This is a genomic window from Streptomyces sp. NPDC049954, from assembly GCF_040656295.1.
In the GTDB taxonomy this organism is placed as follows: Bacteria; Actinomycetota; Actinomycetes; order Streptomycetales; family Streptomycetaceae; genus Streptomyces.
Window position 1 is genome coordinate 113,169 of record NZ_JBFALS010000004.1, and the last position, 110,390, is coordinate 223,558.

Annotated in this window: 102 protein-coding genes, 1 tRNA gene and 2 pseudogenes; 54 read left to right on the forward strand and 51 right to left on the reverse strand. The window is 73.1% G+C overall.

The window, feature by feature from the left end:
- Positions 1-168: 168 nt before the first annotated feature.
- On the reverse strand, positions 169-1,995 hold the full coding sequence (locus AB0J21_RS09765; RefSeq protein WP_363145328.1) for an acyl-CoA dehydrogenase: 1,827 nt from the start codon (positions 1,993-1,995) through the stop codon (positions 169-171).
- Between the two features lie 218 nt (positions 1,996-2,213).
- On the opposite strand from AB0J21_RS09765, the gene AB0J21_RS09770 reads away from it, so the two are divergent.
- Positions 2,214-2,678, forward strand: coding sequence for an SseB family protein (locus tag AB0J21_RS09770; protein ID WP_363145329.1), 465 nt, complete (start codon positions 2,214-2,216; stop codon positions 2,676-2,678).
- Between the two features lie 122 nt (positions 2,679-2,800).
- On the opposite strand, the gene AB0J21_RS09775 is transcribed toward AB0J21_RS09770, so the two are convergent.
- Positions 2,801-3,199 (reverse strand): VOC family protein, encoded by a 399-nt coding sequence (locus tag AB0J21_RS09775; protein WP_363145330.1) that lies wholly within the window; start codon positions 3,197-3,199, stop codon positions 2,801-2,803.
- A 127-nt stretch (positions 3,200-3,326) separates the two neighbouring features.
- On the opposite strand from AB0J21_RS09775, the gene AB0J21_RS09780 reads away from it, so the two are divergent.
- The 3 genes from AB0J21_RS09780 to AB0J21_RS09790 all read left to right on the forward strand — a co-directional run bounded on the left by AB0J21_RS09780 (position 3,327) and on the right by AB0J21_RS09790 (position 6,886).
- Complete coding sequence (locus AB0J21_RS09780; protein ID WP_363145331.1) at positions 3,327-4,283, forward strand: pirin family protein; 957 nt, start codon at positions 3,327-3,329, stop codon at positions 4,281-4,283.
- 342 nt (positions 4,284-4,625) lie between these two features.
- Positions 4,626-5,492: a TIGR03620 family F420-dependent LLM class oxidoreductase gene (locus AB0J21_RS09785; protein ID WP_363145332.1), complete on the forward strand. Its 867-nt coding sequence runs from the start codon at positions 4,626-4,628 to the stop codon at positions 5,490-5,492.
- Positions 5,493-5,746: 254 nt separating this feature from the next.
- Positions 5,747-6,886: an AI-2E family transporter gene (locus AB0J21_RS09790; RefSeq protein WP_363145333.1), complete on the forward strand. Its 1,140-nt coding sequence runs from the start codon at positions 5,747-5,749 to the stop codon at positions 6,884-6,886.
- A 256-nt stretch (positions 6,887-7,142) separates the two neighbouring features.
- On the opposite strand, the pseudogene AB0J21_RS09795 reads toward AB0J21_RS09790, so the two are convergent.
- Positions 7,143-9,635 (reverse strand): annotated as a pseudogene (locus AB0J21_RS09795) (SpoIIE family protein phosphatase); the annotation flags it as partial.
- A gap of 245 nt (positions 9,636-9,880) precedes the next feature.
- Between AB0J21_RS09795 and aspS the strand changes: the two are divergent.
- The 3 genes from aspS (at position 9,881) to AB0J21_RS09810 (ending at position 12,543) form a co-directional block, all read left to right on the forward strand.
- On the forward strand, positions 9,881-11,644 hold the full coding sequence (gene aspS / locus AB0J21_RS09800) for an aspartate--tRNA ligase (protein ID WP_363145334.1): 1,764 nt from the start codon (positions 9,881-9,883) through the stop codon (positions 11,642-11,644).
- Positions 11,645-11,863: 219 nt separating this feature from the next.
- Positions 11,864-12,142, forward strand: coding sequence for a hypothetical protein (locus AB0J21_RS09805; RefSeq protein WP_363145335.1), 279 nt, complete (start codon positions 11,864-11,866; stop codon positions 12,140-12,142).
- Positions 12,139-12,543 carry a PIN domain-containing protein gene (locus tag AB0J21_RS09810; protein WP_363145336.1) on the forward strand — a complete coding sequence of 135 codons (405 nt, stop codon included), beginning with the start codon at positions 12,139-12,141 and terminating at the stop codon, positions 12,541-12,543. Before AB0J21_RS09805 ends, AB0J21_RS09810 begins: the two co-directional genes overlap by 4 nt.
- Positions 12,544-12,609: 66 nt before the next feature.
- On the opposite strand, the gene metG is transcribed toward AB0J21_RS09810, so the two are convergent.
- Positions 12,610-14,325 (reverse strand): methionine--tRNA ligase, encoded by a 1,716-nt coding sequence (gene metG / locus AB0J21_RS09815; protein WP_363145337.1) that lies wholly within the window; start codon positions 14,323-14,325, stop codon positions 12,610-12,612.
- 158 nt (positions 14,326-14,483) lie between these two features.
- Positions 14,484-16,118: a VWA domain-containing protein gene (locus AB0J21_RS09820; RefSeq protein ID WP_363145338.1), complete on the reverse strand. Its 1,635-nt coding sequence runs from the start codon at positions 16,116-16,118 to the stop codon at positions 14,484-14,486.
- A 347-nt stretch (positions 16,119-16,465) separates the two neighbouring features.
- On the opposite strand from AB0J21_RS09820, the gene AB0J21_RS09825 reads away from it, so the two are divergent.
- Entirely contained in the window at positions 16,466-18,520 is a 2,055-nt protein-coding gene (locus AB0J21_RS09825; protein ID WP_363145339.1) for a PhoX family phosphatase, read from the forward strand.
- A gap of 127 nt (positions 18,521-18,647) precedes the next feature.
- Here the strand turns inward: AB0J21_RS09825 and AB0J21_RS09830 are convergent, their stop codons facing one another.
- Positions 18,648-19,289, reverse strand: a complete 642-nt coding sequence (locus tag AB0J21_RS09830) for a TetR/AcrR family transcriptional regulator (protein ID WP_363145340.1) — start codon at positions 19,287-19,289, stop codon at positions 18,648-18,650.
- A 67-nt stretch (positions 19,290-19,356) separates the two neighbouring features.
- On the opposite strand from AB0J21_RS09830, the gene AB0J21_RS09835 reads away from it, so the two are divergent.
- Positions 19,357-20,691: an alpha/beta fold hydrolase gene (locus tag AB0J21_RS09835; protein WP_363145342.1), complete on the forward strand. Its 1,335-nt coding sequence runs from the start codon at positions 19,357-19,359 to the stop codon at positions 20,689-20,691.
- 30 nt (positions 20,692-20,721) lie between these two features.
- On the opposite strand, the gene AB0J21_RS09840 is transcribed toward AB0J21_RS09835, so the two are convergent.
- Entirely contained in the window at positions 20,722-22,020 is a 1,299-nt protein-coding gene (locus AB0J21_RS09840) for an MFS transporter (protein ID WP_363145343.1), read from the reverse strand.
- An 89-nt stretch (positions 22,021-22,109) separates the two neighbouring features.
- Between AB0J21_RS09840 and AB0J21_RS09845 the strand changes: the two genes are divergently transcribed.
- Entirely contained in the window at positions 22,110-23,108 is a 999-nt protein-coding gene (locus AB0J21_RS09845; RefSeq protein ID WP_363145344.1) for a DUF5937 family protein, read from the forward strand.
- A 72-nt stretch (positions 23,109-23,180) separates the two neighbouring features.
- Here AB0J21_RS09845 and AB0J21_RS09850 read toward each other — a convergent pair whose 3' ends face one another.
- On the reverse strand, positions 23,181-23,993 hold the full coding sequence (locus AB0J21_RS09850) for an alpha/beta fold hydrolase (RefSeq protein ID WP_363145345.1): 813 nt from the start codon (positions 23,991-23,993) through the stop codon (positions 23,181-23,183).
- Between the two features lie 86 nt (positions 23,994-24,079).
- Between AB0J21_RS09850 and AB0J21_RS09855 the strand changes: the two genes are divergently transcribed.
- Entirely contained in the window at positions 24,080-25,429 is a 1,350-nt protein-coding gene (locus AB0J21_RS09855) for a PLP-dependent aminotransferase family protein (RefSeq protein ID WP_363145346.1), read from the forward strand.
- Here AB0J21_RS09855 and AB0J21_RS09860 read toward each other — a convergent pair.
- Complete coding sequence (locus tag AB0J21_RS09860; RefSeq protein ID WP_363145347.1) at positions 25,419-25,607, reverse strand: hypothetical protein; 189 nt, start codon at positions 25,605-25,607, stop codon at positions 25,419-25,421. The two genes, AB0J21_RS09855 and AB0J21_RS09860, sit on opposite strands and share 11 nt — an antisense overlap.
- Complete coding sequence (locus AB0J21_RS09865; RefSeq protein WP_363145348.1) at positions 25,604-26,044, reverse strand: hypothetical protein; 441 nt, start codon at positions 26,042-26,044, stop codon at positions 25,604-25,606. The genes AB0J21_RS09860 and AB0J21_RS09865 overlap by 4 nt, the downstream gene beginning before the upstream one ends.
- 213 nt (positions 26,045-26,257) lie before the next feature.
- Between AB0J21_RS09865 and AB0J21_RS09870 the strand changes: the two genes are divergently transcribed.
- Genes AB0J21_RS09870 through AB0J21_RS09890 form a run of 5 tightly spaced genes read left to right on the forward strand, consistent with a single transcriptional unit; the run spans position 26,258 to position 27,976 of the window.
- The gene (locus tag AB0J21_RS09870) at positions 26,258-27,142 is read left to right on the forward strand and encodes a helix-turn-helix transcriptional regulator (RefSeq protein WP_363145349.1); all 885 of its coding nucleotides are present in this window, start codon (positions 26,258-26,260) and stop codon (positions 27,140-27,142) included.
- Positions 27,099-27,224, forward strand: a complete 126-nt coding sequence (locus tag AB0J21_RS09875) for a DUF397 domain-containing protein (RefSeq protein WP_363145350.1) — start codon at positions 27,099-27,101, stop codon at positions 27,222-27,224. The genes AB0J21_RS09870 and AB0J21_RS09875 overlap by 44 nt, the downstream gene beginning before the upstream one ends.
- 21 nt (positions 27,225-27,245) lie before the next feature.
- Positions 27,246-27,572 carry a DUF397 domain-containing protein gene (locus tag AB0J21_RS09880; RefSeq protein ID WP_363145351.1) on the forward strand — a complete coding sequence of 109 codons (327 nt, stop codon included), beginning with the start codon at positions 27,246-27,248 and terminating at the stop codon, positions 27,570-27,572.
- A 23-nt stretch (positions 27,573-27,595) separates the two neighbouring features.
- On the forward strand, positions 27,596-27,778 hold the full coding sequence (locus AB0J21_RS09885) for a DUF397 domain-containing protein (RefSeq protein WP_363145352.1): 183 nt from the start codon (positions 27,596-27,598) through the stop codon (positions 27,776-27,778).
- A 21-nt stretch (positions 27,779-27,799) separates the two neighbouring features.
- Positions 27,800-27,976 (forward strand): DUF397 domain-containing protein, encoded by a 177-nt coding sequence (locus AB0J21_RS09890; RefSeq protein WP_363145353.1) that lies wholly within the window; start codon positions 27,800-27,802, stop codon positions 27,974-27,976.
- 271 nt (positions 27,977-28,247) lie between these two features.
- Here the strand turns inward: AB0J21_RS09890 and AB0J21_RS09895 are convergent, their stop codons facing one another.
- Complete coding sequence (locus AB0J21_RS09895) at positions 28,248-30,503, reverse strand: helix-turn-helix domain-containing protein (RefSeq protein ID WP_363145354.1); 2,256 nt, start codon at positions 30,501-30,503, stop codon at positions 28,248-28,250.
- 219 nt (positions 30,504-30,722) lie between these two features.
- Entirely contained in the window at positions 30,723-31,124 is a 402-nt protein-coding gene (locus tag AB0J21_RS09900; RefSeq protein WP_363145355.1) for a VOC family protein, read from the reverse strand.
- A gap of 147 nt (positions 31,125-31,271) precedes the next feature.
- Between AB0J21_RS09900 and AB0J21_RS09905 the strand changes: the two genes are divergently transcribed.
- Together AB0J21_RS09905 and AB0J21_RS09910 are read left to right on the forward strand one after the other, a co-directional pair.
- Positions 31,272-32,330, forward strand: a complete 1,059-nt coding sequence (locus AB0J21_RS09905; RefSeq protein WP_363145356.1) for a YafY family protein — start codon at positions 31,272-31,274, stop codon at positions 32,328-32,330.
- Positions 32,331-32,396: 66 nt separating this feature from the next.
- On the forward strand, positions 32,397-32,894 hold the full coding sequence (locus AB0J21_RS09910; protein ID WP_363145357.1) for a GNAT family N-acetyltransferase: 498 nt from the start codon (positions 32,397-32,399) through the stop codon (positions 32,892-32,894).
- A gap of 148 nt (positions 32,895-33,042) precedes the next feature.
- Here AB0J21_RS09910 and AB0J21_RS09915 read toward each other — a convergent pair whose 3' ends face one another.
- A complete protein-coding gene (locus AB0J21_RS09915) occupies positions 33,043-34,374 on the reverse strand; it encodes an FAD-dependent oxidoreductase (RefSeq protein WP_363145358.1) in 1,332 nt (443 codons plus the stop codon).
- Positions 34,375-34,623: 249 nt separating this feature from the next.
- Between AB0J21_RS09915 and AB0J21_RS09920 the strand changes: the two genes are divergently transcribed.
- From AB0J21_RS09920 to AB0J21_RS09930, 3 genes and pseudogenes are all read left to right on the forward strand, one after another.
- The gene (locus tag AB0J21_RS09920) at positions 34,624-35,439 is read left to right on the forward strand and encodes an SAM-dependent methyltransferase (RefSeq protein WP_363145359.1); all 816 of its coding nucleotides are present in this window, start codon (positions 34,624-34,626) and stop codon (positions 35,437-35,439) included.
- Between the two features lie 41 nt (positions 35,440-35,480).
- Positions 35,481-35,972 carry a MarR family winged helix-turn-helix transcriptional regulator gene (locus tag AB0J21_RS09925; protein ID WP_363145360.1) on the forward strand — a complete coding sequence of 164 codons (492 nt, stop codon included), beginning with the start codon at positions 35,481-35,483 and terminating at the stop codon, positions 35,970-35,972.
- A 64-nt stretch (positions 35,973-36,036) separates the two neighbouring features.
- Positions 36,037-36,261, forward strand: a pseudogene (locus AB0J21_RS09930) (TetR/AcrR family transcriptional regulator); the annotation flags it as partial.
- 69 nt (positions 36,262-36,330) lie between these two features.
- On the opposite strand, the gene AB0J21_RS09935 reads toward AB0J21_RS09930, so the two are convergent.
- Both AB0J21_RS09935 and AB0J21_RS09940 read right to left on the reverse strand, forming a co-directional pair.
- Positions 36,331-36,942, reverse strand: coding sequence for a GNAT family N-acetyltransferase (locus tag AB0J21_RS09935; protein WP_363145361.1), 612 nt, complete (start codon positions 36,940-36,942; stop codon positions 36,331-36,333).
- Positions 36,943-37,075: 133 nt separating this feature from the next.
- Complete coding sequence (locus AB0J21_RS09940) at positions 37,076-37,717, reverse strand: NAD(P)-binding domain-containing protein (RefSeq protein ID WP_363145362.1); 642 nt, start codon at positions 37,715-37,717, stop codon at positions 37,076-37,078.
- Positions 37,718-37,847: 130 nt separating this feature from the next.
- Here AB0J21_RS09940 and AB0J21_RS09945 point away from each other — a divergent pair, with 130 nt between their 5' ends.
- Positions 37,848-38,207 (forward strand): helix-turn-helix domain-containing protein, encoded by a 360-nt coding sequence (locus tag AB0J21_RS09945; RefSeq protein WP_363145363.1) that lies wholly within the window; start codon positions 37,848-37,850, stop codon positions 38,205-38,207.
- A gap of 268 nt (positions 38,208-38,475) precedes the next feature.
- Complete coding sequence (locus tag AB0J21_RS09950; protein WP_363145364.1) at positions 38,476-39,267, forward strand: SDR family oxidoreductase; 792 nt, start codon at positions 38,476-38,478, stop codon at positions 39,265-39,267.
- 101 nt (positions 39,268-39,368) lie between these two features.
- Here AB0J21_RS09950 and AB0J21_RS09955 read toward each other — a convergent pair whose 3' ends face one another.
- The 4 genes from AB0J21_RS09955 to AB0J21_RS09970 all read right to left on the reverse strand — a co-directional run bounded on the left by AB0J21_RS09955 (position 39,369) and on the right by AB0J21_RS09970 (position 42,395).
- A complete protein-coding gene (locus tag AB0J21_RS09955; protein ID WP_363145365.1) occupies positions 39,369-39,953 on the reverse strand; it encodes a dihydrofolate reductase family protein in 585 nt (194 codons plus the stop codon).
- 315 nt (positions 39,954-40,268) lie between these two features.
- The gene (locus tag AB0J21_RS09960) at positions 40,269-40,616 is read right to left on the reverse strand and encodes a chaplin (RefSeq protein WP_363145366.1); all 348 of its coding nucleotides are present in this window, start codon (positions 40,614-40,616) and stop codon (positions 40,269-40,271) included.
- A gap of 212 nt (positions 40,617-40,828) precedes the next feature.
- Positions 40,829-41,836, reverse strand: a complete 1,008-nt coding sequence (locus tag AB0J21_RS09965; RefSeq protein ID WP_363145367.1) for a hypothetical protein — start codon at positions 41,834-41,836, stop codon at positions 40,829-40,831.
- A gap of 121 nt (positions 41,837-41,957) precedes the next feature.
- Positions 41,958-42,395: a hypothetical protein gene (locus AB0J21_RS09970; RefSeq protein WP_363145368.1), complete on the reverse strand. Its 438-nt coding sequence runs from the start codon at positions 42,393-42,395 to the stop codon at positions 41,958-41,960.
- A gap of 224 nt (positions 42,396-42,619) precedes the next feature.
- Here AB0J21_RS09970 and AB0J21_RS09975 point away from each other — a divergent pair, with 224 nt between their 5' ends.
- From AB0J21_RS09975 to AB0J21_RS10005, 7 genes are all read left to right on the forward strand, one after another.
- A complete protein-coding gene (locus tag AB0J21_RS09975; protein WP_363145369.1) occupies positions 42,620-44,032 on the forward strand; it encodes a PP2C family protein-serine/threonine phosphatase in 1,413 nt (470 codons plus the stop codon).
- A gap of 81 nt (positions 44,033-44,113) precedes the next feature.
- Positions 44,114-45,157 (forward strand): NAD(P)-dependent alcohol dehydrogenase, encoded by a 1,044-nt coding sequence (locus AB0J21_RS09980; RefSeq protein WP_363145731.1) that lies wholly within the window; start codon positions 44,114-44,116, stop codon positions 45,155-45,157.
- 250 nt (positions 45,158-45,407) lie between these two features.
- On the forward strand, positions 45,408-46,967 hold the full coding sequence (locus AB0J21_RS09985; RefSeq protein WP_363145370.1) for a hemolysin family protein: 1,560 nt from the start codon (positions 45,408-45,410) through the stop codon (positions 46,965-46,967).
- Positions 46,964-48,004 (forward strand): hemolysin family protein, encoded by a 1,041-nt coding sequence (locus tag AB0J21_RS09990; RefSeq protein ID WP_363145371.1) that lies wholly within the window; start codon positions 46,964-46,966, stop codon positions 48,002-48,004. The genes AB0J21_RS09985 and AB0J21_RS09990 overlap by 4 nt, the downstream gene beginning before the upstream one ends.
- Positions 48,005-48,556: 552 nt before the next feature.
- Positions 48,557-49,645: an acyltransferase family protein gene (locus tag AB0J21_RS09995; protein WP_363145732.1), complete on the forward strand. Its 1,089-nt coding sequence runs from the start codon at positions 48,557-48,559 to the stop codon at positions 49,643-49,645.
- A 298-nt stretch (positions 49,646-49,943) separates the two neighbouring features.
- Entirely contained in the window at positions 49,944-50,207 is a 264-nt protein-coding gene (locus AB0J21_RS10000) for a GlsB/YeaQ/YmgE family stress response membrane protein (RefSeq protein WP_363145372.1), read from the forward strand.
- Between the two features lie 136 nt (positions 50,208-50,343).
- Positions 50,344-50,781, forward strand: coding sequence for a nitroreductase family deazaflavin-dependent oxidoreductase (locus tag AB0J21_RS10005; protein ID WP_363145373.1), 438 nt, complete (start codon positions 50,344-50,346; stop codon positions 50,779-50,781).
- Between the two features lie 119 nt (positions 50,782-50,900).
- On the opposite strand, the gene AB0J21_RS10010 is transcribed toward AB0J21_RS10005, so the two are convergent.
- From AB0J21_RS10010 to AB0J21_RS10025, 4 genes are all read right to left on the reverse strand, one after another.
- The gene (locus AB0J21_RS10010; RefSeq protein ID WP_363145374.1) at positions 50,901-51,398 is read right to left on the reverse strand and encodes a peroxiredoxin family protein; all 498 of its coding nucleotides are present in this window, start codon (positions 51,396-51,398) and stop codon (positions 50,901-50,903) included.
- A 297-nt stretch (positions 51,399-51,695) separates the two neighbouring features.
- On the reverse strand, positions 51,696-53,774 hold the full coding sequence (locus tag AB0J21_RS10015; protein ID WP_363145375.1) for an ABC transporter ATP-binding protein: 2,079 nt from the start codon (positions 53,772-53,774) through the stop codon (positions 51,696-51,698).
- A complete protein-coding gene (locus AB0J21_RS10020) occupies positions 53,764-54,678 on the reverse strand; it encodes an ABC transporter permease (RefSeq protein ID WP_363145733.1) in 915 nt (304 codons plus the stop codon). Before AB0J21_RS10020 ends, AB0J21_RS10015 begins: the two co-directional genes overlap by 11 nt.
- Positions 54,679-54,871: 193 nt before the next feature.
- Entirely contained in the window at positions 54,872-55,852 is a 981-nt protein-coding gene (locus AB0J21_RS10025) for an ABC transporter permease (protein ID WP_363145376.1), read from the reverse strand.
- A 281-nt stretch (positions 55,853-56,133) separates the two neighbouring features.
- Between AB0J21_RS10025 and AB0J21_RS10030 the strand changes: the two genes are divergently transcribed.
- On the forward strand, positions 56,134-57,852 hold the full coding sequence (locus tag AB0J21_RS10030; RefSeq protein ID WP_363145377.1) for an ABC transporter family substrate-binding protein: 1,719 nt from the start codon (positions 56,134-56,136) through the stop codon (positions 57,850-57,852).
- A gap of 108 nt (positions 57,853-57,960) precedes the next feature.
- On the opposite strand, the gene AB0J21_RS10035 is transcribed toward AB0J21_RS10030, so the two are convergent.
- From AB0J21_RS10035 to AB0J21_RS10055, 5 genes are all read right to left on the reverse strand, one after another.
- Complete coding sequence (locus tag AB0J21_RS10035; RefSeq protein ID WP_363145734.1) at positions 57,961-58,809, reverse strand: ABC transporter ATP-binding protein; 849 nt, start codon at positions 58,807-58,809, stop codon at positions 57,961-57,963.
- A 59-nt stretch (positions 58,810-58,868) separates the two neighbouring features.
- Complete coding sequence (locus AB0J21_RS10040) at positions 58,869-60,065, reverse strand: iron chelate uptake ABC transporter family permease subunit (RefSeq protein WP_363145378.1); 1,197 nt, start codon at positions 60,063-60,065, stop codon at positions 58,869-58,871.
- A gap of 10 nt (positions 60,066-60,075) precedes the next feature.
- On the reverse strand, positions 60,076-61,107 hold the full coding sequence (locus tag AB0J21_RS10045) for an iron ABC transporter permease (protein WP_363145379.1): 1,032 nt from the start codon (positions 61,105-61,107) through the stop codon (positions 60,076-60,078).
- Between the two features lie 79 nt (positions 61,108-61,186).
- Entirely contained in the window at positions 61,187-62,251 is a 1,065-nt protein-coding gene (locus tag AB0J21_RS10050; RefSeq protein WP_363145380.1) for an iron-siderophore ABC transporter substrate-binding protein, read from the reverse strand.
- Between the two features lie 320 nt (positions 62,252-62,571).
- Positions 62,572-63,573: a LacI family DNA-binding transcriptional regulator gene (locus AB0J21_RS10055; RefSeq protein WP_363145381.1), complete on the reverse strand. Its 1,002-nt coding sequence runs from the start codon at positions 63,571-63,573 to the stop codon at positions 62,572-62,574.
- Between the two features lie 113 nt (positions 63,574-63,686).
- Between AB0J21_RS10055 and AB0J21_RS10060 the strand changes: the two genes are divergently transcribed.
- Both AB0J21_RS10060 and AB0J21_RS10065 read left to right on the forward strand, forming a co-directional pair.
- Entirely contained in the window at positions 63,687-64,556 is an 870-nt protein-coding gene (locus tag AB0J21_RS10060) for a phytanoyl-CoA dioxygenase family protein (protein ID WP_363145382.1), read from the forward strand.
- A 148-nt stretch (positions 64,557-64,704) separates the two neighbouring features.
- Entirely contained in the window at positions 64,705-66,126 is a 1,422-nt protein-coding gene (locus AB0J21_RS10065; protein ID WP_363145383.1) for a sugar porter family MFS transporter, read from the forward strand.
- Between the two features lie 6 nt (positions 66,127-66,132).
- Here the strand turns inward: AB0J21_RS10065 and AB0J21_RS10070 are convergent, their stop codons facing one another.
- The gene (locus tag AB0J21_RS10070; RefSeq protein WP_363145384.1) at positions 66,133-67,461 is read right to left on the reverse strand and encodes a tetratricopeptide repeat protein; all 1,329 of its coding nucleotides are present in this window, start codon (positions 67,459-67,461) and stop codon (positions 66,133-66,135) included.
- Positions 67,462-67,606: 145 nt separating this feature from the next.
- On the opposite strand from AB0J21_RS10070, the gene AB0J21_RS10075 reads away from it, so the two are divergent.
- From AB0J21_RS10075 to AB0J21_RS10110, 8 genes are all read left to right on the forward strand, one after another.
- The gene (locus tag AB0J21_RS10075) at positions 67,607-67,792 is read left to right on the forward strand and encodes a hypothetical protein (protein WP_363145385.1); all 186 of its coding nucleotides are present in this window, start codon (positions 67,607-67,609) and stop codon (positions 67,790-67,792) included.
- A gap of 94 nt (positions 67,793-67,886) precedes the next feature.
- The gene (locus AB0J21_RS10080) at positions 67,887-68,465 is read left to right on the forward strand and encodes a hypothetical protein (protein ID WP_363145386.1); all 579 of its coding nucleotides are present in this window, start codon (positions 67,887-67,889) and stop codon (positions 68,463-68,465) included.
- 77 nt (positions 68,466-68,542) lie between these two features.
- The gene (locus AB0J21_RS10085) at positions 68,543-69,541 is read left to right on the forward strand and encodes a DUF2797 domain-containing protein (protein WP_363145387.1); all 999 of its coding nucleotides are present in this window, start codon (positions 68,543-68,545) and stop codon (positions 69,539-69,541) included.
- 76 nt (positions 69,542-69,617) lie between these two features.
- Positions 69,618-70,598 (forward strand): amidohydrolase family protein, encoded by a 981-nt coding sequence (locus AB0J21_RS10090; RefSeq protein ID WP_363145388.1) that lies wholly within the window; start codon positions 69,618-69,620, stop codon positions 70,596-70,598.
- A 356-nt stretch (positions 70,599-70,954) separates the two neighbouring features.
- Positions 70,955-71,728, forward strand: a complete 774-nt coding sequence (locus AB0J21_RS10095) for a response regulator transcription factor (protein WP_363145389.1) — start codon at positions 70,955-70,957, stop codon at positions 71,726-71,728.
- 74 nt (positions 71,729-71,802) lie between these two features.
- Positions 71,803-73,386 carry a HAMP domain-containing sensor histidine kinase gene (locus AB0J21_RS10100; RefSeq protein ID WP_363145735.1) on the forward strand — a complete coding sequence of 528 codons (1,584 nt, stop codon included), beginning with the start codon at positions 71,803-71,805 and terminating at the stop codon, positions 73,384-73,386.
- 147 nt (positions 73,387-73,533) lie between these two features.
- The gene (locus AB0J21_RS10105; RefSeq protein WP_363145390.1) at positions 73,534-75,018 is read left to right on the forward strand and encodes a bifunctional glycosyltransferase family 2/GtrA family protein; all 1,485 of its coding nucleotides are present in this window, start codon (positions 73,534-73,536) and stop codon (positions 75,016-75,018) included.
- Entirely contained in the window at positions 75,015-77,252 is a 2,238-nt protein-coding gene (locus AB0J21_RS10110) for a glycosyltransferase family 39 protein (protein ID WP_363145391.1), read from the forward strand. Before AB0J21_RS10105 ends, AB0J21_RS10110 begins: the two co-directional genes overlap by 4 nt.
- A 76-nt stretch (positions 77,253-77,328) precedes the next feature.
- On the opposite strand, the gene AB0J21_RS10115 is transcribed toward AB0J21_RS10110, so the two are convergent.
- Positions 77,329-78,411: a S66 peptidase family protein gene (locus AB0J21_RS10115; protein ID WP_363145392.1), complete on the reverse strand. Its 1,083-nt coding sequence runs from the start codon at positions 78,409-78,411 to the stop codon at positions 77,329-77,331.
- A 408-nt stretch (positions 78,412-78,819) separates the two neighbouring features.
- Between AB0J21_RS10115 and AB0J21_RS10120 the strand changes: the two genes are divergently transcribed.
- Positions 78,820-79,641: a TetR/AcrR family transcriptional regulator gene (locus tag AB0J21_RS10120; protein WP_363145736.1), complete on the forward strand. Its 822-nt coding sequence runs from the start codon at positions 78,820-78,822 to the stop codon at positions 79,639-79,641.
- Between the two features lie 132 nt (positions 79,642-79,773).
- Here the strand turns inward: AB0J21_RS10120 and AB0J21_RS10125 are convergent, their stop codons facing one another.
- Together AB0J21_RS10125 and AB0J21_RS10130 are read right to left on the reverse strand one after the other, a co-directional pair.
- Positions 79,774-80,247: a PPOX class F420-dependent oxidoreductase gene (locus AB0J21_RS10125; protein WP_363145393.1), complete on the reverse strand. Its 474-nt coding sequence runs from the start codon at positions 80,245-80,247 to the stop codon at positions 79,774-79,776.
- Between the two features lie 33 nt (positions 80,248-80,280).
- Positions 80,281-80,799: a tetratricopeptide repeat protein gene (locus AB0J21_RS10130; protein WP_363145394.1), complete on the reverse strand. Its 519-nt coding sequence runs from the start codon at positions 80,797-80,799 to the stop codon at positions 80,281-80,283.
- Between AB0J21_RS10130 and AB0J21_RS10135 the strand changes: the two genes are divergently transcribed.
- Positions 80,798-81,922: a DUF5937 family protein gene (locus AB0J21_RS10135; protein WP_363145395.1), complete on the forward strand. Its 1,125-nt coding sequence runs from the start codon at positions 80,798-80,800 to the stop codon at positions 81,920-81,922. The two genes, AB0J21_RS10130 and AB0J21_RS10135, sit on opposite strands and share 2 nt — an antisense overlap.
- 119 nt (positions 81,923-82,041) lie before the next feature.
- Here the strand turns inward: AB0J21_RS10135 and AB0J21_RS10140 are convergent, their stop codons facing one another.
- The 3 genes from AB0J21_RS10140 to AB0J21_RS10150 form a co-directional block, all read right to left on the reverse strand.
- Complete coding sequence (locus AB0J21_RS10140) at positions 82,042-82,860, reverse strand: YceI family protein (RefSeq protein ID WP_363145396.1); 819 nt, start codon at positions 82,858-82,860, stop codon at positions 82,042-82,044.
- Positions 82,861-83,073: 213 nt separating this feature from the next.
- Positions 83,074-85,641 carry an MFS transporter gene (locus AB0J21_RS10145; RefSeq protein WP_363145397.1) on the reverse strand — a complete coding sequence of 856 codons (2,568 nt, stop codon included), beginning with the start codon at positions 85,639-85,641 and terminating at the stop codon, positions 83,074-83,076.
- 13 nt (positions 85,642-85,654) lie between these two features.
- Complete coding sequence (locus tag AB0J21_RS10150; protein WP_363145398.1) at positions 85,655-86,140, reverse strand: MarR family transcriptional regulator; 486 nt, start codon at positions 86,138-86,140, stop codon at positions 85,655-85,657.
- A 718-nt stretch (positions 86,141-86,858) separates the two neighbouring features.
- Between AB0J21_RS10150 and AB0J21_RS10155 the strand changes: the two genes are divergently transcribed.
- A complete protein-coding gene (locus AB0J21_RS10155; RefSeq protein WP_363145399.1) occupies positions 86,859-87,068 on the forward strand; it encodes a hypothetical protein in 210 nt (69 codons plus the stop codon).
- A 303-nt stretch (positions 87,069-87,371) separates the two neighbouring features.
- Here AB0J21_RS10155 and AB0J21_RS10160 read toward each other — a convergent pair whose 3' ends face one another.
- From AB0J21_RS10160 to AB0J21_RS10170, 3 genes are all read right to left on the reverse strand, one after another.
- Positions 87,372-88,391 carry an RNA polymerase sigma factor SigF gene (locus AB0J21_RS10160; RefSeq protein WP_363145400.1) on the reverse strand — a complete coding sequence of 340 codons (1,020 nt, stop codon included), beginning with the start codon at positions 88,389-88,391 and terminating at the stop codon, positions 87,372-87,374.
- 244 nt (positions 88,392-88,635) lie between these two features.
- On the reverse strand, positions 88,636-89,436 hold the full coding sequence (locus AB0J21_RS10165; protein ID WP_363145401.1) for an RNA polymerase sigma factor SigF: 801 nt from the start codon (positions 89,434-89,436) through the stop codon (positions 88,636-88,638).
- A gap of 363 nt (positions 89,437-89,799) precedes the next feature.
- Positions 89,800-89,973 (reverse strand): hypothetical protein, encoded by a 174-nt coding sequence (locus AB0J21_RS10170; RefSeq protein WP_363145402.1) that lies wholly within the window; start codon positions 89,971-89,973, stop codon positions 89,800-89,802.
- Between the two features lie 405 nt (positions 89,974-90,378).
- On the opposite strand from AB0J21_RS10170, the gene AB0J21_RS10175 reads away from it, so the two are divergent.
- The 3 genes from AB0J21_RS10175 to AB0J21_RS10185 all read left to right on the forward strand — a co-directional run bounded on the left by AB0J21_RS10175 (position 90,379) and on the right by AB0J21_RS10185 (position 94,792).
- On the forward strand, positions 90,379-90,957 hold the full coding sequence (locus AB0J21_RS10175) for a nuclear transport factor 2 family protein (protein ID WP_363145403.1): 579 nt from the start codon (positions 90,379-90,381) through the stop codon (positions 90,955-90,957).
- A 327-nt stretch (positions 90,958-91,284) separates the two neighbouring features.
- Positions 91,285-94,014, forward strand: coding sequence for a SpoIIE family protein phosphatase (locus AB0J21_RS10180; protein ID WP_363145404.1), 2,730 nt, complete (start codon positions 91,285-91,287; stop codon positions 94,012-94,014).
- Between the two features lie 235 nt (positions 94,015-94,249).
- Positions 94,250-94,792: a DUF4142 domain-containing protein gene (locus AB0J21_RS10185; protein WP_363145405.1), complete on the forward strand. Its 543-nt coding sequence runs from the start codon at positions 94,250-94,252 to the stop codon at positions 94,790-94,792.
- A gap of 102 nt (positions 94,793-94,894) precedes the next feature.
- On the opposite strand, the gene AB0J21_RS10190 is transcribed toward AB0J21_RS10185, so the two are convergent.
- From AB0J21_RS10190 to AB0J21_RS10215, 6 genes are all read right to left on the reverse strand, one after another.
- Complete coding sequence (locus AB0J21_RS10190) at positions 94,895-95,059, reverse strand: hypothetical protein (RefSeq protein WP_363145406.1); 165 nt, start codon at positions 95,057-95,059, stop codon at positions 94,895-94,897.
- A 307-nt stretch (positions 95,060-95,366) separates the two neighbouring features.
- Positions 95,367-96,311, reverse strand: coding sequence for a TerC family protein (locus AB0J21_RS10195; protein ID WP_363145407.1), 945 nt, complete (start codon positions 96,309-96,311; stop codon positions 95,367-95,369).
- A gap of 189 nt (positions 96,312-96,500) precedes the next feature.
- Positions 96,501-96,588: transfer RNA gene (locus tag AB0J21_RS10200), tRNA-Ser, on the reverse strand.
- 66 nt (positions 96,589-96,654) lie between these two features.
- Positions 96,655-97,083, reverse strand: coding sequence for a tRNA adenosine(34) deaminase TadA (tadA, locus tag AB0J21_RS10205; protein ID WP_363145737.1), 429 nt, complete (start codon positions 97,081-97,083; stop codon positions 96,655-96,657).
- Positions 97,084-97,237: 154 nt separating this feature from the next.
- Complete coding sequence (locus AB0J21_RS10210) at positions 97,238-97,810, reverse strand: hypothetical protein (RefSeq protein WP_363145738.1); 573 nt, start codon at positions 97,808-97,810, stop codon at positions 97,238-97,240.
- Between the two features lie 392 nt (positions 97,811-98,202).
- The gene (locus tag AB0J21_RS10215) at positions 98,203-98,508 is read right to left on the reverse strand and encodes a hypothetical protein (RefSeq protein WP_363145408.1); all 306 of its coding nucleotides are present in this window, start codon (positions 98,506-98,508) and stop codon (positions 98,203-98,205) included.
- An 89-nt stretch (positions 98,509-98,597) separates the two neighbouring features.
- On the opposite strand from AB0J21_RS10215, the gene upp reads away from it, so the two are divergent.
- Positions 98,598-99,233, forward strand: coding sequence for a uracil phosphoribosyltransferase (gene upp, locus AB0J21_RS10220; RefSeq protein ID WP_363145409.1), 636 nt, complete (start codon positions 98,598-98,600; stop codon positions 99,231-99,233).
- A gap of 83 nt (positions 99,234-99,316) precedes the next feature.
- Here upp and AB0J21_RS10225 read toward each other — a convergent pair whose 3' ends face one another.
- Positions 99,317-99,943, reverse strand: coding sequence for a LytR C-terminal domain-containing protein (locus AB0J21_RS10225; protein WP_363145410.1), 627 nt, complete (start codon positions 99,941-99,943; stop codon positions 99,317-99,319).
- A gap of 221 nt (positions 99,944-100,164) precedes the next feature.
- Positions 100,165-100,461 carry a type II toxin-antitoxin system VapB family antitoxin gene (locus AB0J21_RS10230; protein ID WP_003955420.1) on the reverse strand — a complete coding sequence of 99 codons (297 nt, stop codon included), beginning with the start codon at positions 100,459-100,461 and terminating at the stop codon, positions 100,165-100,167.
- Positions 100,462-100,670: 209 nt separating this feature from the next.
- Here AB0J21_RS10230 and AB0J21_RS10235 point away from each other — a divergent pair, with 209 nt between their 5' ends.
- Complete coding sequence (locus tag AB0J21_RS10235; protein ID WP_363145411.1) at positions 100,671-102,137, forward strand: helicase HerA-like domain-containing protein; 1,467 nt, start codon at positions 100,671-100,673, stop codon at positions 102,135-102,137.
- 30 nt (positions 102,138-102,167) lie between these two features.
- Here AB0J21_RS10235 and AB0J21_RS10240 read toward each other — a convergent pair whose 3' ends face one another.
- The 4 genes from AB0J21_RS10240 to AB0J21_RS10255 all read right to left on the reverse strand — a co-directional run bounded on the left by AB0J21_RS10240 (position 102,168) and on the right by AB0J21_RS10255 (position 106,456).
- Positions 102,168-103,754 (reverse strand): M28 family metallopeptidase, encoded by a 1,587-nt coding sequence (locus AB0J21_RS10240; RefSeq protein ID WP_363145412.1) that lies wholly within the window; start codon positions 103,752-103,754, stop codon positions 102,168-102,170.
- Between the two features lie 352 nt (positions 103,755-104,106).
- Positions 104,107-104,430 (reverse strand): hypothetical protein, encoded by a 324-nt coding sequence (locus AB0J21_RS10245; protein ID WP_363145413.1) that lies wholly within the window; start codon positions 104,428-104,430, stop codon positions 104,107-104,109.
- A 112-nt stretch (positions 104,431-104,542) separates the two neighbouring features.
- Complete coding sequence (locus AB0J21_RS10250; RefSeq protein ID WP_363145414.1) at positions 104,543-104,914, reverse strand: hypothetical protein; 372 nt, start codon at positions 104,912-104,914, stop codon at positions 104,543-104,545.
- A 219-nt stretch (positions 104,915-105,133) separates the two neighbouring features.
- A complete protein-coding gene (locus AB0J21_RS10255) occupies positions 105,134-106,456 on the reverse strand; it encodes an alkaline phosphatase (protein WP_363145415.1) in 1,323 nt (440 codons plus the stop codon).
- 125 nt (positions 106,457-106,581) lie between these two features.
- Between AB0J21_RS10255 and AB0J21_RS10260 the strand changes: the two genes are divergently transcribed.
- The gene (locus tag AB0J21_RS10260) at positions 106,582-107,064 is read left to right on the forward strand and encodes a DUF2809 domain-containing protein (protein WP_363145416.1); all 483 of its coding nucleotides are present in this window, start codon (positions 106,582-106,584) and stop codon (positions 107,062-107,064) included.
- An 84-nt stretch (positions 107,065-107,148) separates the two neighbouring features.
- On the opposite strand, the gene AB0J21_RS10265 is transcribed toward AB0J21_RS10260, so the two are convergent.
- Positions 107,149-107,577, reverse strand: a complete 429-nt coding sequence (locus tag AB0J21_RS10265) for an ATP-binding protein (RefSeq protein ID WP_363145417.1) — start codon at positions 107,575-107,577, stop codon at positions 107,149-107,151.
- Between the two features lie 193 nt (positions 107,578-107,770).
- Here AB0J21_RS10265 and AB0J21_RS10270 point away from each other — a divergent pair, with 193 nt between their 5' ends.
- From AB0J21_RS10270 to AB0J21_RS10285, 4 genes are all read left to right on the forward strand, one after another.
- Positions 107,771-108,646, forward strand: coding sequence for a DUF5753 domain-containing protein (locus AB0J21_RS10270; RefSeq protein ID WP_363145418.1), 876 nt, complete (start codon positions 107,771-107,773; stop codon positions 108,644-108,646).
- Positions 108,630-108,848, forward strand: coding sequence for a DUF397 domain-containing protein (locus AB0J21_RS10275; protein ID WP_363145419.1), 219 nt, complete (start codon positions 108,630-108,632; stop codon positions 108,846-108,848). Before AB0J21_RS10270 ends, AB0J21_RS10275 begins: the two co-directional genes overlap by 17 nt.
- A 49-nt stretch (positions 108,849-108,897) precedes the next feature.
- Positions 108,898-109,116, forward strand: a complete 219-nt coding sequence (locus tag AB0J21_RS10280) for a DUF397 domain-containing protein (protein ID WP_363145420.1) — start codon at positions 108,898-108,900, stop codon at positions 109,114-109,116.
- A gap of 90 nt (positions 109,117-109,206) precedes the next feature.
- Positions 109,207-110,382: a UDP-N-acetylglucosamine--N-acetylmuramyl-(pentapeptide) pyrophosphoryl-undecaprenol N-acetylglucosamine transferase gene (locus tag AB0J21_RS10285; RefSeq protein ID WP_363145421.1), complete on the forward strand. Its 1,176-nt coding sequence runs from the start codon at positions 109,207-109,209 to the stop codon at positions 110,380-110,382.
- The last annotated feature ends 8 nt before the right edge of the window (positions 110,383-110,390 follow it).

Here is a 110,390-nt window from a genome sequence, read left to right on the forward strand (position 1 = left end):
CCGGGGGCGGGGGGGCGGGGGGGGGGGCGGGCGCCCCCGGGGGGGGGGGGGGGGGGGGGGGGGGGGGGGGGGGGGGGGGGGGGGCCGCCCGCGCGCCCGCCGGCCCCCCCCCCCCCTCCTGTGTCCGCTCCGGTCAGGGAGCCGTGCGGCCCGGACCGGCCGGGTGGGTCAGAACGCCTCCTCCGGGAGGTCCATCACGGAGAGGTCGACGTTCTCGGCGGCGACGCGTTCGACGCCGACGCCCGGCAGGACGTTCGCCGCGAAGTACTTGGCGGCGGCGATCTTGCCCTCGTAGAAGGCCGTGTCCCTGGTGGAGGCGCTCGGCAGCTTCTCGGTGGCGACGGCGGCGCCGCGCAGCAGCAGGTAGCCGACGACGACGTCGCCGGAGGCCAGCAGCAGGCGCGTGGTGTTCAGGCCGACCTTGTAGATCGCGCGGGCGTCCTCCTGGGTCGCGGCCAGGTCGGTCAGCATGGTGCCGACGATGGCCTCCAGGTCCACGGCGGCCTTGGCGAGCTGCTCACGGGCGGCGGCCAGCTCCTCGCCGCCGCTGCCCACGGCGATGAACTTCTTGATCTGCTCGGCGACCGTGTTCAGGGCGGCGCCCTGGTTGCGGACGATCTTGCGGAAGAAGAAGTCCTGGCCCTGGATGGCCGTCGTGCCCTCGTAGAGGGTGTCGATCTTGGCGTCCCGGATGTACTGCTCGACCGGGTACTCCTGGAGGTACCCGGAGCCGCCGAAGGTCTGGAGCGACTGGGCGAGCTGCTCGTAGGACTTCTCCGAGCCGTAGCCCTTCACGATGGGCAGCAGGAGGTCGTTGAGCGCGTGCGCCTCGCTCGCGTCCTCGCCGGCCGCCTCCTTCGCGGCGATCTCGTCCTGCACGACGGCGGTGTGCAGCACGAGGGCGCGCATGCCCTCGGCGTACGCCTTCTGCGTCATGAGCGAGCGGCGCACGTCGGGGTGGTGGGTGATGGTGACCTTGGGCGCGGTCTTGTCCATGAAGTTCGCGAGGTCCGGGCCCTGCACGCGCTCCTTGGCGTACTCCAGCGCGTTGAGGTAGCCGGTGGACAGCGTCGCGATGGCCTTCGTGCCGACCATCATGCGGGCGAACTCGATGATGCGGAACATCTGGCGGATGCCGTCGTGCTTGTCGCCGATCAGCCAGCCCCTGGCGGGGTGCTGGTCGCCGAAGGTCATCTCGCAGGTGTTGGACGCCTTGAGGCCCATCTTGTGCTCGACGTTGGTCGCGTAGACGCCGTTGCGCTCGCCCAGCTCGCCGCTCTCGCGGTCGAACTCGTACTTCGGGACGAGGAACAGCGACAGGCCCTTGGTGCCGGGCTTGCCGCCCTCGGGGCGCGCCAGGACGTAGTGGAGGATGTTCTCCGACATGTCGTGCTCACCCGAGGTGATGAACCGCTTCACCCCGGTGATGTGCCAGGAGCCGTCCTCCTGCTCCACGGCCTTGGTGCGTCCGGCGCCCACGTCCGAGCCGGCGTCCGGCTCGGTGAGGACCATGGTGGAGCCCCACTGCCTCTCGACGGCGAGGGCGGCGGCCTTCTTCTGCCACTCGTTGCCCTCCTCGAAGAGGATGCCGGCGAAGGCGGGGCCGGAGGAGTACATCCAGACCGCCGGGTTGGCGCCGAGGATCAGCTCCGCGTACGCCCAGATCAGCGAGCGCGGGGCGGTCGTGCCGCCGATCTCCTCGGGCAGGCCGAGACGCCAGTACTCGGACTCCATGAAGGCCGCGTAGGACTTCTTGAAGGTGTCGGGCACCGGCGCGGTGTTGGTCGCCGGGTCGAAGACCGGCGGGTTGCGGTCCGCGTCGGCGAAGGACTCGGCCAGCTCGTTCTCCGAGAGCCGGTTCAGCTCGCTCAGGATCGACTTCGCGGTGTCGACGTCCAGCTCCGCGAAGGGGCCGCTGCCGTAGACCTTGTCCCGGCCCAGCACCTCGAAGAGGTTGAACTCGATGTCGCGGAGATTCGACTTGTAGTGCCCCATGGCGACGGCTCCCTTGCGCGGAATCGGGGAGGCTGCCCTCCACCCACACGTTGATGTACCAGCTAGTAGCTCCGATGATGCTACCCGTCAGTAATAAGGCGCAACCCCTGACGGTCCGAAGGTGGTGAGGAAGCCGTCACTCGGGGCCCGCGCGGCGCGGGTGCCGCAGGTGGCCGGACCCCGTACGCCCGGGCCCGCCGCTCGGTACTCTTGCCCCCATGTACGGCTACGACCAGAACGCGGGCGGCCAGCAGCAGTACGCCCCGCCGCCGCAGCACGGCCAGGGCGGGTACGCGCAGCAGCCTCCGCTGTACCCGGAGCCCTCGCCGCCCTCGCTGGCCGACGCCGTGCGCGCCTTCACCACCGGCCAGCAGACCGCCGAGGACTTCCAGCAGGTCTTCGCGGGCTCCAAGGTGTACTGCCCGCGCGGGGACAACCCGGGTTTCCTCGCGCTGCACAACACCCAGCAGCCGGTCATCCCGATGTTCACCTCGCTCAAGGAGCTGCGCCGGTACGCCGGCAAGGACTCCAAGTACTTCGTGATCACCGGGGCCGAGGTGCTCGACCTGCTGCCCACCGGGTACGGCTTCGTGATCGACATGGAGGGCGAGCACCGCATCGTCTTCGACGCGAAGGCCGTCGAGGAGATGGTCGACTTCGCGATGCGGCGGATGTACGGCTGAGCGGCTGAGCCGCCCGGAGGCCGTCCGGGGGCCGTCCCGAGCGCCCTGGGGCCCTCCTCCGCGCCCTGAAGACCGCGCGCGCCTGAAGGGGACGTCTCGCGTGCCGCGAGCTCGAAGGCGTCCTACGCCTCCGGTGCGAACACGCAGAACTCGTTCCCCTCCGGGTCCGCCAGGACGTGCCACCGCACGCCGTTCTCCGGGTCCGGCGCGCTCAGCCGCGTCGCGCCCAGGTCCACCAGGGCCGCCACGTCCCCGTACACGTCCAGGTGCAGGCGGTTCTTGAGCGTCTTCGGCTCGGGGACGGGATTCAGCCAGATCAGCGGCCCGTTCCCCGCCGGGTCCTCGATCGGTACGGGCCAGTGCCGGGGGCGCCGCGGCCTGTCCTCCTCCGGTTCCCACGGGCTGCGTACGTAGCCGAGCGCCACGCACCACCAGTCCGCGAGCCCCTGGTGGTCGAGCGCGTCCAGAGCCAGGTCCTTGAAGCGGGCGGGGGCGGTCTCCGTGCCGGGTTCCTTCGTCATGCCCGCAGTGAACCAGTGGGGTGGCGGGCGGTGGGCGGAATCCGGGAATGTCCGGCCGCCGCCCGGGGTTCCGTCTGGTGAGAAGTTCGAGATTCAACTAAACTCGGACTCACGAGGAGGTCCCGACATGCCCGCAGTGACCGTAGAGAACCCGCTGACCCTGCCCCGGGTGGTGGCGCCCGCCGAGGCGACCCCGCGACCGGTGCTCGCCGTGACGACCGCGCCGACCGGCTTCGAGGGCGAGGGCTTCCCGGTGCGCCGCGCCTTCGCCGGGATCAACTACCGCTATCTCGACCCGTTCATCATGATGGACCAGATGGGCGAGGTGGAGTACGGGGTCGGCGAGGCCAAGGGAACGCCCTGGCACCCCCACCGCGGCTTCGAGACCGTGACGTACATCATCGACGGCACCTTCGACCACTCCGACTCCAACGGCGGTGGAGGCACCATCACCAACGGCGACACGCAGTGGATGACGGCGGGCTCCGGCCTGCTGCACATCGAGGCGCCGCCGGAGTCCCTCGTCATGTCGGGCGGCGTCTTCCACGGCCTCCAGCTCTGGGTCAACCTCCCCGCCAGGGACAAGATGAAGGACCCCGCCTACCAGGACATCCGCGGCGGCCAGGTCCAGCTCCTCACGACGCACGACGGCGGCGCCCTGCTGCGCGTCATCGCCGGTGAACTCGACGGACACCAGGGGCCCGGCGCGACCCACACGCCGATCACGATGATCCACGCGACCGTCCGGCCGGGCGCCGAGGCGACCCTGCCGTGGCGCCAGGACTTCAACGGCCTCGTCTACGTCCTCGCCGGTCACGGCACCGTCGGCGCCGACCGCCGCCCCGTGCGCACCGGGCAGACCGCCGTCTTCGGCGACGGCTCCACACTCACCGTGCGGGCCGACGAACAGCAGGACAGCCATACCCCGGACCTGGAGGTCGTCCTCCTCGGCGGAGCGCCGATCCGGGAGCCGATGGCCCACTACGGCCCCTTCGTCATGAACACACAGGCTGAACTCCAGCAGGCGTTCGAGGACTTCAGGGCCGGACGGCTCGGCAGCGTCCCCGCCGTGCACGGCATGTGAGCCACGTCCACCGTGCCCGGCCGACGACCGGGTACGGTGGTTCACAGGCGGATACACGTACCCGCGCGGCCACCGAGCCGCGCCACGCGCGTCCCGCCCCGAGCCGGAAGGCCGGGTGTTCCTCTCCCCCGTGGACACCCGGCCTTCCTTCTTTTTTGGGGCCCGGTTCGCCTCCGGGCACGACACGCCCTTCGGCTCACTCGCCCTGGGGTGAGGGCGGGGCGGCGAGGCGGGGGATTCGGACACTGGCGGCCAGCTTTCGGACAGGTCGGAGTCTTCGGGAAGGCAGGTTTCGCCCGCGCCGATACAACGGAGGTCCCGCTCCCTGCAGGAGGCTCTGTCATGGATCTCGGGACGATAGGCGTCTGGAGCCTGGCGTTCACCCACGGGGACCGCGCCGAGGCACGGGACGCCGCCGCCGAGCTGGAGGAGCTCGGATACGGTTCCGTCTGGCTCGGCGGCAGCCCGGGCGGCAACCCCCGCGGGGACCTGGTCACGGCGGCGGAGGTCCTGGCCGCGACCGGCCGGGTCACCGTCGTACCGGGGTGCGTGTCCATCTGGGAGAGGCCCCCGGAGCGGCTCGCCGCCGCCTACCACGCGCTCCCGCAGCGGCAACGGAGCCGGCTGCTCGTGGGGCTCGGCGTGAGCCACGCGGACTTCGTCGGCCGGTACCGCGCGCCGTACCACGCTCTGCGCTCCTACCTGGACGCGCTGGACGCGGCCACCCCTCCCCTGCCGTCGCACGCGCGGATCATCGGCGCGCACGGGCCGCAGATGACCCGGCTGGCAGCCGCAGGAGCCGCAGGAGTACACCCCTATCTCGTCGACCCGGCCCATACCGCGTGGGCCAGGTCGGTGCTGGGGGACGGGCCCCTGCTGGCGGTCGAGCAGACCGTCATCCCGTACACCGGCGCCGAAGCGGCCCGCGCCGCGGCCAGGACGATGCTCGCCCCCTACCTCCGGCTGCGCAACTACCGGACCGCGTGGCTGCGCGGGGGCTTCACCGCCGAGGACCTGGACGGCGGCGGCAGCGACCGGCTGATCGACGCGCTGTTCGCCTGGGGGGACCCGGACCGGATCGCCGCGCGGCTCGCCGAGCACCGCCGGGCCGGTGCCGATCACGTCGCCGTCCAGGTGGTCACCGGCACCCCGGGCACCTTCGCCCGCCGGGCCTGGCGCGACCTCGCCCCCGAACTGGTCACGGCCTAGTCCGCGCGGGAACCCCGGGGCACCCCCGGTGCGGTCCCTCGACGGTCGGCAGCCGTACGAGCCATACGCAGCCGTACGCCTCCGGGGTCTCCCGCGCGTGCCCGTACCGGCGGTCGGCTCGTGCTCGCGGTACTCGCCGCCCCGGTCCGGGTGTGCGCCGCACGGCCCACCCGTCCGTCACCGTCCGGTGGGGGGCTCCTTCTCGTCCGGCCTGTCGGGGCGGGTGCGGCCGGGGGCCGTGGTCGGCTGGGGGGATGGCCAAGCCCTTCGTCGCCCTCCTGCCCGAGCCCGCGCGCCGGGTGGCCGCGTGGTGTGTGCTCGTGCTCCTGGTGACCGGGGTCGCCGCCGTCGGGATCTGGCTGTGCGTGGAGCTGAAGACGGCGCTCGTTCCGATCCTGCTCGCGACGCTCGGCACCGCCCTGCTGCGCCCGCTCTACCACCTGCTGGTCAGGGCGCGGGTGCAGCGCTCCCTGGCCGCCGGGCTGACCTGTGTCGCGGTGGTCGCGGCGGTCGGCGGGGCCGGGTGGATCGTCACGAAGGCCATGGTCGACAACGGGGACCAGATCCTGAGCTCGATCCGCAGCGCCGTCGACGACGTCACCTCCTGGGTGGGCGCCGAGGACACCTCGCTCGACGACCTCGCGTCCAACGCCCGTGAACTCCTCGGCAAGTTCGGCGGGTCGGCCGCCTCCGGCGTGCTCAACGGGCTGAGTCTCGTGGGGCAGTTCGTGGCGGCGGCGGTGCTCGCGCTGCTGCTCATGTTCTTCTTCCTGCGCGACGCGGACCGGGCCCTGCGCACCATCCGCTCACTCTCCCCGGGCGACACCTCCGACTTCATGGAGGCCATCACCCGGCGCGGATTCCACGCCGTCGAGGGCTTCATGCACGGCACGACGATCATCGCGCTCATCGACGCGACCTTCATCACGGTGGGCCTGCTGGTCCTCGGGGTGCCCGGCGCCGTGGGGCTGGGCGCGCTGGTGTTCCTCGGGGCGTACATCCCCTACCTCGGGGCCTTCCTCTCCGGGACGGTCGCGGTGCTCGTCGCGCTCGCCGACCGGGGCTTCGTCATCGCGCTGTGGGCCCTCGGCGTCGTCCTCGCCGTCCAGGTGCTCGAAGGCCACCTGCTCCAGCCGCTGATCCAGAGCCGTACGGTCCAGATGCACCCGGCCGTCGTCATGATCACCATCACGGCGGGGGCCTCGCTCGCGGGCATCCTCGGCATGCTGCTCGCCGTCCCGCTGACCGCCGCCACCTTCGGCGTCTTCCGCGAGATCCGCGAACGGTACGGGAACGGGAACGGGGACGGGAACGGGAACGGGGACGGGAACGGGAACGGGAACGGGGACGGAAGCGGGGACGGCCGGGAGGGGGCCGGCGCCGAGCGGCCGTGACGCGCGCGCCCCGCGACGTCCCCGAGGCGTAGTCCCCCTGGCTTCAGTCCTCTCCGGAACCGCCCGACGACGACTTCCTGCCACGCCCCTCCGGAGCCCCGCCCCGCGCGGGGGCCGCGTCGTCCAGGCCGGGCAGGGCGTCGAGATCGGGCAGGTCGTCCAGGTCGGGCAGGTCGTCGAGGTCGGGGGCGGGGTCCCCGGCCCCGGTGCCCGCGCCGTCACCGGCGGCGGGTTCCGCGCCCTCGGGCCGCTCGCGCAGTTCGAACCAGATGGACTTGCCGTCGCCCCTGGGCTCCACGCCCCACGCGTCGGCGAGCAGTTCCATGAGGACCAGTCCGCGCCCCGAGGACGCCAGTTCGCCGGGGTGGCGGCGGTGCGGGAGCTTGTCGTCGCTGTCGGTCACGTCGACCCGCATCCGGCGGGAGCCGTGCGGACCGTTCACCGAGGCGACGAGCAGCGCGTCGCCGTCGGTGTGCACGAGCACGTTGGTGATCATCTCGGACACCAGCAGGGCCGCCGAGTCGACCTGTTCGCGCTCCGGCCAGTCGTGCAGCAGCTCCCGCAGCTGCTGCCGGGCCCCGGCGACCCGCTGCGGTTCGGCCTGGGCGATGGTCAGGATCACGCGCCGGCCCTGCGGGTGCCGCAGCCGCGACGAGGAGCCGATGAGCGCGCGGCGCAGCAGGACGACGGCGATGTCGTCCTCGTGCAGGGCCCGCAGCGGGCCGACCGCGTCGGTGGCGGCGGGCCCGTGCACGGCGTCCACCAGCTCGTCGGCGAGCGCCTCGATGTCGTCGTCCGGGTGCTGCTCGACGGCGCGCCGCAGCCGCTCCCAGCCGGTGTCCAGGTCGTGGCCGCCGGTCTCGATGAGCCCGTCGGTGCACAGGATCATCGTCTCGCCGGGCTCCAGCACGAGCCGGGTCGTGGGGTAGTCGGCGTCCGGGTCGATGCCGAGCGGCAGCCCGCCCGCGACGGGGCGGCGCAGGAAGGTCCCGTCGCTCATCCTGATCGCGGGTTCGGGGTGCCCGGCGCGGGCGATGTCGAGCACCCCGCTGGAGGGGTCCACCTCGACGTACAGGCAGGTCGCGAAGCGCGGGTCGTCGTCGGCCTCGTCGCCCGCCTCGGAGGCGGTGCCGTAGAGCCTGGTCGAGGGCTGTTCCTCCTGCCCGGTGGGGGCGGCGGCGGTCGATCCGTACGTCGTGCGGTCGGTGATACCGGCGAGGAAGCGGGTCGCGCGGGCGAGTACGGCGTCGGGCCGGTGGCCCTCGGAGGCGTAGGCGCGTACGGCGATCCGCAGCTGGCCCATGAGCCCGGCGGCCCGTACGTCGTGGCCCTGGACGTCGCCGATGACCAGGGCGATCCGGCCCGAGGGCAGCGGGATCATGTCGTACCAGTCGCCGCCGACCTGGAGCCCGCCGCCGGTCGGCACGTACCGCGCGGCGAGCGTCATCCCGGGGATCTTCGGGCCGAGCGTCGGCAGCATGGAGCGTTGCAGGCCCTCGGTCAGTTCGCGTTCCGACTCGGCGACCCCGGCGCGGGTGAGCGCCTGCGCGAGCATCCGCGCGACGGTCGTGAGCACGGAGCGTTCGTCGGGCGTGAAGGACACCGGGTAGGTGAACGCGGCGAGCCAGACGCCCATGGTGCGGCCGGCGACGGTCAGCGGCAGGAAGGCCCAGGAGTGGCGGTGGAAGTCGGCCACGATCGGCCAGACGGTCGGGTACCGGCCCCGGTACTCGTCCGGGGAGGACAGGTAGATCGCGCGGCCGGTGCGGATGACCTCGGCGGCCGGGTAGTCGGTGTCGAGCGAGATGTCGGTGAAGGGGTTGGCGGCGTCCTTGCGGTGCCCGTGGTGGCCGACGATCGTGAGGTGGTCGCCCTCGACGCCGAACACGGCCAGCCCGTCCGGGGAGAACCCGGGCATGGACAGCCCGGCGGCCACGCGCAGCACCTCGGTGGTGGACCTGGCCTCGGCCAGCGCCCGGCCCGCGTCCAGCAGGAACGCCTCGCGCGAGCGGCGCCAGTCGCCGGTCAGCGGGGTGCGGGAGACGGTGTCGGGGGAGGGCTCGGTGACCTCCTGGATCGTGCCGACGAGGACGAAGCCGTAGCGGTCCACCAGACGGGCGCTCGACGGCGCGGCGCGGGTCTCGGTGTCGACGCCGACGACCGTGCGGGCGGCGTCCAGCGCCCGCTCGTCGGCCGCGCCCTCGGGAGCCTCTGCGGCGGGACCCTCGGAGCGGTCTGCGGCGGTGTCCTCGGCGGTGTCCTCGGACGTGGTGCCGACCGTGGGGGAATTCGCGGTGGTAACGGGCTCCTCGGTGTTGACGGAGCCCCCGGTTCCCGTGCCGTTCGGGGCCTTCCCGCCGTTCCCGCCGTTCCCGCTCTCCCGGGCGGCGCGCTGCTCGGCGGTCTCGACGGGCCGTGAACGGGTGCGTACGACGCGGACGACGTGGCCCTTGTCGTCCATGATCCGCATGCGGGCCTCGCCCACGGTGCCCTCGGCGGCGGCCAGGGTGATGATGCCCTGGACCTCGTTCCAGTCCGAGGGGTGGAAGCAGGCCCGGACCCGGGACTCGGGTACGGTCGCCGCCTTCTCGGGCAGCCCGAGCAGCCGGGCCGCCTCGCGGTCCAGCGCCATCGTCCCCTCGCGGCTGTCCCAGCGCCACACCCCGGTGCCGACGGTGGCCAGTACCTCGGCGGCCGCCGGAACGCCGGACCACGCGGTCCGTTCGTAGGTCACGTCCTCGGTGCCCATTGCCCCACTTCAAGAAGTATTTCCGCTGTGCTGCCACCGAGCGTAGCGGCCTGTCACCGGCCCTGCTTCCCGTCGTCCGGCCCCTCTCCCGGATATCGGACGGGGCGGGGGTCCCGTCCGATATCCGAGAGAGGGGCCGGGGTCCCGGGCGGTAACCTGGGGGCTTCAGACATCCGGCGCCCCGCAAGGCCCCCGTCCTCGGACCGGGTCCCGGGCCCACACTCTCGCAAAGACTTGGATGAACGATGCATCGGTACAGGTCCCACACCTGCGGCGAGCTCCGCGCCTCTGACGTCGGTACCGACGTCCGGCTGAGTGGCTGGCTGCACAATCGCCGAGACCTGGGCGGCATCCTCTTCATCGATCTGCGCGATCACTACGGCATCACGCAGCTCGTGGCCCGTCCGGGCACGGCGGCCTTCGCGGCGCTCGACAAGCTCTCCAAGGAGACGGTGGTCCGCGTCGACGGCCAGGTCGTCTCGCGCGGCGAGGAGAACATCAACCCCGAGCTGCCGACCGGCGCGGTCGAGGTCGAGGCGGGCGAGGTCGAGGTGCTCGGCGAGGCCGGCCCGCTGCCCTTCACGATCAACGCGGAGGACGGGGTCAACGAGGAGCGGCGCCTGGAGTACCGCTTCCTCGACCTGCGCCGCGAGCGCATGCACCGCAACATCATGCTGCGCACCGCGGTCATCGCCGCGATGCGGCAGAAGATGACGGCGCTCGGCTTCAACGAGATGGCGACGCCGATCCTCACCGCGACCTCCCCCGAGGGCGCGCGCGACTTCGTCGTCCCCTCCCGCCTCAACCCGGGCCGCTTCTACGCGCTCCCGCAGGCCCCGCAGCAGTTCAAGCAGCTGCTCATGGTCTCCGGCTTCGACCGCTACTTCCAGATCGCGCCGTGCTTCCGCGACGAGGACGCCCGCGCGGACCGTTCGCCGGGCGAGTTCTACCAGCTCGACGTCGAGATGAGCTTCGTCGAGCAGGAGGACGTGTTCGGGCCCGTCGAGAAGCTCATGACGGAGCTGTTCACCGAGTTCGGCCAGGGTCGCCCGGTGACCTCGCCGTTCCCGCGCATCCCGTTCCGCGAGTCGATGCTGAAGTACGGCAACGACAAGCCGGACCTGCGCGCGAAGCTCGAACTGCACGACATCACCGACGTGTTCGCCGACTCCGGCTTCAAGGCGTTCGCGGGCAAGCACGTGCGCGCGCTGCCGGTGCCGGACACCGCGGGCCAGTCCCGCAAGTTCTTCGACGGCCTCGGTGACTACGCCGTCGAGCAGGGCGCGAAGGGCCTGGCGTGGGTCCGGGTCGGCGAGGACGGCGCGCTCAGCGGCCCGATCGCCAAGTTCCTCACCGAGGACGACGTGAAGGTCCTCACCGACCGCCTGGGCCTGGCCGCCGGGCACGCCGTGTTCTTCGGCGCCGGTGAGTTCGACGAGGTCTCGAAGATCATGTCGGCGGTCCGTGTCGAGGCCGCCAAGCGCGCCGGGCAGTTCGAGGAGGACGTGTTCCGGTTCTGCTGGATCGTGGACTTCCCGATGTTCGAGAAGGATGAGGAGACCGGGAAGATCGACTTCTCGCACAACCCGTTCTCGATGCCGCAGGGCGGTATGGACGCCCTGGAGAACCAGGACCCGCTCTCCATCCTGGCCTGGCAGTACGACATCGTGTGCAACGGCATCGAGCTGTCCTCCGGCGCGATCCGCAACCACGAGCCCGCGATCATGCTCAAGGCCTTCGAGATCGCCGGCTACGAGCGGGAGACGGTCGAGCACGAGTTCGCGGGCATGCTGCGCGCCTTCCGCCTCGGCGCCCCGCCGCACGGCGGTATCGCCCCGGGCGTCGACCGCATCGTGATGCTGCTGGCCGACGAGCCGAACATCCGCGAGACGATCGCCTTCCCGCTCAACGGCAACGCCCAGGACCTCATGATGGGCGCGCCCACCGAGCTGGCGGAGACCCGCCTGCGCGAGCTGAACATCCAGCTCAGGAAGCCGGTCCAGAAGTAGCGGGCCCCTGGTCCGTACGACGGCGCCCCCGGCCGGAACCCGCCAACGCGAAGTTCCGGCCGGGGGCGCCGTCGTGTCCGCACATGTCCGCACGTGTCCGCACGTGTCCGTGCTCGTGTCCGCCGGGCCCCAGGCGCGCCGGTCACTCGATTGGGTGTATTGGGCCCCTTCTGGGTCCATATGGCCCCGACGGGTAGTGCATCGCAGTACGCTCACGGTATGAGAGAGACAACGCGCGTCACCATCACGCTGCCCACCGAGCAGGTCGAGGCGCTGAAGAAGATGACGGACAACGTGTCGGGCTGGGTGGCGGAGGCGACGGCCGATCGGATGCGGGGGCAGGTGGTGGACGAGGACCTGGCGCGTCATGAGCGGGAGCACGGCCCGTTCACCGAGGAGGAACTCGCGGCTGCCTTCCGCGCCTTGTACGGGAGCGCTCCGGCGCAGTCGGACCAGCGGGCGTCGGCTGACCCCGGCATGCGGAGGGACGCCGCATGATCACGCCTGCTTTCAGGACCGTCGTCCTCGACAGTGAGGGGCTGTCCGCCTGGGTGGCCGACGACCGCACGGTGAGCTCGATGCTTCGGCTCGCCCGCGCCACGGAGGCCCGCATCGTCATCAGCGCCGCCACGATCATCGAAGTGAGCCACCCCCGGCTGAACGTCCCGCGGTTCGACTACCTGCTGTCCGGGGTCAGAATCGAGGAGGTCACTGCCGAAACCGCTCGCGCGGCGGCTCGTCTCCTCAAGCGCACCGGCCTCCACGGCCACAAGTACGCCATCGACGCCATAGTGGCGGAAGCAGCCCTGCGGCAGCCCGGTCCGGTGGCGATGCTCACCTCCGACACCGACGACATGGGCAAGCTGTGCGGCCCGCAGGTGCGGGTCGTCGCCGTCTGAGGACGCCGTACGGCCGCGGCCCCCGCACCGTGCGGGTGCGGGGGCCGCGGCCGTACGGGGCTCCGGTTACTCCGCGCCGCCGAAGCGCTCCTTGAAGAGGTCGAGGTCGTCCTCGGTGAGCTTCGCGAAGAGGACCGGCGGGACGATGAACGGGGTGCCGGCCGGTACCGAGGACAGCGAGCGGGCCTCCTCGGCGCTGACCCAGGTGGCGGTGTCGTCCGGCAGTCCGAACGCCGTGCGCATCGCCTTCGCGGAGGTCGGGACGAACGGCTCGGAGACCACCGCGTACAGGTGGATGAGGTTCATCGCGGTGCGCAGGGTGAGCGCCGCGCCCTCCTGGTCGGTCTTGATCTCCAGCCAGGGGGCCTTCTCCTCCAGGTAGGAGTTGCCCGCCGACCACAGCGCGCGCAGCGCCGAGGCCGCCTTGCGGTACTGGAGGGCCTCCATCTGCTCCTCGTACTCGGCGAGCAGGCCGGCGATCTCCTCGCCGAGCTTCGCCTCCGCCGCACCGGCCGCCCCGCCCTCCGGCACCGCGTCGCCGAAGCGCTTGCGGGAGAAGGACAGGACGCGGTTGACGAAGTTGCCGAGGGTGTCGGCGAGGTCCTTGTTGACGGTGGCCTGGAAGTGCTCCCAGGTGAACGAGGAGTCGTCCGACTCGGGGGCGTTCGCCATCATGAAGTAGCGCCAGTAGTCGGCCGGCAGCAGCTCCAGCGCGTCGTTGGTGAAGACGCCGCGGTGCTGCGAGGTGGAGAACTTGCCGCCGTAGTAGTTCAGCCAGTTGAAGGACTTCAGCACGTCGACCCGCTTCCACGGCTCGCGCGTGCCCATCTGGGTGGCGGGGAACATCACGGAGTGGAAGGGCACGTTGTCCTTGCCCATGAACTCGGTGTACGTCACGTCCTGCGCGTCGTACCACCAGGACTTCCAGTCGCGGTCCTCGCCGTCGGCGGCGGCGTCCGCCCACTCCTTGGTGCCGGCGATGTACTCGATCGGCGCGTCGAACCAGACGTAGAAGACCTTGCCCTCGGCGGCCAGTTCGGGCCACACGTCGGCCGGCACCGGGACGCCCCAGTCCAGGTCGCGGGTGATCGCCCGGTCGTGCAGGCCCTCGGTCAGCCACTTGCGGGCGATGGACGAGGAGAGCTGCGGCCAGTGGTCGCCGACCTCCTCGATCCACTTCTCCACCTCGCCCTGGAGCGTGGACTGGAGCAGGAACAGGTGCTTGGTCTCGCGTACTTCGAGGTCGGTGGAGCCGCTGATCGCGGAGCGCGGGTCGATCAGGTCGGTGGGGTCGAGCACCCGCGTGCAGTTCTCGCACTGGTCGCCGCGCGCCTTGTCGTAGCCGCAGTGCGGGCAGGTGCCCTCGACGTAGCGGTCCGGGAGGAAGCGGCCGTCGACCGGCGAGTACACCTGCCGGATCGCGCGCTCCTCGATGAAGCCGTTCTCGTGGAGCCTGCGCGCGAAGTGCTGGGTGATCTCCCTGTTCTGCTGCGAGGAGCTGCGCCCGAAGTGGTCGAAGTCGAGCGAGAAGCCGTCGTAGACCGCCTTCTGCGCGTCGTGCGCCTCGGCGCAGAACTCGGCGACGGGGATGCCGCGCGCGGCGGCGGCCAGCTCCGCGGGGGTGCCGTGCTCGTCGGTCGCGCAGATGTACAGCACGTCGTGCCCGCGCTGGCGCAGGTACCTCGCGTACACGTCGGCCGGGAGCATGGACCCCACCATGTTGCCCAGGTGCTTGATTCCGTTGATGTACGGAAGGGCGCTGGTGATGAGGTGTCGAGCCATCGCGGGCTGCTCCCAAGTCGCTACGTGCGGTGAGGGACGGTGAGTACCGGCCGTCTTATTCGAACCTTGAAATCGTAGCTGACCGCAAAGAGCCGCCCACGGGGGTTTTCACCCGTGGACGGCCCGGTGCGCGTGCGCTGCGGAGCGCGTACGGAGGGTTAACCGGCGGCGGTCTCCGGCTGCCCGCCCTCGGCTGCGGCCGGTCGCCAGGCGGCGAGCAGGCCCGCGTACACCTCGGTGTCGGTCAGCTCGCGCGGGACGGGGCCCGCGTGGAAGAAGCCGGCGTTCGGCGCGGTCAGCTTGCGCAGGTAGTCGAATCCCTTCGCGTCGTGCTCGCCGAAGGCCACGAACTGCCAGAAGATCCCGGGGTCGGCCTCGGCGGCCTCCTTGAGCGCGTCCGTCGCGGCCGTACGGACGTCGGGCGGCCCGTCGGTCTGGAACACGACGAGGGCCGGACGGGAGGGGTCCGCGCTCTTGGCGTGCGCCGCTCTGACCTCCTCGATCGCCCGCTCGTAGTGGGTACGGCCCATGCGTCCGGCCGCCGCGTGCAGCTCGTCGACCCGGTTCTCGAAGGAGTCGAGGCTCAGCTCCCCGGTCCCGTCGATCTCCGTGGAGAAGAAGACGAGCCGCACGCGGGCGTCCGCGTCGAGGTGCGCGGCCAGCGCGAGGACCTGCTCGCCGAGCGCCTGCGCGCTGCCGTCCTTGTAGTACGGCCGCATCGAACCGGACCGGTCGAGCACGAGGTACACGCTCGCCCGCACCCCGGACAGCCCCGCCTCACCCAGCGCGGTCCCGGCGCTCTGGTACGCGGCGGCGAGCGCGGGCGCCTTGGACTTGACGCGGGTGGCGGGGACGGCGGGCTTGGCGGACTTGGCGGTGGACGACTTGGGGGCCGGTCCGGGGGCGGAGGTATCGGCCTTGGGGGCGGTCTTGGGCTTGGTCTGCGGCTTGGGGGCGGCCTTGGTCTCGGACTTCGGCTTGGGGGCGGTCTTCGGCTCGGCCTTGGACTTCGGCTTCGGCGCGGCCTCGGGCTGGGGGGACTTGGCCTCGGTGGCTCCCTCGTCCTTGGCCTTGGCGTCGTCCTTGGCCTTGGCGTCGGCCTTGTCCTTGTCCTTGGCGTCGACCTCGGCTGCGGGCTTCGGCTCCGGCTTGGGCTCGGCTGCGGGCTTCTGCTTGGGCTCGTCCTTGGCCTTGGCCACCGGCTCGGCCTCGGGTTCCGGCTCCGGGGCGGGCTTCTCGGCCTCGGTGGCTTCGGTGGCTTCGGTGTCCTCGGTGGGCTTCGTGGCCTTCTCGGCCTCAGCCGGTTCCGCAGCCTCAACCGGTTCCGCAGCCTCAACCGGCGTCTCGGCGGGGGCCGGCGTCTCGGCCTCAACCGGCTCGGCGGCCTCAACCGGCTCGGTGGGGGCCGACTGCTTCTCGGCAGCAGCCTCGTCCTCCGCCTTCTCCCTCCGGGCGACCGCGCGGTCCTCGCGTTCCTCGACCGGCTCCGACGGCTTCGGGACCGTCGGGGTGGGGGTGGCGGCGTCCTCGTCGGCGCGGTCGAAGGCGGCGGCGACGAGGTCCTCCGCCTCGGAGGCGCGGCGGCGTTCGACCGGGTCGGTGCCCTGCGCGGGGACGGTCGGTGTGGCCGCCTCGGCCGTCGCGGAGCCCTGCCCCCCGGACTCGGCGCCGGTTCCGGCCTCGTCCTCCACGGGCGTCGCGGACGCGCCGTCCCGCGCCTCGTCCTTCGCGTCGGCGGTGTCGACCGTGGCGAGGGCGGTGTCCCCGCCCTGCTCCTGTCGTGCCTCCGGCACGCCGTCCGCATCTGACTTCCGGCGCCCGAACGCGTTCCGCAGAAGATTCAGAATGCCCATGCGCGCACCCCTTCGCGTGAGTTGATTCCCGGTAATCCCTGGCCAGGGCGGATACGTAAGGTTAGCCGCAGTAATACGTGATCATGGGCAGGGTGGTCTTGGTGCGTCCATTACCCGCACCGGGGAAGCTCATGTACTCCTCATCAATTGCCGAACATCCGCCGTACGGGCGGAGTTCACGGTTCCTCCATTCCGCTGCCGCCGCGCTTTTCCGGCCCCCTCCTGGCGTCAGCCCCGTCACGTACCGCACCGGCGAACGACAGACCCAGGAATGGACGGTGGAGACCGTGCGCCCACACCTCCCGCTGATCGGCTCGCACCAGGGCGGCAGATCGGCGTTGACCTGCCGTTTCCGCTGCGGGGACGCGTGCTTCCACGAGGTCCCCAACACGAGTGACAACCCGTACTTCGGCGAGGTCCTGGCCCGCGCGCTGAGCCGCCGCGCGGTGCTCGGCACGGCCGCCGTGGTGACCCTGGCCTCGGCGGCGGGGGCGAGTGTCCTGCCGGCCTCCGAGGCGCGGGCGGCGGGCGGCGGTCCCGGGCACGGCACGCGACCCGGGGACGGTGCGAAGGGCCTGCGTTTCACGCCCGTACCGCCCAACACGGCGGACCGCGTGACCGTTCCGCCCGGATATCGGCAGAACATCGTGATCCGCTGGGGTGAACCGATTCTTCGCGGGGCGCCCGCATTCGACGCGGAACGGCAGTCGGCGCGGGCGCAGGCGAAGCAGTTCGGTTACAACAACGATTTCCTGAGCCTGCTCCCGTTGGAGAGGGAACGGGGTGTCGCGGCCCGCCGGCAGATTCTGGTGGCGAACCACGAGTACACCGACGAGGTCCTCATGTTCCGGGGCTACGACCCGGACGCGCCGACCCGGGAGCAGGTCGAGATCGCGTGGGCCGCGCACGGTCTCTCCGTCGTCGTGGTCGAGGAGGACCGCAGGACGGGGGCGCTGAGCCCGGTGCCCCGGCACGCGCTGAACCGGCGGCTGACGGCGACCAGCGAGTTCCTGCTGACGGGTCCGGCGGCGGGCAGTGAGCTGCTGCGTACCTCGGCCGACCGCACGGGCAGCCGGGTGCGCGGCACGCTCAACAACTGCGCGGGCGGGACGACGCCGTGGGGCACGACCCTGCACGGTGAGGAGAACTTCAACCAGTACTTCGCCCACGCCTCCTCGGTGACCGACAAGCGGTACGGCATCGGTACGGGGGCGAGCGAGCGCAAGTGGGAACGCTTCGACCCGCGTTTCGACGTGGCGCGCGAGCCGAACGAGCCGCACCGCTTCGGCTGGGTCGTGGAACTCGACCCGTACGACCCGGACTTCACCCCGCGCAAGCGCACCGCGCTGGGCCGCTTCAAGCACGAGGCGGCGCAGCCGAGGCTGACCGCCGACGGCCGGGCCGTCGTCTACATGGGCGACGACGAGAAGTTCGACTACCTGTACAAGTTCGTGTCCTCGCGGCGGATGCGCGAGGGCGGCGGGCGCGCGGCCCGCGAGCACAACCGCACGCTGCTCGACGAGGGCACCCTGTACGTGGCGAAGCTGACGGGGGACTCCCCGGCCGCCGAGATCGACGGGAGCGGGAAGCCGCCGGTCGACGGGGAGTTCGACGGTTCGGGCACCTGGGTTCCGCTCGCGACCGGGGACACCTCGCACGTGCCGGGGATGAGCGCCGACGAGGTGTACGTCTTCACCCGGCTGGCCGGGGACAAGGTCGGCGCGACGAAGATGGACCGCCCCGAGGACGTCGAGCCCTCGCCGCGCACCGGCCGGGTGTACGTCGCGCTCACCAACAACACGGACCGGGGCGCGAGCGGCAGGGCCCCCGCCGACGAGGCGAACCCGCGCACGGCGAACAAGCACGGCCATGTGCTGGAGCTGGCCGAGCACTGGGACGACCCGGCGGCGGACGGTTTCGCGTGGCGGCTGTTCCTGGTGGCGGGGGACCCGAAGGACCCGGCGACGTACTTCGCGGGCTTCCCGAAGGAGCGGGTGAGCCCCATCTCCTGCCCGGACAACGTGGCCTTCGACCCGCACGGCAACCTGTGGATCTCCACGGACGGGGCGCAACTCGGCTCGCACGACGGCCTGTTCGGGGTGGCGACGGCGGGGGAGCGGCGCGGGGAGCTGAAGCAGTTCCTGACGATGCCGAAGGGCGCGGAGACCTGCGGCCCGGTGATCCAGGACCGCCGGGTCCTGGTCGCGGTGCAGCACCCGGGCGAGGTCGACGCGGCGAGCGTGGAGAATCCGGCCTCGGTGTGGCCGGACGGCAGGGGCCGCATCGTCCGGCCCTCGGTCGTCGCGGTGTGGCGCGAGGACGGCGGCGCGATCGGCGTCTGAGCGGCGTACGGAGCCGGTGAGTCAGTCGGCGGGGCGGCGGGGGGAGGGCTGGTCCGCCCGGCCGTCCCTTCCCGCTCTCCCCCGCGCGTTTTCCACCAGGACGACCGGCCCTCCACGGCCGCCGTGTTCATGTGGCCTGCGGAGTACCCGCCGCACGCGCCGGGTCCGGGCGTCGAAGGCCGGGGAGGGCGGTGGGGGTTGCCCAGCCGCGCAGTACGGCGTCGATCGTTGACCGGAACGCGGTGTCGGCCGCGGTGCCGTCGAGCCCGCCGGCGAGTTCGAGGGTCACGAGCCCGTGCAGGGCGACCCACAGGGAGACGGCGATCAGTGTGGTGTCGCCCGCGAGGACGTGGTCGGCCACGGCACGGTCGATCGCCGCGACGAGCGGGCGTACCGGGTCGCGGTCGCCGACCCGGGCTGACGGTACGAAGGACTGCGCGCCACCGAACAACACCGCGTAGAGATGGCGGTGTTCGCGTCCCCAACGGCGATACGCCGTGGCCAGCGCGTCCAGGTCATCCAGGGCGGCCTCCGAGGCGGGGACGGCCGTCAGGTCCTGGAACAGGCCGGCGACCGCCTGGTCGCGGACCTCGCGGACCAGCCCGTCCTTCCCCTGGAACAGCGTGTACACCGCAGCCGTCGACGTTCCGGCGGCAGTGGCCAGTGCGCGGACGGTGACCGACTCCTGCGGACGGGTGGCGAACATCTCGGTGGCGCAGGCGAGCAGCCGTTCTCTGACGGCGGCGTCGTTCGTTCTCGGCCTTCCCATGAAAAGCAGTTTACCGGTACTGCTAACATCGTTTCAAAACAGCGTTCCAAAACTCTGGGGGATCACCGTGCCACCAACCGTCATACGTCTTACGCGCCTTGCCGGCCGCCTGCTGGCGGCCACCGCCGCGGTAGTGGGGCTGGTCGCGTTCTTCCTGGCGCTGATCGTCGCCACCGACGGCGCGGGATCGGGGTTCGTCGCATGGTGCGCGGTCGTCGGGATCGCGGTCCTCGCGGCGCTGAGGCGGGGCCGCCGCCGCTCCTGGCGGGGGCGGCTGGTGCCGTACCTGCCCGGGCTCGTCGCGGCGGCCCTGGCGCTGTCGGTGTGCGTCCCCACCGTCCCCACGGCGCGCCGCCCCCCGGCCGCCCTGTCGTCCGTGACCACCGGGCACTGGCGTCTTTCCACCGGCAGCCGGGTCGCGGTCTACCACTACCCGCCCACCGGCGACAGCCCCCGCCACCGCGTCCCGCTCGTCTACCTCAACGGCGGCCCGGTGCGCGGCATCTCCCTGCTCGACCACCGCTTCCTGCGGCGGCTCGCGGGACAGGGCTACGACGTGTACGCCTATGAGCAGGCCGGCGGTGGACGCAGCGATCTGCTGCCCATGGACCAGTACTCGATCACCCGGTCCGTCCGCGATCTCGATGCCTTCGTCGGCAAGCTCGGCAAGGGCCGCGCCGACGTGCTGGGTTTCTCCTCGGGCGCGGTCGTGCTCACCCGGGCGCTGGCCGACCCGGCCGTCGCCGGCCACCTGCGCCGGGCGGTCATCGCCGAGCCGGGCCCGGTGGACGGCCCCACCGCCCGGATGGCCGGGCAGAAGGGCCGGCCGTCGGCCCGCGGCATCGCCCCGGCCATGACCGGACCGCGCTCCACCCATGTCCCCCGGTACGCGGTCGCCTTCGGCCTCATGCGGCTCGGACTGCTCAGCCCGGACAACGGGCTGGTGGGGCAGGCGGAGGGTGACAACGCCTTCACCGCCGCCGATCTCGGCAGCGACACCGCGTCCGCCTACTGCGCGCGGGACGCGCACCGGATCCCGGTCGAGGACACCAGGGAGAACTTCTCCTTCAGCGCCGCCGCCAGCCTCCGCGTCCAGCAGACGATCAAGGACTCCCCCTCCGTCGCCCCTCGGCTCAGGCGCTCCCGGACACCCGCGATGCTGATGCTCGCCGAGTGCTCCTCCCAGGTCCGGCAGTGGCAGACGACCATCCTCGCGAACGATCCCGCCGTCCAGCGCACCCAGTACATGCCCGGCGTCGGCCACCACATGTGGAACGGCCTGGGTGACAACGACGAGCGGGCGGCAGCCGTCATCACCGCGTTCCTCCAGGACGAGCCCGCGCCGCTGCCCGACTACCCGGCCCGGGCTGACGTCCCTGCCTTCCTCCGGGACCACAAGTGAGCGGGAGGCCCGCCCCCCTCCGGCCGCGTCTCAGGCCGCGAGGTCGTGTGCGGCGCGGCGGGCGAGGGCGGGGCGCAGGGCGAGGACGCCGAGGGTGCCGAGCAGGCCCGCGGCGAGCGCCGTCCACCACAGGACGGCGGGACCGGCCGCCGTGTAGAGGGTGACGCCGAGGGTCAGGGAGAGGAAGCGGGCGAGGCCCCAGAACCACTGGAAGGCGCCCTGGTACCGGCCGCGTGCCTCGGCGGGGGCGAGGTCGGCGACGAGGGCGGCGTTGATCCCGGCGGCCAGCACCTCGCCGGCCGACCACACGACGACGGACACGACGAACAGGAACACGCTGTCGGCGAGCCCGGTGAGCGCGACCCCGGCGGCGATGACGGCCCCGGCGACGGCCTGGACCCGCACCCGGTCGAAGTCGGCGAGCCAGTGCGTCGTGAGCGGCTGGAGCAGGACGACGAGGACGGCGTTGACGGCGGCGAGCGCCCCGTACACGGCGGGTCCGAGCCCGCTGTCGTCCACGGCGAGCGGCAGCGCGGCCTCGGTGAGCGAGTACACGAACAGGTGGACGCCGAGGAGCGGGAGCAGCAGGAGGGCGAGCCGGTCGCGCAGCACGACGCCGTAGCCGTGGCCCCCGCCCTTCGCCGGCTTGCCAGAGGGGACCGGGCCGTTCGGCGGCGGCGCGGGCAGCCGGGTCACGACGATCGCGGCGTAGCCGAGCATGGAGGCGGCGTCGACGGCGAACAGCAGCCAGTAGCCGTGCGCGGCGAGCAGTCCGCCCATGATCCCGGCGGCGGCGGTCCCGATGTTCACGCCCCAGCCGAACAGGGCGTAGGCGCGGCGCCGGGCGACCGGGGCGACCGCGTCGGCCATGAGCGCGTACGCGGCCGGGCCGACCGTCGCCCCCGTGGTGCTCAGCAGGAGGGCGGCGGCGGCCATGGTGGCGAGGCCCGGCGCGAAGAACAGCGCGCCCTGCGCGACGGAGGCGCCGACCAGCCCGAACAGCATGGTCGGGCGCCGTCCGATCCGGTCGGCGAGGAGGCCGCCGAGCGCGGGGCCGAGGAGGTTGCCCGCGCCGAGCGCGCCGAGCACCCAGGGCACCTGCGTCCCGGTGATGCCCCGGTCGGCGAGGAAGAAGACGAGGAACGGGGTGACGACGTAGCCGAAGCGGTTGACGACGGTCCCCGCGAACAGCGTCCACACGGTGGCCGGAAGCCCCCGGTAGGCGGCGGGGACGAGGCGGGAGGCGAAGGTGTGGGTGGCGGGAACGGCCGGGGTGACGGGGAGGGCGGGGACGGCGTCGGAACGCTCGGGATCGGGCTCGGTGGGCATGACGCGAGCCTGCGGCCGGCCCCACCGGCGCCGACAATGATTAAGCTCAGGCTTAACCCACCCCGTGGGGCTCCTGGGAGGACATCGTCGTGGACGTCGAACTCACCTTCACCACAGCCGACTTGGCGCACACCCGGTTCGCGGTGTCCCCGATGTGGGAGGTGGTCACGAGCTACCGGCTGCTGCGTACGGCCGCCGGTAACGTGCCGCACCGCCACTGGCTCGCCGAGGTGCGGCCCCGCGTGCTGGCCCTGGGCCTGGGCTCGGGGCTGCTGTCCGAGCTGATCCCTCGGGACGGCTATCTCGCCGACTTCCTGAACCCGACCCCCGCCCGCCCCTTCCCGGACCTGCCGGAGGAGCTGGCGGCGATCCGCGCGACCGCCCCCGGCCAGGTGCGGGCCGAACTGGACCTGCTCGCCGCGCGGCTCCCGTCCGGCGGCGAGGAGGGCCCCGGGGCGCGGGCCCTGCGCGCCGATCCGGCGGCCGGCCTGGAGCGGGTGGCGGCGGAGGTCACGGCCTACTGGGAGGCGGCGGTCGCCCCGTACTGGGCGCGGATACGGCAGTTGCTGGAGGCGGACGTCTTCGGCCGGGCCCGGGAGGTCGCCGAGTACGGCACGGGCCACGTCATGGCGGGGCTGCACGAGACGATCCAGTGGGAGGAGGGCGCGCTGCGCCTGGCGCACCGGGTCTGCGCGCTGGAGAGCGGGGCGAGCGGCCTGGGCGTGCTCCTCATCCCCTCGGCGTTCGTGTGGCCGCGCGTGCTGACGCGGGCCGCGACCGGGGAGTCCCCGCAGATCGCCTATCCGGCGCGGGGGGTCGGCAACCTGTGGGCGGAGCGCGGGTCCTCGGCGAGCGAGGCGGTGGCGGCGGTCGTGGGCCGCTCCCGCGCCCGGCTGCTCGCCGAACTCGGCACCCCGGCCTCGACGACCCGCCTGGCGCGCCTCGCCGCGCTCTCGGTGCCGGGCGCCTCCCAGCACCTCACCGCGCTGCGGGACGCGGGCCTGGTGAGCGCGCACCGCTCGGGCCGCGAGGTCCTGTACGCGCGTACGGCGGTCGCGGAGGCGCTGCTCAGCTCGGCGGCGGCGTAGTCCGCGCCCCCGGGCGTCAGGGGTGGACCTCGTGGAAGAGGGGCGTGTCCGGTACGGCGGCCGGGTCGGCGGTCAGGAGTCGACGCGGCGCAGCAGCCCGGCGAGGGCCGCGTCGAACGCCTCGGGCCGCTCCAGGTTCGGCAGGTGGGCGGCGCCCTCGATCACGTGCAGTTCGCTGTCAGGGACGAGCGCGTGCAGCGATGCGGCGTCCCGCACCGGCGTGTACGTGTCGAGCCGTCCCACGACGACGAGCGCGGGCACGCGGACGGTGCGCAGCAGCGGCCGGTAGTCGGGGCGCAGGGCCCGGCCGCGCAGGGCGGCGGCGGCCCCCTCGGGCGGGGCGGCGCGCATCATGCGCAGGACGTGCGCGGTGGCCTCGGGGCGTGGCCCGGCGGGTTCGACCATGCGCGTCAACACGTCGGCCGCGTACCGGTTCATTCCTTCGCGTGACAGCTGGTCGGCCATGGTGCGGCGGGCGCGTACGCCGTCCTCGGTCTCGGGTTCGGCGAAGGTGTCGGCGAGCAGCAGTCCGCGTATCCGCTCCCCGAACACCGGCAGGCACTCCATGGCGATCTGCCCGCCCATGGACAGCCCGCCGAGCACGAACTCCTCGACGCCGAGGTGGTCGAGGAGCGCGCGCAGGTCCTCGGCGAACACGGAGAGCGGGGTGGTGCCGGGGACGACGGTCGTCTCCCCGTAGCCGCGCAGGTCGGGGACGATCACCCGGCGCCGCTCGCGGAAGGCGGCGCGCTGCGGGTCCCACATCGACCGGTCGAAGGGGTGCCCGTGGATCAGGACGAGGGGGCACCCCCGGGCGGGGGCGGTACGCGGCCCGTCGTCCTCGTACGCGATGCGGATGCCGTTGACCTCGGCGGTGTCTGCCATGGTCAGAGGCTAGGAACCGGCCGCCGCTCGGTGCAATGCTCGGCTTTGCACTCGGTGCGATACGTGGGGCGGGGAGGTGGGCTCGGGTGGAGGAGTACCGGCGGCTGGCCGAGGCGGTGGCGGCGCGGATCGCGGCGGGCCGGCTGCGGCCGGGGGACCGGCTGCCGACGCAGCGCGCGTTCGCGCACCGGCACCGCGTCGCGCCGTCCACGGCGGGCCGGGTGTACGCGGAACTCGTGCGGCGCGGACTGGTGACCGGCGAGGTGGGCCGGGGCACCTTCGTGCGCGCCGTGGAGCCGCCGAGCGGACGCCCGTTGACGCAGCCGGGCGCGGAGGAAGCGGAGGGAGCGGACGGCGCGGCGGTCCCGGTGAACCTGGAGCTGAACTACCCGGTCGTCCCGGGCCAGGCGGAGGCGCTGTCCGCGTCCCTCGCCCCGCTCCTGCGCCCCGACGTCCTGGCCGCCGCGACGGGCACGGTGTCGCCGCGCGGTACGGAGGCGGCGCGGCGCGCGGCGGCCGGACTGTTCGGCCCGGACGCCGACCCGGACCGCGTCCTGTTCGCGGGCAACGGCAGGCAGGCCATCGCGGCGGCCCTGGCCCGCGCGGCCCCGCGCGGCGCCCGCGTCGGCGTCGAGCCCCTGACGTATCCGCTGGTCAAGGAGATCGCGGAACGCCTCGGCCGGATCCTCGTCCCGCTCCCCACCGACGCGTACGGCATCCTCCCGGAGGCCGTACGCGCGCAGCGCCCCGCCGCGCTGTACGTCCAGCCGGTCCTGCACAACCCGACCTCCCGCACGACGCCGAAGGCGCGGCGCGCGGAACTGGCGGCGGTCGCGGCCGAGTTGGACGTCCCGGTGATCGAGGACCGGGTGTGGGCCTTCCTGCGCGAGGGCGAGTCCCCCGCGTCTGAGGGCGACGGCTCTCGTACGTACGTCGTGGACAGCCTCTCGAAACGGCTCGCGCCCGGCCTGACCGTGGGCCTGCTGTACGTCCCGGAGGGGGAGGCGGCCCGTACGGACACGGCGCTGCGCACGGGCGGCTGGAGCGCGGCCCGCTTCCCGCTGGAGGCGGCACGGCGCTGGCTGGAGGACGGTACGGTGGCGCGCCTGAGCGAGGCGAAGAGACGGGACGCGGCGGCCCGACAGGCTTTGGTGGCCCGCCACTTGGCGCCCGGCTTCGTGATCGATACCGACCCGCACGCCTACTACGCCTGGTGGGAACTGCCGCCCCCGTGGCGCGCGGACACCTTCGTCGCGGCGGCCCGCGCGCGGGGCGTCGCGGTGACCCCGGGCAGCGCGTTCGCGGTGCCGCCGTACACGGCACCGCGACGGGTCAGGCTGGGCCTGGCCTCACCCGAACCGGACACGCTGGAGGACGCGTTGGAGCGTCTGGCCGCCCTCGCCCGGTCCCCCGTGAGCGGTGCTCTCAGTCCTTGAACCCGTGCTTGGCGCGCCGGTGCCGGGCGAGCAGGACCCGGCAGTCGACGGCCTGACTGTGGTCGTACACGGCGAGCGCCCGGCGCTCCTGGTCCATGAGCTTGGCGCAGGCGGAGCAGGACGGTTGGGCGTCCCGGCGGTCTTCTCCGGGGGGCAGGTCGGGGTTCTGGTGCGTCACAGGACTTCTCCTCGGCTACGGGCGTTGGCGCGGGCGGCCTCGGCCCGCAGTCGTTCGGCGGGACCGGCGATCCGTACGTCGGTGGGCGCGGCACTCCACTCGCACCCGCCGCGCACCGGACGCAGCCACCAGCGTCCGCCCATCGCGGCCTGGAAACGGGCGATTTGCTCGCGGCGCATGTCGACCACGATGGTCCCGACCGGCGGCTTGGGCGGGGGCGGACCGGACTCCCTGCGGGGGTTACCGAGAGTGGCACCCGTGGCCTTGCCTCCAAGGACGTTGGTCAGCCGCATCGCGACCGCGCACGGCAACGGGTCCACCTCCACGACGGGCCCCTCGGCCCCGAGGGCGCCCCTTATCGGAAGGTCGAACCCCCGTGCGAGTAGGGCGAGATGAAGCGCGGAGGCGATGTCCTGCGGAGGCGGAGTGGCATTCATCCCTTGCGGTCCCTTGTGTTGTGGTACATCACGATAAGAGAATCTTTTCTCGCTACGGAGTGTGAGATCAGGTTCGCGCTGGGGTAGGGACGAACGCAACGGTTGACACGTGTCAGTGACGTCATGACACACCGGCGAAGGGGAGCCACGGTGGCTCGTAGGAACGGTGACGGCGGTAAGCAGGGCGGCAGTTCGGCCCGAGCCTTCGGCACAATGCTGAAGCACTACCGGGAGAAGGCCGGTAAGACGCAAGTGGAGACGGCCAAGGCGATGCACTGCGATCGCTCGCACCTGGCGAGATTCGAGGCGGGCACACGGGTGCCGGACCGGGAGCACGCACAGGCCGCCGACGACTTCTTGGGCGCCGGTGGGGCGTTGATCGTGCTCTGGGACGAGACGGACTGGTATCCGATCGTGGAGCATCCGGACTGGTTCAAACAGCGGGCGCGGATGGACGACGAGGCCATCAGCATCCGGATCTACCAGTCGATGGTCATCCCGGGGCTGCTCCAGGTGAGGGAGTACGCGGCGGCCATCTTCGCCCAGGTAGTCGAGGACGTGCCCGTCGAAGAACGGGTGCGGGCTCGACTGAGCAGGCAGACCCGGTACCTGGAACGCGACGGCCCTTTCCTGATGGCGGTTCTCGACGAAAGCTGCCTGCGCAACTCGGTGGAGAGCTACGAGATTATGCGGCTCCAGTGCGCGCACTTGCTGAAGGTAGGTAGCCAACCCAACGTGTGCATCCAAGTCGTACCGTCGGATTCGCCAAAGGCTGTACGCCCCAATACCCCGTTGATGCTCATCAACCTGCCCACCGGGGTCACTTGGGCGTACTCAGAGTCCATCGACTGGGGGCACTTCAGCGAGGATCCATCGGTCATCGACAACCACGCTCGTACCTATGATGTGCTCAGGGCGGATGCTCTCTCTGCCTCGGAGTCCGCCGTCCTGATCAGGGACGCGATGGAAAGGTACGGCCAGAATGAACCACCTCGACCTCAGCGACGCGAACTGGGCCAAGAGCAGCTACAGCGGAAACAACGGCGGAGAGTGCGTGGAGATCGCGTCCGGTTTCCACGGCGTCGTCCCCGTCCGTGACAGCAAGGTGCAGAATGGTCCCGTCCTGCTGGTCGGCGCGGCCGAGTTCACCGCGTTTCTGGAGTACGCCAAGACGAAGTAGCCCGAAGGGGGCCGGTTTTCGATGAGCGAACGTACCTGGCGCAAGAGCAGCTACAGCGGCAATGACGGTGGCGAATGCGTGGAGATCGCCGACCCGACCCCCTCCGGCACGGTCCCCGTCCGCGACAGCAAACGCGCGGACGGCCCCGTCCTCCTGATCGGCGCGACCGCGTACACGCAGTGGATCAAGAGCAGTTACAGCGGCAACGACGGCGGTGAGTGCCTGGAGATCGCCCCCGGCGTCCCCGGCCTCGTCCCCGTCCGCGACAGCAAGCGGCCGGGCGGCCCCGTTCTATCGGTCGGCGCGGCCTCGTTCCGTGTGTTCGTGGAGTACGCGAAGTCGAAGTAAGCCCACGAAGGGGCCGGTCCGGCATGAGTGAACACACGCGGCGCAAGAGCAGCTACAGCAACGCCAACGGCGGCGACTGCGTGGAAATCGCCTCCGGCCTCCCCGGCGTCGTCCCCGTCCGTGACAGCAAGGTGCTGGGCGGCCCCGTCCTCGTGGTCGGCGCGGCCGAGTTCACCACGTTCCTGGAGTACGCCAAGACGAAGTAACCCGAAGGGGGCCGGTTTTCGATGAGCGAACGCACGTGGCGCAAGAGCAGCTACAGCGGCAATGACGGCGGCAACTGCGTGGAGATCGCCGACCCGACCCCCTCCGGCACGGTCCCCGTCCGCGACAGCAAACGCGCGCACGGCCCCGTCCTCCTGCTCGGCGCGACCGCGTACACGCGGTTGCTGAACGGCTGCTGACCGGCTGACGCGGGCTCCGTGCTCATGTGGGCCGGTCTCTCGTGGGCGCGGCTGCTGAGGGCCCGGGCGGGCGGGGCGGAGGCAGGGTTTCCGCCTGCTCGCCCGAGCCGCTCGACCAGGTGGGTGTTCTCCTCCACGCGCTCGACGTCGCGCGTGGTCAGGACCTGGATCTGGTCGGCGAACGTGGCTGTGGTGTCTCTGAGCTCGCGCACCTCGACCGTACGCGCCCTCCGCAGCCCGTGATCCGCCGCTTCAGGATTCCGTCCGCCGGTCAGGCGGGCCGCTCACCCGTGCGGGTGTCCTCCGGACCCGGCAGCGCCTCGGCCTTGGCGCGCATCTTCTCGGCGCCGGCCGCGCGGACGGAGGACAGCAGGTCGGCGGCCTGGTGCCAGACGCTCCTGGCCTCTTCGGTGTCGCCGCGTTCGAGCAGGGCGGACGCGAGGTGATCGAGTGCGTCGGCCTGATCGGAGGGTCCGAGCCGCAGCCTCTCGCAGATCCGCAGCGACGTGCGGTAGTCGGTGATCGCCGCATCGAGGTGGCCGAGGCGCTGGCGCGCGTAGCCGATGCTGTCCCAGACCCCGGCCTGACGGCTCTCGTTCCCGAGTTCGCGCAGGAGGTCCATCGCCTCCTCACACGTGGTGATGGCCTCGTGGGGATCGCCGAAGACCGCGAGTTGCCAGCCCAGGCCGCCGAGCGTCTCCGCTACCTTCGCGGGCTGATCGAGGGTGCGGAAGATCGTCAGGGCGTTGCGTGTGTGCTGGAGCGCCTCGGTGTGACGCCCCTGCGCACTGCGCAACACGCCGATGTACCGCTCGTTGCGGGCCTGCTCCCGCAGCGGCAGCCGGGGTTGGTGGGTGAGCATGAGGCTCAGCAACTCGTCGGCCCCGGCGACATCTCCCGCCGAGACCATGAACGCCCGGGCAAGGTGGTAGCAGACGTAGGTGATGGCGTCCGGGTCGTCGAGCGCGCGGGCCGCGTCGAGCGCGATGCGGTGGGTCGTGATCTCCTCGGCCCAGTGTCCGGAGGCCCTGTTGTGGGCCGACCACTCCAGGGCGGTGTGGACGCGATGGCTCAGCAGACGCGGTTCCTCCAAGGCGCGCAGCGCGGCGGCCACGGTCGTCTCCTCCCGGCGGAACCAGTCCACGGCTTCCTCCCGGTCTCCCGCGGGGGCGTTCACCACCCCCGGTACCGGTTCGTCGGGCAGACCGGGCGGGTCGTGCGTGATGTGCGGGGTGTTCACGTGCGCGTTGTGGCGCAGGTAGTCGAGCAGCCGGGTCTCGGCGCCGAGACGGTCGTCGCCGTGCTCGGTCACGAGTTCGGCGCCGTAGGCGCGGACCAGGTCGTGCAGGACGTAGCGGCCGTAGGCGTCGCGGGACAGGAGGCTGGCCGAGACCAGTTCGCGCAGATGACGCCGGGCCTGCGGCATCTCCACCGCCGCGAGCGACGCGGCGGCCTGCGCCGAGGCGGCCGGGCCAGGGTGGACGGACAGGTACCGGAAGAACCGCTGGGCCCCGGCGCCGAGCGCCTGGTAGGACCAGGAGAAGACGGCCCGGATGTCGAGCCTTTGATCGTCGGCGGACAGGGTGTCGAGGCGGGCCGCGCGCAGTTCGCGGACGCCCGCCCGCAGCGACATCCGGGGCGTGGCACTGAGCTGCGCGCCCACGACGGCCACCGCGAGCGGCAGACAGCCGCACAGCTCCACGAGTTCGGCGGCGGCCTCGGGCTCCGCCGCGCTGCGCTCCTCGCCGATCCGGGCCGCGAGTCCGGCCAGCGCCTCGTCCCGGCTCCACGCGTCGAGACTGACGAGGGACGCGCCCTCGCTCCTGGCGAGTCCGGCCAACTGGTCGCGGGAGGTGATGAGGGTCAGGCACCCGGCGGCGGCGGGCAGCAGGGGCCTGACCTGTTCAACGCTGCGGGCGTTGTCGAGGACGACGATCAGGCGCCGGGAGGCGGCCTGTTCGCGGAAGAGCGCACCACGCCGCTCGGTGGCGCGCGGGATGTCCGTGCTGGGTACGCCGAGCGCGGTCAGGAACCCGCCCAGCGCCTCGCCGGGCTCCAGGGGGCGCCCGGAGTCGTCGAACCCGCGCAGGTTGACGTAGAGCTGACCGTCGGGGAAGCGGTCCGCGACCTGGTGGGCCCAGTGCACCGCGAGCGCGGTCTTGCCGACCCCGGCCATGCCGCCGATCGCCGAGATGACCACCTGACCGGCCGCCTGCGAGGCGAAGCCGTGCACGGCGGCCAGCGCCTCCTGACGGCCCCGGAAGGCCGGTGAGTCGGGCGGCAGTTGGCGGGGGACCAGCCCGGAGGGCCGGGCCGTCGCGTGGACCAGACGCCGCCGTTCGTCCTCACCGAGTTCGAGGGCGTCCATCAGCTCGGCCAGCGTCGCCTGTCGCGGCAGGCTCTTGCCCCGCTCCATGTCGCTGATCGCCCGCACGCTCACCCCGGACGCCCCGGCGAGACCTTCCAGCGTCAGCAGGGCACGTTGCCGCGCCGCACGCAGCAGCCGACCGAATGTGCTGGTGTCCATCACGCCTCCGGAGCCGCGCGCCGGCCGGCCCTGCCGCTGGAGCCCCGGCGGGTACCGACGCCTCTGAAAGCGGCGAACGTAGCATCAGTGGATTGAACGCTCCACCGCACGTCTCACCTGTCGGACCGGGACGGACGGACGGGGAACACGCCGGTCCGGGCCTCGCGTCGTGTGTTCCGGCGTTCTCCGTCACTCCGGCTCCTCAGGTCCGCGCCGCCCTCAGCGCCCGAACTTCGCGATCGCCTCCGGGGTCACCGGGGTGAAGAAGTTGACGAGGTTGCCGTCCGGGTCGCGGAACAGGAGGGAACGGTTGCCCCACGGCATGGTCGTGGGCTCGTTGACGAAGTCGGTGACGAAACCGGTCAGGTTCTCGTGCACGCGGTCCACGTCGTCCACCAGGAACTCCAGGATCACGCTGTGGTTGTCGGCCGGACGCGAGGAGCCCGGCGCGAACAGCGGCACCGTGCGGGTGCTCGCGAGGGCGAGGGTCGCGCCGCCGGGGGTGCCGAGTTCGGCGAAGTCCTCGGTGGACCAGGTCGCCGACAGCCCGGTGGCCTTCTCGTAGAACGCGACGAGGCGCGCGACGTCGTCGGTGATGACACGGAGCGAGACGAGATTCATGGTGTTCTCCTGGAGGTGACGGGGGTGACGGGGGTGCCGGGGGTGTGAGTGGTGGAGCGGTAGCGGCAGTGGTCCTTCGGTTCTCGCTCGGCACACTAGGACGAATACCGGGCGGAACCGGTCCGGTATCGGCTCTAGGCTCGCGACATGTCCCGTCCCACCGGCCGCGTCCTCACCCTCCTGGAGCTGTTGCAGTCGGGCGGTACCCGGACGACGGCCGAACTCGCCGGGCGGCTCGGTGTCGACGGGCGCACCGTGCGGCGGTACGTGGAGCAGCTGACCGACCTGGACGTGCCCGTCGAGGCGGTGCGCGGCCGGTACGGCGGCTACCGCCTCGGCCCCGGCTACCGTCTGCCGCCGCTCATGCTCGGTGACGACGAGGCCGTCGCCGTACTGCTCGGCCTGGTCGCCGGACGCCGGGCGGGGCTGACGACGACGCTCACCGCGAGCGAGACGGCGGCGGCCAAGATCCGCCGCGTTCTGCCCCGGCCGCTCGCCCGCAGGCTCGACGGCGTACTCGACTCCCTCGCCTTCACCGAACCGGCCGACGCGCTCGCCACCCCCGGCCCCGAGGTCCTGCTCACCCTCGCCGACGCGGTACGCCACCGCCGTCCCGTCTCGGTCAGGTACACCGACCGCACCGGCCGCCGCACCGAGCGCACCCTGCACCCGTACGGGATCGTGGCGCACGGGGGCCGCTGGTACGTCACCGGCGCGGACCCCGGGATCGGGGAGGACCCCGGGATCGGGGAGGACCGCACCTTCCGGCTCGACCGCGTCACCGACGCGCGCGCCCTGCCGGGGTCCTTCGAGGCACCCGCCGCCGGACCGGACCCGGCCCGGCGCGTCCTGTCCGGGTTCGCGACGGCGGAGTACCGGTACGAGGTGTCCCTGCGGATGTACGGGACGGCCGGGCAGGTCCGCGCCCGGCTCCCGGAGAGCGTCGCGACGGTGGCGGAGGAGTCCGGTTCCGGGGCCGAACGCCTTGGAGAAGGCGACCCCGGAGGCGCCGGGCGGCGCTGGCTGCGCGTCGAGCTGCGGGCGGAGCGGCTCGACTGGCTGCCTCCGGTCCTCGCCTCCCTCGACCTGCCCTTCGTCATCGAGCGACCTGACGAACTGCAAGTCCTGGTGCAGGAGTTCGCGGACCGCTTCGCGGCCCGTGCGCGCCGCTCCGGGGGTGGGGAGACGATCCGTGAGGACGACTGAGGAGGGGCGCGGCGGCGGACGGCGGGCGAGGCGGCTGTGGGCGGGCGCCGTTTAACCTTCAGCCTTATGACCTGGCTGCCCGACGACTTCGTCCACCCCGTCCACGTACCCGTGCCCGGCACCGCGCTGCACCTGCGGCCGGTCCGGGAGGCGGACACCGCGATCGACTACCCCGCCGTCATGGGCTCCAGGGAGCGGCTGTGGGAGGAGTTCGGCCCGGCCTGGGGCTGGCCCGCCGAGACGATGACCTTCGAGGAGGACCGGGCCGACCTGCTGCGCCACGAGCGGGAGATCGCCGCGCACCAGTCGTTCAACTACGCCCTGCTGGACGAGGAGGAGACGGCGATCCTCGGCTGTGTCTACGTCGACCCGCCCGAGCGCACCGGTTGTGACGCGGAGATCTCCTGGTGGGTGGTGGACGAGCTGGCCGGCGGGGAGGCGGAACACGCGCTCGACGCGCTCGTACCACGCTGGATCGACGCCGACTGGCCCTTCCGCCGGCCCCGTTACCTGGGCCGCGACCTCTCCTGGCAGGACTGGCTCGCGCTGCCACGCGCCTCGTGACTCCGCGCGCCTCGTGACTCCGCGCCTCGTGACTCCGCGTCCCGCGTGACCTTGCGGCCCCACGCCGAGCCCGCCGCCGTCGCACCTGCTCGCCCACGCGATCGGGCGCCGCACACCGGACGACCTCGTGAACGCGGTGGGGCCTCCGCTACCCCTGCCGCTCCGCCGCCCGGTACAGGCCGGTGAGTTCGAAGGCCGGGACGGAGGCGGGGCGGCCCTTCTGGAAGCCGGTGGAGACGAAGTCGTCGCCGGTGAGGAAGTTCAGGGCCCAGTTGGCGAGGACCCGGGCGCGCGCCGTCCCGGTCGGCAGGGCGAGGGCGTGGTAGCCGCGTGCCACCAACTGGGCCGGGAATCCGCTCAGTTCGATGCCCAGCGGCTTCGACACGGCGTTCCCGCAGCCGAGGTCCACGACGAGGCCGAGGTCGCGGTGGTAGTACGGCTTCATCGGGGTGCCGCGCAGGGCCGCCGCGACGTTGTGGGCCACCGCCTTGCCCTGGCGCTGCGAGTGCTGCGCGGTCGGCGGGGTGATCGCGTCGCCGCCCACGGCGAGATCCGGCACGGCCGCCGCGTCGCCCACCGCGAAGACGCCGGGGACTCCGGGCACCGACATGTTCGCGTCGGTGCGCAGCCGCCCCTTCAGCAGCTCACTGCCGACGGTGTCGACGAGCGGGCTCGCGGCCACCCCGGCCGTCCATATCACCGTGTGGGTGCCCAGGGTCCTGCCGTCCGTCAGCTCGGCGGAGTGGGCCGTCATGCTGCTGATGGTGGTGTTGAGGGAGATCTCGATGCCCCGGTCGCGCAGCGTCTTCAGCGCCTTGTCGCCGAGGTTCTCGCCCAGTTCCGGGAGCAGCCGGGGCGCCAGGTCGATGAGGTGCCAGCGCAGCAGGGACGGATCGAGGCGCGGGAACCGGCGTACGGCCGCGTGGGTGAGCAGATGCAGCGCGGCGGCCGTCTCGACGCCCGCGTAACCGCCGCCGACCACGACGAAGCGCAGGCAGCGGGCCCGCTCCTCCTCGTCCCTCGCGATGGCGGCCCGGTCGAGCTGGTGGATGACGTGGTCGCGCAGGTAGGCGGCCTGCGCGAGCGTCTTCAGGCCGAGCGCGTACTCCTGGAGTCCCGGGATGTCGAACATGCGGGTGGTGCTCCCCGCGGCCAGGACCAGGTGGTCGTACCCGACCCGGACCTCGGCGCCCTCCACGGTCCGTACGGTCAGGACCTTCTCGCGCGGGTCGACGCCGGTCGCGAAACCCGGGCCGTAGTGCGTACGGCGCAGGCGTCGGCGCAGCGAGACGGCCACCGACTGCGGGCTGAGCAGCCCGGCCGCCACATGCGAGAGCAGCGGCAGGTACAGCTGGTAGTCCTCCGGGGAGACCAGGGTGAGGCGGGCCTCGGACGGCTTCAGGAGGCGTTCGAGCCGGTGCAGGCACTCGACACCCGCGAAACCGCCACCGACCACGACGACGTGCGGAGGACGGCTCATGCGGGACTCCTTCCACCGGTCCGGACCACACAGGTCTCCTCATCGTCGTGGCGGGGCGGCGGGGGCGCATCTCGGGCGGGGCCTGGGGGCGCCCCGCCGAAGCGGCCGCCGCCCCGGGCTGGGACAAGTGCCGCCCCTCGTCCCGGGCGGCCCCGCCCACCGGCCGGCCGCAGGCGCGTGGCCGCCGGGGTCAGTGGTTCCGTGGCCAACTCCCGGACCGACGCCCGATCATGGTCGTAGATTGCTGCCATGACCGACTACGTGACCCCGTCCGGACCGGCGCCCTCGCGCGCGATAGACCACTCCGTTCCGCACTCCGCCCGCATCTGGAACCACTGGCTGGGAGGCAAGGACAACTTCCCGGTCGACGCGGCGGCCGGGGACGCCTACTCCGCCGTGTTCCCCGGCATCACGACCATCGCCCGCAGCAGCCGGGCCTTTCTTGGCCGCACCATCCGGTACCTCGTGACGGAGGCCGGCGTACGGCAGTTCCTGGACGTCGGTACGGGGCTGCCGACCGCCGACAACACGCACGAGGTGGCCCAGGCCCTCGCCCCCGAGGCGCGGATCGTCTACACGGACAAGGACCCGCTGATCCTCACGCACGCCCGCGCGTTGCTGAACTCGACGGAGCAGGGCGCTACTTCGTACGTCGAGGCGGATCTTTCCGAGCCGGAGAAGATCCTGGAGGCCGCAGCCGGGACGCTCGACCTGGAGCAGCCGGTCGGGCTGATCCTGAGCGGCATCCTCGGCCACGTCGCGGACCACGACGAGGCCCGGTCGCTCGTGCGGCGCCTGATGGCGGGCCTCCCGGCCGGCAGCCACCTGTCGGTCAACGACGGTTCGCGCGGCACCGACCCGGACTACGAACGGGCCCAGGACGCCTACAACGACACGGGCGCCGTCCCGTACTTCCTGCGGCCCGTCCCGCAGATCGAGGCGTACTTCGAGGGGCTCCACCTCGTCGACCCCGGCGTCGTCTCCGTACCGCTGTGGCGCCCGGCCGGCCCCGGCCCCGCCCCGGCCCCCATCGGCCAGCACGGGGGAGTGGGGCGGAAGGCGTAGGCCTCGGGGCGCCCCAATGCCTTCTGTCTGGACTCCGGGCCATGGACCCGCAGTACCCGGACCCGCGCCCTCGCGCCCCGTACGCGCCCGCCCGTATCCGTACGCTGCCGAGCTGGCTGCTCGCGCGGGCCGCCGTCCGGGGGCACCGGCTGGTCGCCGAGGCGCTGGCCGGGGCGGGGATGCGGATGACGCACCACGCCGTCCTGTCCCTCGTCGCGGACCAGGCCCCCGTGTCGCAGGCGGAGCTGGGGCGGGCGCTCGCCATCGACCCGAAGGACATGGTGGCGCTGGTCAAGGACCTGGAGGAGGCGGGGCTGATCCGCCGCGAGGACGATCCCTCCGACCGGCGCAAGAAGGCGATCACGCTGACGGCGCGGGGCGAACGCCGACTGCGCCGCACCCAGGCCCTCGGCGACGAGGCCAACGACGAACTGACCCGCGCGCTCAGCCCCGCGGAGCGCGAACAGCTCGTCGCCCTCCTCACCCGCATCGTCCAGCCGGCCGGGGGACGGGGAGGGGAGAACGGAACGTGACCGGGGGCGGGTCGTCGCCCCGGTGGCGGTGCGCGGGGGCGGCGCTCAGCCCGGGATCGGAGGACCCGGGCTGGAGAACCTCCACGTCCTCATGCTCGACACCCTGGTCCCGGCCTGCGCGACGCTTCTCGACGCCTGCGCCGCCGCCGGAGAACTCCGGCCCGGCCTCACCGCCTACACCCTCATGCGCGCCATCGGGAACCTCTGCATCATCGGCGCCGACTACGACCGGGCCGACGCCGGGCGCATGGTCGCCGTCCTCCTGGCGGGGTGCCGTCGCGGGGCGTAGCGCCCTCACCCTGCCCCGCCGCGTATCCCGTGTCCCCCGTCCGTTCTTCTCCCCCTCCTTCTCCTCTTCCTACGCCTCCTCCGTGATGCGGGTGTGCTCCGCGAGGCGGGCGTGCAGGTGCATGTCGTGGCGGCCGTCCGCGTGCAGGGCGGCCGCTCTGCGGGTGCCTTCGAGTACGTAGCCGGAGGCGACCGCGACGCGGCAGGAGGCCGGGTTGGCGGTGGAGTGCTCCAGGTCGAGGCGGTGGAAGCCCGCCGTGCCGAAGGCCCAGCGGGTGAGGGCTTCCAGGGCGGCGCGGCAGGTCCCGGTCCCGCGCGCGGCCGGGCTCACCCAGTAGGCGACCTCCGCCACGCCGTCGTACAGGTCGAGGCGTTTCAGGGCCATCCGGCCGCGCACGGTGCCGCCCTCCGCGTCCGGCGCGGCGATCGCCCAGTGCCCGGCCGACTCCTCGGCCCAGGTGGCGCGCCACGCGTCGATCCACTCGCGCACCTCGGCCACGGAATCGCCCCTGCGGACGTGCCAGCGCTGGATCGCGGGGTCCTGGTACGCCTCCCGCACGGCCTCGGCGTCCGACGAGCGCCACGGCCGCAACACCAGTCGCCTGTCCGGCACTTCCAGCGTGGGCTGCGGAGCGGAGGCCAGTGAACCCCGCGCGAGGGCGGGCTGGACGAGGAGAGGCATGCGGGCATTCTCGCCGACGACCGGGTGCGGTACCCGGCCGGAGGCCGCACGCGGCGCGGGGCGCGCGTCCGGCTCGGGCCGGACCCGACTCCGGGCGGGTGCTGCCGCACCGTCTCCGGCGGCTGCCGCCCGGTCAACTCCCCTGCGCGTACGGCAGGGGCGGGGCGATCGCCTGCGCGTCGACGCCCTGACCGGCCCACAGGCCGATCAGGAAGGCCGCCGTCGCCTCCAGCAGCCCGGCCCGCGCGAGCCCGCCGCCGTCGAAGGGCACGCAGCCCAGGCCCGTCACGAGCGCGCGCACCACGTCCAGCGCGTCCGGGTCGTCGCCGCACAGCGGCACCGCGAGCGGCCGGCCGTCGAAGACCGGCGGGGACAGGTGCCACACCCCGCTGTGGCACAGGTTGAACGCCTTGACGACGCGGGCGCCCGGAGCCGCCGACGCGATCCGGACCGCCGCGCTCGGACCGGGCTCCGTGGTCAGCGCGAAGCCGGGGCCCACGGGGTTCGTGCAGTCGATCAGCGTCCGGCCTTCGAGCAACGGCGCCAGTTCCGAAGCCAGTCCGGGTGCGACCGGGGCCGGGACGGCGAGGAGTACCGCGTCCGTGCCGTGTCCGGCCGCCTCGCGCAGCGTGCCGCGCCTGCCGCCGGTCCGCCGTGCCACCACGGCGGCGCGTTCGGGCGAACGCCCGCCGACCATCACCTCGTGACCCGCCCGCACCCACTGCCCGGCGAGGGCCTCGGCCATCGCGCCCGTACCGAGTGTCCCGATCCGCATACGTAGATCAACTCCCCTGTCGCACAACGGTTGTGGCGGACGGCTCCGGGGCCGTGCTCGCGCCCGGTCACCCGCCCCGCCCGCCGGAACACACACGACAGTAGGCAGCCGCTCGGGCACCATTCGGTACGTGGCCGACCACCCGCACCCCCTCGCCGACTGCCGCGCGCGGCTCGCCTTCGACCTGCTGTCCCACACCTGGGACCCGGTCGTGCTGTGGGCCCTGCGGCATGGCCCCTCCCGCCCCCGCGAACTGCTCGTACGGCTCGGTGGCATCCGGGCGAAGGTACTGACCGAGACCCTGCGGCGACTGGAGACCGACGGCCTCGTGGAGCGCCGCGCCTTCCCCGGCTCACCACCCCGCGTCGACTACGCGCTCACCGCGCTGGGCGGCACCCTCCTCGAACCCCTCGGCGCCTTCGGGGCCTGGGCCTTCGAGCACGGCGACGCGATCATGGCGGCGCGGGAACGGGCGGAGGGAGCGGGCTGACGGGCTGCGTGGCGGCTCGTCACTCCGCCAACGGGGTCTCCGTGAACGGGGCCTCCGCCAACAGGGCCTCCGCGAGCGCCGTGCGCGCGCGTCCGCCCGAGCTTCGGGGTTGCCCCGGTTCACCGCGCCCACTCCTCTGCCCGCGCCCGAAGCGTACGGCGGTGACGCCTTTCCCAAGGCCCTTGCGTCATGAGTGTTGCATGTTCTAAGTTCCTTGCAACAGGGAAGATGCGCTTCCGTGGTCGCTGGACGAAGTAGGGGGAACGTCATGGAGCTGGGACTCGTCGGTAAGAAGGCGCTGGTGACCGGGGCGAGCAGGGGTATCGGCCTGGCCGTGGTGACCGCGCTGCGCGCCGAGGGGATGGAGGTCGTGGCGGGGGCGCGCACGGTGAGCCCGGAGCTGGAGAAGACGGGGGCGGCCGGTGTACCGGTGGATCTCGCGAGCCCGGAGGGCCCCGCCCTGCTCGTCGAGCGGGCCACGGCCGAACTCGGCGGGCTGGACCTGCTCGTGAACAACGTCGGGGGCGGGGACGGGGGCGAGGGGCAGGCCGCCGGTTTCCTCGGCTTCTCGGATGCCCAGTGGCAGGACACCTTCGACCTGAACTTCCTGTCGGCGGTGCGCTCCACCAGGGCCGCGCTGCCCGCCCTCATGGCGGACGGAGGCGGTGCGATCGTGAACGTCTCCTCGGTCGGCGCCCGGGTCCCGCACAGCGGGCCGGTCCCGTACACGACGGCGAAGGCCGCGCTCACGGCGCTGGGCAAGGCGCTCGCCGAGGAGTTCGGCCCGCGGGGCGTCCGTGTCAACACCGTCTCGCCGGGTGTCGTCCGCACCGACATGTGGGAGGCCGAGGACGGTTACGGCGCCGCACTGGCCCGGACGATGAACCTGCCGCTGTCCAGCCTGCTGGCCGGGCTGCCCGCGGCCACCGGCATGGTGACGGGCCGGCTCGTCAGCCCCGCCGAGGTCGCGCACCTCGTCGCCTTTCTCGCCTCCCCGCTCGCCGGGAGCGTGACCGGCGCCGACCACGTGATCGACGGAGGTTCGGTCAAGACGGCGTGAGCCGCCGGCGGCCGTGCCCGTGCGCGCCGCCCGCCCCTCCCCGCACCGGGAACACGGAGGCGGACGACGCGCGCGCGGGCGGGGCGGGGAACGGGGCGCGGCTAACGCTTCCTGCTGTACGTCCGCACGAGCACCCCGTTGCCCAGGACCTGGACCTCGTCGAGGGCGAAGTCGTCCACGGAGAAGCCGGAGCGGAACATGGGCGTTCCGGAGCCGTAGACCTGCGGGTACGTCTTGATGATCAACTCGTCGATGTCCTCGCGCAGTTCCCCGGCGAGCCGGGCGCCTCCGCACAGCCAGATGCCGAGTTCGCCGTCCTCCTCCTTCAACTTTCGTACAGCGGCGCGTACATCGCCGTCGATGAGGGTGACGTGGGGATCGGGGGACTCCTGGAGGGAGTGCGAGACGACGTACTCGCGCAGGTGCGCGTACGGGCTGGTGATCCCGGCGTCCAGGCCTGCCTGGTAGGAGCCGCGGCCCTGGATCACCGTGTCGAAGCGGCGCGGGGGCAGATCGGCGATCCCGAGGGCGGCGCGTCCCTGGGCGGACATCGCCTCCGGGTAGTTCTCCTTCAGGAAGCCGAGGAACTCCTCGTCCAGGAAGCTGAACATGGAGGTCGCGTCGCCCTCCGGGTCCCCGATGAAACCGTCGAGGGAGCAGGCGACGAAGTAACTGAGCTTGCGCACATGAGTCCTTGGCTGAGGCGGCGAGGCGACGAGGCGACGAGGCGTGAGACGAGGCAGCAGGGCCGGGCGCGGTGCGGACGCCCGCGGGGCCTGCGCAGATGCTGCTATGTGTGCCTCCGCCGCGCAAGGGCTTTGAGCGGGAGCGCCCTCGGCGGCGACGCGCCGGCGGGCGGTCCGGCAGGTCGCCCGTGGTACCGGGACGCGCCGACGGGCGGCCCCGGCAGGTCGCCGGAGTCCGCCCGTCGTTCGCTCACCGCCCGCCGACCGCCGCCCGCGTGGGGCGCGGCCGGGCGGGACGCTCAGCCCGGAGGCTGTTTACCAGCGGCCACCCTGACGGTGGTCGTCGTCGCCGTACCCGCCCTGGTCGCGGCCGTGGTCGCGGCCGCCCTTGTGGTCCCAGTCGCCCTTGTCGTGGCTGCGGCCGCCGCCGTTGACGCAGGTGTTGCCGGCGGCCGGGTTGAGCAGGCCGATCACGTTGACGCTGTTGCCGCACGCGTTGACCGGGATGTGGATCGGCACCTGGACGACGTTCCCGGACAGGACGCCCGGGGAGAAGGCCGCGACGCCCTCGGCGCCCGCGTCGGCGGACGCCGCGCCCGCGCCGCCGACGACCGCCATACCCACCGCGACGAGTACAGCCGCGCTCTTGGCCTTACCGAACATGGAGTTCTCCCTTTTTTCCGACGGCCACACCGTTGCGGCCCGTCGTCCATGCTTCGGTGCCGGAGGCCGGGCGGATCGGGACGAATCTCACTATTCGCCCGTTCGGCGGCAGTTGTGCGTACGAACGCGTAAGCCGCTTCCCCCGTCCGGCGGCATCCGGCACTGGGAGCGGGCGGGCCACCGCACGTGAGCCTCGGCGGGGCCAGGGGCCCCTACCGTGAGGCGAACCTCTGGACGCGCCACCTCTGGCCCCTCGGGCCCGGCGGGTCCTCCCGCGACGCGGGGCCCGGCCTCCGGCGCCGTCGTAGCGCGGACAGGACCAGCAGGCCCACGCACACCACGCCGCCCGCGCCGGTCAGCCACCAGGCGGCCGTCGTCAGGGAGTGGGTCAGGGCGTCGTAGCCGGCGCCGGCCGCCGGGCGGGCGATGTCGGAGGGCAGCCGGTCCATGGTCTCCGCGCGCCCGGCCATGACGACGATCCGCAGCACCACCCCGGCCAGCGCGAAACCGAGCGCGGTCAGCGCGAGGGCCCGCAGCCGCCGGTGCGCGAGCAGCAGCCCGGCCGCCGCGAGGACCAGCGCCGCCACGGCCGGCCACGGCCCCGCCGTCTCGAAGGCGTGGAAGACCTCGCGCGCGGTGCCGAGTTCCCTCGACTCGACGAAGGTGATGTCCGTGTGCGCGACGGGGATGCGGTCGGCGTACGGGACGTGGTTGTCGACGAGTTTCTGCTTGACCTGCTCGGTGACCGGGCCGAGGTCGATGGTGATGTCCCCGCCCGACTCCTCGTCGTTGAGCGCCTTCACGACCGCCGCGTGAGCGCCGTGGGTCGCCGCGTCCCACGCGTCGCGGAACGCCTCGGAACCGGTGAAGGACACCGCCGCGTCGTGCACGAACTCCCTGGCCTGGTCGTTGAGCGGGCCCAGGTCGACCTGGTCCATGACCCCGTTGGTCACGGCGGTGGCGACGGCCTCGCGGACATCGTGGTCGGCGGCCAGCGGCGACACCGTCGACACGAAGGAGTCGGTGTCCCCGATCTCGTACTTCGCCCAGACCGACAGCGCGCCCGCCGGGACGCACACGCACGCCGCCACGACGAGGACGGCGGCGAGCACGGTGCGCAGCACGCCCAGCGGGCCGCGACGGGGGCGGCGCCGGGCACAGCCGGGTGACGGCGACGCACCCGCGCCGCCGTCACCCGCTCCACCTCGTACGTCTCCCATGCCTCGCACGTACCCAGGCAACGCGGGTGTTCACCGGGCCGCCAGTCCTCGACCGCGTACGGGTGACCGGAGGAACACGGGGAACGGGGGTGCGCCGTTCCCGGCGCGCCCCCGGTGCCTCTCAGTGCGCGTCGTCGTGCACTTCCCTGGTGAAGAAGTGGTACATCGCCATCGCGAAGGTGGCGGCGCCGACGATCAGCGCCAGGATCACGTCCCACAGGACGCCGGCGTTCGACAGGCTGTGCAGGAAGCCCACCGCCAGGGCCCAGAACACCGCCCAGAGCAGCGCCCTGCGCAGGCGCGGGACGGACGGGGTCACCGCGCGCACCACGACGTAGACGACGCCGAACAGGATGCCGGTCGCGAAGCCGAAGAACACGTTCCAGCCGGTGACCGGACCGGCGAACCGCGTGGTGACCGAGGCCCAGATGCCGTAGGCGGCCGCCATCCAGAACGGCGCCTGCGAGGCCGTGAACAGGTGGATCAGGCGGGCCCGGTTGCCGCCGCCGCGCGCCCCTCGGGTCGAACCCGCGCTCCGCACGGGTGCCGCATGTGCCATGGCGCGGCCTCCTCTCGTACGCGTACGCCGCCAGCCGGCGCACTCCACTGCGTCGACGCCCCCGCCGCCACCCTCGGCGGCCGGCCGCCGACGTGATCGACGTACTCCGTCCAGAGCACACCGCGCGGGCCCGCCCGGCAACTCGGGAGGGCGGGTCCGCGCGGTGTGCTCCGGGCCCCGGACCTGCGGATGCGGGGCCCCCGCGCCCGTGTTTCGCTGAACCGGTGACTCCCTGGAGGCAGGCGCGCGGGACGGCCTGGTCCCCGGTGCGCGCGGGACTTCTGCGGGTGCGCGGGCACCGCGTCGGGTGGCTCGTGCCGCTCGTGCTGCTCGTCGCCGTGCCCGCCGTGGACGTCCTGACCGAGGTCGACTTCCGGGTGATCTCGTGGCTGGTCGTGGTGCCGGGAACGGCCGCCGCGCTGTGCGGGGTGCGGACGACGGCGCTGTTCGGGGCGCTGACCCTCGCCGCCTACTTCGCGCTCAACCACGCCTGGTCCGAGGACTACCGCACGGGCTGGCCGGACTTCGCGCTCGTCGTGGCGGGCAGCGTCGTCTCGGTCGCCGCGTGCGCGTTCCGGCTGCGCGACGCGCGCTACGTGAGCCACATGCAGGCCGTCGCCGAGACCACCCGCTCCACGGTGCTGCGCCCGCTGCCCGCGCACTGGGCCGGCATGGACCACGCGGCCGTCTACCTCGCCGCCGATACCGAGGCCCGCGTCGGCGGCGACTTCTACGACATCCAGCCCTCCCCGTACGGCACCCGCGTCATCGTCGGCGACGTCCAGGGAAAGGGCCTGAACGCGGTGACGGCCGCCGCCGCGATCCTCGGCAGTTTCCGCGAATGGGGCTTCCACGAACGCGATCTCACCGTGGCCGCGCGCCACCTGGAGACCCGGATGCGGCGCTACCAGCGGTACGTCCACGCCATGGGCCAGGACCACAGCGACCGCTTCGCGACCGCCGCCCTCGTCGGGTTCCCGCCGCCGGGCCTCGCGGCGGGCGACACCGTCGAACTCGTCGACTTCGGCCACGAACCGCCGCTCGCGGTCGGCCCCCGGGGCGTACGGGAACTGGAGACCGTGCCCGCCCTGCCGCTCGGCCTCGGCGCGCTCCTGGACGAGGCGCCCGTCATGGTGCGCATCGCCCTCGCCGAGGACGAGACGCTGCTGCTGGTCACCGACGGGGTGACCGAGGCGAGGGACCGCTCCGGCACCTTCTTCCCGCTGCGCGAACGGCTCGCCGAGGCCATGGCGCGCGATCCGCTGCTCGCGGCGCCCGGACTGCTCGTACGCCTCGTGCGGGACGAGACGCTGCGGCACACCCACGGCAGGCTCACCGACGACACGACGGTCCTCGCCGTACGCCGCGCCCAGGTGCCCGAACCGGGGGACCCGCCCGTGCACCCCGGCAACGCGGCCGTCGAGGAGGACCTCGACGGGAGACCGGCCCCCGGCCCGGAGCGTCCGGACGAGCCCGGGGAGCCGCCGGAGCCCGGGCCCGGGGAGCGCCGTCCCGGGGAGCCCGGCCTCGGGGAGCCCACCGCCGGGGAGTCCGCCCCCGGGGAGTCCGCCCCCGGAGAGTCCGCCCCCGGGAAGTCCGCACGGTCCGTGCGGGACGCCCCCAAACGCGACCCCTGAGCCCACGGCCGCCCTTCCACCCGAGCCCCCCCCAGCCTCTCCAGTCCCTCAAAGTCAGGAGTTCAGGACATGCCGGACACGATGAAGGCGGTCCAGTACCGCACGGTGGGCGCCGCCCCCGAGGTCGTCGAGATCCCGAAGCCCAGCCCGAGGCCCGGCGAGATCCTGCTGAAGGTCACGGCGGCCGGGGTGTGCCACTCGGACATCGCGGTCATGAGCTGGACCGAGGACCAGCTGCCCTTCCCGCTGCCGCTCACCCTGGGCCACGAGGGCGCCGGGATCGTCGAGGAGGTCGGCGAGGGCGTCCAGCACGTGCGGATCGGCGAGTCCGTCGCCGTGTACGGGCCCTGGGGCTGCGGTCGCTGCTCCAAGTGCGCGCAGGGCAAGGAGAACTACTGCCTGTTCGCCGACCGGCTCAACATCCGCCCGCCCGGCCTCGGCGCGCCCGGCGCGATCGCCGAGTACATGATCGTGGACGACGCGCGGCACCTGATGCGGCTGCGCGGCCTCGACCCCGTCGCCACCGTGTCGCTCACCGACGCGGGACTCACCCCGTACCACGCGATCAAGCGCTCCCTGCCGAAGCTCGGGCCCGGCTCCACCGCCGTCGTCATCGGCACCGGCGGCCTCGGTCACATCGGCATCCAGCTGCTGCGCGCGCTGACCCCCGCGCGGGTGGTCGCCCTCGACGTCAACGACGAGAAGCTCCAGCTCGCGAAGCAGGTCGGCGCGCACGAGGTGGTGCTCTCCGACGAGCGGGCCGCCGACAACGTCCGCCGGCTCACCCCCGAGGGGCGCGGCGCCGAGGCCGTCTTCGACTTCGTCGGCGTCCCGCCCACCGTCGAGACGGCGGGCCGCTGCGCCATGGTCGAGGGCGACGTCACCATCGTCGGCATCGGCGGCGGCTCGCTCGCGGTCGGCTTCGGCCTCCAGCCGTACGAGACGGTGGTCACCGCCCCGTACTGGGGCAGCCGCAGCGAACTCGGCGAGGTCTTCGACCTGGCGCGGGCCGGCTCCCTCGACGTGCACATCGAGAAGTACGGCATCGACGAGGCCCCGAAGGCGTACGAGCGACTGCACGAGGGCAAGGTCCGGGGCCGCGCGGTGATCCTGCCGAACGGCTGAGACCGCACGCGGCGGCGGCCCCCGCGGCCCCCGCCCGCCCGGTCCACCCCCCCCACCGCCTCTACACCCCTGTAGAACCGTGGAGTCGGAACGTCCGGCCGGGGCAGGTGTCCACTGGGCACCCGCCCCGGCCGACGGTGTACCGAGACGGTCGATACCTACGTGCCGTGCCGTGCCGTGCCGTGCCGTGCCGCGCTGTGGCGTGGCGTGCGCGGGGCGTACGGACGACATTGCGAGTGGAGGAGCCCGGTTGACCGAGATCCTGTACCTGGTGATCGCCTTCGCGCTCACCCTGGCCTGCGCGCTGTTCGTCGCGGCCGAGTTCTCCCTGACCACGGTCGAGCGCTCCGATCTGGAGCGGGCCGTGGACGCGGGGGAGCGGGGCGCGGAGAGCGCGCTGAGGGCCGTGCGGCACCTGACCTTCCAGCTGTCCGGCGCGCAGCTCGGCATCACCGTGACCTCGCTGGTCATCGGGATGCTCGCCGAGCCCGCCGTCGCGACGCTGCTGGGCGGCCCGCTGCGCGCGACCGGCCTGGGCGAGGCGGTCGCGGGCACGGTCGGCTCGATCCTCGGCGTCGCCCTGTCCACGGTGGTCCTCATGGTGGTCGGGGAACTCGTCCCGAAGAACTGGGCGATCTCCCGGCCGGTGCCGGTCGCGCGGACCGTCGCGGGGCCGCACCGCAGGTTCTCCGCGTTCTTCGGCTTCTTCATCCACAGTCTCAACGCGACCGCGAACTTCTTCGTGCGCCGTCTCGGCCTCGAACCCACCGAGGAGCTGGAGTCGGTGCGCGGTCCGGAGGAACTCGTCGCGCTCGCCCGGCACTCCGCCGCCGAGGGGGCCCTGGAGGCGGACGCCGCCGAGCTGTTCATCCGCACCCTGCACCTGGGCGAACTGACGGCGCAGAACGTCATGACCCCGCGCGTCGACGTCCAGGCCCTGGCCGCCGAGGCCAGCGCGACCGACGCCGCGAACCTCACCCACGCGACGGGACTGTCCCGCTTCCCGGTCTTCCGCGACCACCTGGACGACGTGATCGGCACCGTCCACATCCGCGACGTCCTCGCCCTGGAGCCGGCGGCCCGCTCGCGCACCCCGGTCACCGAGATCGCCACGCCGCCGCTGCTGGTCCCCGACTCGCTGCCCGCCGACACCCTGCTGGAACGCATGCGCTCGGCGCACACGATGGCCGTCGTCATCGACGAGTACGGCGGTACGGCGGGCGTCGTGACGGTCGAGGACATCGTGGAGGAGGTCGTCGGCGAGGTGCGCGACGAGCACGACCCCGAGGAGACGGAGGACCTGCTGCCCGCGGGCACCACCTTCGACGGCCGCGCCACCTGGGAGGCGGACGGCGGCCTGCGCATCGACCAGTTGCGCCGCATCGGCCTGCGCGCCCCGGAGGGCCCGTACGAGACGGTCGCCGGGCTCCTCGCGACGGAGCTGGGCCGCATCCCCGAGGTGCACGACCGCGTGGAGACCGAGGGCTGGGACCTGACGGTGCTCGCCGTGGAGCACCACCGGGCCGAACGCGTCCTGGTGACCGAACCGTTCCCGGGGGAGCGCGTACCGCCCGACGGCGGGGGCCGAGGGGGCCGCCGCCCCGCGAAGGGCGCGCGCGAGGCGGAAGACGGGAGGGGGGCCGGGACGCGGGCCAGTACGGGCACCGGCACCGGCACCGGCACCGGTACGGGGCCGATGGGCGCCCGCGCGGGGAGCGCCACCCGCCCGGAGAGAGAGACCGGCGCTGAGCACGACACCGCCGCTGAGCACGAAAACCGCCCGCAAGGGCCCGAGGGGGAGACCCGATGACCGTCCTCCAGCTCTTCATCGGCCTCCTGACGCTGTTCACCAACGCCTTCTTCGTCGGCGGCGAGTTCTCCCTCATCTCGGTACGCCGCAGCCAGATCGAGCCGCTGGCGGAGGCCGGCGACAAACGCGCGATCTCCACTCTCGGGGCGCTGGAACACATCTCGGCGATGCTCGCGACCGCCCAGCTCGGCATCACCGCCTCCTCGCTGGTGCTGGGCGCGGTCGCCGAACCCGCCATGGCGCACCTGCTGGAGCCGGTCTTCGAGGCGGTGAGCGTGCCGCACGGGCTGGTGCACCCGATCTCCTTCGTCATCGCGCTGACCCTCGCGACGTATCTGCACATGCTGGTCGGCGAGATGGTGCCGAAGAACATCGCGCTCGCCGAACCGGTGCGCACCGCGCTGCTGCTCGGCCCGCCGCTGGTCGCGCTGACCAAGGTGCTCAGGCCCGTCGTGTTCGGCATCAACTCCTTCGCCAACGGCCTGCTGCGGCTGCTGCGCGTCGAGCCGAAGAACGAGGTCGAGTCGGTGTTCACCGACGACCAGCTGGCCCGCATGGTCGAGGACTCCAGCGAGGCCGGTCTGCTCAGCGCCGCCGACCGCGACCGCCTGCGCGACGCCCTCGAACTCGGCACCCGCCCGGTCGGCGAGATCATCGTGCCCGGCGCGACGATGATCACCGTGGACCGGGACGTGACCCCGGCCGGTCTGGAACGGGCCGCCGCCCACGCGGGTTTCTCGCGCCTGCCGGTGACCGGGGAGGCCGGGGCGCTCCTGGGCTACCTGCACATCAAGGACACCCTCGGCGTCGCCGAACGCGATCAGCCGTTTCCGCGGACGGCCTTCCGGCCCCTCACCCGGGTCCGTGTCGACACCCCGCTCGACGACACACTCACCGCGCTGCGCGCCGACGACAGCCACCTCGCCGCCGTCACCGGTGAGAACGGCACCGTACGCGGCTTCGTGACCATGGAGGACGTCCTCTCCGAACTCGTGGGACGCGGCACGGAGGGGCCGGCTCCGGCGCGCGCGGACTGAGGCGTGCGTCACGCCGGGCGAGCCCGCTCCACCCGCGCGGGCGTGACGGCGGCGTGGAGAAGAAGGAGAGCCGCTGGAGGTCCTGGGAGCCCGCTGTGGAGCGGCTGGGAACGACCTGTTGGCCGAAAGGCAACGGGTGGGATTGGCCACAGGCCCAGGGGTTGTGCGCGCCTCGGGGGAGGTGACTACCCTGCCCGTGATGCCTCCCACAGACATGATCCCCGCATTCTCGGTTAGACGCAGAAAAATCTGTCGGCGTTCCAACTGGGAGGGATTGTGAGTGATACCGAGCGCGGGCACGGGCGGGACGGGGCCGTGCAGCCCGGTGCGCGCACCCCTCTGCCCGCTGAACGCCCCGAGCGCCACGAGCGTCATGAGCGCTACGACCGCCCCGAGCGGTACGAGAGCCATGGGCGCCACGAGCGGCGCGAGCGGCACGAGAGCCACGCGGGACCGTACGCACCGGTCAGCGGCCCCACGCCGCTGAACACGGGCGTCGACGGTCCCACGCTCGCGATCCGCAGGCCCGAGGTCCAGGGGTCCGTGGCGACCATGGAGCAGCCGGGCCGCACGGACCTGGCCGAGCCGGGGTCGGCGCCGCCCGCCGCCGCGCCGAAGAAGAAGCGCGACCCGTTCTTCGACAACGCGAAGTACCTGGCGATCGTCCTGGTCGCCATGGGGCACGCGTGGGAGCCGCTGCGCGGGGACAGCCGGGCGGCCTCGGCGCTGTACATCACGGTGTACACGTTCCACATGCCGGCGTTCATCATCATCTCCGGCTACATGTCGCGCTCCTTCGACATGCGGCCGGACAAGCTGCGCCGGCTCATCACCGGGGTCGCCGTCCCCTACGTCCTGTTCGAAGTGGCGTACACGCTCTTCAAGCGGACGGCGGGGAGCGATCCCGACTATCCGTTCAGTCTGCTCGACCCCTGGTACCTGACGTGGTTCCTGATCGCCCTGTTCGTGTGGCGGCTGACCACGCCGATCTGGAAGGTCGTGCGCTGGCCGGTGCCACTGTCCCTGGCGATCGCGATGCTCGCGGCGATCTCCCCGGACATCGGGGACGACCTCGACCTCCAGCGGGTCCTGCAGTTCCTGCCGTTCTTCGTCCTGGGCCTCAAGCTGAAGCCCGAGCACTTCCAGCTCGTACGGCGGCGTGAGGCGCGCGTCCTCGCGGTGCCGGTGATGGCGGGCGCCCTGCTGTTCGCGTACTGGGCGGCCCCCCGGATGAACGCGGCCTGGTTCTACCACCGCGACAGCGCCCAGGAACTGGGCTCCCCGGGCTGGACGGGCATCGTGATGACCCTCGCGATGTTCGGCTGCTCGATCGTCCTGGTGGCCTGCTTCCTGGCCTGGGTGCCGCGCCGCCACATGTGGTTCACGGCGCTCGGCGCCGGAACGCTGTACGGCTACCTGCTGCACGGCTTCCTCGCGAAGGGCTCGCGCTTCTGGGACTGGTACGACCACGACTGGGTGCACACGCCGGCCGGTGAGATCGCGCTGACGGTGATCGCGATGACCGTGATCACGACGCTGTGCACACCGCCCGTGCAACGGCTGTTCAGGTTCGCGATGGAACCCGAGATGAAGTGGGCGTTCCGCAGGGACGCGGAGGAGCTGGCCAAGGGCCGCAAGTAGGCCCACGCACCCTCGCGATCCCGCACCCTCCGCACGACGGCCCGGGCCCGGCGCACCAGCGCCGGGCCCGGGCCGTCGCCTTTCTCCCGGCGCGCGCCCCTCCGGAAGCGCGCGCCCCTCCGGAAGCGCGGGGCCCTCCGGCGGCGCACGGCCCTCCGGAATCCCGCGCTCTTCCAGGCGTGCGGCGGCCCTTCGGGGGCACACCAGACACAGGGCCCCGCACCTGCGTCGCCCCACCTGTCGTCCCACCCGTTCCACACGTCATCGCAGGTGAACAACGGTCCCCGGAGGGGCAGTCATGGAGATCTCGGGCATCATCAGCGCCATCGTCATCGGCATCGTCATCGGGGTGCTGGGCCGGCTCGTCGTCCCGGGCCGCCAGCGCATCGGCATCCTGTGGACGATCGTCGTGGGCATCGTCGCGGCCTTCGTCGGCGCGTTGATAGCCGACGCCCTGGACGTCAGGGACACGAACGGCATCGACTGGATCGAGTGGCTCATCCAGATCGCCCTCGCGGCGGTCGGGGTGGCCGCCCTGTCCCGGTCGAAGAGCCGCCGCTGACCGGCGAGGCGGACCACGTCATGACCGGGCCCGGGGTGTTTGCCCCGGGCCCGGTCATGAGCGATCGTCGGCGGGGAACGCGAAACCGGGGCGGCCCCACCGCCCCTTGACGACGACGCGAAGGACGGAAGCAGACATGCCTCTGCACGGCGAGTACGAGCCGAGCCCTGAGAAATGGGTGCGCGACCAGGTCGAGACCTACGAGGGCTCCGGCGGCACCGAGGGCACGGACATGCGCGGCATGCCCGTCATCGTCCTGACCACCCTCGGCGCGAAGAGCGGCAAGCTCCGCAAGAACCCCCTGATGCGCGTCGAACACGACGGCCAGTACGCCGTCGTGGCCTCGCTGGGCGGCGCCCCCAAGCACCCCACCTGGTACTTCAACATCCTGGCCCACCCGGAGGTCGAACTCCAGGACGGCCCGGTCCGCAAGGACTACACGGCCCGGGAGGTCACGGGCGAGGAGAAGGCCCTGTGGTGGGACCGCGCCGTCGAGGCCTTCCCCGACTACGCCGACTACCAGAAGAAGACCAGCCGCGAGATCCCGGTCCTCGTACTGACCGCGAAGGACTGACCGCGAAGGTCTGAGCCCCGCAAGGTTCCCGGGCCCGTACGACCGGCCGCACCGGTCTCCTCCCACGTGGGTGGGAGGAGACCGGTGTCGCGTTTCCAGCGGGGTGCCGTGGTCCTGGCTCAGCCGCCCACCTTCTCCAGCTCCGTCCGCAGCGTGTCCACCGACTGGTAGGTCACGCCCAGCAGGGCGACGTGCTTCCAGCGCAGGACGCCCTCCGGGTCGATGAGGAAGACGGCGCGGCGCAGGCCGATCACCGGGGCCGTGATGCCGAGCCGGTGGGAGACGGCGCTGTCGGTGTCGGCGAGGAGGGGGAGGCGCAGGTCGCGGGCGCGGGCGAAGGACTCGTGGCTGTCGACGTCCTGCGTGCTGACGCCCCAGACCTGGGCGTCCAGGTCGGCGAAGGTGTCCAGGCCGGCCGAGTACGCGCACAACTGCCGTGTGCAGACCGCCGTGTTGTCCCCCGGGTAGAAGGCCAGGACGAGGGACCGCCCGCGCGCCGAGGACAGTGTGTAGTCGGAGCGGGTGAACTCCGGCTCCGGTTCCGGGCCCGGGTTGAGGATGCCGCCGGGGAGGGTGAAGTCGGGGAACGGGGCGCCTACGGCGGGGGTGGAGGGCATCGGGGCTTGTGCTCCTTCGGGTTCGTCCGGTCGTCCCGTCGTCCGGTGGTCCGGTGGTCCGGTCGTCCGGTCGTCCGGGCGGTGGAGGGGTCTCGCTTCGCGTGGGCGCGACGGTGCGGTGGCGGGGCGGTGGAGCGGTCAGGGCCGTGACGGTGTCCGTACCCATGGCCGTGTCCGCGTCCGTACCGACGTCCGCGTCCATGTCCGCGTCCGCGTCCGCGTCCATGATCCGTCTTCCCGTCCGCCGGTTCTCCGGAACCGTACCGGCACCTCGGCATTCCGTTCGGGGAGCGTTCCTCAGCGTCCGCCGCCGCCCACGACCTCCCGCACCCGGGGGAAGTGGCAGGCCGCCGGGCTCCCCGGGCCCACGCGCGGCCGTACCGTCTCGCAGCGTTCGCGGTCCCGGGGCGGCAGGCTCGCGTACAGCGGGCAGCGGGAGCGGAACCGGCAGCCGGTGGGGCGTTCGGTCGGGCTCGGCGGGTCGCCCGGGAGCAGGACGCGTTCCCGGGCGCGTTCGCGTACGGGGTCGGGGAGCGGGACGGCCGACAGCAGGGCCTGGGTGTACGGGTGGCGGGGGCGTTCGAAGACCTCGTCCACCGGGCCCGCCTCCACCGTCGCCCCCAGGTACATGACGCTGACCCGGTCCGCGACGTGCCGCACCACCGACAGGTCGTGCGAGACGAAGAGGTAGGCGAGGTTCAGGCGGTGCCTGAGGTCCTGGAGCAGGTTGAGGACGCCGGCCTGGACCGAGACGTCGAGCGCGGAGACCGGTTCGTCCAGCACCAGCAGCTCCGGGCTGACCGACAGGGCCCGGGCGATGCCGATGCGCTGGCGCTGGCCGCCGGAGAACTCGTGCGGGAAGCGGTCGACGTCGCGGTCCGGTGACAGGCCCACGAGCGACAGCAGTTCGGGCACCCGCGCGGCGATCTCCGAGGCCGCCGCCCCCTGCGCGCGCAGGGGCTCCGCCACCAGGTCCGAGACCGGCATGCGGGGGTCCAGGCTCGCCATCGGGTCCTGGAACACGATCTGCACGCCGGAGCGCAGCCGCCGGGTCGCCGCCCGGTCCAGGTCCGCCACCGAGTGGCCCAGCAGCTCGATCGTGCCGTTCTCCGGCGGGCGCAGCCCCAGGATCTCGTAGAGCGTCGTGGACTTGCCCGAGCCCGACTCGCCCACCAGGCCCAGCGTCTGGCCGGCCCGGATCTCCAGGTCCACGCCGTCCACCGCGTACACGCTCCCGGTGCGGCGGCGGAACACCGAGCCCTTGTACAGCGGGAAGGTCTTCGTCAGGTCGCGCACCCGCAGGACGACGCGCGGGTCCTCGGGAGTCTCCTCCGGTGCTTTCGGCTCCGCCTCCGCCGCCTCCGCCGCGTCCCCGGCCGCGAAGAGCTGCACCGGGGTGCGGCCGTCCACCTCGGCGACGCGTACGCACGCCGCCCGGTGGTCGCCGGACGGTGAGGTCCACGCCGCCGGTCCCGGTTCCGCGCTCTCGCACGCGGGGGCCGCGAGCGGGCAGCGCGGGGCGAAGGGGCAGCCCGGGGGCAGCGCCTCGGGGGAGGGCGGGCCGCCCGGTACGGGGGCAAGCCGGCCACGGGCGCCGTCGAGTCGCGGTACCGCCCCGATCAGCCCCAGGGTGTACGGCATCCGGGGGCGGGCGAAGAGGTCCCCGGCGGGGGCGGTCTCCACCACGCGGCCCGCGTACATCACCGCGACCCGGTCCGCGCTGCCCGCGATGACGCCCAGGTCGTGGCTGACCAGGACCATCGCGGCGCCCGTCGCCCGCCGCACGGTGCGCAGGACGTCCAGGACCTGGGCCTGGATCGTGACGTCGAGGGCGGTGGTCGGCTCGTCGGCGAGGATCACCTCGGGGTCGTTCGCGACGGCCATGGCGATCATGGCGCGCTGCCGCATCCCGCCCGAGAACTCGTGCGGGAAGGCCGAGGCACGCCGGTGCGGCTCCGGTATGCCGACGAGGTCGAGGAGTTCGACCGCGCGGCGCGCCGCCTTCTCCTTCGGCACGTCCTGGTGCGCCCGTACCGCCTCCGCGATCTGTTCGCCGATCCGGTAGACCGGGGTGAACGCCGACAGCGGGTCCTGGAAGACCATGGACACCCGGGCACCCCGTACGCCGTCGAGCACGGACTCCGGGGCGCCCAGCAGCTCCGTCCCGCCGAGCCGTACCGAGCCGGAGGCGCGCGCGGCGGACGGCAGCAGGCCGAGCACCGCGAGCGAGGTCACCGACTTGCCCGAGCCCGACTCGCCCACGATGCCGAGGACTTCGCCGGGCGCCAGGTCGAAGGAGACCCCGCGCACGGCGGGTACGCCCCCGAAGTCGACCTTCAGGTCGCGGACCTGGAGCAGGGGCGGCTCATGCGTCATGCGCGGTCGACCGGGCCTTTCGGGTGAGCGGGCGTCGCCGTCCGCGGGGGCGTGCGTCCCGGGCCCGTCGTGCGGCCCCGTGCCGGGAGGACGTCGGGTCGAAGGCGTCCCGCAGTCCGTCGCCGATCAGGTTGACGGCGAGGACGAACACCACGAGCAGGCCCGCCGGGAAGAAGAACATCCACGGGTAGGTGACGGCCGACCCCGTGTAGTCGGCGATCAGCGTGCCCAGGGACACGTCGGGGGACTGGATGCCGAAACCGAAGTACGACAGGGCCGTCTCGCTCATCACGGCGCCGCCCACCGCGATCGTCGCGTCGATGACGAGGAAGGACGCGACGTTCGGGAGGATGTGGCGCCAGATGATCCGCAGCGGCCCCACGCCCGTGTAGCGGGCCGCGCGCACGAACTCGCGCTCGCGCAGCGACAGGGTCATCGCGCGCACCACGCGCGAGGTCACCATCCACGCGAACAGCGCGAGCAGGCCCACGAACGCGAGCCAGCCGGCCGCCTTGAGCCGGGGGGCGACGATCGCGATGATCAGGAAGCCGGGGAAGACCAGCAGCAGGTCCACGAGGAACATCAGCGCCCGGTCCGTCCAGCCGCCGAAGTAGCCCGCGCAGGCCCCGACCACCGAGGCCAGGGCCGTGGCCACGACACCCACCAACAGGCCGACCAGCAGGGACTTCTGGAGGCCGCGCACGGTCTGCGCGAACACGTCCTGGCCGATGCGGTTGGTGCCGAACCAGTGCTCCCCGGAGGGCTTCGCGCGCAGCGCCGTGTAGTCGATGTCCGTATACGACCAGTGGGTCACGTGGGGTCCCGCGAAGGCCAGGACGAACAGGAGGAGGACGACGAGCAGTCCGGCGAGCGCCCCGCGCCGCCTCAGGAAGCGGCGCAGCACGACGCGCGCCCGCCCGGCGGGGGCGGCGCGCCCGGGCCGGTCCACGGGGTGCGGGGAGCGGTCCTCGGCGTCGGCGGCGGCCGCCACGGATTCGGCGGTCACGGCGCCCTTCCCTTCAACCGGTCCTGCGACAGCGGGTACTTGGGGGTACGCGGCCGTCCACCCGGAGGGGGCGCCGGAGCGCGTACGGCCCTCACGCGCGTACCCGGGGGTCGAGCGCCGCGTGCAGGACGTCGGCGAGGAAACCGGAGGCCAGGACGGTGACGGCGGCGAAGCCCGACACGGCGACCACCGAGTTGACGTCGTTCTTCGTGATCGACTCGACGAGCCACTCGCCCATCCCGTGCCAGCCGAAGATGATCTCGGTGAAGGTCGCGCCGGTGAACAGCGCGAGGAAGCCGTACGAGAAGTACGTCGCCATCGGGATGAGCGCCGTGCGCAGCCCGTGCCGCCACAGCGCGCGGCGTCGGCTGAGGCCCTTCGCGCGGGCCGTGCGCAGGTAGTCCGCGCCCAGCACGTCGAGCATCGTGTTGCGCTGGTAGCGGCTGTACGAGGCCGCCGTCACCAGGCCGATCGACAGGGTCGGCAGGAGCAGGTGCACGCCCCGGTCGCGCAGGGTGCCGAGCAGGCCCGCGTGCAGGTCCGGGTCCTTCTCGCCGGTGAACTGGACGAGGTCGGTGCCCAGGAGGGAGTTGAGCTTGATCGCGCCGATCTTCAGCAGGACGGCGAGCAGGAAGGTGGGCGTCGACAGGAGCAGGAAGGACACGAGCGTCGCCACGCGGTCCGGCAGCCGGTACTGGCGCACCGCCGTCCACGCGCCCACGAGGATGCCGCCCACGGTCCCGAGCACCGTGCCCGCGAGCAGCAGACGCAGGCTCACGCCGAGCCGGCGGCCGAGTTCCGCGCCCACCGGGGTGTCGTCGATGGTGCGGCCCAGGTCGCCGTGGAGCGCGCGCGTGACCCAGTGCCACAGGCGGGACGCGAGCGGGGCCGAGTCGTCCAGGCCGAGCGAGCGCAGGTGGGCGGCGACCGCGTCGGGCGGCGGCGGTGGCCTGCGGCCCTCGAAGTAGGCGCGCGGGTCCAGGGCGGTGGACGCGAGGAGGTAGGAGAGGCACACGGCGACGACGAGCAGCACGGCGTAGTACCCCAGGCGCCTCGCCAGAAACGCGGTCATGCGCCGGTTCGCCTCCCCTGCTCGGTCGACCGGTCCCGGCCCCCACGTGGACGCCCACCGGCCGTCGTCGGTGACGCACCGGTCACCGGCGACCGCCTGAACGGCCGTGCCCGTCCTGTTCGTTGCTGATCTTCACCGTCCAGTGTTGCAGCATTATGAAGACAAGATGGCAATAACACGAAAGTGCTTTCTGCGTCTCTCGCGTGGCTCTACGCTCCCCCTGGCACAGCCCCCACCCTGGTTCGGCGTGCCCGTCGCCCCGTCCGTGGAGGACTGTCACCATGCCGAGAACGCGCGTCGCCCGCAGCGCAGTCACCGCCCGCCGCACCGCCGTCACGGCGGCCGCCCTGTGCTCCGCCCTGGTCCTCGCCGGCTGCGGCGGATCGGACGACGGCGACGCGAAGGCGCCCAGGAAGGCGGCCCCGTTGCCGGCCGGCGCGCAGGAGGTGAACCCCCGCCCGGTCGCGCAGCTGCGGCAGGGGGGCACCGTCAAGTTCGGTATCCAGACCTGGGTGCACCAGTACAACGCGTACCAGGTGGACGGGACGGACGGGGACGCCATGGCCATCCTCGAACAGGTCGAACCGCTCCTGATGCCCCGGGACGCGAAGGGGGTCGCGCACCCGGACCCCAACTACCTGCTGTCGGCGAAGATCACCTCGACCAGCCCGCAGGTGGTCACCTACAAGCTCAACCCGAAGGCCAGGTGGTCGGACGGGAAGCGGCTGAGCTGGCGGGACTTCGCGGCCCTCGCCAAGGCGCTCGACGGGAGCGACGACCGCTACCTCGTGGCCGACAGCAGCGGCTACGACCAGATCGCCAAGGTCGAACGCGGGGCGGACGACCAGGAGGCGCGCGTCACCTTCAAGGCCGCGTACGCCGACTGGCCCCGGCTGTTCCGCACACTGCTGCCCGCCTCCCAGATCGACACCCCCGAGAAGTTCAACAAGGGCTGGATCGAGCGGATCCCGGTCACCTCGGCGGCCTGGAAGATCAGGAACATCGACAAGACCGCGCAGACCGTCACCACGGTCCCCGACCCGAAGTGGTGGGGGGACAGGCCCCGGCTGGACAGCATCACCTGGCGCGCGTTGCAGACCAGCGCGTTCACCGAGGCGTACCTCAACAAGGAGATCGACGACGCGCCCGCCATCGTCCCCGAGGACTACAAGCGGCTCGCCAAGGCGCCGGGCACGGACATCCGCGACGGGGCCCGCTGGGACGAGGTGCACATCACGCTCGGCGGACGCGGGCCGCTCAAGGACCTCAAGGTGCGCCAGGCGGTGGACCTCGGCATCGACCGCCAGGGCATCATCACCGCCTTCGCCAAGGACCTGGACGCCCCGGTGAAGCCGCTCGACAACCACTTCTTCATGCCCAACCAGGAGGGGTACCGCTCCAACTCGGGCAAGTGGGGGAAGTCCGACCCCAAGGGCGCCGCCAAGCTGCTCGACGCGGCCGGGTGGAAGGACAACGGGCCAGGCACCCCGCGCACCAAGGGCGGCGAGAAGCTCCAGCTCACCTACGTACTGAACGCCGGGAGCAACTCCGCCGCCGTGGACCAGGCGCAGATCGTGCAGCAGCAGCTCGGCCAGATCGGCGTCAAGGTCGCGATCCAGAAGGTCCCCGACACCGACTACTTCGAGAAGTACGTCAACCGGGGCAACTTCGACCTGGTCAGCTTCCGCAACGTCGACAGCGTCTTCCCCTCGCAGCTGTTCTCGACCTTCCAGCAGCCCAGGGGCAAGCAGTCCTATCTCAACTTCGGCGGGATCGGGACGCCCGAGATCGACGAGCTGATGACCAGGGCCGGGCACGCGACCGATCCCGCCGAGGCCCGCTCGCTCTACAACCAGGCGGACGCCAGGATCTGGGCCCAGGGCCACTCGATCGAGCTGTACCAGCGCCCGCAGATCAGGGCGGTGCGCGCCAAGCTCGCCAACTACGGGGCGAGCGGGCTCGGGGACGTCGACTACGTCAAGGTCGGCTGGGAGAAGTGACGGCGGCGGGCCGCTGCGGCTGAGGGCGCCGGGCGGACCCCGGGTCCGGCGGGGCTGAGGACGGCGGGCGGGACGCGGGGCGGACGCGGGGCGGGGCGCCCGGCGGGCTCAGCCCGCGCTCTTCGCCCCCGCCTCCACCGTGCCCGTCCCGGCCGCCGTTCCCGCCCGCGCGTGCGGGACGACCATCGGGGTGCCGGTCCGCGGGTCGGGGACGATGTCGCAGGGCAGGCCGAAGACCTCCTCGACCAGGGCCGGGGTGAGGATCTCGGCCGGGAGGCCCTCGGCGACGACGCGGCCCGCGTTCATCACCACGAGGTGCGAGGCGAAGCGCGCCGCCTGGTTCAGATCGTGCAGGACCATCACCACCGTCTTGCCCTCACGGTGCAACTCGCCGCAGAACTCCAGTAGTTCGTACTGGTGGCCGATGTCGAGGAAGGTCGTCGGCTCGTCGAGCAGGAGCAGGCCGGTCTGCTGGGCGAGGACGGTGGCGATCCACGCGCGCTGCCGCTGACCGCCGGAGAGTTCCCCGATCTGCGCCTCGGCCAGCCCGGTCAGGCCGGTGCGCTCCAGCGCCGAGGCGATCACCGTGTCGTCCTCGGGCGACCACTGCCGCAGCAGCGAGTGGTGCGGATAGCGGCCCCGGCGGACGAGCCCGCGCACGCTGATGCCCTCGGGCGCGACCGGGTTCTGCGGCAGCAGCGCGACCTCACGGGCCGACTCCTTGCCCCGGTAGCCGTGCAGGTCCCGGCCGTGCAGCAGGACCTGTCCCCGTTCGGGCCTGAGGACCCGGCCGAGCGCCTTGACCAGGGTGGACTTCCCGCAGCCGTTGGGGCCGATGATCGCCGTCAGCTCGCCGTGCGGCACGTCCAGGCTCACCCCGCGCACGACCGGTTCCCGGCCGCCGTAGCCGAGGACCACGTCCCGTACGCACAAGCCCCGTTCGGGCACGGGCCCCACCGCGACCGTCCCCTCCCCGGGATCGGCGTCCGCGGTCCGGCGTCCACGCTTCTCGGTGCTCACAGGCTTCCCTTTCTCCATTCGCGGACCAGCAGCCAGCCGAGGTAGAGGCCACCGACGGCCAGGGTGTAGACGCCGACGGGCAGGGCCACCGGCAGCGGCAACTGCTGCGCCGCGAGGTCGGCGACGACCAGCAGCAGCGAGCCGACCAGCGCCGACAGGACGAGCCGGGGGCCGGTGCCCCGGGTGAGGCGGCGGGCGATCTGCGGGGCGGTGAGCGAGATGAACGCGACCGGGCCCGCCACGCTCACCGCGACCGCCGACAGCACGATCGACAGCAGCACCGCCCACACCCGGGTGGTGCGCGGCCGGGCGCCGACCCCGGCCGCGAACTCGTCTCCCGTCTCGGCCATCGTCAGGCGGGGGGCGAGCAGCAGCAGCGCGGGGGACAGCACGGCCAGCGCGATCCAGATGGTCGCCGCGTCGCTCCACGAGCGGGCCGCGACCGAGCCGTTGACGTACGCGGCGAGGGAACTCGCCTTGTCGCGCTCGACCGCGTACACGACGTACTGGGTGAAGGCCGCCGCCATCGCGTTGACGCCGATACCGGCCACGATCAGCCGCCCGGGGTGGCGGAAGCCGCTGCCCGTCGACACGTACACGAGCACCATCGACAGCACCGCGCCCGCGAGCGCCCCGGCCGCGACCGGCACCGCGCCGCCCGGCACGAGCAGCGCCACGGCCGCCGCGCCCGCCCCCGCGCCCGCCGCGAGCCCGATCACGTCGGGGCTGCCGAGCGGGTTGCGGGTCACCGTCTGGAACAGGGCCCCGGACAGGCCGAGCGCCGCCCCGGTACCGGCCGCCACCGTCAGGCGCGGCCCCCGCAGGCGCTCCAGCACGAACCGCTCCTTGACGCCGCTCCCGTGCAGGACCGCGCCCGGCAGATCGGGTACGGCGATACCGAGCCGGCCCATCGAGAGCGTCGCCGTGGCGGCGGCCACCAGGAGCAGCAGCACGACGAGGCCCGCGAGGACCGCCGAGGGCCGCACCGGCAGCGCGACCGCCCGGCCGATCCGCAGATAGCGGGTGTCGGGGCGCGGCGGGCGGCCGGGGGCCTCGGGGCGTTTCCCGGAGTCCGCACCGAGCCGGGGGCCCGAGCCGTCGCCCGGTCGTGCGCGCGGGCCCGGCGTAAGGGCCCTCCCGCGCTCGTCCGCCCGGGCGCCGTCCGCCCGGGCGCCGTCCGTCGTGCGGCTCATGACGTCCCCCTCATCCGTTCATCCGTCGTACGGCGAGCAGCAGCGCGGGCGCGCCGATGAACGCGGTGACCACGCCGACCATCAGCTCCTGCGGGCTCATCACGACCCGTCCCACGACGTCCGCGAGCAGCAGCAGCGCCGGGCCGACGAGCGCGGAGAACACGATCTGGGAGCGGAAGTCGACGCCCACCACGGCCCGTACGACGTGCGGGACGGCCAGCCCCACGAAGGCGATCGGGCCGACCGCCGCCGTGGCCGCCGTCGACAGCAGGATGGCCGCGACCATGCCGCCCGAGCGGATCACCGCCGGGCTGGCGCCCAGGGAGCGGGCCGCCTCGTCGCCGAGCGCCATCGTGTTGAGCCCCGGGGCGAGCAGCAGCGCGAGCAGCAGCCCGACGGCGGCGAAGGGCCACACCGACTGGAAGACGTTCCAGTCCCGGCCGCCGAGCGCGCCCACGACCCAGTACCGGTAGCTGTCGAACACGGCCGGTCTGCTGAGCGACACGGCCTGGACGTACGCGGTCAGCACGGCGGAGACGACGGCGCCCGCGAGCACGAGCCGTACGAGGCCCGAGCCGCCGCCCGCCGAACCGATCACCTGCACGAGCAGTCCCGCGAGCAGCGCGCCGGGCAGCGCCCACCACACCGTCGCGGACTGTCCGGAGGCGCCGAGGAACGCGGTCGCCGTGACGATCGTCGCGGACGCGCCCGAGGTGATGCCGAGCAGGCCGGGATCGGCGAGCGGGTTGCGGGTGATGCCCTGCATCAGGGTGCCCGCGACCGCGAGGCTCAGCCCCGCGAGCAGGCCGAGCACGGTGCGCGGGTAGCGGCTCTCGACGACCGTGGTCGTGTACGGGTCGGCGTGCCCGCGCAGCACGTCCCACACCTCGCCCGGCGAGGTCGAGTGGCTGCCGAACGCGACGCTCGCCAGGAGCGCGGCGGCCAGCAGGAGGACCGCGCCGAGCAGCGCGAGCAGGGAGCGGGCGGGCCCGGACCCGCGCGCGCGGGTCCGGGCCTCGGGGCCGACGGTGGTGGTCGTCATCGATCAACTGTCCCGTGAACGAGCTTCGGTGGCGGGCACGGCCGGTGTCACCCCTGTGCGGGGCCGGGCGGCCGGGCGGCTACTTGTCGAGCTTGGCGACGGCCTTGTCGATGAGCGCCGGGTACTTGTCGGCGACCCACGGCACGGTGAGCGGGTTGATGATCGAGGAGGCGGTCACGAAGGGGTTGTCGTCACTCGCGACGACGGCGCCCTTGTTGACCGCGGGGATCGCCTTGTAGAGCTTCTGGCCCTCGATCTCCTTGCGGTTCTTGGCGTCCGTGTAGAACGTGAAGACCAGGTCGGAGTCCTTGAGCTTCTGCGCGTTCTCCAGACCGATGAGCGCCGAGTCGGTGCCCTTGGTCTCCTTGAAGGTGTTGACCACGGGGTCGACCTTCAGGCCCATCGAGGAGACCATCCTGACGCGCTGCTCCTCGGGCTTGAAGACGCCGAGGGTGCCGGGGCCGCTGTTGTAGATGTACGAGAACGTCAGCTTCTTGTACTCGGGGTGCTCGTCGGCGACGGCCTTGAGCCGGTCCTCGATGGTGCCGATGAGGGTCTTGGCCTTCTGCGGCTCGCCGAGCGCCTTCGTGATGATCTCGATCTGCTGGTCCCAGTCCGTGGACCACGCGAGATCGGGGTAGGCGACGGTGGGCGCGATGTCCTTCAGGATGTCGTACTGCTTCTGCGTGATGCCGGACCAGGGCGCGAGGATGACGTCGGGCTCCAGCTCGACGATCGCGTCGAAGTCGATGTCCTCGCCGCCGGTGAACTGCTCCGGCAGCTTCTCGCCCTTCTTCTCCAGCGCCTCGTGGATCCACGGCAGGTAACCGGACTTGTCGCTGCCCCACGGGTAGCTCTCGATGCCGACCGGGGTGGTGCCGAGCGCGATGGCGGTCTCGGCGGAGCCCTGGCCGAGCGTCACGACCCGCTTCGGCTTCTCCTTGATGGTCGCCTTGCCGAGCGCGCTGTCGATCGTGACGGGGAAGGCGCCGCCGGACGCGGCGGGCTTGTCCTTCGCCTTCGAGGAGCTGTCGGAGCCGGAGTCCTCGTCGGAGCCGCAGCCGGTGAGCACCAGAGCGGCGGCCACACCCGCCGCGGATATCGTGAGCGACGTACGGCGCGCCTTGGCGGGACGGAACGGCATGACGGTACCCCTGGGTTCGGTCGGTCCCGGATGTCAACGGCGCGCTCCACCACGCTGGTTGGTACCGGATCGACCCGGTCCAGTTCGGTGGAGCCCGCGTGCCGCACAGGCCGGGCTACGGCGTTAGTTAGGTAAACCTAAGCTAATAGTTCGCCATTTTTCAACGTGGTCCTGTGGCCGTCCGGCGGGCGGGGCGTTCCGGCGTACGTCGTGGGCCGTCCTCGGGGAGCGGCGGACCGGGACCCACCGCGAGGTCAGAAGGCCGGCGGGCTCGCCCGGAAGTCCTCGCGGGCGGGGCGCGGAGCCGCCGCGTCCGCCTCTCAGCCGCTGCCCCGGACGAGGAGCCGGTGCGGGACGACGACGTCGAGGGAAGGGACCCCGTCGCCGGGGCTGTAGATGCGGTCGGCCAGGCACTGGAGGGCCCGTTCGGCGATCTGGGCCTTGTCCGGAGCGACGGTCGTCAGCGGGGGGAACGCGTACCGGCCGTCCTCGATGTCGTCGAACCCGACCAGGGCGACGTCCTCGGGGACCCGCAGGGAACGCGTGCGCAGGGCGTACAGGGCGCCCAGCGCCAGTTCGTCGCTGAAGGCGAAGACGGCGTCCGGCGCCGGGCCCCGGTCGAGCAGTTCGTTCATCGCGCGCACTCCGGACTCCCGGTGCAGCGACGCGGCCTCCGCCTCCAGGTCCGGCGAGGGCCGGAGCCCGGCGCGGCCCAACGCCCGGCGGTATCCCGTCCGTCGCTGCTCCGCCGTCCCGTTGTGCAGGTGCGACTGCACGCCGATGGCCGCGACGCGGCGCCGCCCGCCCTCCAGGAGGTGCGTGGTCGCCTGGTCCGCCGCCGCGACGCTGTCCAGGGCCACCCGGTCGTACAGCCCCTGCGGGGGCCGCTCCCCGAGCAGCACCACCGGCACGCCCGGGTCGGCGGCGGTCAGTTCGGCCGGGCTCAGGGCCCACGGGCTGATGACGAGACCGTCGACGGCCCGGCCGCCGGTGCGGGTCAGCAGGCGCCGCTCGGCGTCCGCGTCCCCGCTCGTCTGGTCGATGACCACCGTCCACGAACGGCGTCGGGCGCCCTCGACGAACAGCCCGGCCAGTTCCGCGAAGTACGGGGAGTGCAGTTCGGGGATGGCCAGCCCGATCAGGCCGGTGCGTCCCGCGCGCAGGCTGCGGGCGGCGAGGTTCGGCTGGTAGCCGACCTCGTCGAGGATCGCCTGGACACGCTGCCGGGTGGCGGGGGCGACCGAGGCGGCCCCGCTGACCACGTTCGAGACGGTACGCACCGAAACGCCCGCTCGCAGGGCGATGTCTCTCAGGCTGCTCACCCGCTCATCGTCCCACGACGGGACGGGGGAAAGAAGGTGTCCAGGAGGGTATTGCCACGTGGCATGCCACGATGCAACATGTCGGGAACGCTTCCTCTGGCAAGGAGTTCCGCATGAGTGCGCAGGTGTTCCCCGGTACCTCTCCCGCCGATCCCGCCGATCCCGCCGATCCCGGCACGGACGTACTGGACGATGTCGAGGCCCTGTACCGCGAGGGCGTCACGGCGCGGAAGGGCGCGTTCTCCGTCGAGTGGGCGGACCGGCTCGGCGAGGACGTGGCGGCGGCCTTCGCACAGGCGCGGGCGAGGCCGGGAGGCACGGTGGGGCGCGGCCCGAACCGCTACTACGTGGAGATCCATCCCGAGCAGTTGCGGGGGTTCACCGAACTCGTCGACCACCCGTGGGTGCGCTCGCTGTGCGCCGCCGTCCTCGGGCCCGAGTACCGGATCGTCGAGGTCGGCTTCGACATCCCGCTGGAGGGCGCGGTGAACCAGCCCTGGCACCGCGACTTCCCGATGCCCGAGGAGACGCGGGCGGAGCGCCGGCTCACCTCACTGGCCTTCAACGTCACCACGGTCGACACCGAGGAGGACATGGGCCCCTTCGAGATCGCCCCGGGGACGCAGTGGGACGACAGCGAGGAGTTCGACCACGGCATGTTCCCGCCGCGCTCCCACTACCCCCGGTACGAGGGCCTCGCCGTGCGCAAGTACCCGCAGCGGGGCGACATCTCGGCCCGTACGGCGCTGACCGTCCACCGCGGCACCGCCAGCCACTCGGCCAAGCCGCGTCCCGTGCTCGTCCTCGGCGTCGACGGCCCGGAGGCGGCCAACGCGGAGCGCCACGACGCGGCGGTGACCAGGGAGTTCTGGGACGCGCTGCCCGAGCGGGTGCGCCGGCACCTCGCCTGCCCGGTCGTGGACGAACTGGCCCCCATCGTCCAGAAGCACACCATTGAGGGTCTGGTCATGGGCGATGTCTGAGCCGACGACCCGGACCCGGCGGGGGTCGCTGCCCGGGGCCGAGCAGGGGTTGTCGTCCGGGACCCGTCACGGATCGCCGTCCGAGGCCGAGCAGGGGTTGTCGTCCGGGACCCGTCACGGATCGCCGTCCGGGGCCCCGCGCCGCCCCGTGACGACCGGCGGCGGCACTCCGGGCCTCGTCTACATGGTGGCGACCGTGTCCGCGCTGGGCGGGCTGCTCTTCGGCTACGACACGGGCATCATCTCCGGCGCGCTGATCTACCTCCGCCAGGATCTGGGGCTGTCCTCCACCGGCCAGGAGGTCGTGGTCAGCGTCATCCTGGTCGGCGCGATGGCCGGGGCCGTCCTCTCGGGGCGGCTCGCCGTGCGGTACGGGCGACGGCGCGTGGTGATCGTCGTCGGCCTCGTCTTCGCCCTCGGTGCGCTCGGGGCGGCGGTGGCCCCCGGCACCGGGACGCTCGTCGTCGCGCGGTTCGTCCTGGGCCTCGCGGTGGGAGGGGCGTCGAACACGGTGCCCGTCTACATCGCCGAGGTGGCTCCGGCGGCGATCCGCGGCCGGCTGATGGTGCTGTTCCAGCTGATGGTCGCCATCGGGCAGCTGATCTCCTACGTGTGCGGCTGGCTCTTCGCGGGCAGCGGCGGCTGGCGCGTCATGTTCGCCCTGGCCATGGTGCCCGCCGTGGCCCTCGCCGTCGGGATGACCTTCCTCCCCGAGAGCCCCCGGTGGCTGGTGGGGCAGGACCGTACGGGCCCCGCGCGGGACGTGCTGCGCCGACTGCGCCCCGCGGACGCCGACCTGGACACGGAGCTGGCCGAGATCCACCAGGTCACCAGCGCCTCGGAGACGGCCGACTGGCGGGAGTTGCGCAAGCCCTGGCTGCGCCCCGCGCTCGTCGTGGCCCTCGGCGTCGCGGCCTTCTCCCAGCTCACCGGTATCAACGCGATCGTCTACTACGCGCCGACGATCCTCACCGACGCCGGGTTCGGGGACTCCGCGGCCCTGCTCACCGGGATCGGCATCGGCTCGATGCTGGTGATCGCGGGCATCACCGGCGCGCTCACCGTCGACAAGGCGGGCCGCAGGCGCACGATGCTGTGGTTCCTGCCGGGTTCGGCCCTCGCGATGACCGTCCTGGCCCTCGCCTTCCTGGGCGACGGCGGTACGGCCCAGCGCTGGACGGTGATCATCGCGCTGTTCGCCTACATCCTGTGCAACGGCATCGGCATCCAGGCCGTCGTGTGGCTCATCGGCCCGGAGGTCCTGCCGCTGAGCGTCCGGGGCCCGGCCACCAGCCTCGCCACGCTCACCCTGTGGGGCTTCGACCTGCTGATCGCCCTCACCGCCCTCTCGGCCGTCACCGCCTTCGGCCGGACGGGCACCTTCCTGTTCTACGCGCTGATGAACGTGGCCTGCGTCGTCTTCGTCCTGTTCAAGGTCCCGGAGACGCGCGGCAGTTCCCTGGAGGAGATCGAGACGGCCCTGCGCCGCCCCGGCGACTTCCGCCACAACCTCACCGGCCCGCCGGACGCGGAGGCCGGAGGTCACCTCGCGGAGCCTCGAAAACGGTAACGGGGCTCAGCGGGTGAGGGCGCGGGCCCGGTCGTGCAGGTCGCGGGCGGCCGGGTTGCGCAGGTGGGGGCGCAGGAGGCGGAACATCGTGCGGACGCGGTCGTCGGCACGGGCCGACTGGACGTGCGGGTAGTCGTCCAGCGACCGGTGCCAGGTCGCACAGGCCGCTTCGAGGTGGCCGAGCCGGAGTTCGCGTTCGGCCAGCAGCGCGCGGTGCCGGACCCGGGCGCGACGGTAGACGGAGGAGCGCACCTGGTCCGCCCGCCGCATCGCCTCCACGGCCCCCGCCACGTCGCCCAGCTCGTAACGGACCTGGCTGACGTGGTAGTTGAGGGAAGAGGGATCGTACGAACCGAAGGCGGCACCCCGCGATTCCGCGCGGTCCATGGCGCCCTCGGCCTCGCGGAGGTGGCGCAGCGCGGTCGCGCGGTCTCCGGTCGCGGCGGCGGCGTGCGCCTGCTGCCCGGCCAGGAAGGCGCGCATCCGGGGCCCCGCCTTCGGGGAGGCCGCCGCTGCCGCGTCCGCCAGGTCCACGGCTTTCGCGCCGTGGCCGAGGTCGACCGCCTGCACGCTCATGCCGCGCAGCGTCGTGCAGTACGTGAGGTGGTCCTCCGCCGCCCCGGCGAGTTCCAGGGCTTTCACGTAGTAGCGCTGGGCCAGTCCGTGCAGGCCCTCGTCCACCGCCATGTACCCGGTCAGGTAGAGGAGGTCGGAGGCGGCGGACAGCATCGCGCGCCGCACCCCTGCCGAGGTGTCGGCCCGCAGGTAGGGGGCCACCGTGTTGACCATGAACGAGGCGGCCATCGGGCGCGCGTGGCGGCCGCCGAACCGGTCGTCGAGCTCCGAGATCCGTTCGGTCATCGCGACGACCATGTCGACCTCGTGCGCCCCTATGCGGGAGATCCGCCCCTGGGCCGCCGCCTCCGCCCGCCCCACCACGTCGGGCCAGCCGGGGATCGTGAGGGCGACCGAGAAGAGACCGGCGGCCATGAGACCGCGCCGGGACGGGTCCATGTCCTGCCGGCCGAGGGCGATCATGTCCTCCACGGTGTCGGGAGGGGACGTTGGCGTGGACTTCGCCGGGGCGGGCAGCCCCGCCTCGTCGTACGTCACGGGGCGGCCGAGGCGCCGGGCGAACGCCTCGCGCACGCAGCCTCGCACGGCCGGGCGGGGGACGGTGCCGCCGAGCCAGTGCGCCACCGCGGACTCGTCGTAGCGCAGGGAGAGGCCGGTTTCCGCGCCCACGCGGTTCACCGCCCGGGCGAACTGCCGGTACGTCCACCGCGACTCGGCGATCAGGTGGGCCATGCCCACGTTCGGCGACCGCTGTGCCATCGCCCTCAACTCCTCCCCGTCGCAGGACATTCAAGACTTTCAAGCTCGGAGCCACTGTCCACCGTACCGCTCTGCGTGATCAGGCGGTTGCTTAGAGACAGAAGGGCCGACAGTGGCTCGTCGTGACGGAGACAGGGAGTTTTCCATGGGGAGCGAAGCGCGCGCGGAACTCGGCCGGCTCATCCGGGAGAAGGGGCGGGACGGTTACCTGCGGGTCGGCGTCGAGGAGGGGGCGGACCTGCCGCCGGGCTCGATGGAGTTCCCGCCCTGCCGGTGCCCCCGGCACGTCGCGGAGGAGGCGGAGGACGCCGGGCGGCCGGACCCGGCGTGACCCCGCCCGTCGTGACCCCGGCCCCCGCGTTCATCGGCGCCCCTTCGCCCCCAACCCGCCCCCGTCCCCGCCCCCTTGGGTGGAGGATTACGGCATGGAGATGAGCAGAGGGGCCGGGGCCCTGGTGCGGGGGCTGGTGTGGGTGGGGCTTGTGGTGCTGGTGGCGGGGTGCGGGACGGAGCGGGGCGGGGGCGGGGACGGGGCTGAGGCGGGGCGCAGCGCGGCGGCGAGGGCGAGTGGGGCGCCCTCTGACTTTCCCTGTCCTGGGGAGAGCGCCGCGCCCGCCCCGTCGACGCCCGATGGAGGGTCGGCCCCGGGCGGGGCGCCCGGCGATCACTACGCGGAGAACCACGGCTTCATGGAGCCCTTCCCGCTGCACGGCCGAAAGCGGTGCGCGGGGATCGAGGCGGTCGGGAAGGTGGAGCGGGCGCTCGAACCCCTGCGGGGGCGTGCGGACTTCGATCCCGTTCACGCGCGGGCGGCGCTCGTGCGGCTCGGCTACGCGGACGGGGCGGTGTCGGCGTATCAGAACGGGCCGACCGGGGTCGGGTTCCTCGTCGACACCTTCCCGGTGTGCGTGAAGGGCACGATGAACCTCGGTTCCGTCGAGGCGACGGCCTTCGGGGGCTATCCCGATCACCCGGGGTGCGACCGGCCTTCCGGAGGGCACTGAGGGCTGCCGCCGGTGCGCCGCCGCTTCGGGCCGGGTCCGTCCTCGCCGCTGTCAGTCCCGCTCGTTACCGTCGGCTCATGCGTGCTGGGTGGTCGTGTGCCGGGGTCGGGTGGCGGGAGGGGCTGCCCGTGTTGCGGTGGGCGCGGTCCGGGGACGGGGAAGGGGCCGCCCGGCGGGTCGTGGAGCGGGAGAGCGTGCTGCGGGCCGGGGAGGCGGTCGGGTTCCGGGTGCTGGGGGAGCGGCGCTGTCTCGGGGTGTGGCGGGCCGGGCGCCGGCACGCGTGTCCCACGGCGGAGGTGATCCCCGGGGGCGGGACCCGGGCGCAGTGCGCGTCGTGCGCGCGGCTGGACCGGGCGCGGTCGGTGGCCGCCGACACCTACGCCGACGACCCACGGCCCTACCGGGTGTATCTCGCGTGGTTCGGGGACGGGCTGGTCAAGGTCGGGATCACCGGCCAGGCGCGGGGTGCGGCGCGGCTGCTGGAGCAGGGCGCCGTCGCGTTCAGCTGGCTGGGGTCAGGGCCGCTCATGGCCGCGCGCCGCGCCGAGGAGGCCGTACGGTCCGGGCTCGGGGTGCCGGACCGCGTCCCGTACGAGCGCAAGCGGGCCGCCCGGCTGCGGATCGGTGCGGACGCCGGGGAGCGGGCCCGGGAGGTCGCGCGGGTGCACGCGCAGGCCGTCGCGCTGCCCGGCTGGCCCGAGACGCTGGAGCGCTCGCCGTGCCGGGTGGTGGACCACGCGGACGCCTTCGGCCTGCCGCTTCCGGTCCCGGTTCCGGGACCGCGCGGGGCCGGGGCCCTGGGCGGGCTCGGGGAGGGGGTGGCCGTGTCCGGGGTGTTGCTCGGCGTCGCCGGGCCCGATCTGCATCTCGCCGTCGATCCCTCCGAGGCCGACGGCGGGCCGCCCCCGGAGGGGCCCGGCGCGCCCTCGCTCGTGTTCGTCGACACGCGCGTGCTGGCCGGCTGGCCCCTCGCCCCCGTCGGCGCGGGGGAGGGCACCACGCCCGGGCTCGTACGGCCGTTGCGGGGCGCGGACGAGGGGGAGGGGGAGGGGGACGCGCAGGCCGGGCTGTTCTGAGAGGGGTGTCGGATCTCGCGGGCGTCGTCGTCTCCCGCTATTGATCACCGGGGTGGGTGCGGAGCACAGTGGCCGCATGGCTGCTGACACCGAGGGGACGACGACCAGCGGGGCGCACGGGACGGACAGGGCGGAGACCGCGGAGACGGCGCCCGGGGCGGACGGGGAGAGCCGGGCCGTGCGGGCGTTCACGCGGCGGATCGGGGCCGACGCGCTCGTCGACGTGCACACGCACTTCATGCCGGACCGGGTGCTGCGCAAGGTGTGGGCCTACTTCGACGCGGCGGGACCGCTCGTCGGCCGGGACTGGCCGATCACGTACCGGTTCGCCGAGGAACGACGCCTCGCCGTGCTGCGCGGGTTCGGGGTACGGGCGTTCACCTCGATGCTGTACCCGCACAAGCCGGGGATGGCGGCCTGGCTCAACGGCTGGGCGGCGGACTTCGCGCGCCGTACGCCCGGCTGCCTGCACACCGCGACGCTGTTCCCCGAGCCCGGCGCCGAGGCGTACGTCCGGGAGGCCGTCGAGGGCGGGGCCCGGGTGTTCAAGGCCCACGTGCAGGTCGGCGCCTACGATCCGGCGGACCCGCTGCTCGACCCGGTGTGGGGGCTGCTCGCGGAGGCCGGGGTGCCGGTGGTGACGCACTGCGGTTCAGGCCCGGTGCCGGGGAAGTTCACGGGGCCCGGGCCGGTCGGCCGGGTGCTCGCGCGCCACCCCCGGCTGCGGCTGGTCGTCGCGCACATGGGCATGCCGGAGTACGCGGACTTCCTCGACCTCGCGGACAGATACCCGGAAGTGCGGCTCGACACCACCATGGCGTTCACGGACTTCGTGGAGGCCGACGCGCCTTTCCCACCCGGGGAGTTGCCCCGGCTCGCGGCCCTCGGAGACCGCGTCCTGCTCGGCACCGACTTCCCCAACACCCCGTACCCGTACGCCCACCAGCTCGAAGCACTCGAACGGCTCGGGCTCGGCGCCCCGTGGCTGCGGGCCGTGTGCCACGACAACGGGGCCGCGCTGTTCGGCCTCGACGCGCAGGGAGCGGGCCACGGGTGAGGGGGGCCCTCACCGGGGCAGGTGGCCCGTGTTCCCGAGGGAGACGAGCCGCCGGTTGTGGAGAAGTCGTCCTCGCGCAGCGGCGTGATGCTCCCGGAGGGGCCAGGAAGCTCACGGAGCCCAGGGACGGGAACGGCATCCTGAACCACGCGGCCAGCCGCCGACGACCCTTTCGACGTGATGCGTCGCCTCCGGGCGTGAGCCTTCGTGCCTCCGCCCTCGGGGGTGCGCCCATGTGCGTACGCCTTCGCGCCCGCGCCCGGGGCCCCGCCTTTTTGCCGTACCGGGGACCGTTTCTCAGGGAAATCACAGACTTCCGCAAGGGCCCTTTCAGAGCCGCCGCACAGGCTGGGCGCATGATGACGATCCCGCCCCAGGGGCATTCCGAACCGTCGAGGCCCGAGGCGCGCGCCGTCCGGGTGCTCGTCGTCGACGACGAGACGTCCATCACCGAGCTGCTGTCCATGGCCCTGCGCTACGAGGGCTGGGAGATCCGCAGCGCCGCCGACGGGGCGAGCGCCGTGCGGGTGGCGCGCGAGTTCCGGCCGGACGCCGTCGTCCTGGACATGATGCTGCCCGACATGGACGGGCTGTCGGTCCTCCAGCGGATGCGGCGCGAGCGGCCCGAGACGCCGGTGCTGTTCCTCACCGCGAAGGACGCCGTCGAGGACCGTATCGCCGGGCTCACGGCGGGCGGGGACGACTACGTGACGAAGCCGTTCAGCCTGGAGGAGGTCGTGGCGCGGCTGCGCGGGCTGATCCGGCGTTCCGGGGCGGCCGGTGCGGCGCGCAAGGCCGGTTCCACGCTCGTCGTCGGCGATCTCGTGCTCGACGAGGACAGTCACGACGTGTCGCGCGCGGGGCGTGACATCCACCTGACCGCGACCGAGTTCGAGCTGCTGCGGTACCTGATGCGCAACCCGCGCCGTGTGCTCAGCAAGGCGCAGATCCTCGACCGGGTGTGGAGTTACGACTTCGGCGGCCAGGCCAACGTGGTCGAGCTGTACATCTCGTACCTGCGGCGCAAGATCGACCGGGGGCACGCACCGATGATCCACACGCGGCGCGGGGCCGGTTACCTGATCAAGTCCGCCGAGGTTCCCGTGGGGTCGTCGGCCGCGGCGCCGTGACCGGTGCCGGGGCCGCCGTCCGCGTCCCGCGCCGGCGCCTCCTCCCGTCGTCCGCGTACCGCCCGCCCGGTGCGCTGCGGCGGCGCGGCCCGCTGACGTTGCGCTCCCGGCTCGTGCTGTCGGCGGTGGTGCTCATCGCCGTCGTGTGCGCGGTGATCGGCACCGTCACGACGCTCGCGCTCCGCTCCCACCTGTACGCGCAGGTCGACGGGCGGCTCGGCGGGGTCGCGCAGCGCGCCGCCGACGGGCCGCCCGGCGGGCACCCGGCCGGGCAGGGCCAGGACCCGCTGCTGTTCGTGACGACGGGGCCGCAGGACCTCGGGACGCTCGGGGCCGTCGTGGACGGTACGGGGAAGGTCGAGCGGGCCGTCCTGAGCGAGGAGTCCGGGGACGACGGCGGTGGCCGTTCCACGCGGGCCCGGGTGCTGGACGCGAGCGCCCGCGAAGCGCTCGCCTCCGTGGCCCGTGACGGCTCCGCGCACAGCGTGGACCTGCCGGGGCTCGGCGGATACCGCGTGCGGTACGCCGAGGGGCCCGGCGGTGACTTCCTCGTGGGGACGCCGACCGCCGACGCCGACGCGACCGTGCGCACCCTCGTCGTGGTCGAGGTGTGCGTGACCGCCGCCGGTCTGCTCGCCGCCTCGATCGCCGGGGCCGCGCTGGTGACCGTCGCGCTGCGGCCCCTGCGCCGGGTCGCCGCGACCGCCACCCGGGTGTCCGAACTGCCTCTGCACCAGGGCGAGGTGGCGCTCGCCGAACGCGTACCCGGGGCGCAGGCCGACGCGCGGACCGAGGTCGGTCTGGTCGGCGCCGCGCTGAACCGGATGCTCGACCACGTGCACGGGGCGCTCGACGCCCGCCAGGAGAGCGAGACCCGGGTACGGCGCTTCGTCGCCGACGCGAGCCACGAACTGCGCACCCCGCTCGCCTCGATCCTCGGGTACGCCGAACTGACCCGCAGGAGCGGCGAGGACGCCGGGCCCGACACCCGGCACGCCCTGAACCGGATCGAGTCGCAGGCCCGGCGGATGACCGGCCTGGTCGAGGACCTGCTGCTGCTCGCCCGGCTCGACGCGGGACGCCCGCTCGCGCGCGAGAGCACTGATCTCGTACCGCTCCTCGTGGACGCCGTGAGCGATGCGCGGGCCGCCGGCCCCGGCCACGTGTGGCGGCTCGCGCTGCCCGAGGAGCCGGTGCCCGTGGCCGGGGACCCGGCGCGGCTCCAGCAGGTCCTGGTCAACCTCCTCGCCAACGCGCGTACGCACACGCCGCCGGGCACCCGGGTGACGGCCCGCGTCCACGCCGTACGGCCGGGAGGCCCGGAAGCCGCAGCGGAAGCCGCAGCGGGGGCCCTTGCGGGGGCCGCCGGGACGGCCGTGCTGGAGGTCGAGGACGAGGGGCCCGGCATCCCCGCCGGTCTGCTGCCCGCCGTGTTCGAGCGGTTCGCGCGCGGCGACGCCTCCCGGGCCCGCGCGTCGGCGGCCGCGTCCACGGGCACGGCCGCGCCCACGGGCACGGCCGCCCCGGGCGGCGGGTCGACCGGGCTCGGGCTCGCCATCGTGCGGGCCGTCGTCACGGCGCACGGCGGCCGGGTGGACGTGCGCAGTGTGCCGGGCCGGACCGTGTTCACGGTGCGGTTGCCGCTCGGCGCGGAGTGACACGGCCGCTGGGCGGGGTGACACGGCCGGTCGGCGGGCGGCGGGGGCGCGGCCCCGTTCGCGAACTCACAGGGAACGGCCCGATCCACAGCCCGTCGACAGGCTCGGCACACGTTCCCAACAGAGCGTCGGCGCAGGGTCGTTGGCATGACAACACTTCCCACGCCAGGGCAAGGGGCGGGGCCGGGGGCCGTGCCGCCCGGTCTGTCCGCCTCGGTGCTGCCGACGCGGCGGGCGCTCACGCCGGTGGCGGACGGGACGCCCGTCCTGGACGTCGTCGTGCCCGTCTTCAACGAACAGCGTGACCTGGAGCCCTCCGTACGGCGGCTGCACGCGTACCTCGGCCGGGCCTTCCCGTACGGCTTCCGGATCACCGTCGCCGACAACGCGAGCACCGACGCGACCCCGCAGGTCGCGCGGCGGCTGGCCGCCGCGCTGCCCGAGGTGCGCTGCGTACGGCTGGAGCGCAAGGGCCGGGGGCGCGCCCTGCGCCAGGTGTGGGCGGCCTCCGAGGCGCCCGTGCTCGCCTACATGGACGTCGATCTGTCCACCGACCTGAACGCCCTGCTGCCGCTCGTCGCGCCGCTGCTGTCGGGCCACTCCGACCTCGCGATCGGCTCGCGGCTGGCGGGCGGGGCGCGCGTGGTGCGCGGTCCCCGGCGGGAGTTCGTCTCGCGCGCCTACAACCTGATCCTGCGCGGTTCGCTCGCGGCGCGGTTCAGCGACGCGCAGTGCGGGTTCAAGGCGATCCGCGCGGACGTCGCGGCGGTGCTGCTGCCGCTCGTCGAGGACACCGGGTGGTTCTTCGACACCGAGCTGCTCGTCCTGGCCGAGCGCGCCGGGCTGCGCATCCACGAGGTCCCGGTGGACTGGGTGGACGATCCGCAGTCCTCCGTCCGCGTCGTGCGTACCGCCGTGGACGACCTGAAGGGCGTGTGGCGGGTGGGCAGGGCCCTGGCGAGCGGCAGGCTGCCGCTGGACCGGCTCGCCCGGCCCTTCGGCGACGATCCGCGCGACCGGGCCCTGAGCGGGGTCCCGCACGGGCTCGCGCGCCAGCTCGCCGGGTTCTGCGTGGTCGGCGTCGCCTCGACGCTGCTGTACCTCGCGCTGTACTCGCTGTGCCGCGGCTTCTCGGGGCCCCAAGTAGCCAACGCCCTGGCCCTGTTGCTCTCGGCCTTCGCCAACACGGCGGCCAACCGGCGGCTGACCTTCCGGGTGCGGGGCCGCAACCGCGCCGTGCGTCAACAGGCGCAGGGGCTGGTCGTGTTCGCGGTCGGGCTGGTGCTGACCAGCGGTTCGCTCGCCGCGCTGGACGCGGCGGCCGGTGAGCCCTCGCACGGCACCGAACTCGCGGTGCTCGTCGCGGCCAACCTCGCGGCGACCGTCGTGCGTTTCCTCCTGCTGCGCACCTGGGTCTTCGCGGACGCCGCTCCGGCGGACCCGCGTCCCCGGGATGGCCGGGAGGCCCGGGACGCACAGGAAGTCCTGGGTGCCCAGGAAGTCCTGGACGCCCAGGAAGTCCTGGGTGCTCAGGAAGTTCTGGGTGCTCAGGAAGTCCGGGCGGCCCGCCGTGAAGCTCAGGACGGCGCGGACGCCTCTCCCGCCGAGCCCCTTCGTAAGGAAGCCTCATGACCGACGCCTTCGCCGGACCCGTCCCGGCCCAGGGCCCCCCGGCCGCCGCCCCGCCCGCCGCCTCCGTCGCGCCGCCGTCGAGTGCCACGCGGGGGCGGGTCGCGGACCGGCCGCGCTGGGAGCGGCCCGCCTTCTGGGCACTGCTCGTGCTGACCGGCGCGCTGTACGCGGTGAACCTCAGCGCGTCCGGGTACGCCAACTCCTTCTACTCGGCGGCCGTGCAGGCCGGGAGCGAGAGCTGGAAGGCGTTCTTCTTCGGTTCGCTCGACGCGGGCAACGCCATCACCGTCGACAAGCCGCCCGCCGCGCTGTGGCCGATGGCGCTGTCGGTACGGGTGTTCGGCCTCGGTTCGTGGGCGATCCTGCTGCCCGAGGTGCTCATGGGCGTCGCGACGGTCGCGGTGCTCCACCGCTCCGTACGACGCCGCTTCGGCCCCGCCGCCGGGCTGATCGCGGGCGGGGTGCTCGCGCTGACCCCGGTTGCCGCGCTCATGTTCCGCTTCAACAACCCGGACGCGCTGCTGGCGCTGCTCATGACGGTGACGGTCGCGTGCGTGCTGCGGGCCCTCGAAGCGGGAGAGGCGGAAGCGGCGGGCGGCGGCGCGCGCAGCAGTACGAAGTGGCTGCTCGCGGCGGGGGCCGCGGTCGGTCTCGGCTTCCTCACCAAGACGCTCCAGGCCTTCCTGGTGCTGCCGCCGCTCGCGCTCCTGTACGCGGTGTGCGCGCCGGTGCGGCTGCGCCGCCGGTTCGGCCAACTCGCCCTGTCGGGGCTGGCGATGGTCGTGGTCGGCGGCTGGTGGGTCGCGCTCGTCGAACTGTGGCCGGCCGGGTCGCGGCCGTACGTCGGCGGCTCGCAGCACAACTCCTTCCTGGAGCTGACCTTCGGCTACAACGGGCTCGGCCGGATCAGCGGCGACGAGACCGGCAGCGTCGGCGGTGGCGGCGGCGGGGCGGGAGGGCCCGGCGGCGGAGGCGGTGGCGGCTGGGGCGAGACCGGCCTCGGCCGCATGTTCAACGCCGAGGTGGGCGGCCAGATCGCGTGGCTGCTGCCCGCCGCACTGCTCCTGCTCCTCGCCGGGCTCGTGGTGACGCGGCGGGCCGCCCGCACCGACGCGACCCGCGCCGCCTTCCTCGCGTGGGGCGGATCGCTGCTGGTCACCGGGCTGGTGTTCAGCTTCATGGCGGGCATCTTCCACCAGTACTACACGGTGGCGCTGGCCCCGTACCTGGCGGCGCTGACCGGCATGGGCGCGGTCCTGCTGTGGCGCGGGCGGCGCGACGTGGTGGCCTCGGCCGGGCTCGCCCTCGTCGTCGTGGTGACCGCGTGGTGGGCGTACGTCCTGCTCGGCCGCACCGCCGACTACCTGCCGTGGCTGCGGGTGGCCGTCCTGGCGGCCGGTCTGCTCGCGGCGCTCGGCCTGCTGTGCGCGGGCCGGGCGGGGCGGTACGTGAGCGGGGGCGCCGCCCTCCTCGCGGTGGCCGCGTGCCTGGCCGCGCCGACGGCGTACACGATCAGCACGGTGTCCGAGGGGCACCAGGGCTCGATCGTGACGGCGGGCCCGGCCGGCGCGAGCCGGGGCGGCGGGCCAGGTGGTGGCGGCCCCGGTGGCGCCCCCGGCGGCGGACGCGGCGGTCCGGGCGGCGGCGGACAGCTGCCCCCGGGAGGCCGGCGGCCGCCGGGCGCGAACCAGGCCCCCGGCGGTCAGGCCCCGAACGGCCGGACACCCGGCGGACAGGGCCAAGCGCAGAACGGGCAGACGCCGAACGGCCAGCCGCAGAACGGCCAGGCGGCGCCCGGCGGCACGGGCCGTGGCCCCGGGGGCGACGGCGGCGGGGGCGGCGGCATGGGCGGACTGCTCAACGGGACCACCGTCGGCGCCGAGGCGAGGAAGCTCGTCGAGAAGGACGCCGGGGACTACACCTGGCCCGCCGTGGCGATCGGTTCGCAGAACGCCGCGAGCTACCAACTCGCCACCGGCGTACCGGTCATGGCGATCGGCGGTTTCAACGGCAGCGACCCGTACCCGACGCTCGCGCGGCTCAAGCAGTACGTGGCCGAAGGACGCGTGCACTACTTCATCGCGAGCGGTGAGGGGATGGGCGGCGAGGGCATGGGCGGCGGACCCGGTGGCGGGGGCACCTCGTCCGCGCTGACCGCGTGGGTCGAGAAGACCTTCACGAAGGTCACGGCGGGCGACGCCACCTTCTACGACCTGACCGACCCGAAGGCGTAGAGCGGGAACGAGGGGGCGGCGGCCCGGGCCCGGCCCCGGACCGCCGCCCCCTCGTCCGTCCCCTCAGCAGCTGCGCTCAGTACGTCACCGTGATGCGGCGCCGCACGCCGTCGACCCGGATCTCCCCGCCGTACGGGATGACCTGCTGCGGATCGGTGTGCCCGAGGTCGACGTCGAAGACGATCAGGGTGTCGGGCGCGTACTGCCCGAAGGCCCGCAGGACGGCGTCCCGTTGGGCGGCGCGGTGGGCGACGCGCTCGGCCGGTTCGAGGCGGCGGTCCAGGGACCAGGCGCGGGCCCGGCCCATGAGGAGCGCGGGGAAGCGGCGCAGGAGGCCGCGTTCGCCCATGTTGCGCAGGATGCGGAACACCTCTTCGGCACGGGGCAGTTCCTCCGAGGTCTCCAGGAACAGCACCCGTCCCTCGTACTCCTCGGGGGCGCCGATCTCGCGGTCGGCCATCAGGAGCCAGGACAGGATCTCCAGGTTGCCGCCCCAGCTCCGGCCCGTCACGACGCGCTCGGGCCCGTGCCAGGTCCAGCCGTGCGCGGGCTCGCCCTCCGGCTCGGCGTCGAAGGTGCGCGGATCGGCCCAGTCGCCGCCGACCTCGGAGAAGGACGTGGCCGGGGTCAGTTCGAAGGGGCCCGAGGTGAACAGGGCGGCCCGCACGGAGGCCTCCGTGAGCGGGTGCAGCGCGCCGGGCCTGCCCAGCTCGACCATGACGGTGCCGCCGTGGTAGCCGACGACGCCGCCGGGCCCGGTGCGGTCGAGGAAGGCGAGGAGGTTGGTGCAGTCGCTGTACCCGAAGAAGGGCTTCGGGTGCGCGGCTATCAACTCGCGGTCCAGGTGCGGGAGTACGGTGATCTGGTCGTCCCCGCCGATGCTGCTGATGACCGCTTTGATCTCCGGGTCGGCGAACGCGGCGTGCAGGTCGGCGGCGCGGTCGCGCGGGGCGGAGCCCATGCGGCGGGTCGTCGGGTACTCGACCGGGACCAGGCCGAGGTTTTCGCGCAGCCGCCGCAGTCCCAGCTCGTGGGGGAGCGGGAGGACGCCGGGCAGTCCGGAGGCCGGGGAGACGACCGCGACCCGGTCGCCGGGGACGGGCTTCGGCGGGCGGACCGGTGTGCCGGTGCCCGGCGCGGGGCTCTGTTCGGGGCGCATGGCCGGATCGTACGGGCGGCGCGGGCGGGGGCACGAGGGGTTTCCGCCCCCGGGGAGCCCGGAATACGCGCAGGTGATGGGTGCGCGCTGAGTCCGGCTCGGGGCGTGAGGGCGCATCATGATGGGCGTGGGCCGCGCGGAGCGCCGGGCGGCCGCCGGACGGTGCCGGGAAGAGGACAGCGTGGTGAGTGCCAAGTGGTGAGGGCGGCGGACCGTGCGGGACGGGCGGCCAGGGCGAGCGTGTGGCTCGCGGAGCGCGCGGGCGGCGGCACCGGCCCGGGAGCGTCGCCCGGACCGGCCGGCCCGGGCCCGGGCTCCGGGCCCGCCGCGGCCTCCGGCACGGGTTCCGGTTCCGGTTCGGGTACGGGTTCCGGGGCGCGGGCGCGGCGCAGCGACCAGCCCTCCGGCCTGGACCGGGAGCGCATCACGGCGGCCACGGTACGGCTCCTCGACGAGGAGGGCCTGTCGAAGTTCTCGATGCGCCGCCTCGCCGCCGAACTCGACGTGACCGCGATGTCCGTCTACTGGTACGTCGACACCAAGGACGACCTGCTCGAACTGGCCCTCGACGCGGTGATGGCCGAACTCCTCACCGGCGGGACGGAGGCGGAGGCCGCGCCGCCCGAGCCCGCCGCACCCGTCGCACCCGCCGAGACCGTCGCGTCCACCGGGGCGGTCGCGCCCACGGAGGCCGTCGCGCCCGCCGGAGCCGACTGGCGGGTGCGGTTGCGCGCGCTGGCCTCGGGGTACCGCTCGATGATCGTGCGGCATCCCTGGGCCTCCCCGCTCATGGGCAGTTTCCTCAACATCGGCCCGCACTCGCAGGCCTTCTCGTGCCGGCTGCGGGCCGTCCTGCGCGACACGGGCATGTCCCCGGCGCAGCAACTGGGCGCCCTGTCGGCCGTGTTCCGCTTCGTGTACGGATTCGGCACGATCGAGGGCCACTTCGTGCGCCGTTGCGCCTCGGCCGGGATGTCGCAGGACGAGTACTACCGGGACGCGCTCGGCTCGATGAGTGAACGCCCCGAGTTCGTCGAGTCCTTCGGCAGTACGGAGGAGATCTTCGGCACGCAGGGCTTCGGCGGCGTGGAGGACCTGCGCGAACGCGACTTCGCGTTCGCGCTCGACCTGCTGGTGGCCGGCATCGAGGCGCAGGCCGGGAAGGCGTCCGCGCGGGGGCCTGCCGGGGAGCGGACGGCCGACGGGGACCCGGCCGCCGCACGGGGCTGAGAGGACGGAACGCCGTCCGCCGCGTCGGCCTCCCCGTCACGGAGCGCGAGGCGGACCGACGGACGGCGCACGCGTGGACCTCAGTCCTCCTCGCCCCGCGTGGACGTCAGCCCTCCTCGCCCCGCGTGAACCTCAGTCCTCGCCCCGCGTGAGCCGGGCCGGGAAGCCGCCGGTCGCGAGCGGGCCCCAGCGGGTCGGGGTGACGCGGATGATCGACTTGCCCTGTTTGACCATCGCCGCCCGGTACTCGTCCCAGTCGGGGTGCTCCCCGGAGATGTTGCGGAAGTACTCGACGAGGGGCTCCACGGAGTCCGGGGCGTCGATGACCTCGGCGGTGCCGTCGATCTGGACCCACGGTCCGTTCCAGTCGTCGCTCAGGACGACGAGGCTGACCCGGGGGTCGCGGCGCGCGTTGCGGGTCTTGGCGCGCTCCGGGTAGGTCGAGACGACGACGCGCCCCGAGTCGTCCACCCCGCAGGTGAGCGGGGAGCCCTGCGGGGTGCCGTCGGAGCGGGTGGTCAGGAGGATCGCGCGGTGCCGGGGCCGGACGAAGTCCAGCAGTCCGGCCAGGTCCACCTTGGTGTTGGTCGCTGTAGTGGGTGCCATGGTGCGAGCCTACGCCCGCGCGGCGGGCCCGCCTCAGTCCTCCTCGGGGGACACGAGCAGCCGCGCGTAGGCGGCCATCGAACGCTGGTAGCGCGGCAGATGGGGGGCGAGCGCCGCGACGGCCACGGACACCGCCTCACGCTCGCGGCCGGAGTCGGCGAGGCACAGCGCGAGGGTCGCGGCGAGCGCGTCGCTCAAGTGGTCCTGGCCGCGCTCCCGTTCGGCGGTGAGCAGTTCGACGCCCTCCCGCGCCTGCCCCAGGTTGCGCAGCGAGCTGGACAGCTGGATCACCGCGCGCCGTCGGCGTTCGCCCGGCAGGGTCCCGCGCAGCGCCTCCCGGTAGAGGGGGACGGCGAGGTCGGAGTGGCCCAGGGAGTCGCGGGCGGCGGCCCGTTCGAAGAGGGCGACGGGATGGTCCGGGCCGAGTTCCGCCGTCAGGACGTCCATGCGGGACAGGAACTCCTCCGGCTCCAGGGAGTCGAGCAGGGCCCACAGCGCGGCGTCCCTCTCCTCCCAGCCGGCGGCGGTGGCGGTGGCGGGTGTCGGCGTCATGGGGACGGGGCCCTTCGGGGAGACGGGGGCGGCGGGCGCCGCGCGGTCCGCTCATCGTGGCGAGGGCGCTACGGTGGCCGCCACTGTTTCGGCGACCGCCGAAACACCTGCGCCGGGGGTGGCCGTGACCGTGACGCTGCGCCTGGGGCCCGCCGACCCGCACCGCGTCCGCTTCGCGCGCTCCCCGCTGTTCGAGACGCTGGCCGCCGTCCGCGTCGCGACGGGCCCGCAGCCCCCCGGAGCGCACGCGCCCTGGCTCAAGGACGTACGGCCCCGGCTGCGCGACCTCGACCTGCGCCCGCTCACGCTGCTCCAGCCCCGGCGCGGTTACTCGCCCGACTTCCTGTCCCCGCCGCCCGCCGGGCCCCGGGAGACCTTCGCGCAGGGGCTCGCGCGGCTGGCGGCGACCCCCGGCGTCCAGGTGCGCGCGGAGATCGCGCGGTCCCTGGCCGAGACGCCCGGGGCCGCCGGGAGCGCTGCGGGCCGCGCCCTGCTCGCACCGCCGCCCGAGGCCGTACGCGCGGCCCTGGCCGAGCTGGTGCGCGCCGCGTGGGACGCGCTGCTCGCCCCGTACTGGACGCGGGTCGAGGCGCTGCTCGAAGCGGACCTCGCGCTGCGCGCGCGGCGCCTCGCCGAGGGCGGCCTCGAAGCGCTCTTCGCCGGTCTGCACCCGGGGGTGCGCGGCTGCGGCGACCTCGTCGTACGGGAGGGCGGGTACGGCGGGGACGAGCACCGGGACCTGGCGGGGGAGGGGCTGCTGCTGGTGCCGAGCGCGTTCAAGACGGACGAGGCCGTCGTCGTCCTCGACGCCCCGTGGCAGCCCACGCTGATCTACCCGGCGCCCGGTCACGGCACGCTGTGGGAGCGGCGCGCCCGCCCCGCCCCGGACGCGGCGCTCGCCCGGCTGCTGGGCCGCACCCGCGCGCTGCTGCTCACCGCGCTCGGCGAACCGGCCTCCACGAGCGGGCTCTGCGCGCGCCACGCCCTGGCCCTGGGCACCGTCTCGGAGCACCTGGGCGTGCTGCGCGCGGCCGGGCTCGTCGTAGGCGAGCGGCAGCGGCACGAGGTGCGCTACCGCCGCACCGGGCTGGGCGACGCGGTCGTACGGGGGACGGGGCGCTGAGTCCGGTCGCGGCCCCGCCCCGGTCGTGGGGACGACGGAGGGCGCGGGCGCCGGAAGGAAGCTCCGGTGCCCGCGCCCTCACGCGGCCTGGTCCGGGCGGGGGCGCCCGGACGGCGTCGTCACATCTGCGGGAGTTCCGCGCCCTGCACGGCCTGGATGTCGAGTTCGACGCGCAGCGTCGTGCCGATCGCGGCGATACCGGCCTGCACGACCTGGTTGTAGTTCATCTGGAAGTCCTCGCGGCGCAGCTCGGTCGTCGCGCGGAAGGCGGCGCGGGTGCCGCCCCACGGGTCGGCGCCGGTGCCGAGGTAGCTGAGGTCGAGGGCGACGGGGCGGGCCACGCCGCGCATCGTCAGCTCGCCCTGGACCGTCCACCGGTCCGGGCCCGCCGGGGCCACGCCGGTCGAACGGTAGGTGAGGCTCGGGAACTGCTCGACGTCGAGGAAGTCGGCGGACTTCAGGTGACCGTCGCGCATCGCGTTGCCGGTGTCGATGGACGCGGCGTCGATGACGGCCTCGACGGTGGAGCGCTCGACGTCCTGGTCGATGTCGATGCGCCCGGAGAACTGCGTGAACCGGCCGTGCACGCTGGAGATGCCCAGGTGCTGCGCGACCGCGCCGACCGAGGAGTGCGCCGGGTCGATGGACCACGGGCCGGGCGGGGGCAGTTCCGCGCCGCCCTGCCGGGCCAGGACGACGGTGCCGACGTCGGCGCGGCCCGAGGCCGTGACGAGCGCCGTGGAGGCGACCGGGGCGTAGCCGACGGCCGTCACGATCACGGTGTAGGGGCCGGACTTGAGGACGGAGGCGTCGTGCACCTGGCCCTCCTCGTCGGTCTCGGCGCGCAGCACCTGCGTGCCGGTCATGTCGGTCATGGTGACGACCGCGTGGGCGACGGCCCACCCGTCGCGGGTCCGGATACGAGCGCTGAGTCCCATCCCGTTTTTCTCCTTGCGTACATGCGTCGCGCTCCCTGTGGGGCGGTCGCACGAAGTGCGTGACTGCGCCGGTGGGCGCAGGAAAAAGTGTGGGCCCCGGGCCGGTGGCGGTCCGGCCGTCCCCTGCCGTCCACCACCGGTTCCGGGGCCTCTCTCCGCGAGGGACCGGGGGCGCGTCTCCGCTCGGGACGCGCCCCCGGTCCCTGGGACCTGCTACTCGCCGGGGTGGGCGAGTTCGATGTCGTGGCCCTCGGCTCCGGCCCCGTGGACCGTGAGGCCGGTGGCCACCGGCGGGTAGCCGGTCGCGATGACCGTGTACTCGCCGCCGTCCAGGTCGGCGAAGCCGTAGGCCCCGTCCTCCCCGGTGGTGGCGGTGCCGACCACGTTGCCCGCGGCGTCCACGAGCGTGACCCGGGCGTCCCGCAGCGGTCCGCCCGCGGCGCGGACGACCCCCTGCACCTGGGCGCCGGACCGCAGCGGGATCTCGACGCGGGTGACGCCGGTGGTCCCGATCTCGACGGGCAGCGCCGCCGGCCGGTGACCGGGCGCGTTGACCGCGAGGGTCACGGTGCCCGGCACGAGGTCGGTGAAGGCGAACTCGCCCTGCTCGGCCGTCTTGCCGGTGGCCAGGACGTCGCCGCGCACGTCGGTCACGATGACCATCGCGTCGGCCACGCCCCGCTGGTCGTCGGCCGAGCGGACGACGCCGCTCAGACCGCTCGTCCCGCTCAGCACGATGTCGTACGTCAGCGGTTCGCCGCCCACCACGATCGTCGAGGCCTGCGGCTGGAAACCGTCGGCCGAGGCGATCAGCACGTAGCTGCCGGTGCCCGGGGCGTCCAGCGCGTAGGCGCCGTCCGGCTGGGCCACGGCCCGGCCGAGCTGCCGGCCGCCGAGGGAGATCAGCGTGACCGCGGCCTGGGCCAGCGGGGCGTTCTCGGCACCGCGGACGAAGCCGCTGACGCCGATCCCGCCGGGGATCTCCGCGCCGGGCACCGTGCCGAGCGAGGCGGTCGCCGTGGCGGCCGACTGCGCGGCAGGCGAAGCCGCCTGCGCACCGGTGGACGGTTCGGCCGAGGAGACCGCTCCGGCCATCGCGGGCACCGGGGCGGTGTCCTGCACGGACTGCTGCGACTGCTCGGCGGCGGGGGCCGCGGGGGCGCCCGTCGTCTCGGTGGCGGCCGCGGGGGCGGCACCGGTACGCAGCGGGATCTCCTTGATGAACCAGGTCAGGAGGAAGGCGACGAACGCGCACGGGGCGGCGAACAGGAACACGTCCGCGACACCGCTGCCGTAGGCGCTCTCGACGATCGACTTGATCGGCTCGGGCAGGGACTTGACGTCCGGGATGGCGCCACCGCTGCCCAGGGCACCCTGGGCCGCCTGCGCACCCTTCGCGCCGAGGCCGGCGATGCCGTCCTTGATGTGGTCGCCGACCCGGTTGCCCAGGATCGCGCCGAGCGCCGAGACGCCGACCGCGCCACCGAGGGAACGGAAGAAGCTGACCGTGGAGCTGGCCGAGCCGAGGTCCTTCGGGGACACCTGGTTCTGGGTGCACAGCACGAGGTTCTGCATCATCATGCCGATGCCGAGACCCAGCAGGGCCATGTAGATCGCGACGTGCCAGTACGGGGTGTCGTACTCGATGGTGCTCAGCAGGCCGGGCCCGGCGGTGAGCAGCGCGCCGCCCGAGACCAGCCAGACCTTCCAGCGGCCGGTGCGGGTGATGATCTGCCCGGAGACCGTCGAGGAGATGAACAGACCGGCGATCATCGGGATGGTGAGGACACCGGACATCGTCGGCGACTTGCCGCGCGCCAGCTGGAAGTACTGGCTGAAGAACACGGTGCCCGCGAACATGGCGACGCCGACGAACAGCGATGCGGCCGAGGCCAGCGTGATGGTGCGGTTGCGGAACAACCGCAGCGGGATGATCGGTTCCTTGGCCTTCGACTCGATCAGGACGAAGATCAGTCCGAGGACGATCGCGCCGCCGATCATGGTCCAGGTCTGCCAGGAGATCCAGTCGTACTTGTCACCGGCGAAGGTGACCCACAGGAGCAGGAGCGACACGGCGGCGGCGATGAAGAAGGCGCCGCCCCAGTCGACCTTGACGTCGCGCTTGACGACCGGCAGCTTCAGCGTCTTCTGCAGGACGATCAGCGCGATGATCGCGAAGGGCACGCCGACGTAGAAGCACCAGCGCCAGCCGAGCCACGAGGTGTCGGTGATGACGCCGCCGAGCAGCGGGCCACCGACGGTCGCGACGGCGAAGGTCGCACCGAGGTAACCGGAGTACCGGCCACGCTCGCGGGGCGCGATCATCGCGGCCATGACGATCTGCGCGAGGGCGGAGAGACCGCCCACGCCTATGCCCTGCACGACGCGGCAGATGATCAGGAAGCCGGCGCTCTGCGAGAGACCGGCCGCCGCCGAGCCGACGACGTAGATGACCAGGGCGACCTGGACCAGCAGCTTCTTGTTGAAGAGGTCCGAGAGCTTGCCCCACAGGGGCGTGGTGGCGGTCATCGCGAGCAGCGAGGCCGTGACGACCCAGGTGTAGGCGCTCTGTCCACCGCCGAGGTCGCCGACGATCTTCGGCAGTGCGTTGGAAACGATCGTCGAGGACAGGATCGCGACGAACATACCGAGCAGCAGCCCGGAGAGCGCCTCCATGATCTGCCGGTGGCTCATCTGCACGTCGCCGCCGGTGGGCGCGGGTGCCGCTGAGCCGTGCTTGGCATGGCTGCCCCGCACACCGGACGGTGTGGTTGTTGCCATGGACTTCCTTCTCTTACGAGGGTGTACCGGTGGTCTGTTCTACGGAGTCCGGGAGCCGGGCCCAGGCGGTCCGGCAGTCACCGAAGCTGTCGCGCAACCGCGCGAGCAGCCCGTTCAACTGGTCCACGTCCTCGTCGGACCAGTCCTCCAGGTAATGCGCGAGCGCCGTGACGTGGCGCTCGGAGAGCTGGGTCAGCAGGGCCCCGCCCTCGGGCGTGAGCCGCAGGATGCGGGAACGCTTGTCGGTCGGGTCCGGGACTCGTTCGACCCATCCCCGGTCCGCGACATGGGCGACATGCCTGCTGGTCACCGACATGTCCACCGCCAGCAGCTCCGCGAGCCTGCTCATCCGCATCTCTCCGTACCTGCTCATCAGGTGCAGGACGGCGGCGGAACCACTGGGGCAATCGGGGGGAAGAATCCGTCCCAGGCCGCGTTTCACGGCACCGAACGCGCTGAGCTGACGGGCCAGCTCCTCATAGTGAGGCTGCTCGGCCATGTCATTCTCCTGTTTTGTTGCTTAGGGCAACCATAAAACCAGTTGGTTGCCCCAGGCAAACTAAAGCGGACCAAGCAGATCAAAGCTCTGGCAAAAGGTTGGGGTAGCGGTCGCAAAGAAAGTGAACAGGTGGGGCGGGGGAGGAGTAGTGGGGCGGGTGGGACGAGCGGGGCGGGGGGTGTGGGGCGGCGCGGGGGCTCGCACGGCTTCGTCTGAGGGCGGCCCGGTTCGCTCGCGGGGGAGCCGTCCGGGGCTCGCTCGTGGGTGTCGTCCGGGGCTCGCTCGCGGGGAGGCTGCCCGTGGTTTGCGCGGAGAGGCCGTCCGGGGCCCGCGTGGGGGAGGCTGCCCAGGGTTCGCTCGTCCGGGAGCCGTCCGGGAGCCGTCCGGGAGCCGTCCGGGAGCCGTCCGGGAGCCGTCCGGGAGCCGTCCGGGAGCCGTCCGGGGCTCGCGCGGGGACGTCGTCCGGGGTTCGCGCGGCGACATCGCCGGGCTCGCTCGCGGGAAGGCCGTCCGGGGCTCGTACGGAAAGGCCCTCCGGGGTTCCCGTCCGGACCGGTCGCAGGGGGCGTCCCGGTGGCCGGAATCCTTCGCCGGTACCGGATTTCAGCCCTCTGTTGAGCGCCGGGAGGCGGATCGGTGCCCGGTTAGGGCCGGAAGGTGATCTTCTGTTCCCCGGGGGGTTGGGCCGGGGCCTCAGTATTCGCTAGGGTCCTGGCCCATGGCACACAACCCGCACGCGCCCCAGGGCCCCGAGGGCACTCCCGACCCGGCCGGCAGCACGCAGATGTTCCGCGCCTTCGTGGACGAGGAGGGCCCGCGCCGCCAGACCCAGCAGCCGCAGCAGTCCTCCAAGTCGCGCGTCGGCCTGATCGTCGGCGTCGTCGTCGCCGTGGTGATCATCGTCGCGGTCGTCGCCCTGGCGCTCTGACCTCCGGGCTCCAGCCCACACGGGGGGCCGGTCACGACCGGGCCCCCGTCCACTGCGGTACGGGGTCGCTCGCCGGGCCCCTGTCCGCTCTCGACCGCGCGCCCGCGTACGCACGTGAGCGCGCGATAACACGCGCAGTGCCGTGCTCGCCGCAGGGCGCCCGCGCTGTCCGCGTGTGCGCGGCCGCCCGTCCGTCCCCGGGACCAGGGCTCACGGGAGCGGGGCGGGCCGTCCTGCTGCGGCCCGCCCTGCTCCTCGCACTCTCTTGTCCCCCGGGTCACCCCTCGGTGACCTCGCGCGGGGTCAGTCCGCGATGAGCCCTTCCCTGAGCTGGGCGAGGGTGCGGGTCAGCAGCCGGGAGACGTGCATCTGGGAGATGCCGACCTCCTCGCCGATCTGGGACTGCGTCATGTTGGCGAAGAAGCGCAGCATGATGATCCGCCGCTCCCTGGGCGGGAGTTTGGCGAGCAGCGGCTTGAGCGACTCGCGGTACTCGACCCCTTCCAGCGCCGTGTCCTCGTAGCCGAGGCGGTCCGCGAGGGAGCCCTCGCCGCCGTCGTCCTCGGGGGCCGGGGAGTCGAGCGAGGAGGCCGTGTACGCGTTGCCGACGGCCAGGCCGTCGACCACGTCCTCCTCCGACACCCCGAGCGCCACGGCGAGTTCGGGCACGGTCGGGGAGCGGTCGAGCTTCTGCGCCAGCTCGTCACTGGTCTTGGTCAGCGCGAGCCGCAACTCCTGGAGTCTGCGCGGGACCCGCACCGACCAGCTGGTGTCGCGGAAGAAGCGCTTGATCTCACCGACGACGGTCGGCATCGCGAACGTCGGGAACTCCACGCCGCGTTCGCAGTCGAAGCGGTCGATCGCCTTGATCAGGCCGATCGTGCCGACCTGGACGATGTCCTCCATCGGCTCGTTGCGGCTGCGGAAGCGGGCCGCCGCGTAGCGCACCAGGGGGAGGTTCAGCTCGATGAGGGTGTCCCGGACGTAGGCACGCTCCGGGCTGTCCTCGGCGAGGTCGCCCAGGCGCAGGAAGAGCGCGCGGGAGAGCGTCCGGGTGTCGAAGCTGGCGTCCGAGATCCGGGGGGAGGCGGGGGCCGCGGGCGCGTCGGCGGCGGGGAGGACCGCGGCCGGAGCGTCGGGACCCGGCGGGACGGGCCCGGACGTCGCGGGCACCTCCACCGACTCCGTACGAGGGGCCGGGGGAGCGTAGTTGAGTGTGTCCCCGACCGGTTCGGCGGGCGGCAGCACTGCCACCCGGTCTAGCCCGTCGGGGGTGCTCTTGCTGAGCGTGAGCACCTTCGAGCTGCCCTGTTCTGCGGACATGCCACCCCCTTGAGGTCGCGGACGGTAGCGGCGGACGCTCCCGTCTGAGGAACGCAGCCTCCACCTGAATACCGGAGGCGAGGCTGCGGCAAACGCAGTTCCAGCAGAATGTCACATGTCGGCAACGCGCTGTAGCGGTATGTCGACAAACAAGTTCCGAGGAGGCGCTGGAAAAGGGGCTTCTGGTGCGATTTCAGGCGGCTGAGGCGCTGGTCGGGCCGGGATGTGAAAGGACCCGTTCCGGTTATGCCTCGATCCTGTTTGCGGATCTGAGACGTGCAAAGCTGCGCGCGAGCAAACGGGACACGTGCATCTGTGACACACCGAGTTCGGCGCTGATCTGGGACTGCGTCAGGTTGCTGTAGTAGCGCAGCAGGAGGATGCGCTGTTCGCGCTCGGGGAGCTGGACGAGGAGGTGGCGCACGAGGTCGCGGTGCTCGACCCCGTCGAGGGCGGGGTCCTCGTAGCCGAGCCGGTCGAGCAGTCCGGGCAGCCCGTCGCCCTCCTGGGCGGCTTCGAGGGAGGTCGCGTGGTAGGAGCGCCCGGCCTCGATGCAGGACAGCACCTCCTCCTCGCTGATCCGCAGGCGGTCGGCGATCTCGGCGGTGGTCGGGGAGCGCCCGTGAGCGGTCGTCAGGTCCTCGGCGGCGCTGTTGACCTGCACCCACAGCTCGTGCAGCCGGCGCGGTACGTGGACGGTGCGGACGTTGTCGCGGAAGTACCGCTTGATCTCGCCGACGACGGTGGGCATCGCGAAGGTGGGGAACTGGACGCCGCGCTCGGGGTCGAAGCGGTCGATCGCGTTGATCAGGCCGATGGTGCCGACCTGGACCACGTCCTCCATGGGCTCGTTGCGGCTGCGGAAGCGGGCGGCGGCGTACCGCACGAGCGGCAGGTTGGCCTCGATGAGCGCGGCGCGCACCCGGGTGTGCTCGGGGGTGCCGGGGGTGAGGTCCTTGAGCCGGCCGAACAGCACCTGGGTCAGCGCTCGGGTGTCGGCGCCGCGGCTGCGGGGCGCAGTACTGGCCGGCACGGTCATCGCCATCCCTTTTTCCGCCTCGGTTTCCGCCTCGGTCTGATGCTGGTCCGACCTGTTCACTCTTCCGTCAAAAGCGGTCATAGCATCACAAGACATGCGCACTGTGCGCAAGCACCGCATAACGCCGTGTTGAGGCCGCAGGACGCCGCTGCGGGGAGGCGGGGAGGCGGGGCGGGCGGGGCGCCCCTAGGGGCGTCACGGGGTGCGCGAGGCCGTCGGGGAGCGCGGGGGGCTCGCGTGGAGCCGCAGGGGGCCGGACGGGTGGCGCGGGACGCCGGGCCGGCCGGAGGCGCGCGGGGGGCCGGGGCCCGCGGTTGCGGCCCGGTGGAGGGCCGGTGTCACGCGCCCGGGGCCGGGTGCGGTCCGGGGCTACTTGCCGCCGTTCGCTATCCAGGTCATGAAGTCGCCGACCGCCGAGGCCCCGTCCGAGACGCCCTGGAAGCCCATCTGGACGTAGTCGGCCGCCTTGGCCGGATCGGTGATGATGACGTAGAGCACGAAGACTATGACCGCGAACAGCGCGATCTTCCTGGCTTGCGGCACCGCGGCCTCCCCTGTGCGTCCCTGCGTGCGCGCCCCTGCGTGCGCGACCTGCGGACGCGCCGCCCCGCGCGTCCCGCGCGCCGTGCGGCACCGCGCTGGTGCGTACGGTACGCGCGGGGAGTCTAACCCGGCCCGTTTCGCCCAAGATCGTCGGCGCGGAAGCCGGAGCGCCCGGAGGGCGGTGGGGTGGTGGGCGCGACCGCGCTCGACAGCGGGCCGGTCCCCGTCCGGCTTGCCGCTCGGCTTGCCGCTCGTGCCGGGCCCCGGGGCCCGCCAACCGCGTTCGTGAGTAACGGACTTCCCGCGCAAGAGGTGGAACGAGGCGCGCCACGGGAGCGGTTCGGAAGGTCGCCGCCCCTCTGAAGTCGCTCGCCGCGCACGTGGCGGCGCTGGTAGGCAGTGGAAATGACGAAGACGGAAACGACGAAGACGGAAACGAACAGGACGGAAGCGGCCGGGGGAGCCGAAGGGGCCGGCGGACGGCCGGGTGGGCCGGGCGCGCTCTCCGGGCTGGAGCTGCTGCTCGCCGAGCGGGCCTGTGAGCGGCTGGTCCTGGAGCTGGTGCGCCGCCTCGACCTGGGTGAACCGGGCACGGTCGCCGAGCTGTTCACCCCCGACGGCGTGTGGGAGTGGGCGCACGACGACCGCCGGGTGGAGGGGCGCGAGGCGCTGCGGGCGTACTTCGGCTCCCGGCCGCCGGACCGCCTGTCCCGCCGTATGTGCACCAACATCCTGGTCGACGTCCACGGCCCCGACGAGGCGAGCGCGACCACCTACTTCGCCACGTACCGCGTCGACGGCTGGACCGAGGGCCTCCTCGTCCCGCCCCGCCTCCCGGCCAACGTCGGCCACTACGAGGACGCGTTCCGCAGGGTCGACGGCGTCTGGCTCCTGTCGAAACGCACCCTGATCCTGCCGTTCGGCGGCCCCACGGAGCGGCTGCGGCCGCAGGACGGGACGAGCCGGGCGACGCGGACGGCGTGAGCGGGCCGCCGCGTGACCTCGGCCCGCGTGGTGAGCGAGGCCGAGGCGGCCGAGCTGTTCACCGGCATCTACCGCGAGGGTCTGGACGCCCTGCACCGCACCCTCACGGGCTGAACCCTCACGGCTGAGGGGCGGGGCGGCGGCCGGAGGTCCTCCGCGTACCAGCGCCCGTGACCGAAGCCCGTCACCAGCGCCCGTAAGGGACGCCGCCCGTGCCCGTACGGGTCTCCGGCCCCTCCGCGCAGGAAAGGCCCGATCGGCGCTGCGGCGCACCGGGGTGAGCGCCCCGGGACCGGTTAAGACTTGACCATGCGCTTGACCACGCGTGTGAGACGAGCCCTCCGGCGCGCAGCGAAGGCGCTCCCCGCCGGCCCGCGGAGCCTGGCCGGCCAGGTGTTCCTGCTGCAGTTGCTGGTGGTCGCCCTGCTGGCCGTGCTGACGGCGGCCGCGTTCCTGGTCGACGCGCACAAGCGGGCGACCCGTGAAGCCTATGACCGGTCGCTCGCGGTGTCCGAGACCTTCGCGAACGCTCCGGGGACCGCGGCCGTCATGGCGTCCCGCGACCCCAGCGCCGTCCTCCAGCCGCGCGCCGAGGCGACCCGCGAGAAGGCGCACGTCACCTATGTCGTGGCGTTCGACCCGGACGGTATCCGGTGGAGCCATCCGGACCCGTCGCTGATCGGGGGCCACGTCTCGGGCTCCTTCGCCCCGGCGCGCTCGGGCAAGCCGTTCCAGGAGACCTTCGAGAGCACCTTGTTCGGGCGTGCCGTGGACACGACGGTCGCGGTGTTCGACGGGCGGGGCAGGATCGTCGGCTACGTCTCCGTGGGCATCACCCTGCAGAGCGTGAACGCCCTCGCCACCCGGCAGATGCCGCTGCTGATCGGCCTGGTGGTCCTGACCTTCGCCCTCGCCGCGGCCGGGTCGGCGCTCGTGAGCCGTCGGCTGCGGGCGCAGACGCACGGTCTGGGCCCTGCCGGGATGACCCGCATGTACGAGCACCACGACGCGGTCCTGCACGCCGTCCGGGAGGGCGTCCTCATCGTCGACGCGGACGGCCGGCTGCTGCTGGTCAACGACGAGGCGCGGCGGCTGCTCGACCTGCCGGCCGAGGGCGTCACGGACCGGCACCTCTCCGAACTCGGCATGGCGCCGGGCATCGCCGGACTGCTCGCCTCGGGGCGGACGGCGAACGACGACGTGGAGTGGGTCGGGGACCGTCTCGTGTCGGTCAACCAGCGGCCCGTCAGCGGATCGGGGGGCCGGGCGGGCAGCGTGGCCACCCTGCGCGACACCACCGAACTGCGCGATCTGACGACCCGGGCCGACCGGGCCCACGGCAGGCTGCAACTGCTCTACGACGCCGGTGTGCGGATCGGCACCACCCTCGACGTGGTGCGCACCGCCGAGGAGCTGGCCGAGGTGGCCGTCCCGCGGTTCGCCGACTTCGTCACCGTCGAACTGCGCGAACCCGTCCTGCGGGGCGACGAACCGGCGTCCGCGGGCACCGACATGCGCCGGGTCGTGGCCTCGGGCATTCGCGAGGACCATCCCCTCCACGCGGTCGGGGAGTTCATCGGGTTCGGGCCGGGTGGCCCGGTGGCCGACAGCGCCGCCACCGGGCGCGCCCAGCTGGAGGCGGATCTGTCCGTGTCCGAGGACTGGCGCGCCCAGGCACCTCGGAGGGCGCGACAGGTCCTGGACTTCGGCATCCACTCCCTGATCTCGGTGCCGCTGCGGGCCCGCGGCGTCGTGCTCGGGGTGGCCGACTTCTGGCGCTCCGAGCAGCAGTCCTTCGACGCCGCCGACCTGTCCTTCGCGGAGGAACTCGCCGCCCGCGCGGCCGTGGCCGTCGACAACGCGCGCCGCTTCACCCGGGAGCACTCCATGGCGGTCGCCCTCCAGCGGAGCCTGCTGCCGCGTGCCCTGCCGGAGCAGACCGGGCTGGAGGTGGCGTACCGGTACCTGCCGGCCGAGGCGGGCGTGGGCGGCGACTGGTTCGACGTCATCCCGCTGTCCGGGGCCCGCTTCGCCCTGGTCGTGGGCGACGTGGTGGGCCACGGGGTGCACGCCTCGGCGACCATGGGCAGGCTGCGTACCGCCGTGCACAACTTCTCCGCCCTCGACCTCCCGCCCGACGAACTCCTGGCCCACCTCGACGAACTCGTCACGCGCATGGACGCCGACGAGGGCGGCGGGGCCGAGAGCGTCGACGTCACCGGTGCCACCTGCCTGTACGCCGTCTACGACCGGATCACCGGGGCGTGCACCGTCGCCCGGGCGGGGCACCCGGGCCCCGCCGTGGTGACCCCGGAGGGCTCGGCCGCCTTCCCGGAGGTCCCGGGCTCGCCGCCGCTGGGCCTGGGCGGCAACCTGCCGTTCGAGAGCACCGAGCTGCACCTGCCCGCGGGCAGTCTGCTCGTCCTGTTCACCGACGGCCTGGTCCAGGACCGCGACCGCGACATCGGCAGCGGCCTCGACGCCCTGCTGGACACGCTCGCGGTGCCGGGACGCGGCGCCGAGGACACCAGCCGGGCGGTACTGGAGCGGGTGCTGGGCCCGCGGCCCAGCGACGACGTCACGCTGCTCGTCACCCGTACCCGGCTCATGGACCGGGACCGCGTGGCGGAATGGGACGTCCCGGCAGACCCCGCGGCCGTCTCCCGTATCCGCGCCGAGGTGCTGCGGCGGCTGACGGACTGGGATCTGGACCACCTCGCCTACACGACGGGGCTGATCATCAGCGAGCTGGTCACCAACGCCATCCGCTACGGCAACCCGCCCATCGGCCTCCGCGTGATCCACGACGACACCGGCCTCGTCTGCGAGGTCACCGACGCCAGCAGTACGGCGCCGCACCTGCGCCGGGCCGGGATGAGCGACGAGGGCGGCCGCGGCCTGTTCCTGGTCGCCCAGTTCGCCGACCGCTGGGGCACCAGGTACCTGACCCGCGGGAAGATCATCTGGACGGAGCAGTCCCTGTCCGGTCCCCCGTCCGACCCCGGGACGCAGGACGAGGAGACCCTCCTCGACCAGTGGGGCGACGAGGAACTCTGAGGCCGGCCCCCGCCGGTCCGGCCGGCCCCCGGGGGCGGCGCAGAGTAACGCGGCCGCGCCGTGGTGTCTTCCGGTACGGCCGTGTCCGGGGCCGGCCGGGTGAACGTGCCGCCGTTCGTGTGATGACCGGCGTGCCGGGTGGGATGGGTGTGAGGCGGGTGCTGTACAGCCCCCGCTTTCCGTTTTCCTCCTGGTCGGCCGCCCCGGTCCGGACCGGGGGTGAAGGGAGTACGACGTGATACGTGCGCGTTTGGTACCGACGGCCGCGTTCGCCGCGGCGTTGACCGCTCTGGCCGCCCCCCAGGCCCTGGCCGCCCCGCAGGCTCCGGCGGCACAGCAGGTCAGCACCCAGGACACGGCCTGGATGAGGGCCGCCCACCAGAGCAACCTCGCGGAGATCGCGGCGGGCAAGGACGCCCAGCAGCACGCGACGACCGACTGCGTGAAGAAGGTCGGCGCGGTGCTCGTCCGCGACCACGGCAAGCTCGACACGGACCTCAAGGCCCTCGCGAGCAAGCTCGGCGTGACCCTGCCCACCGGCCCGAACGCCACGCAGAAGCAGGACCTGGCCGCGCTCCAGCGCAAGGCCGGCACCCCGGCGTACGACACCGCGTGGCTGAAGACCGAGGAGGCCGGCCACCGCAAGACGCTCGCCGCGACCGACAAGGAACTGAGGGCGGGCAGCGACGCCGAGGTCCTGGCGGCGGCGCGCAAGGCCCGCCCGGTCGTCGCGGCGCACCTCAAGATGGTCGAGGGCGGCACCTGCCGGCCGATGTGACCTCGCCGTGCCGCCGGTCCGCCTCCGTCCTGTTCCCCCGGGCCGGGGGCGGTTCCGGATGACGCCGCACGCGTCGCGGCCGCCCTACGGGTCCCGGCCGCCCTACGCGTCGAGGCTCGCGTAGACGACGACGTTGTCGCTGTAGTGATGGCCCTCCTGGCTGTACTCGCCGCCGCAGGTGATCAGGGCGATGACGGCGGGCCCCCGCGCCTCCGGCGCCGCGCCGCGTTCGTACCAGCCGGCCCGGTCCGGGTCCCGGGGCGTCACCAGTACGCGGTTCTCGTCCAGACCGAGCGGGCCGGCCCCCTCCGGATTGGTCCTCGGGGCGCCGAACTCGCTTGTCGCGCACGGGCGATGGCCTCCCCCGGCCCGAGCGGCACCACCGGGACGCCCGGTCCCCGCAGGCGGGAGCGGTACGCGACCGCTACGCCGATCCGGGACCGGCGCGGAAGTTTTCTTCGGGCCGACGGGCGACCCGGGTGCGGACCCCGGTGGCGCTCAACGAGGCCGGTTCGGCTCCACGTGACCGGTGGCGCTCAACGGGACCGGTGCCGCTCAACGTGACCGGTGGCGCTCAACGGGACCGGTGCCGCTCGCCGTCCGTGCTCGCCGGCGGGCCCGCGCGCAGCGACAGGAGGAAAGAGACGGCGAGGACGAGGAAGATGAAAGCGAGCGACGCCCACACCGGAACCTTGTAGACGTCGGTGAGCAGGAGTTTGACTCCGACGCCGCACAGAATCACGCCCAGGCCCGTCTGGAGGTGACGGAAACGGCGGGCGGCGCCGCTGATGAGGAAGTACGCCGCCCGCATGCCGAGGAGGGAGAAGGCGTTGGCGGCGAAGACGATGAAGGTGTTCTGTGTGACGGCGAAGATGGCCGGGATGCTGTCGACCGCGAACACGACGTCGGTCGTCTCGATGACCACGAGAGCAGCCAGGAGAGGGGTGAGCTCCCACCCCCCGTCCCGGCGGACGATCAGCCGTTGTCCGTGCGGTTCTTCGGTCACCGGAGCGATCCGGCGAAGGGCCCGCAGGACGATGTTGCGGTCGGGACGGACCTGGGCGCCGCCGTGCCGGAGGACCTTGTAGGCGGTGAACAGCAGGAGCGCGCCGAACACGTAGACGGTCACGTGGAAGGCGTCCAGAAGCGACACCCCGACGACGATGAACACCGCGCGCATGGCCAGCGCGCCGATGATGCCCCACATCAGCACGCGGTGCTGGTAACGGTCGGGAATCCCGAAGTAGTTGAAGATCAGGGCGAAGACGAAGATGTTGTCGACCGACAGGCTCTTCTCGATGAGATAGCCGGCCAGATACTCCTCGGCGGGCTCCGCCCCCTGCCACAGGAACAGCAGGAAACAGAAGGTGAGCCCCATGCAGACCCAGAGCACACTCCAGCCGGCGGCCTCCTTGATGGAGATGACCTGGGCGTGCCGGTGGATCACGAAGAGATCGAGCAGAAGCACGACCACCACGAAGGCGATGAGAGCGATCCAGGCCCAGGCGGGAGCCTCCACAGGTCACACCTTCCCTGCCGGAAACCGACACGAATGAGGATATGACGGACGCTCCGTGTTCCCCTTCGGTAAAACGCGATCAGTAGCCCCACCGCGCCCCTCCTCCGCCACCGCACCACTGCGACGGAAACTGAGACGGGGACGCACGAAGGGCCCGGTTCTTCAAGAACCGGGCCCTTCGTCCACCTGCGGTAGCGGTGGGATTTGAACCCACGGTGACGGGTTACGCCACACTCGCTTTCGAGGCGAGCTCCTTCGGCCGCTCGGACACGCTACCGAGAGAGATCCTAGCCCATGGGCGGGCCGGAGCCGAAATCGGTTCTGGGGGGATCGCCGGGGGCGGTCAGCCGGTGCGGAAGAAGGCGGTGAGGGGGGCGGCGCACTCCTCGGCGAGGACGCCCTCGACGACCTCGGGGCGGTGGTTGAGGCGGCGGTCGCGCACGACGTCCCACAGGGAGCCGGCCGCCCCGGCCTTCGCGTCGCGGGCGCCGTAGACGACGCGGTCGACGCGGGACTGCACGGCGGCGCCCGCGCACATCGTGCACGGCTCCAGGGTCACCACGAGGGTGCAGCCGGTCAGCCGCCACTCGCCGACGGCGGCCGCCGCGCGGCGCAGCGCGAGGACCTCGGCGTGGGCCGTCGGGTCGCCGGTGGCCTCGCGCTCGTTGTGGCCCCGGCCCAGGACCGTGCCGTCGGGGGACAGGACGAGCGCGCCGACCGGGATCTCGCCCGCCCCGGCCGCCGCGTCCGCCTCCGCGAGCGCGGCCCGCATCGGCGCGCGCCACGGATCGCGTACGGGGTCGGGGGGCGGGGTGTGCGTGGAGTGAGGGCCCGGGTCGGGGGCGGGGGTGCGGGCGGGAGTGGTCACCCCTCCACGCTCGCACAGGCGGCGGTGCCGTTCCGCCCCCGACGGTCCGGGCGGGGGTTCAGCGCACGGCCTCCGCCACGTCGGACACGCCCAGGGCGTCGCCGATCGCGGTCAGGGGGTCGTTCTCGTCGACGGTCAGGAGATCCGCCCGGGACATGCCCAGGTCGGACAGGATGCCCGGGTCGCCGAGGGGGCCCGGCGGCACGGTGTCGTCGGAGGCGGGCGGGACGTAGGCGGCCGCGGTTTCCGGGTCCTCGGCCGCCTCCGGCTCCCCGTCCTCCGTGCCGTCGAGGTCGAGGGCGTCCAGGTCGGCGGCGAGGTCGGCGGCGCCCGGGTCGCGGCCGAGCAGTTCGTCGGTGAGCAGGATCTCCCCGTACGAGCTGCGGGAGGCCGCCGCCGCGTCGGACACGTAGATACGCGGATCGTCCTCCCCGTCCACGCGCACGAGGCCGAACCAGGCACCCTCCTCCTGCTCGATGTAGACGAGGACGGTCTCGTCGTCGGCCCCGGTACGGTCCGCGAACTCCCTGGCCAGGTCGGTGAGGTCCGACAGGGCCTCGACATCGTCGAGCTCCGTGTCGCTCGCTTCCCACCCGTCTTCGGTGCGCGCGAGCAGTGCGGCGAAGTACACCGTGACTCTCCCACTGGTATGAGGCGTGCCGGTGAGGTGTTCCCCGGCGGAGGTCGGGGCGGGGATGCGGTGCGAAGGTCCCCGTCCCATCGGAATCGTGGCAGAAACGCGGGCGTCAGGTGAAGGGTTCCGACTCCTGTGTCCGTGTCCCGTCCGGCAAGAGTCTGCGCCGTGTCCCCGGGATCGCGGTAGGGGCCGCGCCGACGAGGGCGGCATTGGGGTGGTTGTGGAGCGGTATGTCCCGCGACGGGACATCTGCCGGGGGCCGTCCCGGCCCTCGCCCGGGGAGTCGCCCCCGGGGCGGCGGCACCGAAGCCGGCACGGGCGGCCGGGGCGTCACGCTGCGGGCGCGTCCTGGTGGCTGCGGGCGCGTCCCGGTGTACGCCGGGGCCTCACCAGCGGAACGTGCGCATCCTCATCTGCTGGCGCATTCTCGCCGCTCGCGCGCGGCGCGGCTGGACGCGGTCGCGGAGTTCCTTCGCCTCGTTCAGCTCGCGCAGGAACTGGGCCCGGCGCCTCCTGCGCGCCGCCTCCTGGTCCGCGTCCTGGTCCTGGTCGCGGGGCCCGTCCGCTTCGTGCGGCCCGGGTTCCCGCCGCCGCGCCCCCGGTTCGTCCGGCACGTCACCACCGCCTCGTCCCTGGCCGGACTGGTGCGTTCCCGGCGTCTCCCCGGCGGGCCCGGCGCCTTCCGTGGCCACCGGCCGCGCCCCTGTTCCGGTTCCGTTCCCTCGTACGGCGGGTTTGATGCCGGTGAGCGCGTGTCCGGCCGCCGGTTACTGTGGAGAACATGCGGATTCACGTCGTCGACCACCCCCTGGTGGCGCACAAGCTCACTACGCTGCGCGACAAGCGCACCGATTCGGCCACCTTCCGGCGCCTCGCCGACGAGCTGGTCACCCTGCTCGCCTACGAGGCCACGCGGGACGTGCGCACCGACCAGGTCGACATCGAGACCCCCGTCGCGACCACGACGGGTGTCAAGCTCTCGTACCCGCGTCCGCTCGTCGTGCCGATCCTGCGCGCCGGGCTCGGGATGCTCGACGGCATGGTGCGGCTGCTGCCCACCGCCGAGGTCGGTTTCCTCGGCATGGTCCGCAACGAGGAGACGCTTGAGGCGTCGACGTACGCGACGCGGATGCCCGAGGACCTGTCCGGCCGGCAGGTCTACGTCCTCGACCCGATGCTCGCGACCGGCGGCACCCTCGTCGCCGCGATCAGGGAGCTGATCGCACGCGGCGCCGACGACGTCACCGCCGTCGTCCTGCTGGCCGCGCCCGAGGGCGTCGAGATCATGGAACGCGAGCTGGCCGGTACGCCGGTGACCGTCGTGACGGCCTCCGTCGACGAGCGGCTCAACGAGAGCGGCTACATCGTGCCGGGCCTCGGTGACGCGGGGGACCGCATGTACGGGGCGGCCGAGTAGCCACTCGCCGTCAGCGCCGGGGTGGGCGACGCGTCGTCAGCGGCGGAGGCCGGGAGCGGTCTCGCGCCCGGCCGCCGGCCGCCTCAGCACGTGGGCGCGGGCGCCGGGGCCGGGTTGCGCAGGGTCGTGAGGGCCTTCGAGGCCACCGCGGGCGTGGTGAGCTGCTTGAAGCCGTCGCCGATGATCAGGTCGACGTCTCCGCCCTTGCGGGTGTCCGTCCTCGTCCGCGCCCCGGTCAGCTGGGTGCCGAGGACGTCGAAGGCGCCGCCGCTCGCGGTGGGCGCGCCGAGCAGGAGACCGGCGGTCCTGACCTTCTTGTCGTAGGTCTTCGGCGCGTTGCCGACCTCGCCGATCGTGAAGCCGCGCTTCTTCAGCTCGTCGGCGGTCTTCTTCGCGAGTCCTTCGCGCGGGGTCGCGTTCAGGACGTTGACCTTGATCTGGTCGGGGGCCGGCACCTTCTTGACCTGCGCGGGCCGCGCCGAGGGCCGGGGGCAGTGCTTCGCGCCCGAGGCCGCGTCGGCGGTGCCGCCGCCCGAGAAGACGTCGATGAGCTGGAAGGTCCCCCAGCCGAGCAGGCCGAGGGCGGCGACGCTCGCGACGAGTACGAGAGCGATCCGGCCGCGCCCGCGGGGCCGTCGGCGCATGTGGGGGAACTTGTCCCCCGTGATGCGGTACTTACCGCCCATGCCGGGGGGAGTGAGCATGCTCATAAGCGCAGCGTAGTGCGGTCGCAGAGCCGTGCCTACTTAATGATCAACCACTTGGGCGCAGTGTGGTCGCAGAGCTACCCGAACGGATCAAAAACGTTCACGGACGGCCGTATGGCTGGGGGCGCGCAGGCCCCCGGTGGGTGAGTAGGCCCCCGGTGGGTGAGTAGGCCCCCGGCAGGCGCGGAAGCCCCCCGTAGGCGCGGAAGCCCCCCGGTAGGCGCTCAGCCCAGTTCGAGTACCCGCGCGTGCAGCACCTGGCGCTGCTGGAGCGCGGCCCGGACCGCGCGGTGCAGCCCGTCCTCCAGGTAGAGGTCGCCCTGCCACTTCACGACGTGCGCGAACAGGTCGCCGTAGAACGTCGAGTCCTCGGCGAGCAGGGTCTCCAGATCGAGCTGCCCCTTGGTGGTGACGAGCTGATCGAGGCGGACCGGGCGCGGAGCGACGTCCGCCCACTGCCGGGTGCTTTCCCGGCCGTGGTCGGGGTACGGCCGGCCGTTTCCGATGCGCTTGAAGATCACACGGAAAGCCTACCGGGCCGCGCTCTCCGGGCGCAGCCATGCCGGGGGAGTGCGAGCCTGGAAAAGGCATGGCAAATCGGGGTACTTCGGCCCTGTCGCCTTCTGCGCCCTCCTCTCCCCTCCTGTTCCTCCGCTCCCTCCCGTCCCTCCTCTCCCCTCCCGGCCTTTGTGACCTCTGGCCCTCTTCCCGACCGGAACGCAGGTGTCCCATGAACGACCGACCCGCTTCCGGGCCCGGTGCCCGCCACCTCACCGCCGTACCCGATCCGGTGTCCGGCCCGGAGACGGCCGCCGGAGCGCTGCCGCAGCCGGCCTTCGAGATCGCGGCGGGCCACGCCTTCGCGGGGCCCGCGCTGGACCTCGGGGCGCTGATGTGGGAGGGGCGCTGTCTGCCGGACGCGCAGGTCCTGCTGCCGCTGTCCTCGCTCACCCGGCACGGCCTGGTCGCGGGCGCCACCGGCACCGGGCGGACGCGGACCTTGCAGCTTCTGGCGGAGCAGCTCTCGGCGCAGGGCGTCCCGGTCCTGCTCGCCGACGTACGGGGCGGCCTGTCGGGGATCGCGGAGCCCGGCGAGGCCGGTACGGGGGTGACGGGCCGGGCCACGGAGGTCGGCCAGCGGTGGACCGGTGCGGGACGGCCGACCGCGTTCCACCGGCTGGGCGGGGCCGGAACGGGGAGGCCCGTCCGGGCGCCGGTGACGGGCCTGGGGCCGCTGCTGCTGGCGCGGGTGCTGGGGCTCGACGCGGTGGGGGAGGAGGCGCTGGCCCGCGTCTTCCGGTACACGGACGCGCAGGGCCTCGAACTTGTCTGCCTCGACGACCTGCGCGCGGTCCTCACCGCCGCCGGGACCCCGGCGGGCCCCGGACGGCCCGGGGGTGTCTCGCCGGTGGCGGCCGGGACGATCCTGCGCGCCGTGTCGGCCTTCGAGGAGCGGGCGGCGGCGGACGACCTCTTCGGCGAACCCGTGTGCGGGGCGGCGGACTTCCTGCGGTGCACGGCGGACGGCCAGGGCCTCGTCTCCGTCCTGCGACTCGACTCCGTACGGGACCGTCCACACCTGTGGACGGCCTTCCTGATGTGGCTGCTCGCCCGCCTGTGCGACGCGCTGCCGGTGATCGGTGACGTGGGCGGCCCCAGGCTGGTCCTGCTCGTGGACGACGCGGAGCCGCTGTTCACCGGGGCCTCGCCGGCCTTCCTGGAGGCGGTCACGCGGACGATGCGGCTCGTCCGCTCCAAGGGCGTGGGGATCTTCTTCGTGACGCGCACCGCGCAGGACGTGCCCGCCGACGTGCTGGAGCACCTGGGCAACCGGGTGCAGCACGCGCCGCGCGCCTTCTCCCCCGAGGACCAGGAGGCGCTGCGCGCGACGGTGCGGGGCTTCCCGGAATCGGCGTACGACCTCGGGGAAGTGCTCGCCGGCCTCGGTACCGGCGAGGCGGTCGTCACGGTGCTCGGCGAACGCGGCGCGCCGACCCCGCCGGCGGCCGTACGGCTGCGGGCCCCCGGCTCGTACATGGGGCCGCTCGCCCCGGACGCGCTCACGCAACACGCGGAGCGCTCCGGGCCGCGCCCCGCCCCGGCCCGGCCACGCGGGGACGGGACCGGGACCGGGCCGGGGGCGAAGATCACGCGGTCGCTGTTCGGGACGGCGACGACGACGGGGCGCCGCCGCTGAGGGGACTTCAGGTGCTGGACGCCGCCCCGGTCACCTCTTGCGGGGCTGGTCGGGGGCCGTGCTCGTGGCCCCGGTCCTGGTGGCGTGCTCGGCCCTCGCGGTGGCGCCCTTCGCCGGTTTCAGGGAACTCAGGTCGTGCGCGTAGGTGCCGACGGCGTTGGCGATGACGTCGATGTTGAGGTCGAAGACCTTCATGTCCAGGTTCTTCAGGGTGTCGCAGGCCGCGTGGTAGCAGGGGTCGTGGGCGAGTCCCGCCGTGCCGCCGTACTTCTTCGCCTGGGCCTCGGTCTTGACGCCCTCGGCGCCGGTGAAGGTGCCGCCGGCCGGGATGCCCGCCTCGATGAACGGGCCGTAGTCGGAGCGCCCGTCGAAGTCGGTGCCCTCGTGCGGGGAACGGCGGCCGTCGAGGTAGCGGTTGATGTCGCGTTCGAGCTGCGCGGAGCCCTCGGGGCCGGGACCCTCGCCCTCGGCGTCGGAGTCGTCACCGTCGTACACGAGCTGGACGGGGTTGGGCGAGGCGATCATGTCGAAGTTCAGGTACAGCGCGACCGCCTCGCGCCGGGCGGGGCTGAGCGCGGCGACGTACGCCTCGGAGCCGAGCAGTCCGTTCTCCTCGGCGGACCACCACGCGAAGCGGACCTTGTTGCGCGGCTGCCCGGGGGTGTGGGCCAGGTCGAGGGCCACTTCGAGGAGTCCGGCCGAGCCGGAGCCGTTGTCGTTGATGCCGGGGCCCTCGGTGACCGAGTCGAGGTGCGCGCCGAGCATGACGGTGCGCGCGGCGGAGCCGCCCCGCGTCTCGGCGAGGACGTTGCGGGTCTTGCGGGGCTCCTGGAGTTCGCGGACGTCGAAGCGGACGGTGACCGTCCCCTTCGCCGCCTCGGCGGCCAGCGCATCCCCCTCGGCGCGGGTGAGACCGCCGGTCGGGATGCGCGCCGCGTCGGCGGAACCGAGGGTGCCGGAGAGTTCGCCGTCCTCGTTGTTGTAGATCACGGCGCCGACCGCGCCCGCGTCGGCGGCCAGGGCCTGCTTGACCGCGAAGGAGCAGCCGCCGCGCCGGATCACCGCGATCTTCCCGGTGTACGCGCCGGAGGTCCCGTAGTCGGCGGCCTCGCAGCCGCTCGTGGCGTCGGCGTCGACGGGCACGGTGGCGAGGGCCGCCTCGATCCCGCCCTCGGGTGTGGACCTGGTGTAGGACATCGCGCGCAGGTCCAGTTCGCGCGGGCCGGGCGAGAGCACGGTGAGCTTCTGCGCGAGCGTCTCGGTGTAGACGAAGTCGAAGGTCTGGTAGCTGACCTGGTACCCGGCGCTCTTCAGCAGCGTCCCGACGTACTCGGCCGAGGCCTCGTGCCCGGGGGAGCCGGCGGCGCGGTGGCCGTCGTGGCGGTCGGCGATCGTCTGGAGGGCGCGCAGGTGGCGGTAGGCGTCGTGGGCCGAGGACTTCGCGACCAGCTTCGCGGCCAGCTTCCGCGCGTCGTCGGCGGGCCGGTCGTGCCGGTGCCCCTGGCCGGGGCGGTGCCCCCGGTCGGCGGTGGCGGCGGGGGCGCCGGCCAGCAGGAGGGGCAGGGCGAGGGCGGCGGCGGCGATCAGCGCGCCGGTTCTTCGGGGGGTGACGTTCACAGGGGGGCCTTTCCGGGGTGCCGATGCGAACGGGGACGGGCCGAGCGAGATGGGGAACGGGGCCGAGCGAGGTAGGGGACGGGGCGTACGCCGCACGGGGATCTGTGGATGCCCATGCGCTTTCTGTACGTCGCCTGTGCGTCCCGGGGTCGGGGTGCGCAGGACCGTAGCGGGGGTGGGGCGGTACGGGAAGAGGGCCGTCCCGGTCGTGACCAACAGCGTCCTGTCGTGTCCGGGTCCGGCCCTCCGGCCGGCCGGGGCGGGGTCGGTCCCCCGCCCCAGGCCTTCTACCCCGTGTGACCTCGGCCTTCCCGCTTCTCCCCCGGGCGGGTGCGCGGGCGCGGGCCCCGGGTCAGCCCAGATGCCCCTGGCGGGGCCGCTGTTCGGGGGCGGCGGACGGGATGGTGGGACGGCGGGCGCGCAGAGCGCGCGTCTGGCTGGTTTCCGCCGGTTCTCCGCCGTTCACCGCCTCGGGCTCGCGGGGTTCGCCGGGCGCGCGGCCGGGTGCGGCCGGCTCCACGGGTTCCCCGGACTTCCCGGGCTTCCCGGACTCCCTGGACTTCCCGGACTTCCCGGGTTCCGTGGTTCCGGGTTCCGAGGGCTCGTTCCGGCGCCGGGCGCGGCTGGCCTCGGCGCGCAGGAGGGCGTGCAGGACGGCGTAGGTGTCGAAGGGCATGACGAGGTCTCCCCTGGTCCGTGTGGTGCGGGCGCGTATCGCGCCGCTGCGTGAAGGAGGGCGCCGTCCGCCAGGAGGGGCGGCGAGGCGCGGAGAGGAACGCCTCGGGCGCTCAGCAGCGGAGCACCGCGCAACGAGGGGAGATGATCCCGGGGACCCGGGGTGGCGGCGCGGAGAACCGCAGACCGCCGCGCCCGGGAGCCGCCACGGCCCCCACCGGGGCACGGCTGACGCCCCGTCGCACCACGGTGCGCCCCACTGTCCGCAGGGCGAGGACCCGCGAGTCCGCCCGGTCGGCCCGGCCGGGTTCGTGCTCCCCGGTCCCGCCGTCCCCGGGCACGGGCTCCCCGGAGACCCGCTCCGGCACACCGGCGCCCCCACCGGACGCGAAGGCCCCGGGCACCCCGGCCGTGACGAGGAACAGCACGACGAGCAGCGCGCACACCGGCCTCAGCAGGTGACGGGGTACATGACGGCCACTCATGAGGACTGCTATGCCCGGCCACCGCCCCCCTTCGTCCTGTACGGACGGGTATACGCCCGTACGGGGGACGGGGGGCTGCTGGACGGACAGGGGACGGCCCCGTGCGCGCGGGGGCCGGTGAGGGCGCTCCCGTGCGCACGGGGCCGTGGGTGTCGCCTCCTGCCTACGTGCCGAAGGTCCTGCTACGTGCCGAAGGCCCTGGCTACGTGCCGGGGCGGGTCAGCGGCGCGTGAGGATCGAGCTGAGGACCTCGTGGACGTACGTGTTGGGGTGCTTGCCGTTGAAGCGGTCCGAGGAGGGGCCGGTGGCGGTGACGGGGACGGCGACCGAGCTGTGCTGGCCGGTGGTCCAGTCGACGTAGAACTGCTTGTCGCTGCCGCGTACGGCGAAGGGGCCGTCCTCGGCGGAGACGCCGTCGCCGGACTCGTCGGTGTCGTCCTTCTCCTCGACGGAGAGGCCGCCGGTCTCGTGGTCGGCGGTGACGACGAGGAGGGTGTCGGGGTGGGCCGCGACGTACTGGCGGGCCACGGCGACGGCCTTCTCCAACTGCCGTACGGACTCGATGACCTTGCCCGCGTTGTTGGCGTGCGCGAACTCGTCGACGCCCTCCTCCTCGACCATGAGGAAGAAGCCGTCCTTGTTCTTCTTGCCGTCCTTGCCCTTGCCGAGGGTGTCGAGCGCCTTCGAGGTCATGGTGGCGAGGTCCACGACGGGGCTGTAGACGTCGCCCTCGCCCTCGGGCTTCTGCTGGAACATCTCCTCGTTGGCGAAGAGCCCGAGCAGCTTTCCGTCCTTGGCCTTGGCCTTGTCGAGCTGCTTGGCGCTGCTCACGTACGCGTAGCCCTTGTTCTGGGCCGTCTTGATCAGGTTGCCCTTGGTTCCCTTGCTCGCCTCGGAGGGGTCCTCCTTCGGCTGGTCGGGGAAGGCGCCGGGCTTGCCCTTGGGCAGCCACCAGTCCTCGCCGCCGCCGAGGATCACATCGGGCTTGCTGACCTGGAGGTACTGGCGGGCGATCTCGTCCTGCTGTCCCCGGTCGGGGGTGTTGGAGAAGAAGGCGGCCGGGGAGGCGTCGGTGACCTGCGCGGTCGTGACAAGACCGGTGCGCTTGCCGGCGGCCTTCGCCTGCGCGCCGAGCGTCGGGAGCGGGTTGCCGTCGACGTCCACGCTGATCGCGCCGTTGTACGTCTTCTCGCCGGTCGCCCAGGCGGTCGCGGCGGCGGCCGAGTCGGTGACGACGGCCTTCGGGTCGTGCGGGCTCGTCGTGAGCTGACCGTCCACCGGCAGCTTGTCCATGGCCAGTTCGCCGTCGATCCCGGCGAGGTTGAGCCGCGCGGCCTCGCGTGCGGCGGCGCCCATGCCGTCACCGTTGATGAAGATGACGTTGCGCGCGGTGTCCGGCTTCGCCTTCCCCTTCGCGCTCACGTTCGCCTTCGCCGGCTGCGGGGCCTCGGCGGAGGCGCCGAGGGTGGGGCTCACGACCATCGTGACGACGGCGGTCGCGGCGGCGACGCCGAGCGTGGTGGTCCAGGTGGCTCTGCGCATGTCGTTGACTCCCGTGGTGTGTGGCCGGGCCCGACGGGGCGCGGTCGGACGCCACGGACGTTAGGGAGGGGAGGGGGACGCCAGGTGAACGCATGGCATGCACAGGGCACGCATAGGGTGACCGGATGAGTGGGGACGGGGAGTTGGGGCGGATCGGTGCGAAGGCGCCCTCGCGCGGGCGCCGGTGGGCCGTGCTCGGGGCGGTCCTCACGATCGCCCTGGCCCTCGGCAGCCGAGCGGTGGCACCGGACAGCGCCGTGACCAAGTACGGGGGCGACGCGCTCTACACGGTGCTGTTGATGACGCTCGTGGTGGCCGTGGCGCCGAGGCTGGGCGACGGGGCGGCGGCCTTGGTGGCGCTGGCCCTGAGCTGGGCGGTGGAGCTGCTGCAACTGGCAGACTGGGTCGGTGACTTGTCGGCACGGAGCACGGCGGCCCGGCTGGTGCTGGGCAGCACCTTCAACGCGCCGGACCTGCTCTGGTACGTGGCGGGGGCGGCGGCCGGCTGGTGCGCCTGCCGCGCGGGGCGCCGTATCGGGGCGGCGCGGCATAATCGGGTTGTGCGGCCCGCCGCACCGGCCGACGGCCGCCACCTCGGACGCGGGTGACCAGGAGCCCTCACTGCTCCTGGTCACCCGCTTTCCGCTACGGGTGCGGGTTCCCTCTGCGGCGCCGGGCGGGTCGTCCGGGCTCTACCACCTCACCACCGCCCAGACGAATTTCCCGAGCGGGCGGTGGCCCGTGCCCCAGGACTGGGCGAGAGCGTCCACGATCTCAAGTCCCCTTCCGCGCTGGCCTTGGGACGGAGTGCGCCTGCGACGCGGGCGGCGACGACTCGGGTCGTGGACCTCGATCCTGACCTGGCAGGCACTCGAAGACAGGGCGAGGAGGACGGAGTCCCCCGGCTCGGTCCCGTACCGCACGGCGTTCGTCACCAGCTCCGAGACCAGGACGGCGACGTCGTACGCCTGTTCGTCCGGGCAGTCGGGCGCGAGGTGCTTCACGGTTTCCGCCGCGTACCGGCGGGCGAGAGAGACGGACTCGGGACGGCTCACCATGACGAGCTGTGCCGAACGGGCCACCGGAGCGGCTAAGGGACGATGACTTCGCAGCATGACCATGCTGCCCCCTAATCGTGTGGGTGCTGATCTGAACCATCAGACTGGGTGTCAGTATTGCCCACACGCAAGGGGATCGCGGGCGTTATGCAAAATCGCATATGCCTGCGGAGGGTGGTGCATCATGGTGATAGCGCAGGTGACAGGCCGTGTCCGGAGCGGGCAGACTGGTCGCGACCAACAGGGAGGGGGCGGCGTGAGCGTCCCAACGGTGCGCAGAAGGCGACTGGGCGGCAAACTTCGCGCCCTGCGCGGCGAGTTCACCTTGGAGGAGATCGCCGAGAAGTCCGGCGGACTCTTCAACGTCTCCAAGCTGTCCCGGATCGAGGGGGCGAAGACGGCCGCGAAGCCCGCCGACGTCAACGCGCTGCTCGACCTGTACGGAAGCCTGGGACGGCCGGTCGACGAGGATTTCCGTGCGGCTCTGATCGAACTGACGAAAGAGGGCGCGAAACGGGGCTGGTGGCAGTCGTATCGCGCGGTGCTCTCCCCTGTCTACGAGGATCTGATCAGCCTGGAGGACGAGGCCACGTCCTTCCGGACCTGGCAGATGGGCCTGATCCCGGGCCTTCTTCAGACCGGCGATTACGCCCGCGAGTTCATGACCAGGATCGGCATGTCCGACGCCATCGAGGAGCGGATCGACGCGCTTGTCGAGGTCCGGCTCGCACGGCAGGCCGTGCTGACCCGCCGCGAGGACCCGATGACGCTGTGGGCGATCATCGGCGAGGAAGCCTTGCACACGCGGTGTGGCGAGGGCGTCATGCGCGATCAGCTCGCGCGCCTGCTGGCGATGGCCCGGCGGCCGAACGTGACACTCCAGGTGCTCCCGTCGGGGGCCGGACCGCATGTGGGGCAGATGGGGTCGTACTCGGTGCTGGGTTTCCAGAATCACCCGGATCTCGACGTCGTCTATCTGGAGAACCTGACGTCGGCGCTCTACGTCGAGGACCCGGGCCAAGTGGACGTGTACGGAGTGGCGTTCGAGCAACTACGGGCGGCCGCACTGTCGGTCGAACTTTCCGCCGAACGCATCGCAAAGATAAGGAACGAGCATGACCATGATCACTGACGCATCCACGTTGTCCGTCACCTGGTGGAAGTCGTCGCGGTCCGGCACTCAGGGGGATTGTGTCGAGTGCGGGGTTGTCGATGCGGGGGAGCGGGTCGTGGCGGTGCGGGACAGTAAGCGTCCGTGTGGCCCTGCTCTGGTGCTCTCGTACGAGGCGCTTGGCGGCCTGGTCGGCGCGTTGCGTGCGGGTGGGCTGAAGTAGGCGGGCGGCGCCGTTCCACGCCGAGGGCACACAGAGACGAGGAGCAATCATGACCATGATCACTGACGCATCCACGTTGTCCGTCTCCTGGTGGAAGTCGTCGCGGACCGGCACTCAGGGGGATTGCGTCGAGTGCGGGGTTGTCGATGCTGGGGAGCGGGTGGTGGCGGTGCGGGACAGTAAGCGTCCGTGTGGGCCGGCTCTGGTGTTGTCGTTCGAGGCGCTGGGTGGGCTGGTCGGCGCGGTGCGTGGAGACGGGCTGAAGTAACGCCCAATGCAGCCCCGGTGGCGGGGCCCGGGTGCGGGGTGGGCCCGTCCCGGGTCTCGTGGGGTGGCGCGTGACAGTAGGGTGCGCGAGGTGAACGAAAACCAGTCCTCCTCGCGCCCCTTCCGCCTCCTCGTGACCGGGGGCGGTACCGGTGGCCACACGTATCCGGCCCTGACGGCCGTCCGTACCCTGCGGGCACGGCTGTTGGCGGAGGGGCGTTCCCTCGAAGTGCTCTGGATCGGGTCGCCCGAAGGGCTGGAGGCGCGGGTCGCGCCCGCCGAGGGGATTCCCTTCGCGACCGTCGTGACCGGCAAGATCCGCCGCTCCTCCAACCCGCTCAAGATGATCAGCCCGGCGAACATCCGGGACATGGCCCGGGTGCCGCTCGGTGTCCTCCAGGCCCGCCGGATCGTCAAGAAGTTCGGGCCGGACGTCGTCCTCGCGACCGGCGGGTACGTCGCCGTACCGGCGGGGCTCGCCGCCCGCATGTGCCGTCGGCCGCTCGTACTGCACGAGCAGACGGTGCGCCTGGGCCTGGCCAACCGGAAGCTCGCGGGCTCGGCGGCCGCCGTGGCGGTGTCGTCCGAGTCCTCGCTCCCGCTGCTGCCGGAGGCCGTACGCGCCTCGGCGGTCGTGACGGGCAACCCGGTCCGTCCCGAGGTGCTGACGGGCCGGGCGGACAAGGCGGTGACCGCGCTCGGCCTGCACGGTTTCGAGCGGCGGCTGCCGACCGTGTACGTCACCGGTGGCGCGCAGGGCGCGCAGCAGATCAACAACCTGGTGGCCGAGGCGCTGCCGTGGCTGCTGGAGCGTGCCAACGTCGTCCACCAGGCCGGTCCCGACAACGTGGACGCCCTGCGGCAGCGTGCGGTGGCGCTGCCGCCGGGCCTGGCGGCGCGCTACCACCTCACCGGCTACGTCGGCGCGGAGCTGCCCGACGTCCTGGCCCTGGCCGATGTGGTGATCTCCCGCAGCGGCGCGGGCACCATCGCGGAGCTGACGGCCCTGGGCGTCCCGGCGGTCTTCGTGCCGCTGGCCACCTCGGCCGGGAACGAACAGGCGCACAACGCGGCGCACTTGCAGGACGCGGGTGCGGCCATGTCCCTGTCCGGCGACGTCACCCTCCCGGCCCTCCAGAACGCGGTGGGTCCCCTGCTGACCGACCCGGGCCTCCGGGCGGCGATGGCGGCGCAGGCGCGGGCCCACGGGCGTCCGGACGCGGCGGAACGGCTCGTGGACGTGGTGCTGGCGGCGGCGGTGCGCTGAGACGGGGG

What these genes read in the sequence shown, in the direction of transcription:
- AB0J21_RS09920 (WP_363145359.1), top strand. Translation starts at nt 34,624, where the DNA reads ATGACCGACTACGTGACCCCGTCCGGACCGGCGCCCTCGCGCGCGATA.
- AB0J21_RS10165 (WP_363145401.1), bottom strand. Translation starts at nt 89,436, where the DNA reads ATGGCGATGACCGTGCCGGCCAGTACTGCGCCCCGCAGCCGCGGCGCC.
- AB0J21_RS10080 (WP_363145386.1), top strand. Translation starts at nt 67,887, where the DNA reads ATGGAGATGAGCAGAGGGGCCGGGGCCCTGGTGCGGGGGCTGGTGTGG.
- AB0J21_RS10275 (WP_363145419.1), top strand. Translation starts at nt 108,630, where the DNA reads ATGACCATGATCACTGACGCATCCACGTTGTCCGTCACCTGGTGGAAG.
- AB0J21_RS10040 (WP_363145378.1), bottom strand. Translation starts at nt 60,065, where the DNA reads ATGAGCCGCACGACGGACGGCGCCCGGGCGGACGGCGCCCGGGCGGAC.
- AB0J21_RS10095 (WP_363145389.1), top strand. Translation starts at nt 70,955, where the DNA reads ATGATGACGATCCCGCCCCAGGGGCATTCCGAACCGTCGAGGCCCGAG.
- AB0J21_RS09900 (WP_363145355.1), bottom strand. Translation starts at nt 31,124, where the DNA reads ATGAATCTCGTCTCGCTCCGTGTCATCACCGACGACGTCGCGCGCCTC.
- AB0J21_RS10010 (WP_363145374.1), bottom strand. Translation starts at nt 51,398, where the DNA reads ATGCCCTCCACCCCCGCCGTAGGCGCCCCGTTCCCCGACTTCACCCTC.
- AB0J21_RS09880 (WP_363145351.1), top strand. Translation starts at nt 27,246, where the DNA reads ATGAGCGAACGTACCTGGCGCAAGAGCAGCTACAGCGGCAATGACGGT.
- AB0J21_RS10145 (WP_363145397.1), bottom strand. Translation starts at nt 85,641, where the DNA reads ATGGCAACAACCACACCGTCCGGTGTGCGGGGCAGCCATGCCAAGCAC.
- AB0J21_RS10110 (WP_363145391.1), top strand. Translation starts at nt 75,015, where the DNA reads ATGACCGACGCCTTCGCCGGACCCGTCCCGGCCCAGGGCCCCCCGGCC.
- AB0J21_RS09960 (WP_363145366.1), bottom strand. Translation starts at nt 40,616, where the DNA reads ATGTTCGGTAAGGCCAAGAGCGCGGCTGTACTCGTCGCGGTGGGTATG.
- AB0J21_RS09770 (WP_363145329.1), top strand. Translation starts at nt 2,214, where the DNA reads ATGTACGGCTACGACCAGAACGCGGGCGGCCAGCAGCAGTACGCCCCG.
- AB0J21_RS10235 (WP_363145411.1), top strand. Translation starts at nt 100,671, where the DNA reads ATGAACGACCGACCCGCTTCCGGGCCCGGTGCCCGCCACCTCACCGCC.
- AB0J21_RS09805 (WP_363145335.1), top strand. Translation starts at nt 11,864, where the DNA reads ATGAGAGAGACAACGCGCGTCACCATCACGCTGCCCACCGAGCAGGTC.
- AB0J21_RS09970 (WP_363145368.1), bottom strand. Translation starts at nt 42,395, where the DNA reads ATGGCACATGCGGCACCCGTGCGGAGCGCGGGTTCGACCCGAGGGGCG.
- AB0J21_RS09810 (WP_363145336.1), top strand. Translation starts at nt 12,139, where the DNA reads ATGATCACGCCTGCTTTCAGGACCGTCGTCCTCGACAGTGAGGGGCTG.
- AB0J21_RS09765 (WP_363145328.1), bottom strand. Translation starts at nt 1,995, where the DNA reads ATGGGGCACTACAAGTCGAATCTCCGCGACATCGAGTTCAACCTCTTC.
- AB0J21_RS09870 (WP_363145349.1), top strand. Translation starts at nt 26,258, where the DNA reads ATGCTGAAGCACTACCGGGAGAAGGCCGGTAAGACGCAAGTGGAGACG.
- AB0J21_RS10075 (WP_363145385.1), top strand. Translation starts at nt 67,607, where the DNA reads ATGGGGAGCGAAGCGCGCGCGGAACTCGGCCGGCTCATCCGGGAGAAG.
- AB0J21_RS10060 (WP_363145382.1), top strand. Translation starts at nt 63,687, where the DNA reads ATGAGTGCGCAGGTGTTCCCCGGTACCTCTCCCGCCGATCCCGCCGAT.
- AB0J21_RS10115 (WP_363145392.1), bottom strand. Translation starts at nt 78,411, where the DNA reads ATGCGCCCCGAACAGAGCCCCGCGCCGGGCACCGGCACACCGGTCCGC.
- AB0J21_RS09890 (WP_363145353.1), top strand. Translation starts at nt 27,800, where the DNA reads ATGAGCGAACGCACGTGGCGCAAGAGCAGCTACAGCGGCAATGACGGC.
- AB0J21_RS10260 (WP_363145416.1), top strand. Translation starts at nt 106,582, where the DNA reads ATGAGTGGGGACGGGGAGTTGGGGCGGATCGGTGCGAAGGCGCCCTCG.
- AB0J21_RS09775 (WP_363145330.1), bottom strand. Translation starts at nt 3,199, where the DNA reads ATGACGAAGGAACCCGGCACGGAGACCGCCCCCGCCCGCTTCAAGGAC.
- AB0J21_RS09995 (WP_363145732.1), top strand. Translation starts at nt 48,557, where the DNA reads ATGGAGCAGCCGGGCCGCACGGACCTGGCCGAGCCGGGGTCGGCGCCG.
- AB0J21_RS09925 (WP_363145360.1), top strand. Translation starts at nt 35,481, where the DNA reads ATGGACCCGCAGTACCCGGACCCGCGCCCTCGCGCCCCGTACGCGCCC.
- AB0J21_RS10070 (WP_363145384.1), bottom strand. Translation starts at nt 67,461, where the DNA reads ATGGCACAGCGGTCGCCGAACGTGGGCATGGCCCACCTGATCGCCGAG.
- AB0J21_RS09895 (WP_363145354.1), bottom strand. Translation starts at nt 30,503, where the DNA reads ATGGACACCAGCACATTCGGTCGGCTGCTGCGTGCGGCGCGGCAACGT.
- AB0J21_RS10245 (WP_363145413.1), bottom strand. Translation starts at nt 104,430, where the DNA reads ATGCCCTTCGACACCTACGCCGTCCTGCACGCCCTCCTGCGCGCCGAG.
- AB0J21_RS09780 (WP_363145331.1), top strand. Translation starts at nt 3,327, where the DNA reads ATGCCCGCAGTGACCGTAGAGAACCCGCTGACCCTGCCCCGGGTGGTG.
- AB0J21_RS09885 (WP_363145352.1), top strand. Translation starts at nt 27,596, where the DNA reads ATGAGTGAACACACGCGGCGCAAGAGCAGCTACAGCAACGCCAACGGC.
- AB0J21_RS09790 (WP_363145333.1), top strand. Translation starts at nt 5,747, where the DNA reads ATGGCCAAGCCCTTCGTCGCCCTCCTGCCCGAGCCCGCGCGCCGGGTG.
- AB0J21_RS10085 (WP_363145387.1), top strand. Translation starts at nt 68,543, where the DNA reads ATGCGTGCTGGGTGGTCGTGTGCCGGGGTCGGGTGGCGGGAGGGGCTG.
- AB0J21_RS09830 (WP_363145340.1), bottom strand. Translation starts at nt 19,289, where the DNA reads ATGGGAAGGCCGAGAACGAACGACGCCGCCGTCAGAGAACGGCTGCTC.
- AB0J21_RS10105 (WP_363145390.1), top strand. Translation starts at nt 73,534, where the DNA reads ATGACAACACTTCCCACGCCAGGGCAAGGGGCGGGGCCGGGGGCCGTG.
- AB0J21_RS10255 (WP_363145415.1), bottom strand. Translation starts at nt 106,456, where the DNA reads ATGCGCAGAGCCACCTGGACCACCACGCTCGGCGTCGCCGCCGCGACC.
- AB0J21_RS09965 (WP_363145367.1), bottom strand. Translation starts at nt 41,836, where the DNA reads ATGGGAGACGTACGAGGTGGAGCGGGTGACGGCGGCGCGGGTGCGTCG.
- AB0J21_RS10155 (WP_363145399.1), top strand. Translation starts at nt 86,859, where the DNA reads ATGGCACACAACCCGCACGCGCCCCAGGGCCCCGAGGGCACTCCCGAC.
- AB0J21_RS09935 (WP_363145361.1), bottom strand. Translation starts at nt 36,942, where the DNA reads ATGCCTCTCCTCGTCCAGCCCGCCCTCGCGCGGGGTTCACTGGCCTCC.
- AB0J21_RS09980 (WP_363145731.1), top strand. Translation starts at nt 44,114, where the DNA reads ATGAAGGCGGTCCAGTACCGCACGGTGGGCGCCGCCCCCGAGGTCGTC.
- AB0J21_RS09905 (WP_363145356.1), top strand. Translation starts at nt 31,272, where the DNA reads ATGTCCCGTCCCACCGGCCGCGTCCTCACCCTCCTGGAGCTGTTGCAG.
- AB0J21_RS10005 (WP_363145373.1), top strand. Translation starts at nt 50,344, where the DNA reads ATGCCTCTGCACGGCGAGTACGAGCCGAGCCCTGAGAAATGGGTGCGC.
- aspS (WP_363145334.1), top strand. Translation starts at nt 9,881, where the DNA reads ATGCATCGGTACAGGTCCCACACCTGCGGCGAGCTCCGCGCCTCTGAC.
- AB0J21_RS09850 (WP_363145345.1), bottom strand. Translation starts at nt 23,993, where the DNA reads ATGGCAGACACCGCCGAGGTCAACGGCATCCGCATCGCGTACGAGGAC.
- AB0J21_RS10000 (WP_363145372.1), top strand. Translation starts at nt 49,944, where the DNA reads ATGGAGATCTCGGGCATCATCAGCGCCATCGTCATCGGCATCGTCATC.
- AB0J21_RS10225 (WP_363145410.1), bottom strand. Translation starts at nt 99,943, where the DNA reads ATGAGCATGCTCACTCCCCCCGGCATGGGCGGTAAGTACCGCATCACG.
- AB0J21_RS10025 (WP_363145376.1), bottom strand. Translation starts at nt 55,852, where the DNA reads ATGACCGCGTTTCTGGCGAGGCGCCTGGGGTACTACGCCGTGCTGCTC.
- AB0J21_RS10150 (WP_363145398.1), bottom strand. Translation starts at nt 86,140, where the DNA reads ATGGCCGAGCAGCCTCACTATGAGGAGCTGGCCCGTCAGCTCAGCGCG.
- upp (WP_363145409.1), top strand. Translation starts at nt 98,598, where the DNA reads ATGCGGATTCACGTCGTCGACCACCCCCTGGTGGCGCACAAGCTCACT.
- AB0J21_RS09915 (WP_363145358.1), bottom strand. Translation starts at nt 34,374, where the DNA reads ATGAGCCGTCCTCCGCACGTCGTCGTGGTCGGTGGCGGTTTCGCGGGT.
- AB0J21_RS10175 (WP_363145403.1), top strand. Translation starts at nt 90,379, where the DNA reads ATGACGAAGACGGAAACGACGAAGACGGAAACGAACAGGACGGAAGCG.
- AB0J21_RS10130 (WP_363145394.1), bottom strand. Translation starts at nt 80,799, where the DNA reads ATGACGCCGACACCCGCCACCGCCACCGCCGCCGGCTGGGAGGAGAGG.
- AB0J21_RS10160 (WP_363145400.1), bottom strand. Translation starts at nt 88,391, where the DNA reads ATGTCCGCAGAACAGGGCAGCTCGAAGGTGCTCACGCTCAGCAAGAGC.
- AB0J21_RS10280 (WP_363145420.1), top strand. Translation starts at nt 108,898, where the DNA reads ATGACCATGATCACTGACGCATCCACGTTGTCCGTCTCCTGGTGGAAG.
- AB0J21_RS09950 (WP_363145364.1), top strand. Translation starts at nt 38,476, where the DNA reads ATGGAGCTGGGACTCGTCGGTAAGAAGGCGCTGGTGACCGGGGCGAGC.
- AB0J21_RS10265 (WP_363145417.1), bottom strand. Translation starts at nt 107,577, where the DNA reads ATGGTCATGCTGCGAAGTCATCGTCCCTTAGCCGCTCCGGTGGCCCGT.
- AB0J21_RS10135 (WP_363145395.1), top strand. Translation starts at nt 80,798, where the DNA reads ATGGGGACGGGGCCCTTCGGGGAGACGGGGGCGGCGGGCGCCGCGCGG.
- tadA (WP_363145737.1), bottom strand. Translation starts at nt 97,083, where the DNA reads ATGCGGGCCGCGCTCGCGGAGGCGGACGCGGCGGCCGGGGCGGGCGAG.
- AB0J21_RS10045 (WP_363145379.1), bottom strand. Translation starts at nt 61,107, where the DNA reads ATGACGACCACCACCGTCGGCCCCGAGGCCCGGACCCGCGCGCGCGGG.
- AB0J21_RS09910 (WP_363145357.1), top strand. Translation starts at nt 32,397, where the DNA reads ATGACCTGGCTGCCCGACGACTTCGTCCACCCCGTCCACGTACCCGTG.
- metG (WP_363145337.1), bottom strand. Translation starts at nt 14,325, where the DNA reads ATGGCTCGACACCTCATCACCAGCGCCCTTCCGTACATCAACGGAATC.
- AB0J21_RS09785 (WP_363145332.1), top strand. Translation starts at nt 4,626, where the DNA reads ATGGATCTCGGGACGATAGGCGTCTGGAGCCTGGCGTTCACCCACGGG.
- AB0J21_RS09865 (WP_363145348.1), bottom strand. Translation starts at nt 26,044, where the DNA reads ATGAATGCCACTCCGCCTCCGCAGGACATCGCCTCCGCGCTTCATCTC.
- AB0J21_RS09990 (WP_363145371.1), top strand. Translation starts at nt 46,964, where the DNA reads ATGACCGTCCTCCAGCTCTTCATCGGCCTCCTGACGCTGTTCACCAAC.
- AB0J21_RS10050 (WP_363145380.1), bottom strand. Translation starts at nt 62,251, where the DNA reads ATGCCGTTCCGTCCCGCCAAGGCGCGCCGTACGTCGCTCACGATATCC.
- AB0J21_RS10140 (WP_363145396.1), bottom strand. Translation starts at nt 82,860, where the DNA reads ATGGGACTCAGCGCTCGTATCCGGACCCGCGACGGGTGGGCCGTCGCC.
- AB0J21_RS10250 (WP_363145414.1), bottom strand. Translation starts at nt 104,914, where the DNA reads ATGAGTGGCCGTCATGTACCCCGTCACCTGCTGAGGCCGGTGTGCGCG.
- AB0J21_RS10030 (WP_363145377.1), top strand. Translation starts at nt 56,134, where the DNA reads ATGCCGAGAACGCGCGTCGCCCGCAGCGCAGTCACCGCCCGCCGCACC.
- AB0J21_RS09940 (WP_363145362.1), bottom strand. Translation starts at nt 37,717, where the DNA reads ATGCGGATCGGGACACTCGGTACGGGCGCGATGGCCGAGGCCCTCGCC.
- AB0J21_RS10090 (WP_363145388.1), top strand. Translation starts at nt 69,618, where the DNA reads ATGGCTGCTGACACCGAGGGGACGACGACCAGCGGGGCGCACGGGACG.
- AB0J21_RS10015 (WP_363145375.1), bottom strand. Translation starts at nt 53,774, where the DNA reads ATGACGCATGAGCCGCCCCTGCTCCAGGTCCGCGACCTGAAGGTCGAC.
- AB0J21_RS09840 (WP_363145343.1), bottom strand. Translation starts at nt 22,020, where the DNA reads ATGCCCACCGAGCCCGATCCCGAGCGTTCCGACGCCGTCCCCGCCCTC.
- AB0J21_RS10125 (WP_363145393.1), bottom strand. Translation starts at nt 80,247, where the DNA reads ATGGCACCCACTACAGCGACCAACACCAAGGTGGACCTGGCCGGACTG.